At 66.4% G+C, this 112,798-nt stretch carries 99 protein-coding genes and 11 pseudogenes (2 of these 110 cut by a window edge); 50 read left to right on the top strand and 60 right to left on the bottom strand.

Features of this window, described 5'->3' with window-relative positions:
• The 11 genes and pseudogenes from N0A20_RS12160 to N0A20_RS12115 all read left to right on the top strand — a co-directional run.
• Positions 1-456 carry the 3' portion of a DUF4230 domain-containing protein gene (locus N0A20_RS12160; protein WP_260580641.1) on the top strand. The gene continues 153 nt to the left of window position 1, outside the view, so the window shows 456 of its 609 coding nt (coding positions 154-609); the start codon falls outside the window, past its left edge; the stop codon is at positions 454-456.
• A 380-nt stretch (positions 457-836) separates the two neighbouring features.
• Positions 837-1,544 carry a hypothetical protein gene (locus N0A20_RS12155; RefSeq protein WP_260580640.1) on the top strand — a complete coding sequence of 236 codons (708 nt, stop codon included), beginning with the start codon at positions 837-839 and terminating at the stop codon, positions 1,542-1,544.
• 74 nt (positions 1,545-1,618) lie between these two features.
• Positions 1,619-2,608, top strand: a complete 990-nt coding sequence (gene nadA / locus N0A20_RS12150) for a quinolinate synthase NadA (protein WP_260580639.1) — start codon at positions 1,619-1,621, stop codon at positions 2,606-2,608.
• A gap of 135 nt (positions 2,609-2,743) precedes the next feature.
• Positions 2,744-3,664 (top strand): DUF2853 family protein, encoded by a 921-nt coding sequence (locus tag N0A20_RS12145; protein WP_260580638.1) that lies wholly within the window; start codon positions 2,744-2,746, stop codon positions 3,662-3,664.
• Positions 3,576-3,851 (top strand): OmpA family protein, encoded by a 276-nt coding sequence (locus N0A20_RS12140; protein WP_260580637.1) that lies wholly within the window; start codon positions 3,576-3,578, stop codon positions 3,849-3,851. The genes N0A20_RS12145 and N0A20_RS12140 overlap by 89 nt, the downstream gene beginning before the upstream one ends.
• A gap of 1,240 nt (positions 3,852-5,091) precedes the next feature.
• Complete coding sequence (locus N0A20_RS12135; RefSeq protein WP_260580636.1) at positions 5,092-5,355, top strand: GlsB/YeaQ/YmgE family stress response membrane protein; 264 nt, start codon at positions 5,092-5,094, stop codon at positions 5,353-5,355.
• A 110-nt stretch (positions 5,356-5,465) separates the two neighbouring features.
• Positions 5,466-5,742: pseudogene (locus N0A20_RS12130) on the top strand (GlsB/YeaQ/YmgE family stress response membrane protein).
• 277 nt (positions 5,743-6,019) lie between these two features.
• Positions 6,020-6,265 (top strand): hypothetical protein, encoded by a 246-nt coding sequence (locus tag N0A20_RS20180; RefSeq protein WP_312846535.1) that lies wholly within the window; start codon positions 6,020-6,022, stop codon positions 6,263-6,265.
• Entirely contained in the window at positions 6,262-7,236 is a 975-nt protein-coding gene (locus N0A20_RS12125) for an efflux RND transporter periplasmic adaptor subunit (RefSeq protein ID WP_312846534.1), read from the top strand. Before N0A20_RS20180 ends, N0A20_RS12125 begins: the two co-directional genes overlap by 4 nt.
• 44 nt (positions 7,237-7,280) lie before the next feature.
• Complete coding sequence (locus tag N0A20_RS12120) at positions 7,281-10,892, top strand: efflux RND transporter permease subunit (protein ID WP_260580634.1); 3,612 nt, start codon at positions 7,281-7,283, stop codon at positions 10,890-10,892.
• A gap of 62 nt (positions 10,893-10,954) precedes the next feature.
• Positions 10,955-12,248, top strand: a pseudogene (locus tag N0A20_RS12115) (DUF445 domain-containing protein).
• 94 nt (positions 12,249-12,342) lie between these two features.
• Here N0A20_RS12115 and N0A20_RS12110 read toward each other — a convergent pair.
• Positions 12,343-13,137: pseudogene (locus N0A20_RS12110) on the bottom strand (SDR family NAD(P)-dependent oxidoreductase).
• A gap of 47 nt (positions 13,138-13,184) precedes the next feature.
• Between N0A20_RS12110 and pepN the strand changes: the two are divergent.
• Positions 13,185-15,779 carry an aminopeptidase N gene (gene pepN, locus N0A20_RS12105; RefSeq protein ID WP_260580633.1) on the top strand — a complete coding sequence of 865 codons (2,595 nt, stop codon included), beginning with the start codon at positions 13,185-13,187 and terminating at the stop codon, positions 15,777-15,779.
• A 301-nt stretch (positions 15,780-16,080) separates the two neighbouring features.
• Here the strand turns inward: pepN and N0A20_RS12100 are convergent, their stop codons facing one another.
• The 4 genes from N0A20_RS12100 to N0A20_RS12085 are packed head-to-tail and all read right to left on the bottom strand — an operon-like array spanning position 16,081 to position 19,606.
• A complete protein-coding gene (locus N0A20_RS12100; RefSeq protein ID WP_260580632.1) occupies positions 16,081-16,680 on the bottom strand; it encodes an ABC-type transport auxiliary lipoprotein family protein in 600 nt (199 codons plus the stop codon).
• Between the two features lie 11 nt (positions 16,681-16,691).
• A complete protein-coding gene (locus N0A20_RS12095) occupies positions 16,692-17,633 on the bottom strand; it encodes an MlaD family protein (RefSeq protein ID WP_260580631.1) in 942 nt (313 codons plus the stop codon).
• Between the two features lie 9 nt (positions 17,634-17,642).
• Positions 17,643-18,500, bottom strand: coding sequence for an ABC transporter ATP-binding protein (locus N0A20_RS12090; protein ID WP_260580630.1), 858 nt, complete (start codon positions 18,498-18,500; stop codon positions 17,643-17,645).
• Positions 18,500-19,606 carry an MlaE family ABC transporter permease gene (locus N0A20_RS12085; protein WP_260580629.1) on the bottom strand — a complete coding sequence of 369 codons (1,107 nt, stop codon included), beginning with the start codon at positions 19,604-19,606 and terminating at the stop codon, positions 18,500-18,502. Before N0A20_RS12085 ends, N0A20_RS12090 begins: the two co-directional genes overlap by 1 nt.
• Before the next feature lie 111 nt (positions 19,607-19,717).
• Here N0A20_RS12085 and N0A20_RS12080 point away from each other — a divergent pair, with 111 nt between their 5' ends.
• The gene (locus N0A20_RS12080; RefSeq protein ID WP_260580628.1) at positions 19,718-20,437 is read left to right on the top strand and encodes an HAD family hydrolase; all 720 of its coding nucleotides are present in this window, start codon (positions 19,718-19,720) and stop codon (positions 20,435-20,437) included.
• Between the two features lie 136 nt (positions 20,438-20,573).
• Here the strand turns inward: N0A20_RS12080 and N0A20_RS12075 are convergent, their stop codons facing one another.
• The 6 genes and pseudogenes from N0A20_RS12075 to lgt form a co-directional block, all read right to left on the bottom strand.
• Complete coding sequence (locus N0A20_RS12075) at positions 20,574-21,899, bottom strand: cystathionine gamma-synthase family protein (RefSeq protein WP_260580627.1); 1,326 nt, start codon at positions 21,897-21,899, stop codon at positions 20,574-20,576.
• Positions 21,900-21,925: 26 nt separating this feature from the next.
• Positions 21,926-23,365 (bottom strand): SLC13 family permease, encoded by a 1,440-nt coding sequence (locus tag N0A20_RS12070; RefSeq protein ID WP_260580626.1) that lies wholly within the window; start codon positions 23,363-23,365, stop codon positions 21,926-21,928.
• Between the two features lie 27 nt (positions 23,366-23,392).
• Positions 23,393-24,154, bottom strand: coding sequence for a peptidoglycan editing factor PgeF (pgeF, locus tag N0A20_RS12065; protein ID WP_260580625.1), 762 nt, complete (start codon positions 24,152-24,154; stop codon positions 23,393-23,395).
• The gene (locus tag N0A20_RS12060) at positions 24,151-24,669 is read right to left on the bottom strand and encodes a GNAT family N-acetyltransferase (protein WP_260580624.1); all 519 of its coding nucleotides are present in this window, start codon (positions 24,667-24,669) and stop codon (positions 24,151-24,153) included. The genes pgeF and N0A20_RS12060 overlap by 4 nt, the downstream gene beginning before the upstream one ends.
• Complete coding sequence (locus N0A20_RS12055) at positions 24,666-25,643, bottom strand: class I SAM-dependent methyltransferase (RefSeq protein ID WP_260583909.1); 978 nt, start codon at positions 25,641-25,643, stop codon at positions 24,666-24,668. Before N0A20_RS12055 ends, N0A20_RS12060 begins: the two co-directional genes overlap by 4 nt.
• 55 nt (positions 25,644-25,698) lie before the next feature.
• A pseudogene (gene lgt, locus N0A20_RS12050) lies at positions 25,699-26,581 on the bottom strand (prolipoprotein diacylglyceryl transferase).
• Positions 26,582-26,658: 77 nt separating this feature from the next.
• Here lgt and N0A20_RS12045 point away from each other — a divergent pair.
• The 3 genes from N0A20_RS12045 (at position 26,659) to N0A20_RS12035 (ending at position 30,040) form a co-directional block, all read left to right on the top strand.
• Positions 26,659-28,365, top strand: a complete 1,707-nt coding sequence (locus N0A20_RS12045; protein ID WP_260580623.1) for a class I adenylate-forming enzyme family protein — start codon at positions 26,659-26,661, stop codon at positions 28,363-28,365.
• Positions 28,366-28,487: 122 nt separating this feature from the next.
• The gene (locus tag N0A20_RS12040) at positions 28,488-29,264 is read left to right on the top strand and encodes a cytochrome b/b6 domain-containing protein (protein ID WP_260583908.1); all 777 of its coding nucleotides are present in this window, start codon (positions 28,488-28,490) and stop codon (positions 29,262-29,264) included.
• Complete coding sequence (locus tag N0A20_RS12035; protein ID WP_260580622.1) at positions 29,261-30,040, top strand: molybdopterin-dependent oxidoreductase; 780 nt, start codon at positions 29,261-29,263, stop codon at positions 30,038-30,040. Before N0A20_RS12040 ends, N0A20_RS12035 begins: the two co-directional genes overlap by 4 nt.
• On the opposite strand, the gene N0A20_RS12030 is transcribed toward N0A20_RS12035, so the two are convergent.
• Positions 30,037-30,474, bottom strand: coding sequence for a DUF1801 domain-containing protein (locus N0A20_RS12030; protein WP_260580621.1), 438 nt, complete (start codon positions 30,472-30,474; stop codon positions 30,037-30,039). The genes N0A20_RS12035 and N0A20_RS12030 overlap by 4 nt on opposite strands.
• A 60-nt stretch (positions 30,475-30,534) precedes the next feature.
• A complete protein-coding gene (locus tag N0A20_RS12025) occupies positions 30,535-31,608 on the bottom strand; it encodes a tetratricopeptide repeat protein (protein WP_260580620.1) in 1,074 nt (357 codons plus the stop codon).
• A 143-nt stretch (positions 31,609-31,751) separates the two neighbouring features.
• On the opposite strand from N0A20_RS12025, the gene N0A20_RS12020 reads away from it, so the two are divergent.
• The 5 genes from N0A20_RS12020 to N0A20_RS12000 all read left to right on the top strand — a co-directional run bounded on the left by N0A20_RS12020 (position 31,752) and on the right by N0A20_RS12000 (position 36,400).
• Positions 31,752-32,969, top strand: coding sequence for an argininosuccinate synthase (locus tag N0A20_RS12020; RefSeq protein ID WP_260580619.1), 1,218 nt, complete (start codon positions 31,752-31,754; stop codon positions 32,967-32,969).
• Positions 32,970-33,113: 144 nt separating this feature from the next.
• Entirely contained in the window at positions 33,114-33,296 is a 183-nt protein-coding gene (locus N0A20_RS12015; RefSeq protein ID WP_260580618.1) for a hypothetical protein, read from the top strand.
• 328 nt (positions 33,297-33,624) lie between these two features.
• On the top strand, positions 33,625-34,383 hold the full coding sequence (locus tag N0A20_RS12010; RefSeq protein WP_260580617.1) for a hypothetical protein: 759 nt from the start codon (positions 33,625-33,627) through the stop codon (positions 34,381-34,383).
• 41 nt (positions 34,384-34,424) lie between these two features.
• Complete coding sequence (locus N0A20_RS12005) at positions 34,425-35,435, top strand: threonine aldolase family protein (protein ID WP_260580616.1); 1,011 nt, start codon at positions 34,425-34,427, stop codon at positions 35,433-35,435.
• A complete protein-coding gene (locus tag N0A20_RS12000) occupies positions 35,432-36,400 on the top strand; it encodes a DMT family transporter (protein ID WP_260580615.1) in 969 nt (322 codons plus the stop codon). The genes N0A20_RS12005 and N0A20_RS12000 overlap by 4 nt, the downstream gene beginning before the upstream one ends.
• Before the next feature lie 214 nt (positions 36,401-36,614).
• Here N0A20_RS12000 and murA read toward each other — a convergent pair whose 3' ends face one another.
• Together murA and N0A20_RS11990 are read right to left on the bottom strand one after the other, a co-directional pair.
• The gene (gene murA, locus N0A20_RS11995; RefSeq protein ID WP_260580614.1) at positions 36,615-37,898 is read right to left on the bottom strand and encodes a UDP-N-acetylglucosamine 1-carboxyvinyltransferase; all 1,284 of its coding nucleotides are present in this window, start codon (positions 37,896-37,898) and stop codon (positions 36,615-36,617) included.
• A gap of 43 nt (positions 37,899-37,941) precedes the next feature.
• Entirely contained in the window at positions 37,942-38,409 is a 468-nt protein-coding gene (locus N0A20_RS11990) for a hypothetical protein (RefSeq protein ID WP_260580613.1), read from the bottom strand.
• Between the two features lie 212 nt (positions 38,410-38,621).
• Between N0A20_RS11990 and N0A20_RS11985 the strand changes: the two genes are divergently transcribed.
• Together N0A20_RS11985 and N0A20_RS11980 are read left to right on the top strand one after the other, a co-directional pair.
• Positions 38,622-39,017, top strand: coding sequence for a DUF3011 domain-containing protein (locus N0A20_RS11985; RefSeq protein WP_260580612.1), 396 nt, complete (start codon positions 38,622-38,624; stop codon positions 39,015-39,017).
• A complete protein-coding gene (locus N0A20_RS11980; RefSeq protein ID WP_260580611.1) occupies positions 38,941-39,609 on the top strand; it encodes a DUF3011 domain-containing protein in 669 nt (222 codons plus the stop codon). The genes N0A20_RS11985 and N0A20_RS11980 overlap by 77 nt, the downstream gene beginning before the upstream one ends.
• A 6-nt stretch (positions 39,610-39,615) precedes the next feature.
• Here N0A20_RS11980 and N0A20_RS11975 read toward each other — a convergent pair whose 3' ends face one another.
• Together N0A20_RS11975 and N0A20_RS11970 are read right to left on the bottom strand one after the other, a co-directional pair.
• Complete coding sequence (locus N0A20_RS11975) at positions 39,616-40,218, bottom strand: 2-hydroxychromene-2-carboxylate isomerase (RefSeq protein ID WP_260580610.1); 603 nt, start codon at positions 40,216-40,218, stop codon at positions 39,616-39,618.
• A gap of 208 nt (positions 40,219-40,426) precedes the next feature.
• Positions 40,427-41,158: an SDR family oxidoreductase gene (locus N0A20_RS11970; protein WP_260580609.1), complete on the bottom strand. Its 732-nt coding sequence runs from the start codon at positions 41,156-41,158 to the stop codon at positions 40,427-40,429.
• 191 nt (positions 41,159-41,349) lie between these two features.
• Between N0A20_RS11970 and N0A20_RS11965 the strand changes: the two genes are divergently transcribed.
• Complete coding sequence (locus tag N0A20_RS11965; RefSeq protein WP_260580608.1) at positions 41,350-41,841, top strand: winged helix-turn-helix transcriptional regulator; 492 nt, start codon at positions 41,350-41,352, stop codon at positions 41,839-41,841.
• A 1-nt stretch (position 41,842) separates the two neighbouring features.
• Here the strand turns inward: N0A20_RS11965 and clpS are convergent, their stop codons facing one another.
• The 3 genes from clpS to N0A20_RS11950 form a co-directional block, all read right to left on the bottom strand.
• Positions 41,843-42,169 (bottom strand): ATP-dependent Clp protease adapter ClpS, encoded by a 327-nt coding sequence (gene clpS, locus N0A20_RS11960; RefSeq protein WP_260580607.1) that lies wholly within the window; start codon positions 42,167-42,169, stop codon positions 41,843-41,845.
• A 233-nt stretch (positions 42,170-42,402) separates the two neighbouring features.
• Positions 42,403-43,158: a phasin family protein gene (locus N0A20_RS11955; RefSeq protein ID WP_260580606.1), complete on the bottom strand. Its 756-nt coding sequence runs from the start codon at positions 43,156-43,158 to the stop codon at positions 42,403-42,405.
• A 121-nt stretch (positions 43,159-43,279) separates the two neighbouring features.
• The gene (locus tag N0A20_RS11950) at positions 43,280-45,052 is read right to left on the bottom strand and encodes a PHA/PHB synthase family protein (protein WP_260580605.1); all 1,773 of its coding nucleotides are present in this window, start codon (positions 45,050-45,052) and stop codon (positions 43,280-43,282) included.
• 114 nt (positions 45,053-45,166) lie between these two features.
• On the opposite strand from N0A20_RS11950, the gene N0A20_RS11945 reads away from it, so the two are divergent.
• Together N0A20_RS11945 and N0A20_RS11940 are read left to right on the top strand one after the other, a co-directional pair.
• Entirely contained in the window at positions 45,167-46,387 is a 1,221-nt protein-coding gene (locus N0A20_RS11945; protein WP_260580604.1) for an LL-diaminopimelate aminotransferase, read from the top strand.
• The gene (locus N0A20_RS11940; RefSeq protein WP_260580603.1) at positions 46,387-46,869 is read left to right on the top strand and encodes a DUF2721 domain-containing protein; all 483 of its coding nucleotides are present in this window, start codon (positions 46,387-46,389) and stop codon (positions 46,867-46,869) included. The genes N0A20_RS11945 and N0A20_RS11940 overlap by 1 nt, the downstream gene beginning before the upstream one ends.
• 331 nt (positions 46,870-47,200) lie before the next feature.
• On the opposite strand, the gene N0A20_RS11935 is transcribed toward N0A20_RS11940, so the two are convergent.
• Positions 47,201-48,772: an amidase gene (locus N0A20_RS11935; RefSeq protein ID WP_260580602.1), complete on the bottom strand. Its 1,572-nt coding sequence runs from the start codon at positions 48,770-48,772 to the stop codon at positions 47,201-47,203.
• Between the two features lie 111 nt (positions 48,773-48,883).
• Here N0A20_RS11935 and N0A20_RS11930 point away from each other — a divergent pair, with 111 nt between their 5' ends.
• A complete protein-coding gene (locus tag N0A20_RS11930) occupies positions 48,884-50,200 on the top strand; it encodes a spinster family MFS transporter (protein ID WP_260580601.1) in 1,317 nt (438 codons plus the stop codon).
• Positions 50,201-50,297: 97 nt separating this feature from the next.
• On the opposite strand, the gene N0A20_RS11925 is transcribed toward N0A20_RS11930, so the two are convergent.
• Positions 50,298-50,888, bottom strand: coding sequence for an NADPH-dependent FMN reductase (locus N0A20_RS11925; RefSeq protein WP_260580600.1), 591 nt, complete (start codon positions 50,886-50,888; stop codon positions 50,298-50,300).
• A gap of 282 nt (positions 50,889-51,170) precedes the next feature.
• Positions 51,171-52,462, bottom strand: a pseudogene (locus N0A20_RS11920) (adenylosuccinate synthase).
• A gap of 260 nt (positions 52,463-52,722) precedes the next feature.
• Between N0A20_RS11920 and N0A20_RS11915 the strand changes: the two are divergent.
• Positions 52,723-53,536 (top strand): annotated as a pseudogene (locus N0A20_RS11915) (alpha/beta hydrolase).
• Positions 53,537-53,580: 44 nt separating this feature from the next.
• Here N0A20_RS11915 and N0A20_RS11910 read toward each other — a convergent pair.
• Entirely contained in the window at positions 53,581-53,940 is a 360-nt protein-coding gene (locus tag N0A20_RS11910; RefSeq protein ID WP_260580599.1) for a hypothetical protein, read from the bottom strand.
• Positions 53,941-54,090: 150 nt separating this feature from the next.
• On the opposite strand from N0A20_RS11910, the gene N0A20_RS11905 reads away from it, so the two are divergent.
• On the top strand, positions 54,091-54,468 hold the full coding sequence (locus N0A20_RS11905; protein ID WP_260580598.1) for a DOPA 4,5-dioxygenase family protein: 378 nt from the start codon (positions 54,091-54,093) through the stop codon (positions 54,466-54,468).
• A gap of 122 nt (positions 54,469-54,590) precedes the next feature.
• Here the strand turns inward: N0A20_RS11905 and N0A20_RS11900 are convergent.
• From N0A20_RS11900 to N0A20_RS11890, 3 genes and pseudogenes are all read right to left on the bottom strand, one after another.
• Positions 54,591-55,704: pseudogene (locus tag N0A20_RS11900) on the bottom strand (ATP phosphoribosyltransferase regulatory subunit).
• 152 nt (positions 55,705-55,856) lie between these two features.
• Positions 55,857-57,443, bottom strand: coding sequence for a phosphoglycerate dehydrogenase (gene serA / locus N0A20_RS11895; RefSeq protein WP_260580597.1), 1,587 nt, complete (start codon positions 57,441-57,443; stop codon positions 55,857-55,859).
• 125 nt (positions 57,444-57,568) lie between these two features.
• Positions 57,569-58,696 carry a phosphoserine transaminase gene (locus N0A20_RS11890; protein ID WP_260580596.1) on the bottom strand — a complete coding sequence of 376 codons (1,128 nt, stop codon included), beginning with the start codon at positions 58,694-58,696 and terminating at the stop codon, positions 57,569-57,571.
• Between the two features lie 171 nt (positions 58,697-58,867).
• Here N0A20_RS11890 and N0A20_RS11885 point away from each other — a divergent pair, with 171 nt between their 5' ends.
• Entirely contained in the window at positions 58,868-59,569 is a 702-nt protein-coding gene (locus N0A20_RS11885) for an extensin family protein (protein WP_260580595.1), read from the top strand.
• A gap of 193 nt (positions 59,570-59,762) precedes the next feature.
• Positions 59,763-60,635, top strand: coding sequence for an LOG family protein (locus N0A20_RS11880; RefSeq protein WP_260580594.1), 873 nt, complete (start codon positions 59,763-59,765; stop codon positions 60,633-60,635).
• 36 nt (positions 60,636-60,671) lie between these two features.
• Here the strand turns inward: N0A20_RS11880 and N0A20_RS11875 are convergent, their stop codons facing one another.
• Both N0A20_RS11875 and N0A20_RS11870 read right to left on the bottom strand, forming a co-directional pair.
• Positions 60,672-61,103 carry a cytochrome c family protein gene (locus N0A20_RS11875; protein WP_260580593.1) on the bottom strand — a complete coding sequence of 144 codons (432 nt, stop codon included), beginning with the start codon at positions 61,101-61,103 and terminating at the stop codon, positions 60,672-60,674.
• Positions 61,103-61,729, bottom strand: coding sequence for a c-type cytochrome (locus tag N0A20_RS11870; protein ID WP_260580592.1), 627 nt, complete (start codon positions 61,727-61,729; stop codon positions 61,103-61,105). Before N0A20_RS11870 ends, N0A20_RS11875 begins: the two co-directional genes overlap by 1 nt.
• Positions 61,730-61,897: 168 nt before the next feature.
• Between N0A20_RS11870 and N0A20_RS11865 the strand changes: the two genes are divergently transcribed.
• Positions 61,898-62,854, top strand: coding sequence for a prephenate dehydratase (locus N0A20_RS11865; protein WP_260580591.1), 957 nt, complete (start codon positions 61,898-61,900; stop codon positions 62,852-62,854).
• On the opposite strand, the gene N0A20_RS11860 is transcribed toward N0A20_RS11865, so the two are convergent.
• The 10 genes from N0A20_RS11860 to N0A20_RS11815 form a co-directional block, all read right to left on the bottom strand.
• Positions 62,793-63,470: a CDP-alcohol phosphatidyltransferase family protein gene (locus N0A20_RS11860; protein WP_260580590.1), complete on the bottom strand. Its 678-nt coding sequence runs from the start codon at positions 63,468-63,470 to the stop codon at positions 62,793-62,795. The genes N0A20_RS11865 and N0A20_RS11860 overlap by 62 nt on opposite strands.
• A gap of 151 nt (positions 63,471-63,621) precedes the next feature.
• Entirely contained in the window at positions 63,622-64,128 is a 507-nt protein-coding gene (locus N0A20_RS11855; RefSeq protein ID WP_260580589.1) for a hypothetical protein, read from the bottom strand.
• Positions 64,125-65,531 carry a hypothetical protein gene (locus tag N0A20_RS11850; protein WP_260580588.1) on the bottom strand — a complete coding sequence of 469 codons (1,407 nt, stop codon included), beginning with the start codon at positions 65,529-65,531 and terminating at the stop codon, positions 64,125-64,127. The genes N0A20_RS11855 and N0A20_RS11850 overlap by 4 nt, the downstream gene beginning before the upstream one ends.
• On the bottom strand, positions 65,413-65,733 hold the full coding sequence (locus N0A20_RS11845; RefSeq protein ID WP_260580587.1) for a hypothetical protein: 321 nt from the start codon (positions 65,731-65,733) through the stop codon (positions 65,413-65,415). The genes N0A20_RS11850 and N0A20_RS11845 overlap by 119 nt, the downstream gene beginning before the upstream one ends.
• Complete coding sequence (locus N0A20_RS11840) at positions 65,730-67,427, bottom strand: Hsp70 family protein (protein ID WP_260580586.1); 1,698 nt, start codon at positions 67,425-67,427, stop codon at positions 65,730-65,732. The genes N0A20_RS11845 and N0A20_RS11840 overlap by 4 nt, the downstream gene beginning before the upstream one ends.
• 116 nt (positions 67,428-67,543) lie before the next feature.
• Positions 67,544-70,354: a DNA polymerase I gene (gene polA / locus N0A20_RS11835; protein ID WP_260580585.1), complete on the bottom strand. Its 2,811-nt coding sequence runs from the start codon at positions 70,352-70,354 to the stop codon at positions 67,544-67,546.
• Between the two features lie 29 nt (positions 70,355-70,383).
• Complete coding sequence (gene purT, locus N0A20_RS11830; RefSeq protein ID WP_260580584.1) at positions 70,384-71,562, bottom strand: formate-dependent phosphoribosylglycinamide formyltransferase; 1,179 nt, start codon at positions 71,560-71,562, stop codon at positions 70,384-70,386.
• Entirely contained in the window at positions 71,559-72,053 is a 495-nt protein-coding gene (locus tag N0A20_RS11825) for a GFA family protein (RefSeq protein ID WP_260580583.1), read from the bottom strand. Before N0A20_RS11825 ends, purT begins: the two co-directional genes overlap by 4 nt.
• 6 nt (positions 72,054-72,059) lie before the next feature.
• Positions 72,060-73,634, bottom strand: a complete 1,575-nt coding sequence (gene guaA / locus N0A20_RS11820) for a glutamine-hydrolyzing GMP synthase (RefSeq protein WP_260580582.1) — start codon at positions 73,632-73,634, stop codon at positions 72,060-72,062.
• Positions 73,635-73,831: 197 nt separating this feature from the next.
• A complete protein-coding gene (locus N0A20_RS11815) occupies positions 73,832-74,827 on the bottom strand; it encodes an alpha/beta hydrolase (RefSeq protein ID WP_260580581.1) in 996 nt (331 codons plus the stop codon).
• A 59-nt stretch (positions 74,828-74,886) separates the two neighbouring features.
• Here N0A20_RS11815 and N0A20_RS11810 point away from each other — a divergent pair, with 59 nt between their 5' ends.
• Complete coding sequence (locus tag N0A20_RS11810; protein ID WP_260580580.1) at positions 74,887-75,282, top strand: helix-turn-helix transcriptional regulator; 396 nt, start codon at positions 74,887-74,889, stop codon at positions 75,280-75,282.
• Positions 75,283-75,440: 158 nt separating this feature from the next.
• On the opposite strand, the gene N0A20_RS11805 is transcribed toward N0A20_RS11810, so the two are convergent.
• The 3 genes from N0A20_RS11805 to N0A20_RS11795 all read right to left on the bottom strand — a co-directional run bounded on the left by N0A20_RS11805 (position 75,441) and on the right by N0A20_RS11795 (position 78,645).
• Positions 75,441-75,680, bottom strand: a complete 240-nt coding sequence (locus tag N0A20_RS11805; protein WP_260580579.1) for a hypothetical protein — start codon at positions 75,678-75,680, stop codon at positions 75,441-75,443.
• Positions 75,681-75,780: 100 nt separating this feature from the next.
• The gene (locus N0A20_RS11800) at positions 75,781-76,863 is read right to left on the bottom strand and encodes a hypothetical protein (protein WP_260580578.1); all 1,083 of its coding nucleotides are present in this window, start codon (positions 76,861-76,863) and stop codon (positions 75,781-75,783) included.
• Between the two features lie 222 nt (positions 76,864-77,085).
• Positions 77,086-78,645 (bottom strand): flavin-containing monooxygenase, encoded by a 1,560-nt coding sequence (locus N0A20_RS11795; RefSeq protein ID WP_260580577.1) that lies wholly within the window; start codon positions 78,643-78,645, stop codon positions 77,086-77,088.
• A 179-nt stretch (positions 78,646-78,824) separates the two neighbouring features.
• On the opposite strand from N0A20_RS11795, the gene N0A20_RS11790 reads away from it, so the two are divergent.
• Positions 78,825-79,949 (top strand): DUF47 family protein, encoded by a 1,125-nt coding sequence (locus N0A20_RS11790; RefSeq protein WP_260580576.1) that lies wholly within the window; start codon positions 78,825-78,827, stop codon positions 79,947-79,949.
• Between the two features lie 14 nt (positions 79,950-79,963).
• Positions 79,964-80,978, top strand: a pseudogene (locus N0A20_RS11785) (inorganic phosphate transporter).
• A 145-nt stretch (positions 80,979-81,123) separates the two neighbouring features.
• On the opposite strand, the gene N0A20_RS11780 reads toward N0A20_RS11785, so the two are convergent.
• On the bottom strand, positions 81,124-81,723 hold the full coding sequence (locus N0A20_RS11780; RefSeq protein ID WP_260580575.1) for a DUF4403 family protein: 600 nt from the start codon (positions 81,721-81,723) through the stop codon (positions 81,124-81,126).
• Complete coding sequence (locus N0A20_RS11775) at positions 81,687-82,601, bottom strand: DUF4403 family protein (protein ID WP_260580574.1); 915 nt, start codon at positions 82,599-82,601, stop codon at positions 81,687-81,689. The genes N0A20_RS11780 and N0A20_RS11775 overlap by 37 nt, the downstream gene beginning before the upstream one ends.
• Before the next feature lie 564 nt (positions 82,602-83,165).
• Between N0A20_RS11775 and N0A20_RS11770 the strand changes: the two genes are divergently transcribed.
• Entirely contained in the window at positions 83,166-83,528 is a 363-nt protein-coding gene (locus N0A20_RS11770) for a hypothetical protein (RefSeq protein ID WP_260580573.1), read from the top strand.
• Between the two features lie 12 nt (positions 83,529-83,540).
• Here the strand turns inward: N0A20_RS11770 and N0A20_RS11765 are convergent, their stop codons facing one another.
• Both N0A20_RS11765 and rimO read right to left on the bottom strand, forming a co-directional pair.
• A complete protein-coding gene (locus N0A20_RS11765) occupies positions 83,541-84,218 on the bottom strand; it encodes a SecDF P1 head subdomain-containing protein (RefSeq protein WP_260580572.1) in 678 nt (225 codons plus the stop codon).
• 4 nt (positions 84,219-84,222) lie between these two features.
• On the bottom strand, positions 84,223-85,596 hold the full coding sequence (gene rimO, locus N0A20_RS11760) for a 30S ribosomal protein S12 methylthiotransferase RimO (protein WP_260580571.1): 1,374 nt from the start codon (positions 85,594-85,596) through the stop codon (positions 84,223-84,225).
• Positions 85,597-85,701: 105 nt separating this feature from the next.
• Between rimO and N0A20_RS11755 the strand changes: the two are divergent.
• The 3 genes and pseudogenes from N0A20_RS11755 (at position 85,702) to N0A20_RS11745 (ending at position 90,592) form a co-directional block, all read left to right on the top strand.
• Positions 85,702-86,032: pseudogene (locus tag N0A20_RS11755) on the top strand (DUF423 domain-containing protein).
• Between the two features lie 200 nt (positions 86,033-86,232).
• Complete coding sequence (locus N0A20_RS11750; RefSeq protein WP_260580570.1) at positions 86,233-87,882, top strand: hypothetical protein; 1,650 nt, start codon at positions 86,233-86,235, stop codon at positions 87,880-87,882.
• 313 nt (positions 87,883-88,195) lie between these two features.
• Entirely contained in the window at positions 88,196-90,592 is a 2,397-nt protein-coding gene (locus N0A20_RS11745) for an ABC transporter ATP-binding protein (protein ID WP_260580569.1), read from the top strand.
• Between the two features lie 139 nt (positions 90,593-90,731).
• Here N0A20_RS11745 and N0A20_RS11740 read toward each other — a convergent pair.
• The 6 genes and pseudogenes from N0A20_RS11740 to N0A20_RS11715 form a co-directional block, all read right to left on the bottom strand.
• Positions 90,732-91,779: pseudogene (locus N0A20_RS11740) on the bottom strand (glycosyltransferase family 4 protein).
• Complete coding sequence (locus tag N0A20_RS11735) at positions 91,779-92,660, bottom strand: UDP-2,3-diacylglucosamine diphosphatase (RefSeq protein ID WP_260580568.1); 882 nt, start codon at positions 92,658-92,660, stop codon at positions 91,779-91,781. The pseudogene N0A20_RS11740 and the gene N0A20_RS11735 overlap by 1 nt, the downstream one beginning before the upstream one ends.
• 150 nt (positions 92,661-92,810) lie before the next feature.
• A pseudogene (locus N0A20_RS11730) lies at positions 92,811-94,245 on the bottom strand (aldehyde dehydrogenase family protein).
• 136 nt (positions 94,246-94,381) lie between these two features.
• Positions 94,382-96,028 (bottom strand): acetolactate synthase large subunit, encoded by a 1,647-nt coding sequence (locus N0A20_RS11725; RefSeq protein ID WP_260580567.1) that lies wholly within the window; start codon positions 96,026-96,028, stop codon positions 94,382-94,384.
• A gap of 179 nt (positions 96,029-96,207) precedes the next feature.
• Entirely contained in the window at positions 96,208-97,971 is a 1,764-nt protein-coding gene (gene cobT / locus N0A20_RS11720; RefSeq protein WP_409574679.1) for a cobaltochelatase subunit CobT, read from the bottom strand.
• 55 nt (positions 97,972-98,026) lie between these two features.
• Positions 98,027-99,214, bottom strand: a complete 1,188-nt coding sequence (locus tag N0A20_RS11715; protein WP_260580566.1) for an alpha/beta hydrolase — start codon at positions 99,212-99,214, stop codon at positions 98,027-98,029.
• A 150-nt stretch (positions 99,215-99,364) separates the two neighbouring features.
• Here N0A20_RS11715 and N0A20_RS11710 point away from each other — a divergent pair, with 150 nt between their 5' ends.
• Both N0A20_RS11710 and N0A20_RS11705 read left to right on the top strand, forming a co-directional pair.
• A complete protein-coding gene (locus N0A20_RS11710; protein ID WP_260580565.1) occupies positions 99,365-99,958 on the top strand; it encodes a hypothetical protein in 594 nt (197 codons plus the stop codon).
• Positions 99,891-100,415: a DUF5694 domain-containing protein gene (locus N0A20_RS11705; RefSeq protein ID WP_260580564.1), complete on the top strand. Its 525-nt coding sequence runs from the start codon at positions 99,891-99,893 to the stop codon at positions 100,413-100,415. Before N0A20_RS11710 ends, N0A20_RS11705 begins: the two co-directional genes overlap by 68 nt.
• Positions 100,416-100,445: 30 nt before the next feature.
• On the opposite strand, the gene N0A20_RS11700 is transcribed toward N0A20_RS11705, so the two are convergent.
• The 4 genes from N0A20_RS11700 to N0A20_RS11685 form a co-directional block, all read right to left on the bottom strand.
• Positions 100,446-101,186, bottom strand: a complete 741-nt coding sequence (locus N0A20_RS11700; protein WP_260580563.1) for an energy transducer TonB — start codon at positions 101,184-101,186, stop codon at positions 100,446-100,448.
• Complete coding sequence (gene cobS, locus N0A20_RS11695) at positions 101,183-102,175, bottom strand: cobaltochelatase subunit CobS (RefSeq protein ID WP_260580562.1); 993 nt, start codon at positions 102,173-102,175, stop codon at positions 101,183-101,185. Before cobS ends, N0A20_RS11700 begins: the two co-directional genes overlap by 4 nt.
• Before the next feature lie 249 nt (positions 102,176-102,424).
• Positions 102,425-102,862 (bottom strand): ester cyclase, encoded by a 438-nt coding sequence (locus tag N0A20_RS11690; RefSeq protein WP_260580561.1) that lies wholly within the window; start codon positions 102,860-102,862, stop codon positions 102,425-102,427.
• Positions 102,863-102,874: 12 nt separating this feature from the next.
• Positions 102,875-103,501 carry a J domain-containing protein gene (locus N0A20_RS11685; RefSeq protein WP_260580560.1) on the bottom strand — a complete coding sequence of 209 codons (627 nt, stop codon included), beginning with the start codon at positions 103,499-103,501 and terminating at the stop codon, positions 102,875-102,877.
• A gap of 29 nt (positions 103,502-103,530) precedes the next feature.
• On the opposite strand from N0A20_RS11685, the gene N0A20_RS11680 reads away from it, so the two are divergent.
• The 4 genes from N0A20_RS11680 to N0A20_RS11665 all read left to right on the top strand — a co-directional run bounded on the left by N0A20_RS11680 (position 103,531) and on the right by N0A20_RS11665 (position 106,370).
• Entirely contained in the window at positions 103,531-103,815 is a 285-nt protein-coding gene (locus tag N0A20_RS11680) for a BolA family protein (protein ID WP_409574678.1), read from the top strand.
• Positions 103,816-103,917: 102 nt separating this feature from the next.
• Positions 103,918-104,181 carry a cupin domain-containing protein gene (locus N0A20_RS11675; RefSeq protein WP_260580559.1) on the top strand — a complete coding sequence of 88 codons (264 nt, stop codon included), beginning with the start codon at positions 103,918-103,920 and terminating at the stop codon, positions 104,179-104,181.
• Positions 104,181-105,065 carry a pirin family protein gene (locus tag N0A20_RS11670; RefSeq protein WP_260580558.1) on the top strand — a complete coding sequence of 295 codons (885 nt, stop codon included), beginning with the start codon at positions 104,181-104,183 and terminating at the stop codon, positions 105,063-105,065. The genes N0A20_RS11675 and N0A20_RS11670 overlap by 1 nt, the downstream gene beginning before the upstream one ends.
• 390 nt (positions 105,066-105,455) lie before the next feature.
• A complete protein-coding gene (locus N0A20_RS11665; RefSeq protein ID WP_260580557.1) occupies positions 105,456-106,370 on the top strand; it encodes an alpha/beta fold hydrolase in 915 nt (304 codons plus the stop codon).
• Between the two features lie 52 nt (positions 106,371-106,422).
• On the opposite strand, the gene N0A20_RS11660 is transcribed toward N0A20_RS11665, so the two are convergent.
• Positions 106,423-107,196, bottom strand: coding sequence for an SDR family oxidoreductase (locus N0A20_RS11660; RefSeq protein WP_260580556.1), 774 nt, complete (start codon positions 107,194-107,196; stop codon positions 106,423-106,425).
• Between the two features lie 499 nt (positions 107,197-107,695).
• On the opposite strand from N0A20_RS11660, the gene N0A20_RS11655 reads away from it, so the two are divergent.
• Both N0A20_RS11655 and N0A20_RS11650 read left to right on the top strand, forming a co-directional pair.
• The gene (locus tag N0A20_RS11655; RefSeq protein ID WP_260580555.1) at positions 107,696-108,070 is read left to right on the top strand and encodes a helix-turn-helix domain-containing protein; all 375 of its coding nucleotides are present in this window, start codon (positions 107,696-107,698) and stop codon (positions 108,068-108,070) included.
• 2 nt (positions 108,071-108,072) lie between these two features.
• Positions 108,073-108,330, top strand: a complete 258-nt coding sequence (locus tag N0A20_RS11650; RefSeq protein ID WP_260580554.1) for a hypothetical protein — start codon at positions 108,073-108,075, stop codon at positions 108,328-108,330.
• On the opposite strand, the gene N0A20_RS11645 is transcribed toward N0A20_RS11650, so the two are convergent.
• Entirely contained in the window at positions 108,314-108,751 is a 438-nt protein-coding gene (locus N0A20_RS11645) for a hypothetical protein (RefSeq protein ID WP_260580553.1), read from the bottom strand. The genes N0A20_RS11650 and N0A20_RS11645 overlap by 17 nt on opposite strands.
• 87 nt (positions 108,752-108,838) lie before the next feature.
• Here N0A20_RS11645 and N0A20_RS11640 point away from each other — a divergent pair, with 87 nt between their 5' ends.
• Positions 108,839-109,903: a serine hydrolase domain-containing protein gene (locus N0A20_RS11640; RefSeq protein ID WP_260580552.1), complete on the top strand. Its 1,065-nt coding sequence runs from the start codon at positions 108,839-108,841 to the stop codon at positions 109,901-109,903.
• Here the strand turns inward: N0A20_RS11640 and N0A20_RS11635 are convergent.
• Complete coding sequence (locus tag N0A20_RS11635) at positions 109,898-110,713, bottom strand: PhzF family phenazine biosynthesis protein (RefSeq protein ID WP_260580551.1); 816 nt, start codon at positions 110,711-110,713, stop codon at positions 109,898-109,900. The two genes, N0A20_RS11640 and N0A20_RS11635, sit on opposite strands and share 6 nt — an antisense overlap.
• The gene (gene pdxH / locus N0A20_RS11630; protein WP_260580550.1) at positions 110,710-111,288 is read right to left on the bottom strand and encodes a pyridoxamine 5'-phosphate oxidase; all 579 of its coding nucleotides are present in this window, start codon (positions 111,286-111,288) and stop codon (positions 110,710-110,712) included. Before pdxH ends, N0A20_RS11635 begins: the two co-directional genes overlap by 4 nt.
• Positions 111,289-111,463: 175 nt before the next feature.
• Between pdxH and N0A20_RS11625 the strand changes: the two genes are divergently transcribed.
• Both N0A20_RS11625 and N0A20_RS11620 read left to right on the top strand, forming a co-directional pair.
• Positions 111,464-112,387 carry a DnaJ C-terminal domain-containing protein gene (locus N0A20_RS11625; protein ID WP_260580549.1) on the top strand — a complete coding sequence of 308 codons (924 nt, stop codon included), beginning with the start codon at positions 111,464-111,466 and terminating at the stop codon, positions 112,385-112,387.
• 3 nt (positions 112,388-112,390) lie between these two features.
• A protein-coding gene (locus tag N0A20_RS11620; RefSeq protein ID WP_260580548.1) for a YihY/virulence factor BrkB family protein crosses the window boundary here: on the top strand, positions 112,391-112,798 show its 5' portion. 513 nt of this gene lie beyond the right edge of the window; the window shows 408 of its 921 coding nt (coding positions 1-408); the start codon lies at positions 112,391-112,393; its stop codon lies off the right edge, out of view.

The raw sequence follows: 112,798 nt of genomic DNA, 5'->3' as shown, positions 1-112,798 counted from the left end.
GTGCCTTTCACCGCGCGCTATGTCGCGGTCGTCACATCGACGCAGAGCCGGCTGGGGCTGGAGGCGAAGAAGACGCTGATCATGCCGGGGACGGTGCGCTACGAGCTCGACCTTGCGAAGCTGAAGCCGTCGGACCTCGACTGGGATGCGGCGAGCAATTCGCTGACCGTGACTCTTCCCCCGCTGCGGCTCGCGGGGCCGGAGATCGACATAGATGCGATCAGCGAGTTTCGCGACGGAGTGATCCTGCTGACGCTGACCGACGCCGAAAGGATCCTCGACGCGGCGAACCGCAAGGCGGCGCAGGAGGAGCTGATCAGGCAGGCGAAGGGCGCGACCCCGATGCGCCTCGCGCGGACCGCCGCGCGCAATGCCGTCGAACAGAGCTTCGCCATGCCACTGAAGGCCGCGGGAATCGACGCAAAGGTGACCGCGCGCTTTGCGGATGCGCAATAGGTTTCGGGCGGGTGCATCGGTTGCGGATGCGGCCGGGGATGATGTTTTGGGGGTCGTTAGCGGACCTTCGATCCTCCCCACTTGTGGGGAGGCGGACCACCCGAAGGGCGGTAGAGGGGAGTGGCGTCCTGAAGCCACGGCGCGTAGGGACGCCATCCCCCTCCGTCAGCGCTTCGCGCTGCCACCTCCCCACGAGTGGGGAGGAGCTTTTTTCGTCACCTCCCGGCCGCAAGCCGTCCTGCCGCGATCCGGTTTAATCGCCAGATTCCAGGCCGCCCCCCTTCACGGAAGGCACCCGCCCCTTACAGGCCGGTTCCGGGCTTTTCCCCCATAGGCGGCTGCGCTATTCTGCAGTCCGGGCAAGGGCAGGGGAATCGCACATGGCGACAAGTGCAGATGGCGCGGTGCGCGTCGAATTGTTCTGGCACCGGATGGCGATTGGCCTTGCGGTCTTCATCGTCTTCGGATTTCTGCAATTCGCGCTCAGGGGGTTCGTCGACCCCGTGACCGCGCCCTTCTGGGTGCATCTGCACGGGGTGGCGATGCTCTCCTGGCTCGCGCTGCTGATCGCGCAGCCGACTTTGGTGTCCCGCGACAATCTGGCGCTGCACCGCCGACTCGGCTGGGTCGGCGCGGGGCTGGCTACGATCATCGTCGCGCTGGGTATCTTCACCGGCATCGCGTCGCTGGCGCTGCACCGGTTTCCGCCCTTCTTCACGCCGCCCTATTTCCTGGCGCTGACGGTCATCGAATCGCTGATGTTCGGCCTGGTCGTCGCCTGGGCGATCCGGCGCCGCCGCCATACCGACTGGCACCGGCGGCTGATGATCGGGGCGACGATCGTCATCCTGGAGCTCGGCGCTCGGCCGCCTGCTGCCGATGCCGTTGATGATCGGCTGGTCGGACATTCCGGTGGGCCTCATCCAGTTGCTCGTGGTGGGCATCGTCGCGCTCCACGACCGGCGCACGCTCGGCCGCATCCATCCGGCGACCAAGGCGATCGCGGCGCTTGTCGTTGCGACGCGCCTCACCATCTATCTGCTGTCGATGACGCCCCCCGTCATCGCGCTCGCACAGCGGCTTGCTGACTGACGCCGCGAATTGCCCTGCCGCGGAGCAGAGTGTAGGGGGGCGTCAAGGCAAAGCCATATAAGGAAAAGCCATGACTGCTCCCATCCGCGAGAATCTCTCGGGCCTCGACTTGCGCGCCGAAATCGACCGCCTCCGCAAGGAACGCAATGCGGTTATCCTCGCGCATTATTACCAGAAGCCCGAGATTCAGGATCTCGCCGATTTCGTCGGTGACAGCCTCGAACTGTCGCGCAAGGCGGCGGAGACCGACGCCGACGTGATCGCCTTTTGCGGCGTCAAGTTTATGGCCGAGACCGCGAAGATATTGAGCCCCGAAAAGATCGTCGTCCTGCCCGACATGGATGCGGGATGCAGCCTCGAGGACAGCTGCCCGCCCGAGCAGTTCGCGCGTTTCCGCGCGGCGCATCCCGATCATATCGCGCTGACCTATATCAACTGCTCGGCGGCGGTGAAGGCGCTTTCCGATATCATCGTCACCTCGTCGAGCGCCGAGACGATCATCAGCCAGATTCCCGAGGACCAGCCGATCATCTTCGGCCCCGACCGCCACCTCGGCGGCTATCTCAACCGCAAGTTCGGGCGCGAGATGCTGCTGTGGCCCGGCGTGTGCATCGTCCACGAGGCGTTCAGCGAAACCGAACTGCTCAAGCTCAAGGCGCAGCACCCCGGCGCGCCGGTCGCCGCGCACCCCGAATGCCCGCCGCACATCGTCGATCATGCCGATTATGTCGGCTCGACCAGCGGCATATTGCAGTTCGCCAAGAGCTTTCCGGGCGATACGCTGATCGTCGCGACGGAGCCGCACATCATCCACCAGATGGAGCTGGCGCTGCCCGAGAAGAATTTCATCGGGGCGCCGGGGGCCGACGGCAACTGCAATTGCAACATCTGCCCCTATATGGCGCTCAACACGATGGAAAAGCTGTACGTCGCGCTCCGCGACCTCCAGCCGCGGATCGAGATGGACGAGGAGCTTCGCCTCGCCGCGCGCAAGAGTCTCGACCGGATGCTCGAAATGGCGTCGGGGACGGTAGGCAAGGGCGATCTCGGACGCGCCTGACCGCCGGCGTCGCGGACGCGCGCTTCAGGTTTTACACCGGCCAAAAAAATCATAGGTTCAACGGGCTGGGCGCGAGTCCCGCCGTCGGCGGGTGCCTTTCCGGGACTCTTCTCGCGCCGCAGGAGGAGTTGGGTCATGGCAGAAGACTGGCTGGCGGACGTCCGCAAATATGTCGCCGACGCCGATGAGGCAGTGGTCGGCGCGATCGTCAAATATCTGGGTATCGCGTTGCGGAACCGCGATTCGTCGCTCGTGTCCTTTTCGGACAAAAAGGAGACCGACCGGGTTCGCGAGAATTTCCTGAAGAAGAAGCTGGGGCTGACCCACGACGACGCGACGCTCGACGCGGCGATCGCCGGGGTCGGCGAGCGCATGAAGGAAGATCGCACCAAGAACCGGGTCACCGTCTATTATCTGCTCGCCGAGCATTTCGGCCTGCTCAACATCTTCGGCGGCATCGCCGGGGCGGTGGGCGCGGCGGGCGCAGCCGCCGCGGCGGCGCTGGGCGGCGATGGCGGCGATGGCGAGGACACTCCGCTCGCGGCGGCGGCTCTCGGCGGCGCGGCGGCCACAGGGGCCGCGGCCGCGGCAGCTCCGACGCCGGCGCCCGACCCCGCGCCCGTCCCTCCCGCGCCGCCGCCCGAACCGACGATCGCGCCGCAGGCGGCCTATACGGCGCCCGACGAGGGCGGCGGCGGTGGCCGGAGCTGGCTGCCGTGGCTGCTGCTGGCGCTGCTGCTGCTCGCGCTGCTCTTTTTCGGCCTGCGCTATTGTTCGAAGCAGGATGCACCGGTCGCGGCGGCGGGCGACGGGACGGTGGTCAGCGGAACCGCCACCACCCCGGCCGGCGACGCAGCCCCGCCGCCCGCCGCCGCGGCGCCGATCCCCGAAGGGTCGGGTGTCGTCGCGGCCGAGCGCGAAGGCCGAGCCGATGCTGACGGTCTATTTCGACACCGGAAAGTCGGAGGTGTCGAACGACCTGACGACCGCCGCCGCGGCGGTGAAGGCCTATCTCGACGCCAATCCGGGCGCGACGCTGGCGGTGTCGGGATATAATGACCCGACGGGCAATGCGGCGCTGAACGCCGAGCTGTCGAAGCAGCGCGCGCAGGGCGTGAAGGCGGCGCTCGAACGCATCGGCATCGCGCCAGACCGGGTCGCGCTGGAAAAGCCGGCCGAGACGACGATCGCCAACGTCGATGCCGCCGCGGCGCGGCGGGTCGAGGTGACCGTCCGCAACTGACCGGCGCAAATCGCGCATCGAGGAAGCGGGACCCTCGGGTCCCGCTTCTTTTTTATCGCAAGTCGTCGTGTCGGTGGGGCGTGCCGTTGCCGAGTCGCGACTCGATTGGCGCATGTCTGCCGCCGGAGGATTTGATTTTCCGAATCCGAAAATGCTGCACTCTTGTTACAAAAATGCTGCACCGAATCCGCGAATTGCTAATACCGGACTTATCCACAGTCGGCGGCGCAATCGGGGGCGTTTTGCTGCAATTTTTGTTGGCGCCGCCGCCGACTCATGTCAGCTTCCAATCATCGGACGACGGAGACGACGGACCGCCGGGACATGAAGGGTAGTTGCAAGACTAGCCGGAAGAGAACGGGCCGGAACGGCGAGGAAGTGGACCGGTAACTTGATCACGGAACGCCGCGATTCCCACGAGTTGAGGCGGACCCGATCAGGACAGGAAATGCAGTCCATCGCTTGGGCAGCGACTGTTTCGGCAGACGCATGAAGAGATGATGAAGGGCTTTCCAGGTGCGGCCAGCCCCCGAAAGGGGGCCGACCAAACCATCGCCGGATAGCTCCGGACCGCGCCGCAAGCGTCGTTTTGCGGGCCGCCGATCGCAAGAGAAGCGGACCGGGATGAGGCGAGCGGGCAGCGACCGGAAGGATACCGGATAGTGGGGGTTGGCAGCGATGCCTACCCCCATTTCGCGTGCGCGCAAAACAGGCGCCATGGAGATAGCCTGCCGAGATTTCGACTGCTGGCGGGATGATGCCTTTCGAGGGCGACTAGGTTCTTTGCAAACACGCCGACTCGAACAGCCGGCATCGGGCGGGAGCGGACGTTGATCTCCCCTCCCTGCAAGGGAGGGGCTGGGGGTGGGTGGCCGCCGAAGGCGGCGCTCTTCCTTCTGGCTCGCTGCGCTCGCTACCCACCCCTAACCCCCTCCCTAAAAGGGAGGGGAATGACTGCAATCCACCCCAAAGCCGACATCGCGCCGCCTCCCAAAATTTCTTCCCCTGTGATCGCTGTCACATCGCCGTCGCACCGCGCTGCTTATGCCCGTTTTGCGACCCGGAGAAGTTCCCCGATCGGAACTGATCCCACTTTCCCGGCCGCGCTCCCACGAGCCGACCGGGAACCTTTTGCTCCCTGATCGCATTGTGATCACGCAAGCCAGAACAAGGTTCGGACGCAATGGCGCGTCGGCGAAGCCGCCCGGTCTGCGCGGCCCGGCAACAAAGGGAGTTGGTCATGGGAATCATCATCACGCTGATCGTCGGCGGAATCATCGGCTGGCTGGCCAGCATCGTCATGCGTACCGACGCGCAGCAGGGCATTATCCTGAACGTCGTCGTCGGCATATTGGGCGCCTTTCTCGGCAATTTCCTCGGCGGCTTTTTCGGCATGGGCGCCAGCCTGAGCACCTTCAGCCCGATCGGGCTGCTCTGGGCCTTCATCGGCGCTGTCGTGCTGCTGGCCCTGATCAATCTGGTGCGCCGCGGCAGCGTTCGCTGACCGGCGCGGTTTTTCCGCGCCCTGTCAATTCGCTAGGCGAAGCGGTAGAAACGGGTTAGCATGTCTCGCCCGCAGCGCCGGGCGCCATAATGATCGTAGGGGGTCAACATATGCTTACGTGGATTATCGCAATCGTCATGGGCGGCATCATCGGCTGGCTCGCCAGCATCGTGATGCGCACCGATGCCCAACAGGGTATTTTCCTGAACATCGTCGTCGGCTGCATCGGCTCGATCCTCGGCCGCTTCCTGTTCGGCCGAGCTGCTGCATGGCGGAAGCCTGCGCGATGGCGACTATTTCGATCCGATGACCTTGCTGACCGCATTCCTCGGTGCGGTCGTCCTGCTCGGCATCGTCAATCTGGTGCGGCGCGGCCGCGTTCGCTGATCCGCAGTCCATAGCCGGTCCGGTCCGGGCCGGGCGCGAAAGGGGCGGTTGGCGTGAGCCAGCCGCCCCTTTTCCATAACCCGCTGGATATCGCGGAGAAGACCTCCTATGGCGCGCCGCTCCGGTGCGGCAGGCGCGGTCGCGTTTCCCCCTTGTCAGGGGTGATTTAATTGGATAACACACCACAGGATAAACAAACGGGTTCCGGCGCGCGAATGGGGGCGGGGGCCAAGCCGTCCAGACCGGTTCCGGCCGGGGCGGTGCAGAGGATCTTGGCGTGAACTACGAGCGGAAAGTGGAATCGATGGACAGCCTGGCGGGGTCGCACAGCTATTTCGACGAAGAGGCGAGCAACCGCCGCAAGCGGACGGTGCTGATCGTCGCGATCGTGCTGATCGTCGTGGCCCTGGCCGTGGCCTATGCGGCCTTTTCGGCGGGCAAGGACGGCGCGGCGGCCACCGCAGCTTCGGCAAGGGCCCCGACGGGCAGCCGGCGCAGAGCATTCCGAACGTCACCGTCGTGATTCCGGGCAAACAGTCGGTCGAGGCCCAGATTTCCGCAAACGGCACGATCGCCGCGCGGCGCGAGATGCCGGTGGGTATCGCCGGCGAAGGCGGGCAGGTGGTGCGCGTGCTGGTCGAGCCCGGCCAGTGGGTCGGCGCGGGGCAGACGCTCGCGGTGATCGACCGCTCGGTCCAGACCCAGCAGGCGGCGGCGCTCGCCGCCTCGATCCGCGTGTCGCAGGCCGATGCCGACCTGGCGCAGGCCGAACTCGAACGCGCGCAGGCGCTGGTCGGCCGCGGCTTCATCTCGAAGGCCGACATGGACCGCAAGCGCGCGACGCGCGACGCCGCCAATGCGCGCGTCCGTGTGGCACAGGCGCAATATGCCGAGGCGCAGGCGCGCAACGGCCGTTTGAACATTGTCGCCCCCGCGGCAGGCCTTGTGCTGACGCGCCAGATCGAGCCCGGCCAGATCGTGAGTTCGGGCAGCGGTGTGCTGTTCCGCATGGCGAAGGGCGGCGAGATGGAAATGATGGCCCAGCTGGCCGAGGCCGATTTGCAGCGCGTCGCCGTGGGCACCCGCGCGACGGTGACGCCGGTCGGCACCAGCCTGAACATCGCCTACCAGGTCTGGCAGGTGTCGCCAGTGATCAATCCCGACACGCGCCAGGGCATGGTGCGGATCGCGGTGCCCTATAGCACGTCGCTGCGTCCCGGCGGTTTCGCCGACGCCCGGCTCGTCGCGGGATCGGCGGAAGCGCCGCTGCTGCCCGAAAGCGCGGTGCAGAGCGGCCCCGAGGGCAGTTTCGTCCTGATCGTCGGCAAGAACAACGAGGTCGAACGCCGCGTGGTCAAGGTCGGTTCGGTGTCCGATGCGGGCGTCGCGATCGCATCGGGGCTGACCGGCAACGAGCGCGTCGTCGTGCTGGTCAGCGCCTTCCTGAATCCCGGCGACAAGGTAAAGCCGGTGCTTCAGAAGACCTCGAACTGATCCCGTCGATGATTGCCGGACGTGCGCACAAAGGCGTTTGAACCATGAGTTTTCGCAATATCTCCGCCTGGTGCATCCGGAATCCGGTGCCGCCGATCGTGCTGTTCGTGCTGTTGCTGCTGGCGGGCATCGTCAGCTTCAACCGGATGGACGTCAACGACAATCCCGACGTCGAATTCCCGGCGGTGCAGGTTCTGGTGATGCAGCCGGGTGCCGCGCCGACCGAGCTCGAAACGCAGGTCACCCAGCGCGTCGAGGCCGCGATCCGCGCGGTCAGCGGCGTCGAGGACATGTCCTCCTATGTCGGCGAGGGCAGCAGCAGCACGATGGTCCAGTTCGCGATCGGCACGCCGATCGACCGCGCCTACAACGACGTCAATCAGGCGGTGCAGCAGATCCGCAGCGACCTGCCCGACGGTATCCTCGAACCGCAGGTCGTGCGCGTCGATTTCTCGGGCGGACCGATCACCTATTTCGCGGTCGAGGCGACCGACATGACGCTGGAACAGCTGTCGTGGTTCGTCGACAACACCGTCGCCAAGGATCTGCTGTCGATCCCCGGCATGGCGCGCGTGCGCCGGTCGGGCGGGGTCGACCGCGAAATTCGCGTCATCCTCGATCCCGCGCGCATGCAAAGCTATGGCGTCACCGCGAGCCAGATCAATCAGCAGTTGCGCCAGGTCAACGTCAACGCCGCGGGCGGCCGCACCGAAATCGCCGGGTCCGAGCAGGCGGTGCGCGTGCTTGGCAATGCGGGGTCCGCAAACCAGCTCGGTGACTATCAGATTTCGCTCGGCAACGGCCGTACCATCCGCCTTTCCGACGTCGCGACCGTGACCGACGGCTATGCCGAACAGCGCAACCTCGCCAAGATCAGGGGGCGGCAGGTGCTGTCCTTCTCGATCGAAAAGGCGAAGGGCTCCTCCGACGTCACCGTCCATGACGAGGCGATGAAGAAGCTCGCCGAGATCAAGAAGAACAACCCCAAGGTCGATTTCAAGATCCTCTTCACGCGCACCGAATATACGAAGGAACAGTATCGCAGCTCGATGGCGGCGATGATCGAGGGCGCGATCCTGGCGGTCGTCGTCGTCTTCCTGTTCCTGCGCGACTGGCGCGCGACGCTGATTTCGGCGCTCGCGATCCCGCTGTCGGCGATCCCGACCTTCTGGTTCATGGACATGATGGGCTTTTCGCTGAACGGCCTGTCGCTGCTCGCGCTCAGCCTCGTCGCGGGCGTGCTCGTCGACGATGCGATCGTGGAGATCGAGAATATCGTCCGGCATATGCGCATGGGCAAGACCGCCTATCGGGCGTCGATCGACGCCGCCGACGAGATCGGGCTGGCGGTCGTGGCGACGACGATGTCGATCGTCGCGGTGTTCCTGCCCGTCGCGCTGATGCCCGGCGTGTCGGGGCAGTTCTTCATTCAGTTCGGCATGACCGTCGTCTTCGCGGTGCTCGTCAGCCTCGCCGTCGCGCGCATGATCACGCCGATGATCGCCGCCTATTTCCTGTCGGCGCAGGGCGAACAGGCGCATGCCGAGGGGCCGTGGGTCGACCGCTATGAAGGCGTGCTGCGCTGGACGCTCGACGACAGCAAGCACAAGGCCAAGCGTGCTGGGTTCGAGCCGAGGGCGACGCGGCTTGCCTATCTGGTCGTGCCACTGATCCTGACGGGGCTGTTGGTGGCGTTCGGCATCTATGCCTATTTCAACCTGATCCCGCTTGATTATCGGCCGAACCCGGCGCTTTATTTCCTGCTCCTGACCCCATTGGCGGCGATCATCATCTTCGCACTGTCGAGCCTGGTGATGATATTCTTCGGGGCGTTTGTGGTGTGGATCAACCGCACTCCATTCAGAGCGGTCATGAAGGCCTATATGTGGGCCGCCATCATAGTGGGCGTGCTGGCTGCAATCCGTTGGCTGAGCGGCGGAATGCTGATGCCGATCCAGACGGTGGTCGTGGCATGGGCTGTCCAAATCGTGGCCCTGATGGCGCTCGGAGCGCTTGCCTGGCTTCTTGGGCGTTTCTGCGGGATGCACAACTGGGGCTTCACGCTGTGGACGCAATATATGGCCCAGCGCGCCTATGCGCGCCTGTTCGACCATCGCGTGTGGATCGTCGGCATCGGCGTCGGGGCGTTCGTCTGGAGCATCATCCTGTTCATGACGCTGCCCAGCCAGTTCCAGCCGACGATCAACAGCGATTACAGCCAGATCACCTATGAACTGCCGCCGGGGTCGACGCTGGCGCAGAGCGAGGTCATCTCCAGCCAGATCAATGCGATCCTTGTCGCCGACAAGAATGTCGAAAACGCTTTCTATGACGTCAATGTCGGCGGCGGCGGCGTGTACATCACGCTCAAGAAGGACCGCGAGACGAGCAGCGTCGATTGGGAACGGACCCTGCAGCCCAAGATGGCCGCCATTCCCGATGCGCGCGTGACGTTCCAGAGCCAGTCGGGCGGCTTTTCCGGCCGCGACATCAGCTTCATCATCGGCGGCGACGACCCGGTCGCGCTCGAGAAGCACGCGATGAAGATCGTCAAGGAGATGAGCGCGCTGAAGGAGGTTCGCGGCGTGCGGATCGAGGGCGATATTCCGCGGCCCGAGATCATCATCAATCCGCGCATGGACCTGGCCGCCGACCTCGGCGTCACGACCGCAGCGCTCAGCCAGACGATCCGCATCGCGACCCTGGGCGACATCGACCAGAATGCGGCGAAATTCTCGCTGTCCGACCGCCAGATTCCGATCCGCGTCCTGCTGTCCGAAGATTCGCGCCGCAGCCTCGCGACACTGGAGAATCTGCCGGTTCCGACGACGCGCGGCACGACCGTGCCGCTGAAATCGGTCGCGGAGATCAGCTTCGGCGCCGGGCCGACCGAACTTCGCCGCTACAACCAGACCCGCCGCATCGTGATCGGCGCCGATCTGGTGAAGGGGCTGGTGACCAGCGACGCACAGACCAAGATCGACGCGCTGCCCGCGGTCAAGAATATGCCGCAGGGCATTCGCAAGATCGTGCAGGGCCAGCAGAAATTCATGGAGGAACTGGCAACCAACTTCGTGATCGCGGTCGTCGCGGGTCTTGCGCTCGTCTTCTCGACGCTCGTCCTGCTCTACCGCCGTTTCCTGTCGCCGCTGGTCAACATGTCGTCGCTGCTGCTCGCGCCGCTCGGCGGTTTGCTCGGCCTGTGGATCACCGGCATGGAAATCTCGATGCCCGTCTATATCGGCATCCTGATGCTGCTCGGCATCGTCGCGAAGAATTCGATCCTGCTGGTCGATTTCGCGATCGAGGAGATGGACCATGGCGTCGCCAAGGGCGCCGCGCTGATCGACGCCGGACGCAAGCGCGCGCAGCCGATCGTCATGACGACGATCGCGATGGTCGCGGGCATGGTGCCGACGGCGATCTCGCTGTCGGGCGACGGCGCGTGGCGCGCGCCGATGGGCGTGGTGGTGATCGGCGGGCTGATCCTGTCGACGCTGCTCACATTGCTCATCGTGCCGGCAGGTTTCAGCCTGGCCGACAGCATCGAAAAACGCCTCGGCCGCTTCTTCTCGCGCAACCTGCTGACCTACAAGCCGGGCGATAATGCGAAGCCGCGCCCCGGCGCCGATCCGGAACTGCAGCCCGCGGAGTAGGAACGCACGGCCAAGGCGCGGCGGCGGTTGCAACCTTTGCCACGCTTCGCCATTGAAAGGCCATGACGGACAGCGTTTCGCCGCAATCGGAAGCCCGGCGCGCCCACCCCTCGCGGGTGGGCGTTGCCGTTCCGACGGGCGGGCTCAATATCCGCATCGTCGCGACGGGGATGCTCGTCGTGATGGCGATCGTCTTCGTCGGCGCGAAATACTATCAGGAGGTCCACCCGGCGATCGGTTTCGTGCGCGCCTTTGCCGAGGCGGCGATGGTCGGCGGGCTGGCCGACTGGTTCGCGGTCACCGCGCTGTTCCGCCATCCGATGGGGTTGCCGATCCCGCATACGGCCATCGTGCCGCGCAACAAGAACCGCATCGGTGACACGCTGGCGCGCTTCCTGCTCACCAATTTCCTGCTGCCGCGGCTGATCGCGCGCAAGATGCAGACGGTCGATATCGCGGGCGCGGTCGGAAAATTCCTGTCGCAGCCGGGCGAGGGCGGCGGACGGCTCAAGCTCGGCGCGTCGCGGATCATCGCCGACGGGCTTGGCGCGCTCGACCAGCAACGGCTGGGCGGCATGGTCAAGTCGGCGATCGCCGATCGCCTGCGCGAACTCGACGTCGCGCCGCTGCTGGGACAGGCGCTGCAGGCGGCGCTGGCCGAGGGGCGGCATCAGCCGCTGCTCGACGCGATGGTCAAATGGGGATCGAAGACGCTCGACCTCAACGAGCATCTGATCCACCAGATGGTTCACGACAACAGCAACGCCATCGTCCGCTTCACCGGGCTCGACGAGAGCATCTCGAAACGCATCGTCGCTCGGCCTGTCGAAGCTGCTCGCCGATATGGCCGTGGAGCCCGATCATCCCTTCCGCATTCGCGTCGAGGAGGGGCTCGCCAAGATGGCGCTCGACCTGCAGCATGACCCCGAGGTGCAGGCAAAGGTCGCGCGGGTGCGCGACGAAATGCTCGATAATGCGGCGGTCAAGCGCTGGCTCGACGGTCTGTGGGAACAGGGGCGCGGCGCGCTGCTCAAGGCGGCGCGCGACCCCGATACGATGCTCGCGGGGCGGCTGGGCGAGCTGGTGACCCAGTTCGGCGCGATGCTCGGCGAGGATGCGCATATCAAGCGCACGCTCAACCGCTATGCGCGGCGCGCGGTGGTTGGCGCCGTCGACAGCTATGGTGAGACCGCGCTGCGGCTGGTGTCGGACACGATCCGCGGCTGGGACGCCAAGACGATCACCGACCGGCTGGAAAATGCGGTCGGTGACGACCTGCAATATATCCGCATCAACGGGACGCTGGTCGGCGGGCTGGTCGGGGTGCTGATCCACACGGTGGATGTGCTGTTGTGACATAGATCTCGTCATTGCGAGCGACGCGACCATCCAGAGGTGCGTAAACCGCCCTGGATTGTGTCGCTGCGCTCACAATGACGAGGTTAGAGGTTCAGCGGCAGTCCTTCAAACCCTCGCGAAACGTTGGATAGCGCGGCACCCATCCCAGAAGCCGCTTCGCCTTGCCGTTGGCGATGCGGCGGTTTTCCGCATAGAAGGCGCGCGCTGCGGGCGACAGGCCGGCCTCGTGCAGCGTCTGCAACGGCGGCAATGGCGCGCCCAGCATCGCGCAGCCCCATTCGACCAGACGGTTCTGATGGCAGGGCTCGTCGTCGGCGAGATTATAGACGCCGGGCGGGCCGCCGAACGAGGCGATCACGCCGCCCGCGATGTCGTCGACATGGACGCGGCTGAAAACCTGCCCCGGCAGGTCGACGCGATGCGCGCGGCCTTCGGCGATGCGGTCGAGAATGCTGCGGCCGGGGCCGTAGATGCCGGGGAGGCGGAATATGCGCATGTCGCCGCGCAGGTCCCGCCACGCCGCATCGGCGGCGTTGCGGCCGGGACGCCGGCCCCTGATCGGGGCGCTTTCGTCGATCCATGCGCCGCCCGTGTCGCCATAGACGCCGGTCGACGACAGATAGCCCGTCCAGCCCGCGCCGCGCGAGCGCGATCGCCTCGCCATAGCGCGCCAGCACCGGATCACCTCCTTCCGACGGCGGCACCGACGACAGGATATGCGTCGCCGAGCGCAGCGCGGCGAGCACGGCATCGCGGTCGCCGAAGGCGAGCGATCCGCCGCCACCGCCGCGCGTCGTCCCCCGGACGGTCCAGCCGCGCGCTTCGAGCTATGGCCGGCGATATGGTCGGCGGCGTAACCGAGCCCGAAAATCAGCATCTCGCTCATGCCGCGCCTTATTGCGCAGGCCGCGGCCCAAGCCTAGACCCGCATCCATGACCGACGCATCCTCGACGCCCGCCATTCCCGTCACCATCCACCGCGGCGATTATCGCCCGCCCGAGTGGCAGGTTCCCGACGTCGCGCTCGACTTCGCGCTGGGGATCGACGAGACGAAGGTGTCGGCCAGCTTGTCGGTCGAGCGCCACACCGACGCGCCGGTGCCGCTGGTGCTGCGCGGAGACGGGATCACGCCGCTGGAGGTGCGCGTCGACGGCGCGGTGTGGAACGACTGGCGCCTGGACGGCCCCGACCTGGTCGTCGATCTCGGCGATCGCAGCGCGGCCACGGTCGAGGTCGACACGGCCGTCGCCCCCGCCGCCAACAGCAAGCTGATGGGGCTGTTCGCGTCGAACGGCATGCTGTGCACGCAGTGCGAGGCCGAAGGCTTTCGCCGCATCACCTTCCACCCCGACCGCCCCGATGTGATGAGCCGTTACAAGGTGCGCATGGCGGGCGACAAAATGAAATTCCCGATCCTGCTGTCGAACGGCAATTGCATCGAACAGGGCGACGGCCCGGACGGCATGCATTGGGCTTTGTGGGAAGATCCCTGGCCGAAGCCCAGCTATCTCTTCGCGCTCGTCGCGGGCGACCTGGTGGTCAATCGCGACCGCTTCACGACCATGTCGGGCCGCGAGGTCGAGCTCGGCATCTGGGTGCGGAGCGGCGACGAGGGCCGCACCGGCCATGCGATGCAGGCGCTGAAGGACAGCATGGCGTGGGACGAACGCGTTTATGGCCGCGAATATGACCTCGACCTGTTCAACATCGTCGCGGTCGGCGATTTCAACATGGGGGCGATGGAGAACAAGGGCCTCAACATCTTCAACACCCGCTACATCCTCGCCGACCCCGACACCGCGACCGACGTCGATTACGATGGGGTGCAGGGGGTCGTCGCGCACGAATATTTCCACAACTGGTCGGGCAATCGCGTCACCTGCCGCGACTGGTTCCAGCTCAGCCTGAAAGAGGGCTTCACCGTCTTTCGCGACCAGAGCTTTTCGGCCGACATGGGCTCGCCCTCCGTCAAGCGGATCGAGGATGTCCGCCTGCTCCGCGCGGCGCAATTTCCCGAGGATGCGGGGCCGCTCGCGCATCCGATCCGGCCGGACAGCTATCAGGAAATCTCGAACTTCTATACCGCGACCGTCTATAACAAGGGCGCCGAGATCATCCGGATGATCGCGACGCTCCTCGGACCCGATCGCTTCCGTGCGGGCACAGACCTTTATTTCGACCGCCATGACGGCGAGGCCGCGACCTGCGAGGATTTCGTGCGCGCGATGGAGGAGGGCGGGGGTATCGACCTGTCGCTGTTCCGCCGCTGGTACGAACAGGCGGGAACGCCGCGGCTGACGCTCTCGCTCGCCGAAGAGGCGGGCGAATGGGTCCTCGACATCGCGCAGGCGGTGCCGCCGACGCCGGGCCAGCCCGACAAGCGCCCGATGATGATGCCGCTCCGCCTCGCGGCCTTCGCGATGGACGGCAGCGGAGCGGCGATGCCCGACACGCTGGTGACGCTGACCGGGGCGAGCCAGCGCGTCCCGCTCGGGCGCTTCGCCGCGCGGCCGGCCTTGTCGGTGAACCGCGGCTTTTCGGCGCCGGTGATCGTCGATTATGTCCGCGCGCCGGGCGAACTCGCCTGGCTCGCCGCGCACGACGACGACCCCTTCGCGCGCTACGAGGCGCTGCAGCAGCTGATGCTCGACACGCTCGTCGCGGCGGTGTCGGGCGAGCAGGCCGACCATCGGGCGGTGATCGACGCGGTCGCGGGTACGCTTTCGGGGCGGGCCGAAGACCCGGCCTTCGTCGCCGAGGCGGTGCTGCTGCCGAGCGAGGCGTTCATCGGCGACCAGATGGTGACGGTCGATCCCGACGCGATCCGCCGCGAGCGGCTGGCGCTGCAGGCGGCGATCGGCCGCGCGCTCGAAGGCGAATGGCGCGCGATCCTCGCCGGTACCGCACCGCCCGCGACCGACCTCGGCCCCAAGGCCAAGGGCGGCCGCCGCCTGCGCGGCGTCGCCATCGCCTATCTCGCCGCGACGGGCATCGCCGATGTGCCGGCGCTGGTGTTCGACATCTTCTCGAACGCCGACGGCATGACCGAACGGCAGGCCGCGCTCGCGACGCTGGCGCATGGCGACAGCGACGAACGCGTCGCCGCGCTCGACATCTTCTACCAGCGCTATCGCGACAATCCGCTGGTGCTCGATAAATGGTTCCAGGTGCAGGCCTGGTCGCTGCGCTCCGACACCGTTGCGGCGGTGAAGGAGCTGGCGGGGCATCCCGACTTTACGCTGGCGAACCCCAACCGCGTGCGCTCGCTCTATGGCGCGCTGACCGGCAACCAGGCGGCGTTCCACCAGGCCGATGGCGCGGGCTACAAGCTGATCGCCGACCTGGTGATCGCGCTCGACCCCAAGAACCCGCAGACCGCGGCACGGATGATCCCGCCGCTGGGGCGCTGGAAACGCTTCGATGACAGACGCGCGGCGATGATGAGGGGCGAGCTGGAGCGGATCTTGGCGCAGCCGGGGCTGTCGAGGGATACGACCGAGCAGGCGAGCAAGAGTTTGATGGGGTGATGTGTGCCTTGGGGTGGGGAGCGGACATTTGAGGAATGAACCGGTTTCCCCTCCCGCAAGCGGGCAGCGAGACTTACGAACTTGTTCGTTAGTCGCAGCGGGGTGGGCCATTGTGAGGGTGCTGCCCACACCCGACCCCTCCCGCCTGCGGAAGGGGAGAAAACCATCCGTTCCCGACCCGTTTTCGCCCTTCCCGTTCCCCGGCGCAGGCCGGGGCCCAGATAGCGAACGCAGCCTTCTCCTAATTGGACCCCGGCTTGCGCCGGGGAACAGCAATTACCGAATGCCAACGCGGCGAAGGCTAACTCCCCAACCACTCCGCCACATCCACCGCGACCTTGTTCGCTGCCCTCGTCAGCGCCGCGCCGACGGGCTTCGCCTCGACCACGCCGCCGAGGTTTTCGCGCGCCTCGAAGCGACGCTGGGTGATGCTCTTGCCGCCGGCGGAAACGAGCATCGCCTGGTAGACGACCACCGCCTCGCCGGTGCGGGCATCGACGCCGAATTCCATCAGCTGGCCCGCGAGCTGTTCGCCCGGTGCCGTCAGATACTGCCCCTCGTCGAGAACGACGCGGCCCGAGCGCGCGGCGACGGTTTCGCTGATCAGGCGCTGGAACAGGCGCTGCGGCGCCTCGACCCATTGCGCGTCCTTGACGTAAGCGACGCTCGCGCCGTCCTGCTGCACGGGGATACGTGTCGTGCGGAGTTTCTGCGGCGCGGTGGGGATCAGGATGGTGAGCGTCGCGGCCTCGCTTGCGGTGCGCGCGGCGCCCGCGACCGGAGCGGCGTCGGCGTCGAGCGTAAGCAGAAAGGGCGGCGGCTTGCCGCCGAAGCTGACGCAGGCCGAAAGGGTGAGCAGGCCGAGCGTGGCGAGCAGCGGTGCGCGAAAGCGGCGGGGCATATTGGTGGTCCTCATTGCTTGTAGTCGGGCAGCTTGCTGCCGCTGATGACGGCGCCCGCGCCCTGCTGGTCGAGCTTGTCGGTGAGGCTGGAGAGCGAGGCCGAGGTGCGGCGCAGGTCGCGGATCAGGGCGTTGGCCTCGGGGATCGTCGTCTCGCTGAACGTCTTGAGTCCCGGCCGCGCGTCGGTGATCGCGCTTTCGAGTGTCTTCATCGACTGGTTGGCGGAGGCGAGCGTGTCGCGCAGATTTTTCATCGCCGGGTCGATGTTGCGATCGACGGTCCCCTGCGTCGCGGCGGCGAGGTTGCCGATCTGCTCGGCGGCCACGCCGGTCTGCTGGATCGCGATGCGCGTGTCGGCGAGCGCGGCCTCGATCGCGGGGCCGTTACGCGCGAGGATCGCGGTCGATGCCTCGACATTGTTGAGGATGCCGCGAATGCTCGCCTGATTTTCGTCGTCGGCGAGCTCGGCGAGGCGTTCGGTGAGGGTCGAGAGACGCTGGAGCAGTTGCGGGGCGGTGTTGAGCAGTTCGCCGAGGCCACCGACGCGGTTGGGGATGACGGGCTTGCCGTCGGGCCCCTTGTCGGTGATCAGCGGCGCCCCCTTGACCCCGCCGGCGAGCGAGATCTGCGACACGCCGGTGAAGCCAACGCCTTCCAGCGCCGCGGTCGTGCCCTGGCGAATCTGCACGCCCTCGTCGACCTGGATGCGCACGCGGACGAATTCGGGGTCGTCGGGGAGCAGCGCGATCTGCTTCACCTGCCCCACGGGGACGCCCGAATATTGCACCTGCGCGCCCTTGTTCAGACCGTCGACCGCCTGTTTAAAATAAATATCATATTCCTGCTTGTCGCCGCCGCTGTCGTTGGCGAGCCAGACGACGAAAAAGGCGAGCGCCGCAGTAAAGAGGAGGACGAAGGCGCCGACGAGGACGTTGTTCGAGCGTGTTTCCATCAGTCGTTCCTATGGCCGCTTTGCGGTTTGGTTCCCGCTCGCCGCTGCGCGGCCGCGGGGTCCGTTGAAATAATCCTGTATCCAGGGGTGCTCGGTGGCAAGCAGTTCCGGGATGGTGCCGATCGCGATCACCCGTTTCTCGGCCAGCACCGCGACGCGGTCGCAGGTCGCATAAAGCGAATCGAGATCGTGGGTGATCAGGAAGACGGTGAGCCCCATGGTGTCGGCTAGCTCGCGGATCAGCTCGTCGAACTTGGCGGCGCCGATCGGGTCGAGGCCGGCGGTCGGCTCGTCGAGGAAAAGCAGCGCGGGGTCCAGCGCGAGCGCGCGGGCGAGGCCGGCACGCTTGACCATGCCGCCCGACAGCTCGGCGGGATATTTGGGGCCCGCGTCGGGGGGCAGGCCGACCATCGCGACCTTGTAGGCGGCGATTTCGTCGAGCAGCCTCTGGTCGAGGCGCGGATAATATTCGCGCAGGGGAACCTGGATATTCTCCGCGACGCTGAGCGTCGAGAACAGCGCCCCGCCCTGAAACATCACGCCCCAGCGGCGGCGCAGGTCGCGCGATTCCTCCTCGTCGGCGATGGTGTCGAGCGACTTGCCATAGACCTCGATCTCGCCCGCGTCGGGGATTTGCAACCCGATGATCGAGCGCATCAGCACCGACTTGCCGGTCCCCGAACCGCCGACGACGCCCAATATCTCGCCCGAGCGGACGTCGAGGTCGAGGCCGTCGTGGACCACCGCGTCGCCGAACTTGTTGACGAGTCCGCGCACGCGGATCGCGACCTCGTGCTGCTCCGGGCGCACCGCGTCGGCGGCGGCCAGCTCGGCCTGCACCTGCTGCTGCTCGGTCTCGCCGGCCATCAGTTCCATCCGATCGACGAGAAGAAGACCGCGAAAAAGGCGTCGAGCACGATGACGAGAAAGATCGCCGCGACCACCGCGGAGGTCGTGCGCTGGCCGACCTCCTCGGCATTCTGGCGCACCTGCATGCCCTCGTAGCAGCCGGTGACGCCGATGAGGACGCCGAACACCGGCGCCTTGATCAGCATCGCCCAGAAATCGGTCATCGGGATGATGTCGCGGAGCAGCTGGACATAGGTCAGCGGCGGGATGTCGAGCCCGATCCAGCAAAAGACGCCGCCGCCGACGATCGAACAGAGGCTGGCGTAGAAGCCGAGCAGCGGCATCAGGATCGTCGCGGCGGCGACGCGCGGGAGCACGATCGCCTCCATCGGGGAGACGCCGATCGTGCGCATCGCGTCGATTTCCTCGGTCAGCTTCATCGTGCCGATCTGCGCCGCAAAGGCGCTGCCCGAGCGGCCCGCGACCATGATCGCGGTCATCAGCAGCCCCAGTTCGCGGATCGAGGCGCGGCCGACGAGGTTGATCGTGAACACTTCCAGCCCGAACTGGCGCAGCTGCACCGCCCCCTGCTGCGCGATGACGATGCCGATCAGGAAGGTCATCAGGCCGATGATGGGAAGCGCATCGACGCCGACGGTCTGGAAGCGGGTGACGATCGCGTGCCAGCGCAGGCGGCGGCGCGCGCGCAGCTGGGTGCCGAGCGCCATGATCATCGCCCCGAGAAAGCCGATCATGCCCAGTAGCTCGTGCCAGACCGCCATGCTGGCGGTGCCGACCTGTTCGAGCATCCGGTTCAACGCGGACCGGCGGTCGCGGTGGACGCGATAGTCGCTCTTGTCGCTGGCGAGCGCGTCGAGCAGCCGCTCGGCGTCGGCGCTGGCGCCGGTGACCTTCGCGCCATGGTCGCGCATCGTGCGGGTGACGATCCACGCGCCGACGGTGTCGATGCGTTCGATAGCGGACAGGTCAAGCGAGGCGATCGGGCCGAGCGCGTCGAGCCGCGCGGGCAGGTCGCCGAGCCGCGCGAGCGTCAGCCGCCCGGTGAAACGGACCTCGGCGCCGCTGGCGCCATCGCTTGTTTCGAAGTCCGCCCTGGCCACCATCGTGCGACGACCTTGTATTATTTGGGGAATGACGGCAAGCCATTCCACGTCAGGCTGCGGCGCGCTTGCGCGGTATTGGCCCGCCCGTCCGCTCGGGCTAAGGCGCTGGCCATGGATGATAATATCGTCGTTCCCGAACCGTCGCCGTCGCATCGCATCGCGATGTACGACATGGACCGCACGATCACCCGCGCGGGCACCTACAGCGGTTTCCTGATGCATGTGGTGCGACGGCGGCAGCAATGGCGGATGCTGCTGACCCCGCTCGTCGGGCTGGCGGGGCTCGCCTATTGGCTGCGGCTGATTGACCGGGCGCGGCTGAAGGCGATCAATCTGCGGCTGCTGGTGGGGCCGCGCTTTCGCCGCGACGAGATCGCGCCGCTCGCCGAAAGCTATGCCGACAAGGTGGTGGCACGCGGCCTGCACGGGGCAGCGCTCGCGCAGCTCGAGGCCGACCGCGCGGCGGGGTATCGCGTGCTGCTCGCGACCGCTTCCTTCCACCTCTATGTCGATGCGATCGCCCGGCGGCTGGGGATCGAGGATGTGCTCGCGACGCGGCTCGACGAGCCCGACGGGGCGGACCATGTCCATGCCCGGCTGATGGGCGACAATTGTTATGGCGAGGCGAAATTCGCGCGGATTTCGGACTGGATGGCGGCGAACGACATCACGCGCGACGACGCGCATATCCGCGCCTATTCGGACCATGTATCCGACCATCCGATGCTGCATTTCGCCGACGAGGCGGTGGCTACGACGCCGTCGCGGAAGCTGAAGAAGCTGGCGCCGGCGATGGGATGGACGGTGGTGGACTGGCGGGCGCGGAAGTGAAGAGCCCCTCCCCTTCAGGGGAGGGGGTTGGGGTGGGGGGAGCGGAGTTGCGCGAGGCCGCTGGCCCCCACCCGCTGCGACTAGGGAACAAGTTCCCAAGTCTCGCTGCCCTCCCCTGAAGGGGAGGGCGTAGCTATCAGACCGCGTCCAGCGCCTGCGCGAAATCGGCGATCAGGTCGTCGGCGTCCTCGATGCCGATCGACACGCGCACCAGATTGTCGGTGATGCCCAACGCTTTCTTGCGTTCGTCGGGGACCGACAGATGCGTCATCGCGGCGGGGTGGCTCGCGAGCGTCTCGGTGCCGCCGAGACTGACCGCGAGCTTGGCGATCTTGAGCGCGTCGAGGAAGCGGAAGCTTTCCTCTTCGCCGCCCCTGATGAACAGCGAGAAGGTCGATCCGGCGCCGGTGCAGTGGCGCGCGAAAATATCCTTCTGCGATCCTTCGGGCAGGAAACCGAGATAGCCGAGGCCTTCGACCTTGGGATGATCGCGGAGAAAGGCACAGACCTTTTCGGCATTTTCGCCCGCGCGGCTCATGCGCAGTTCGATCGTTTCGAGGCTGCGCAGCAGCATCCACGCGGTGTTGGGGTCGCAGATCGTGCCGATGGTGTTGCGCATCATGCGAATGGGGGCGAGCCAATGCTTCGAGCCGACCACGCCGCCCGCGACGAGATCGCTGTGGCCGCCGGCATATTTGGTGAGGCTGTAGAGGGTGATGTCGGCGCCGTGCGCGAGCGGTTTCGACCAGAGCGGGCCGAGGAAGGTGTTGTCGATCGCGATCGGCGGCCGCGCGCCTTCGGCAAAGGCGGCGCCGGTCGCGGCGCGCATCGCTTCCACATCGACGAGCGCGTTGGTCGGGTTCGCCGGGCTTTCGAGATAGACCATCGCGACCTTGCCGCCCTGCGCCGCCGCCATCTCCTTGGCGCGCGCCAAGATCGCGTCCATTTCCGCGCGCGAGGCTTCGGCGGGGAAATCGACATAAGTGGCGCCGAAGCGCGACAATATGCGCGCGATCAGCGTCTCGGTCGCGGCGTAGAGCGGGCCCGAATGGACGATGACGTCGTTCATGCTGACATGCGCGAGCAGCAGCGTGGCGATCGCCGACATGCCCGACGAGAAGACGAGCGCATCCTCGGCCTTTTCCCAGACGCCGAGCCGGGCTTCGAGAATTTCCTGGTTCGGGCCGTTGAAGCGCGAATAGACGAGGCCGTCGGCGCCGCCGGGGCGCTTGCCGGTGATGCCCTCGAAATGGCGCTTGCCCGCGGCGGCGCTTTCGAAGGCGAAGGTCGAGGTCAGGAAGACCGGCGGCTTCAGCGAGCCTTCGGACAGCATCGGATCATAGCCATAACCCATCATCAGGGTCGAGGGCGACAGGGTGCGCCCGCCGATTTCGGTGACGTCCTTCTTGGGCGCGCGGCGCGGCGTGGTGCCGGTGAGGTCGCTGTTGTCGATGGGGGGCATGCGAAAGACTCCTGCGCAATATAGTTTCAAACGACACTATCGCGATTTCCCCGCAGCGTCACCCCCAGCATCGCGATCACCCAGATGACCCCGACGAGTAGCGGCGCGCCGATGATGTCGAGAATCAGGCCCGCCTTGAGCATGCGGGGGAGCGCAATATGCCCCGTCGACCAGGCCAGCGCGTTGGGCCCGGTGCCTGATGGCAACATGAAGCCCCAGCTTGCCGCCATGGCGACGGGCAGGGCGAGCAGGATCGGATCGGCGCCCGTCGCCGCGATCAGGGCGGTCAGCACCGGCATGATGCCGCTGGCGGTTGCGACATTGCTGGCAAATTCGGTGACCAGGATGGTCAAACCGACGATGATGAGCGCGAGCAGGATCGCAGGCATGCTGCCGAGCGGGGCGAGTACGGTGCCGAGCCAGGCGGCAAGACCGCTTTCGGTCATCGCGGCGGCGAGTGCCAAGCCGCCGCCGAACAGCATGATGACGCCCCATGGCGCCTTGTCGGCTTCTTTCCAGACCAGCAGCGGGCGGCCGGTGCCGTCGGGGACGACGAACAGCAACAGGCTGCCCGCGATGGCGATGGTGCCGTCGGTCAGGGCGCCCTTGGGGAATAGAGGAGCGAGAAGCGGCTGCGCAATCCATGCCGCGACCACCAATATCGCGATCGGGACCACGCGCCGCTCGGCGATGCTCCATGCCGCGACCTCGCCCAGCGCCGATGCCGCCGCCACGGCGTCGAAGGGATGATCCTTCAGCCGCTGGACGCGCGCCAGCACAAGGGTCGCGATCGGCACGCTCAGGATCACCACCGGTAGGCCGAAGACCAGCCAGTCGAGGAACGAGATATGCACGCCCAGCGATTTTTCGATCAGCCCGGCGGCGATCGCATTGGTCGGCGTCGCAACCAGCGTACCGAACCCGCTGATCGTCGCGCCAAAGGCCGTGCCCATGATGACCGCTCCGGCAAATCCTTCGGTTTCGTCTTCGCGGATTCCGGCAGCCTCGATCACCGCGAGCGCGATCGGGATCATGATCAGCGCGGTCGAGGTGTTGGACACGAGCAAGCCGATGGCGGCCGTCGCCGCCATGAAGGCGAAGAGCAGGCCGGTCGCCGTGGGCGGCGCGAGCTTCAGCAGCGCGAGCGCGACGCGCCGATGCAGTCCGACGCGCTCGATGGTCAGGGCCAGAAAGGCGCCGCCGAGGATCAGGAACAGGATCGGCGAATAATATTCGCTGGCGATGGCATTGGCGTCCATCACGCCGAAGGTCGGGACGAGCAGGAAGGGGAGGAGCGCCGTCACGGTCAGCGGCATCGCCTCCGTCATCCACCACACCGCCATCAACAGGGTCAGGGCGGCCACCCGCCATGCCGTGACTTCCATGCCAGTGGGCGCAGGCAGGACCAGCATGACGATGAAGACAAGCAGACCGCCGATCAGCCCCAGCAGGCGCGTGCGACTCATTCCCCGATTCTCCCCCGGTCGGCCTGGTCAGGTCAGTCCGATCACCGACAGTTGGCGGCCATAGCTGTTCTCGGCTCTATGGCAGGCGCGGCGATAGCTGAAATAATCCTCCGCCTCGGCATAGGTGTCCTGTCCCCCGATGGCAATTCGCGCGACGCCGGCGGCGGCGAGGCGCGCGGCGACATAGGCGGCGATGTCGAACATCGCATGGCCGGGCTTGCCCGCGGCGAAGAAGCGTTCGTTGGCGGGATCGTCGGCGAGGAAGCGCGAAACGAAGCCGTCGTCGACCTCATAGGAGGCGCGGCCGATGCACGGGCCGATCGCGGCCACGATATCGGCACGCCGCGCGCCGATAGTTTCCATCGCGGCGAGCGTCGCGTCGGTGACCCCGGCGATCGCGCCTTTCCAGCCGGCATGGGCCGCGCCGACGACGCCGGCCTCGCGGTCGGCGAACAGGACGGGGACGCAGTCGGCGGTGAGGATGCCGAGCAGGATGCCGGGGGTGCGGGTGGCGAGCGCGTCGGCCTCGGGGCGGGCGGTCGGGTCGCTGCCGTGGTCGATGATCACGCAGCGGTTGCCGTGGACCTGGTAGAGACCGGCCAGCGTCGCACCCGGCAGCACCGCGTCGGCGACGCGGCGGCGATTCTCGGCGATCAGCGCGGGATCGTCGCCCGAACCGAGACCGCAATTGAGCGAGACGAGCGCGCCGCTCGACACCCCGCCGCGACGGCCGAAGAAGCCGTGGGGAACGCCCGCGAGCGCGCCGGACGAGACGAACGGCGCGGTCACAGGTCGAGCCGGAAGAAACGGTCTTCGTCGATATGGTTGCCGACGCGAAAGGCGTTGCGGCCGACGTCGTAGAAGCCATAGCGGCGGTACAACGCCTGGGCGCGGGCGTTTTCGGTGAACACGCTGAGGTAGAGGATCGAGGCGCGCTCGCGCGCCCAGCCGATGCCCCAGTCCATCAGCGCGGTTGCGACACCGGTGCCCTTGGCGGCGTCGGCGAGATAGATCTGGTGAAGTTCGACCGCATCGTCGGTCGGCTGTCCGGGCGGCAGCTCGAAATCGAGCGGGCCCATCTTGGCATAGCCGATGATGTTGCCGGCCGCGTCGCGCGCCAGCCGGATCGCCCAGTCGGGATTTTCGATCTGCGCGCGCAGCTTGTCCGGCGGATTCCAGGTCGAGAGGAAGAGCGCGAGGTCGGCGGGGTCGTAGATATGGCCGAACGTCGCGGTGAAGGCGGCATTGGCGAAGCCCGACAGCACGTCGGCATCGGCAAGCGTTGCGGCGGTAAGGGCGGTCATGCGGCAAATCCCGCGGGTTGCGGCCAGTTCGGGGCATGGGCGGCGAGAATCTGGAACAGTTCGCCCATCTCGCCCGCTTCGACGAGGCGGTGCCGCTGCCCTTCGAGTTCCCCGGCGCGGCCCGGCGATGCTGCGATCAGCGATTGCAGCCGCGCGTCGATGCCGAGCCGCTGGAGCCACAGCCCCTGTCCGACCGGGCCGAGCGTGGAGAGGCCGCCGCGGCGCGCCGCCTCGCCGAGCGCGGCGAAGTCGACATGCGCGGTCAGGTCGACCTCGCCCGCCCGCTCGAAGGGATCGGCGTAGCGATGGTTCGAGACCGCCTGCAGCGTGTCGCCCGCGGCGGGTCCGCGATAGCCATAGTCAATCGCCAGCATCGCGCCGCCGCAGCGCGCGATGCGCAGCGCGCAGCCGTGCATGACGGCGATCGAGGCAGGGCTGGTCTCGACGGTTGCACCCGGCGGCTGCGCGCGGAGCGGAGGCGGGATATCGTCGTCGACTGGCGTATCGGCATGGAGCGTGACCAGCCGCGCGCCGTCCCGCGCCACCATGCGTTCGCGCCATCCCTCGGGCGTTGCGACGAGCTGGCGGATCGGCAAGGCGTCGAAAAATTCATTGGCGACGATAAGCAGCGCGGCGCCGCCGGGCAGGCTTTCGATGTCGTCGTGGTGCGCGGCTTCGGGCACGCGCGCCGATTGCGCCGCGCGCAACGCGGGGCTGGTCTCGACCAATTCCACGCTAACGGGGTTGCAACCGAAGCGCCGCATCGCGCGCAGCGCATCGGCGGCGAGCGTCCCGCGGCCGGGGCCGAGCTCCACATAGCGGAAGGCGGGACGCCCGGCGCGGTCCCACAGGTCGGCGCACCAGATACCGATCAGTTCGCCGAACATCTGGCTGATCTCGGGCGCGGTGGTGAAATCGCCGGCAGCGCCGAGCGGATCGCGCGTCGCATAATAATGCGCGTTGGCGGCCGCCATATAGGCGGCGATGCTGACCGGGCCGTTCGTCCAGAGGTCGGCCAGCGGCCCGGTCTCAGGCAACGCTGTCGGGCCCCGCGATCGGCTCGACGCGCTGGCGGCGCGCCTTGGCGGTGGCGACGAGCCAGATGCCGATGACGATCATCGGCACGGTCAGCCACTGGCCCATCGACAGGCCGGTCTTGACGACGACCTCCATGCGCTGGCTGTCGGGTTCGCGGACGAATTCGACCGCGAAGCGGCTGAGGCCGTAGATGATCGACGCCATGCCGACGAGGAAGCCGGGCTTGTAGCGCGCGTCGGTGCGCCAGAAGAGGAAGGCCAGGATCGCCATCATCAGCAGCCCTTCGAGCCCGGCTTCGTAGAGCTGGCTCGGGTGGCGCGGCAGCGGGCTGGCCTCGCCGGGGAAGACGATCGCCCACGGCACGGTGGTCACGCGGCCCCACAATTCGCCGTTCACGAAATTGGCGATGCGGCCGAGGAACAGGCCGAAGGGGATGGTGCAGGCGATATAGTCGCAGAAACGCAGGAAACTGAGCTTTTCCTTGCGCGTCACATACCAGATCGCGATCAGCACCCCGATGACGCCGCCGTGCAGCGACATGCCGCCATCCCACAGTTTCAGGATCGTCACCGGCTTCGCGATATAGGATTCGAGGTTGTAGAAGAGCACATAGCCGAGCTTAGCCGCCGAGGATGATGCCGAGCATCGCATAGAAGATCATGTCGTCGGCATGGCGGCGCGCCATCGGGGCGCCGGGCTGGGCGATGAGTTTCAGCAGATACCAATAGCCGAGGAAGATGCCCGCGAGATAAGCCAGCGCATACCAGCGGATCGGCCAGCCGAAGACGCTGAACGCGACTTCGCTATTCTCGCCCATCATATCCTGAAAGTTAAGATATTGCGTTGCTTCGGCTAAGGTTGCAAAAAGAAACATATAGTCGCGCTGTCCTTCCCCAGGAGAGGCCTCCCCATAAGGGGTATGGCGAGCGAGACCAAGAGGAGAGATGCCCGATGCCATCCGCGCTCGATTTGCGCCTGGAAGCCGCCTATAATCTGATCACGGGTCCGGGCGGCCCGATCCAGGTCGGAACGGTCGAACGTTTTGGCCGCGACCTGCCCGCCATCACCAACGCGCCGACCAATCTTGGCGACTATGTCGCCTTTTTTGCCGCGCAGCATGGCGACGCCACCTTCCTCGTCGAGGGCGGTGAGCGGCTGAGCTTCAAACAGGTCCATGCCGCGGCGCGCCGGGTCGCGGCGGGGCTGATCGAGGGTTATGGCGTCCAGCGCGGCGACCGCGTCGGCATCGCGATGCGCAACGCCAATGCCTGGTGCGTGACCTATATCGGCGTGCTGCTCGCGGGCGGCTGCGCGACGTTGCTCAACGGCTGGTGGCAGGGTGGCGAACTCGCCGCCGGCATCGAGGACAGCGAGACGAAACTGGTGATCGCCGACGTGCAGCGCACGGCGCGGCTCGAGGAAGTCGAACATGGCGCGAAGGTGATCACGCTCGATCTGCTCAAGCCCATCGACGAGGCGATCGTGCCGATCACGGCGGCGGGCGGCAGCGCGGACACGGTGCTGCCGCAGCTGACCGGCGAGGACCTGGCGACGATCCTCTTCACCTCGGGATCGACCGGCCAGTCGAAGGGTGCCTATTCGCGGCACCATGCGATCTGTCAGGCGATCTTCAACTATGTGACGCAGACCGCGAGCATTGTGCATCTGCTGACCGAGGACGGGCTGATGTCGGACATCCAGCCCGCGACTCTGGTCTGCACGCCGCTGTTCCACGTCACCGCCGAAATTCCGGTGTTCCTGCAAAGCTTCGCGCTGGGTCGCAAACTCGTATTGATGCCCAAATGGAACGCCGAGGAGGCGATGCGGCTGATCCAGGACGAGCAGGTCAATTATTTCGTCGGCGTGCCGCTGATGAGCTACGAGATCCTGACCCATCCGAACCGCAAGAATTACGACCTGTCGACGTGCAAGAGCTACGCCGGCGGCGGCGCCCCGCGTCCGCCCGAGCATGTGAAGCGCCTCTCGGAGGAAATGGGCGATGCCAAGCCGCTGCTCGGCTATGGCCTCACCGAAACCAATGCGGTCGGCTGCGGCATCATCAACGAAAATTACGTCGCCAAGCCGCTATCGACCGGTCCGGCGTCGAAGCCGCTCGTCGATCTCGCGATCCTCGACGACAATGGCGAGCCGCTGCCGCAGGGCGGGGTCGGCGAGGTGTGCATCCGCTCGGTCTGCAATTTCGAGGGCTATTGGAACAATCCCGCCGCGACCAAGGCGGCCTTCTTCGACAATGGCTATTTCCGTTCGGGCGATCTCGGCTATCTTGACGAGGACGGCTATCTGTTCATCGTCGACCGCAAGAAGGACATCATCATCCGCGGCGGCGAGAATATCAGCTGCCAGGAGGTCGAGGCGGCGATCTACGAACATGCCGACGTCAACGAATGCGCGGTGTTCGGCCTGCCCGACGAGCGGCTGGGCGAGGTCGTCGGCGCGGTGATCTGGGTCAAGCCCGGCAGCACGGTGACCGGCGAGGATATGTGCAGCTTCCTCAGCCAGCGGCTGGCGCCGTACAAGGTGCCGTGCAAGATATGGATGTCGAACGAGGCGCTGCCCAAGCTCGGCAGCGAAAAGATCGACAAAGTGTCCTTGCGCAACCAGTATCGCGCGCAGTTCGCGACGGAGGTCGCGGCGTAACCAGGAGAAGCGGCGGAGCGAATGGGAGATATGGCCGAGCCTGACCCTCCCGCCGCTCCGTCCGGCCCGCCGCCGCCCGCCATCGCGCCGGAGCCGCTGCGGCGCGCGTCTATCGCCACCGGCTGCCCACGCGCATCTGGCACTGGCTCAATGCGGTCACCCTGCTTGTCATGCTGATGAGCGGGCTGATGATCTTCAACGCCCACCCGCGCCTCTATTGGGGACAATATGGCGCCAACCCCGACCATGCCTGGTTCGCGATCGGCGCGACGCCGACGATGGGTTTCGTGCGGATCGGCGAGACGCGGATCGAGACCACCGGGCTGCTTGGCCGCTGGACCGATGCGCAAGGGGTCGAGCAGACCTGGGCCTTTCCCGGCTGGGCGACGATCCCGACCAGCTACAGCCTCGCCGACGGGCGGCGCTGGCACCTGCTTTTCGCCTGGGTGCTGGCGATCGGGCTGACGCTCTACATGTTGTGGACCGCGTTTGGCGGGCATTTGCGCAAGGATCTGCATGTCCGGCGGGCCGAATGGTCGCCGCGCCATATCTGGCATGACATCTGCGATCACGCGCGGTTGCGTTTCCCCCGGGGCGAGGCGGCGGCGCGCTACAGTATATTGCAAAAGCTGTCCTATATCGCGGTGATCTTCGTGATGCTGCCACTGATGATCTTCACCGGCCTCGCGATGTCGCCGGGCATGAACGCGGCCTGGCCGTGGCTGCTCGACCTGTTCGGGGGGCGCCAGTCGGCGCGGTCGATCCATTTCATCACCACCTGGCTGCTCGTCGCTTTCTTCTTCGTCCATGTCGCGATGGTGCTGCTCGCCGGGCCGGTGAACGAGATCCGCTCGATGGTTACCGGCTGGTTCAAACTGCCGCCGGAGAAGGCGCAATGAGCGGCATCATTCTCCCCCGGCGCCAGCTGATCGCGCGGGCGGGCGGGCTGGTCGCGGCGGCGGGCACCCTGCCGCTGCTGGCCGGCTGCGATGCGATCAACGAGGCGCCGCTGACGCGCAAGATATTGTCGATGGGCGAGGAGATGCACCGGGCGAGCCAGCGCGCGCTGACCGACCGCGACGCGCTGGCGCGCGAATTCGGCCGCACCGACCTGTCGCCGGTGTTTCGTTCGAACGGCACGAAGCTGCCCGAGGGTGCCGATTATGCTGCGCACGCCGCGGCCGGCTTCGCCGACTGGCGCGTCGCGGTGACGGGCCTCGTGACCAGGCCGCTATCGCTGTCGATGGCCGACATCCGCGCGATGCCGCAGCGCACCCAGATCACGCGCCACGACTGCGTCGAGGGGTGGAGCGCGATCGGCGAATGGACCGGGGTGCAATTGCGCCGCATCCTCGCGGCGGCGGGCCTCAAGGATCGCGCGCGCTATATCGTCTTTCGCTGCGCCGACCGCATCGGCGACGTGCTCTATTATGAAAGCTGCGACCTGATCGACGCGCTGCACCCGCAGACGATCCTCGCCTGGGCGCTCAATCGCGAACTGCTCCCGATCGCCAATGGCGCCCCGCTGCGCCTGCGGATCGAGCGGCAATTGGGCTACAAGCACGCCAAATATTTGACCGGGATCGAAGCTGTCGCCAGCCTCGACGGTGTCGGCGCGGGCAAGGGCGGCTATTGGGAGGACCGCATCGATTATGAATGGTATGCGGGGATTTAGACCGGATATTTTTCGTTCATCGCATCCCAGGTGAGCGCGACGAGCTTTTCGAGCACGTCCAGGTCCACGTCGGCCAGCTTGTTGATGTAGAGGCAGACCTTGCTCGTCCTGTGCTTGCCGAGGGCGGCGAAGAGCGCGTCGGCCTCAGTCTGACGCGCGCCATAATTCTCCATCAGATAGAGGGTGATCGCCGCCTTGCGCGGGCTGAATCCGGCGCGGCACATGGTTCCGGAATGGCCGCTGTCATATTGATAGTCGTAGCTGCCGTAACCGATGATCGACGGTCCCCACATCCTGGGTTCGAGGCCCGTGACGCGGCGATGGATCGCGTCGATGACCGGCGCCTCCTCGCGGCGGCGCGCTTCGGGGAGCGAGGCGATATAGTCCGCGACCGTCACCTCGGTCGCCTTGGTCTTGATCTCGGCCTTGCCCATGGCGGTCTCCCCGCGCCCGGAATAGCCCGAACCGCGGGGAAAGCCAATCGGGCTCGGCGATCAGCCGTCGCAGTCGTTCCAATAATCCTTGTTCGTGGTGCAGCTTTGCAGCCCCGAATAATGATTGACCGTGCACACCGTCTTCATCGGACAGGCCTTGAACACGCGCGGCTTGTATTCGGGCGGCGCCTTGGCCTTGGTGAAGGCGCCGACGACCTGCGCGCGCAGCGGGATCAGCTGGCCGCGGATCGTGTCGTCGCCGGTCGCGATGCCTTGGTCCATCCAATAGAGGATTTCATCCTCATGCTTCAGCACATCCTTCATCTGCAGCAGCGAAGAGGCCGCCATCACCGCGCCATAGGCCTCGCCCTGATCGGCGACGACGCGCGACAAATGATAGGCGAGCTGGAAATCCTTTTTCGTGCCGTTGCCGTTGTTGATCATGTCGAACGCCATGATCGTCGCATAGAAATGTCCGCGTTCGGCCGCCGTCTTGAAGGCCGCAAAGGCCTTTTTCGGATCCTTCTTGGTGCCCACGCCCTCCAGATAATAGAGGCCGCTGCGATAGATGGCATCGACATGGTCGGCCTGCGCCGCCTGGTCGATCATGCGAAAGGCGGTCGCGTGGTCCTTCTTGCCGCCGATCAGCCCCGCCGAATAGAGGGTGCCGACATTGAACAGCGCCACCGGGTCGCCGAGATTTGCCGCCTCCTGCATCAGGGCGAGGCCGTCCTGGGCGGTGCCGCCCTCGACCGTTCCGTTCAGCCACGCCGTGCCAATCTCGCTGATTGCGGCGGGGTCTTTCTGTTTTTGGGCATAGAGCAGCGCGAAATCGCGGCCCTCCGGCGTGCTGATCTGCCAGTTTCCGCCGCGTGCCACAAACTCGGGAAGCGGCGCGGGGCAGGGCGTTCCGGCATTGGCGTTCGCTTCATATTCGCGGGTCCACGCCAGCCCGGCAGGGGACGGCGGTGTGCCGCGTTTGAGCTCGGCGACCAGCCGGTCATAAGCATTGTGACAATCGACCTGCTGGTGATATTCGCGGGTCGGGTCGGGCATCGCCCCGCCGCCGTTGATGGTGGAAGAGGCTGTCGCCAGCGCGAGCAGGGGCGCGGCGAACGTCAGTAGCATTCGCATGACAAGACTTTCTACGGACGCGTCCCCGCGCGTGACAATGAAGCAAGTCCCATCCGGAGTCTTGTAGAAACGCGTCAGGGCGTTGCGTGCGCCGGATCGGCCTGATAGGCGCGCGACCGTCTTTTCCGGTCAAGGGAATCATCATGTCCGAGTCCATCAAGCGCGTCGTCCTCGCCTATTCGGGGGGGCTCGACACCAGCGTCATCCTGAAATGGCTGCAGGTGACCTATGGCTGCGAGGTGGTGACCTTTACCGCCGACCTGGGGCAGGGCGACGAACTGGAGCCAGCACGCGCCAAGGCCGAGCTGATGGGGGTGAAGTCCGAGCATATCTATATCGACGATCTGCGCGAGGAATTCGTGCGCGACTTCGTCTTCCCGATGATGCGCGCCAATGCGCGTTACGAGGGCGATTATCTGCTCGGTACCAGCATCGCGCGCCCGCTCATTTCGAAGCGGCTGGTCGAGATCGCGAAGGAAACCGGCGCCGACGCGGTTGCGCATGGCGCGACGGGCAAGGGTAATGACCAGGTGCGCTTCGAGCTGTCGGCCTATGCGCTCAACCCCGACATCAAGGTGATCGCGCCGTGGCGAGAATGGGACCTGACCAGCCGCACCGCGCTGATCGAGTTCGCCGAAAAGCATCAGATCCCGGTGCCCAAGGACAAGCGCGGCGAAAGCCCGTTCAGCACCGACGCGAACCTGCTCCACACCTCGTCGGAAGGCAAGGTGCTCGAAAATCCCTGGGACGAGACCCCCGACTATGTCTATTCGCGCACCGTCAATCCCGAGGATGCGCCCGACACGCCCGAATATATCACGATCGATTTCGAGCGCGGCGACGGCGTCGCGCTGAACGGCGAAGCCATGTCGCCCGCGACCCTGCTCGCGGCGCTCAACGATTTGGGCCGCAAGCATGGCATCGGCCGCCTCGACCTCGTCGAGAACCGCTTCGTCGGCATGAAGTCGCGCGGCATGTACGAGACGCCGGGCGGCGAAATCTATGCCCGCGCGCATCGCGGCATCGAAAGCATCACGCTCGACCGCGGCGCGGCGCACCTCAAGGACGAGCTGATGCCGAAATATGCCGAGCTCATCTACAACGGCTTCTGGTTCGCGCCAGAGCGCGAGATGCTGCAGGCGGCGATCGACCACAGCCAGGAAAAGGTCAGCGGTACGGTGCGGCTGAAGCTCTACAAGGGCAATGCGAGCGTCGTCGGCCGCAAGTCGCCGAACAGCCTGTATAGCGAGCGCCATGTGACCTTCGAGGACGATGCCGGCGCCTATGACCAGAAGGATGCCGCTGGCTTCATCAAATTGAACGCGCTGCGGCTGAAGCTGCTCGCGAAGCGCGACCGCTGACGGCCCGCCCCATTCGGGGCAGGGGTCAACGCAGGCGGGTGGCCACCAGGTCGCCCGCCCGCCGCGCCTATGATATATCGCGTTCCGACAAACGGACAATAATCGTCGGGTAGGGGCTGCCACCACCGGAAGGGGGTAGCGAGCATGGAATGGAACGCCGACGACGCCGTGTCCGAGCGCGACGAATGGGAATGGCGCTTTATCCTGTTCCCGCGCTTTGCGCTGAACGTCAATCGCTACGGAATGCGCACGCGCTGGATCTGGCCCGGCCGCTATCTGGTGCGCTGGTCGCGGACCTATAAACGCTATGTCTATCGCCGCCACTAGGGTCAGGACCTGTTAATTGCGCGTTCGAGGTTTGAGGCGATTTTGCTCAGGGCGAGGAGGCAAGGCGAAGGAATATGTCGATATTTCAAGGCTTGCCGACGAAGTCCTAGGCAAAATCGGTCAAATCCCGCAGGGACGCCGAAATGGCTTCGATCTCGGGTCCGCGCGGCCTTGCGGGTAGCGATGCTACCCGCTGCGCCCACCCGAACCCGATATCTTCGCCATTTCGACGCCTCGAACGCGCAATTAACAGGCCCTGACCCTAGGCGACCGGTACCGCCCGCGCTACGACGGGGCGGCGCCGGGCGGGCCGACGGGAGGTCATCCGATGCGTTTCTTCGATTTCTCGTCGTGGCAGAGCATCGGCACGACCCTGCTCGGGCTCGCGCTCGTCACGCTGATCGGCGTCGGTATCCGGCTGATGGTCATGATGACCATCCAGCAGCGTCGCGAGCGGATGAATCGCCAGATCAACGAGCGGCTGAAGACGCTGATCGCGGCGTACAAGGTGCTGGGCGGCTCGTTCACCGGCGATCTGACGGTCGATCCGCGGCATTTGCGCGACATGAAGCGTCAGGGGGGCGAGCCGCCGGCGCTCGACCTAGCGAAGGCCGACGAGGCGGTCGCGGACGAGGGCGGCGATTCGGACCGGCCGCGGCGCATCCGCGACGCAGTCGAGGCGGCGCTGTCGGACATCATCCTGCTCGGCACCGCCGAACAGGTGCGGCTCGCGGCGCGCGCGGCGCAGGAACTCGCCGACGGCCGGCCGGTGCACACGCATGAGCTGGTCGTCGCGCTGCGCGATTTCATCCGCAAGGCGCTCGACCTCGATGCCGTGCCCGCCGATGCCGGCATTCCGCTGCAAGGCCCGGCACGCCCTTCCTCGTCGGGCGGGCGCGGCGGCAGCAGCGGCGATCGTGGCCGCGGCGGCGGTGGTGGCGGACGCGGCGGCGGCGGCGGGGGAAGCGGTGGCATGGGCATGGCCGGGGGAATGGCGGGCGGCATGGGCCTCGTCGGCGGGGCCAGTCTCGCGCATGGCGCCGCCAGCGACGATGCGGCGGCGTCCGATGTCGCTGATCCGAAATGAAAGATTAGCATGGCGCGGCTTGCTGCGCTAAGGCGCGCGGCATGACCGCAACCCGCTTTTTCTCCGACAATGCCGCCACCGTCCATCCGCTGGTGATGGAGGCGCTGGCGGCCGCCAATCATGTCGACACCGCCTATGACGGCGACGCACTGAGCCGGTCGCTCGACGCTGCCTTTTCGGGCCTGTTCGAAACGAGCTGCGAGGTCGTTTGGATTCCGACCGGGACCGCGGCGAACAGCATCATCCTCGCCCATTTCGTGCGGCCGTGGCAGGGCATCCTCTGTTACGAGGAAGCGCATATCGAGGTCGACGAATGCGGCGCCCCGACCTTCTATTCGGGCGGCGCCAAGCTGATGACCTTGCCCGGCACCGGCGCGAAGATCGACGCCGAGGCGCTGAAGGCGCGCATCGCGGCGATCCGCAATGACGTCCATCAGGTGCAGCCCGCGGCGATCAGCATCACCAATGCCACCGAATATGGTCTCGCCTGGCGTCCCGACGAGGTCGGCGAGATCAGCGAGATCGCCAAGGGCAAGGGGCTGAAGCTCCACATGGACGGCGCACGTTTCGCCAATGCGGTGGCGTTCGTGGGCTGTTCGCCCGCCGACGTGACCTGGCGTGCGGGGGTCGATGCGCTGTCGTTCGGTTTCACCAAGAATGGCGCGATGATGGCCGAGGCCCTGGTGTTCTTCGGCGGCAGCGGCGGCGCGGGGGTGCGCGAGCTCAAGAAGCGCGGCGGCCACCTGCTGAGCAAGGGGCGCTTCGTCGCGGCGCAGATCCGCGCGATGCTGAAGGACGATCTGTGGCTGGCCAATGCGCGCGCCGCCAATGCCGGCGCGGCGGCGCTGGCGGCGGCGTGCGGATCGCGGCTGATGTATCCGGTCGAGGCGAACGAGCTGTTCGTGCGGATCAGCGCCGAGGATGCCGCCGAGCTTCGCGCCAAGGGTTTCGACTTCTACGACTGGGGCGAGGGCGCGGCGCGGCTGGTGGTGAGCTGGGATCAGGATGCCGACGCCGTCGCACCGCTTGCGGCGGCGATCGCGGCCTTGTGAGTTCCGCCCCGAGCCTTTTGACGCCGCGCGTCCTGCTGCCCTTCGCGCTCGTCACGCTGATCTGGGGATCGACGTGGATCGTCATCACCGGGCAGCTGGGGGTGGTGCCGCCGAGCTGGTCGGTCGCATACCGCTTCTTCGTCGGAGCGGCGGCGATGTTCGCCTATGCGGCATGGCGGCGCGAGCGGCTGGCGCTGTCGGGTCCGGCCTGGGGTTTCGCCGCGCTGCTGGGCCTCGCGCAGTTCGCGTTCAATTTCAATTTCGTCTACCGCGCCGAACAGCATATCACCTCGGGGCTGGTCGCGGTGCTGTTCGCGCTGCTGATCGTCCCTAACACCTTGCTGGGCCGGCTGTTCCTGAAAACTAGGGTCGAGGCGCGCTTCCTGCTCGGCGCGGGGATTGCGATCGCCGGGGTCGGGCTGATGATCCTCCACGAATATCGCGCCGCCGATCTCGGCGCGGGCGAGGTGCTGCTCGGCACCGCGCTGACGCTCTGCGGCGTGATGAGCGCGTCGGTGTCGAACGTGATGCAGGGCGCGAGGATCGCGCGCGCGCAGTCGATGGTGGTGATGATCGCGTGGGCGATGCTGTTCGGCGCGCTCGGTGATGCTGGCTATGCCTGGATCACGACGGGGCCGCCGATGATTGAGGCGACGCCCGCCTATGTCGGCGGCGTGCTGTACCTCGGCGTGATCGCAAGCGCGGTGACCTTTCCGCTCTATTTCAACATCATTCGCGACGTCGGGCCGGGGCAGGCGGCGTGGTCGAGCGTGCTGATTCCGATCATCGCGATGGGTTTTTCGACGGTTCTGGAGGGCTATCGCTGGGCGCCGCTGTCGATTGCTGGCGGTGCAGTGGCGCTGATCGGGCTGGTGATCGCGGTGGTCAAGCGGCCGGAGAAGCCATCGGTGAGCGGTGGGACGGTGTCGGTGCCGGTCAGCGACCGTCCATCCGGCGACGCTTAATCAATGACCGTTCGGCGAATGCCCACCATTTCTGATCGAGTTCCTGGTCGGAGATCATGTTGCCGACATCGTCCGTGACCCGGACATTCTGAACGCCCTGGTCTCTCATCTTGTTTGCGGTCCGCGCGGCGGATTCGAGTGAAGCCTTAACGGACGGGCCGATTTCCTCTCCGCCGACCGTCCCCCGGACATAATATTTCCGCCGCCTGCTCATCTACCCCGCGCTGATCCGCTCGATGTCGGCACCCACCGCCTGCAATTTTTCCTCCAGCCGCTCGTAGCCGCGGTCGAGGTGATAGACGCGGTTGACCTGCGTTTCGCCCTTTGCCGCAAGCCCCGCGATGATCAGGCTCATCGAGGCGCGGAGGTCGGTCGCCATCACCGGCGCGCCGACCAGATGGTCGACGCCGCGCACCACGGCGCTGCGGCCGCGCACGTCGATGTCGCAGCCCATGCGCGCGAGCTCGGGGACGTGCATGTAGCGGTTCTCGAAGATGGTTTCGGTGAACAGCGACGCGCCGGTGCCGAGCGTCGCCATCGCCATGAACTGCGCCTGCATGTCGGTCGCGAAGCCGGGGTAAGGGGCGGTGCTGAGCGTCACCGGCTCGGCGCGGCCGGACATGGCGACGCGGATGCCGGTCCTGGTGTCCTCTACCGTCGCGCCGGCCTGGCGCAGCGCCGAGAGCGTCGCTTCCATCTCGCTCGCCTTGGCGCCGACCAGCTCGACATCGCCCTCGGTGATCACCGCGGCGCAGGCATAGCTGCCCGCCTCGATGCGGTCGGCCATGACGCGATAGGTCGCGCCATGGAGGCGGTCGACGCCTTCGATGGTCAGCGTTTCGGTGCCGATGCCGTCGATCTGCGCGCCCATCGCGACGAGGCAGTTGCACAGATCGACGATCTCGGGCTCGCGCGCGGCGTTTTCGAGTACGCACATGCCCTTGGCGAGCACCGCGGCCATGACGGCATTTTCGGTCGCGCCGACCGAGACGACGGGAAAGGTGAATTTGCCGCCCGCAAGGCGCCCGCCCGGCGCACTCGCCTTCACATAGCCTGAGGCGAGCTCGATTTCGGCGCCGAAGGCTTCGAGCGCCTTCAGGTGCAGGTCGATCGGCCGGTTGCCGATCGCGCAGCCGCCGGGCAGCGATACGGTTGCCTCGCCCGCGCGCGCGAGCAGCGGGCCGAGCACGAGGATCGAGGCGCGCATCTTGCGCACGATGTCATAGGGCGCGACGGTCGAGGTCAGCGTCGTCGCGCGCGCGGTCATCACGCGGCCGAAATCCTCGGGCCGCGAGCCTTCGATGGTGGTCGAGCAGCCGAGCTGGTTGAGCAGATGGCCAAAGCCGTCAACGTCGGCGAGGCGCGGCAGATTGCGGAGCGTCAGCGGCTCATCGGTGAGCAGCGCGCAAGGGAGCAGCGTCAGCGCCGCATTCTTGGCGCCGGAGATGGGGATACGGCCCTTGAGTCGCTGGCCGCCGCGAATGACGATTTGATCCATGCGTCGTCATTAGCCGATGCGCTGCGGCGCGCAAGCGGGCCAGCTATGCGGGTGGACTATAAGCCGCGTCGCCATCGAATTGCGCTTTTGCCTCGCGCTCGCCCTTGCCCATGAAAATATAGCCGGTGACCGAAAGGATGAGCAGCAGCACCGCGAGGAGCGGCACGCCGTCGCCGATCGCGAACAGGCGCAGCAATATCCAGGCGATGTTAACGATGCCGAGGATCAGGAAGATCTTTTTATTGTTCCCCGCAAAGCCATAGACGGCGCGGCCATCGGCGGAGCGCACGCCGTGGACGCCCTTCAGGTCGAAGGCGTTATAGAGGTAGAAGCGGCCCTTGGCGCCCGGCACCAGCTCGGCCGCGACATTGTCCTTCACGACCGCATTCTTGATCGTGCGCGCCGCGCCGCTGTCGGGCTGGAAGGTGACGCTGCGAAAGATGGTCATTCCGCCGCGCGCCCGCCTGAGGTCGGCGGTTTCGACGCGTCCGTCGATAATCGATGTCGTCATATGTCGGCTCCCTTGTTGCGGTAGCGCGACCCGGAACAAGGCTAGTGGATTTGATCCGCAAAGGGAAGGCGCCGGGATGGTTAAATCGGTGTGGGGCGCTTGCGGGCTTTGGTCGTGGCGTCGGCGACCGAAATGTGAAACTATCCGCACCGATACTCAAAGAAAAATGAGGATGGTAAGCCGGGTAGAATTCAAAACGGGGAGAAAAGGGCATGCGTAATCCTGTCGTCACGGTCGTCACCGCGGCTTCGCTGATCGGCTCGCAACTTGCGGTTCCGGCCTTCGCCCAGACCACCTATCCCTATCCACCGCCGAGCGGGACGCAGCCCGGCTATGGCGATTCGTCGCAGCGCTATGCGGGCAGCGTCCGCTGCGAGTCGCGGAACAACAAGCGTCAGACGTGCCGCGTCCGCACGGACAATCGCGTCGCGATCAAGCGCACCCTGGGCGGCGATTGCGCGCGCGGACGCGGCTGGGGCTATGACGCCAACCAGATATGGGTGACGGGCGGCTGCCGCGCCGAATTCTATTATGGCTATCGCCGGCGGCGCCTATCCGACCCCGCTGCCGCAGCCGGTCGAAAATTATGCGGGCACGCTGCGCTGTGAATCGCGCGGCAACAATTATGAGCAATGCAATGTCCAGACGAACGGGCGTGTCGAACTGCTGCGCAAGCTGGGCGGCAAGTGCAACGCCGGGCGGCAATGGGGCTATGCCGCCAACTATATCTGGGTGACGAACGGGTGTCGCGGCGAGTTCGGCTATGGCTATGCCAATCAGCGGCCCGAGCCCGAAAAGGACAAGGGGCCGAGCGCCGCGCTGATTATCGGCGGCATCGTTGTCGCGGGCGGGCTGATCGCGTTGCTCGCGAGCCAGAAAAAGAAGAAGGACGACGGCACGGTCGAGGAAAGCGCGCCGCCGCCCGCGTCGAGCGGCCCGGCAGCGCTCAGCGCCAATCTGAGCGGCCTGCCGAGCGCATCAAGGCCCTCGGTGCAGAATTGCATGAACGATGCGGCGCGGCAAATCGGGGCGACGGGAGGAACGAGGCTGTCCTATGACAAGCTCGTCTCGCTTGAGCAGGGCAATGGCGGCTGGCGCATCCGTGCCGCGATGACCGCGACCTATCCCGACGGCGCCAAACCGCTGGAGATGTACTGCCGCGCGACACCGAACGATATCATCCAGCTCGATTTCAACTGAGCGGAGTCAGATGCGCAAGGCTTCCTCGACCTGGTCGAGGCGGTCCTTGCCGAAGAACATCTCGTCGCCCACGAAGAAGGTCGGAATGCCGAAGGCGCCGCGTGCGACCGCGGCTTCGGTGTTCGCGACGAGCTTTGCCTTGATCGCGGGCTCTTGGGTGCGGGCGACGAGGGCGGAGCCGTCGAAGCCGTTGGCGGACAGGAACGTCGCGACGACCTCCGGGTCGTCCATCTTGAGCTCTTCCTCCCACATCGCCCGGTTCACCGCGTCGATATAATCGTCGAGCACGCCTTCGTCCTCGGCGACGATCGCGCCGCGCATGATGAGCAATGTGTTGACCGGGAAATGCGGGTTGAAGCGATATCGCGTGAGGCCATGGCGTTCGATGAAGCGGCGCATCTCCAGATTCTCATAGGCGAGCTTCGCGGGGGCGTCGGCATATTGGATCATCGGCGCCTTGTTGCCCGTCGCCTTGAAGATGCCGCCGAGCAGGCAGGGCGTGATGACGAGGTCGGCGCCGGTGCGGTCGAGCAGTTCGGGCAGCACCTTCAGCGTCAGATAGGCATTGGGGCTGCCGAAATCGAAGATGAGTTCGAGGGTCTTGGTCATGACTTTATTCCTTTCGCTTCTCCCCTTGCGGGAGAAGGATAGGGAGCCTTGCCAGCTTGCTGGCTAGGCGGACTTGGATGAGGGGTTGCGAGCCTTTGGCTCGCGGTCCTGCTGACCGCAACCCCTCACCCAGCTTCGACTAGGCGGCAGAGCGGCCAAGTCTACGCAACCCTCTCCCGCAAGGGGAGAGGGAAGGCTGGTCAGTTGGTCACCATTTTTCTCCCCATGGGCGGAGGTCGAGTTCGTGGGTCCAGGCGCTTTTCGGCTGCTTGTGGAGCATCACATAATTGGCGGCGATTGCGTCGGGATTGAGGATCAGCTCCGCCGCCTTCGCATTGTCGAAATCGGGGTGACGGCCCTTGATGAATTCGGTGTCGATCGCGCCGTCGATGATCGTGTGCGCGACATGGATGCCCTGCGGCCCCAGTTCGCGCGCCATCGATTGCGCGAGCATGCGTAGCGCGCCCTTGGCGCCCGAAAAGGCGGCGAAGCCCGATCCGCCGCGCAGGCTTGCGGTCGCGCCGGTGAAGAGGATCGTACCGCGGCCGCGGGGCTGCATCCGCTTCGCGGCCTCGCGGCCCATCAGGAAACCGCCGAGGCAGGCCATTTCCCAGACCTTGGTGTAGACGCGCACCGTCGTCTCGGCGATCGGGAAGTTCACATTGGCGCCGATGTTGAACACCGCGACCTCGACCGGGCCGACCTCGGCCTCGACCTCGTCGAACAGCGCGATCATGTCGTCCTCGCTACGCGCGTCGCCGGGGAAGGCGCGGGCCTGGAGGCCCTCGTCACGGATCGACCGGGCGAGGGCTTCGAGCTGGTCTGCATTGCGCGGGCGGCGGTTGACGCAGGCGGTCAGGCCCTCGGCGGCGAAGGCGCGCGCGATGGCACCGCCGGTGGCGTCGCCGGCTCCGATGATGACGGCTGCGGGATGGGGCATGCGACTCTCCTCTTGCGCCTGATAGTAGCTATGATAATCATAGTGACAAGCATTTTGTCGAACATGTAGAGTTGCAATGATGTTGCGACAAAGAACCTCGTCATTGCGAGCGAAGCGAAGCAATCCAGAGTGGCATAAACCGCTCTGGATTGCTTCGCTTCGCTCGCAATGACGAGAATGGAGGGCGGTCGATGCCCAAACGCGCGGATTTGTCGGATACATATTGCCCCGTCGGACGCTCGGCCGAGCTGCTCGGCGATCGCGCCGTGCTGCTGATCCTGCGCGACCTGTTCTTCGGGCGGCGGCGGTTCGAGGCGATCGCGGCGAACACCGGGCTGGGGCCGCAGCTGGTGTCGGCCCGGCTCAAGCTGCTGGAGCGCGAAGGGGTGGTCGGGCGCCATCCCTATCAGGACAAGCCGCCGCGCCACGAATATCGGCTGACCGCCAAGGGCAAGGATCTGTTCGGCGTGCTCTATGCGATGCGTGGCTGGGCCGAACGGTGGGCGTATCAGGATGGCGAGACGGGGGACGGCCCTGCGATCCGCTATATTCACCGCGCGTGCGGAACCGACGTCGGGACGGCGACCATGTGCCCGGGGTGCGGCGCGCCGCTTGGCTATGGCGATCTGAAGGGCGAGCCGTCGCCGGCGCTCAAGGCCGAACAGGCGCGGCGGGCGGGTTAGATCAGGCCTTTTCCAGCGTGCATTGCAGCGGGTGCTGGTTCTGGCGCGCGGCGTCCATCACCTGGTTCACCTTGGTCTCCGCGACCTCATAGCTGAACACGCCGCACACGCCGACGCCCTGCTGGTGAACGTGCAGCATCACCTGCGTCGCCTGTTCGATGTCCATGTTGAAGAAGCGCTGGAGCACCATCACGACGAATTCCATCGGAGTGTAATCGTCGTTGAGCAGCAGCACCTTGTACATCGAGGGCTTTTTGGGCTTCGCGCGCGTGCGCGTCGCGATGCCGACACCGGGGGTGCCGGGGGCGCCATCATCCTTGTCCGCCATGGCGCGGATGGGGAAAAGAGTCTGAACCGGAAGCATTGTCACCCGAATATCGCACGCCGCCGCGGATTCGCAAGAGGGAGGGGTGGTTAATTATGTCCCTTACCCCTTGATGGGGAGGGAGGCCCAAAACAAGAACCGCCCGCTTCCCGGGGAAGCGAGCGGTCTTGGGTGCGTCGGCGCGGACGGAGAGGAGGGGGAGAGGTGCCCGCGCCGACAGCGGAAGAGGAAGGCGCTTAGGCGGCCTTCATCTTCGAGGTGATGACCGACACGCGGTTCGAGATCGGCGCGAAGCTGTCGTTCGCCAGCTTGACGACGAGTTCGCTGGTCTTCGAGGTCTGCGCGACAGCGGCGTCGAACGCCTTCTTGCTGTTTTCGGCATAGAGCTTGAAGAATTCGGTCGGCGACTTGACGGCGGTGTAGCCCTTCAGCGCGGCGGTCGTGTCTTCGAAGCTCTTGCGCGCGAAGGTCACGCCTTCCTGGCCGAGCGTTTCGATGCCCTTGGCAGCGATCTTGCCCGATTCGACGAGGGCTTCGACGTTCGCCTTGTTGAACTCGACGGCTTCTTCGGCGAGCTTGCTGGTCTTGGCCATGGCTTCCTTCGCCTTTTCGTTCAGGTCGGCGGTCAGGGCTTCGGCGCGGGTCTTGGCGTCTTCGGCGAACTTCTTGACGGTGTCGTTCATGGTCTTGAATCCTTTGGTGGCGGCGGCGACCGGCTTCGGCGCGGCCTTCAGGGGCTTCGGGGTGATGGTCTTCACGACCGCCTTCTTGGGGGCGGCTTTCTTGGCGACCGCCTTGGGGGCGACAGCCTTTTTCGCGACCGGCGTGGCTTTTGCCTTCACCGTCGGGGTCTTCACGGGCGCCGGAGCGGCCTTTGCCACTGCCGGGGCAGCGGTTTCGACCGGAGCGGCGGGAGTCGCCACCGGCTTGGCGGCGGTTTCCAGCGTCGCGGCTTCGAAAGCCTTTTCGGCACTATCCATCTTGGTAGCCATCGGGGAACTCCTTTATGTTGCAGTGCACAATATAGGAGCGGCATGGCGATTTCAAGGATATTTTTGTGCAGTGCACAAAAAATTCTGCTCGCGGCCTTGTTGGCCCTTCATTCCCGTGATTTCACCGCTGTTTGACGTAGCGGCCGGGGGCATCCTCGATCGCCTTCTTAGCACCTTTTCCGGGAATGCGCGAACCCTTTGCCGGAGTTTTTGCGGCATCCTGTGCGGCAATCCAGCCGATCCAGTGCGGCCACCAGCTGCCCTTGGTCTCTTTCGCCGACGCCTCGTAATCGGCGAGCGTCGCGGCGTTGTTGTCGCCGGTCCAATATTGATATTTCCCCGCCGTCGGCGGGTTGACCACGCCGGCGATATGACCCGAGCCGGCGAGCAGGAAGGTCTTTGGCCCCGACAGATGGTCCATCAGCCGCCAGACGCTGGCGAGCGGCGCGATATGATCTTCGCGCCCCGCCTGGATATAGGCGGGGGTTCCGATCTTTCTGAGGTCGATCGGCGTGCCGCACACCGACAGGCTGTTCGGGATCACCAGGCGATTGTCGCGATACAGGTCCACCAGATATTGGCGGTGCCATTTCGCGGGCAGGTTGGTCGTGTCGCCGTTCCAGTAGAGCAGGTCGAAGGGCGGATAATCGTTGCCGAGCAGGTAATTGCTGACGACATAGTTCCAGATCAGGTCGCGCCCGCGCAAGCTGTTGAAGGTCGCGGCCATATAGCGGCCGTCGAGATAGCCGTGCGCCGATAGCTGCTCGAGCAGCGCGAGATAGGATTCGTCGACGAACAATTTGAGGTCGCCGGCAAACTCGAAATCCACCTGCGCGGTGAAGAAGGTGACCGACTTGACCTTGTCCGCCTCGCCCCTGGCCGACAGCATCGCGAGCGTCGCGGCGAGGGTGGTCCCGGCAACGCAATAGCCGATCGTGTGGATCGCGGGGACGTCGAGCAACGCGCGCACCGTGTCGATCGCATCGATCTGTGCCGCGACATAATCGTCCCAGACGATGTCCTTCATCGACGCATCGGCCGACTTCCACGACACCATGAACACCGACAATCCCTGTTCGACCGCCCAGGCAACGAAGCTTTTCGCCGGATTGAGGTCGAGGATGTAGAAGCGGTTGATCCACGGCGGGAAGATGACGATCGGGACGGCGAACACCTCCCTGGTCGTCGGCGTGTAGTGGATGAGCTGATAGAGGTCGGTTTCGTGGATCACCTTGCCGGGCGTGGTCGCGATGTTGACCCCGACCTCGAAGGCGTCGGGGTCGACATGGCTGAGTTGCCCGCGCGCAAGGTCGGTGAGCATATGCTTCAAACCCTTCAGCAGGCTCTCGCCGCGCGTCTCGATCGCACGCTTGATGACCTCGGGGTTGGTGAGCAGCAGGTTGGACGGCGAAAAGGCCTCGGCCATGTTCTTTGCCGCGAACTCCAACTTCTTGCGCGCGCCCTCGTCGAGCCCCTGCATCTGCCGCGTCGTTTCGAGCAACTGGTCGGAGAGCAGGCCATAGGTCTGGCGGATCAGCGCGAAGGCCGGGTTGTTCGTCCATTCGGGATCGGCGAATCTTTTGTCCTTCGGCGCGTCGGTGACGGGGGTGAAGGAGGGGCCGAGCGTCGCGAGCGAGGTCCAGAAGGCGACGCCCTGTTCCCACATCTTCGCCGACTGCTGCGCCCATTGCTGCGTCGCCGGGCTGTTCAGCCAGCCGGCGGGGTCGAATAGCGCCGCGGCGCCGGTCTTGCCGTCGTTCGCCTGGCCGAGGGCATATTCGAGCATCATCTGCTGCGCGCGGCCCATGACGCTGGCCCAGTGCTGCAGGTCGTCGGGCGACGGCATGAAGGGATTTGGCGTCTCGCTGGTGCCGTCTTTACCCGTTTCGCTCATGCTCGTTCCTGCTGGTCTGTGGCGATATTATGCCTATAACAAGCCGCGATGCGGCTGGCGAGATTGCCGCTCGCGTCAACCGATCATAACGAAAAGGAGTTGTTCTAGTTTCCCATGTCCGAAGATGAATTCTATCGCATCAAGCGCCTGCCGCCCTATGTCATCGCCGAAGTCAATGCGATGCGTGCGGCCGCCCGCGCCGCGGGAGAAGATATCATCGACCTGGGCATGGGCAACCCCGACCTGCCGCCGCCGCAGCATGTGATCGACAAATTGTGCGAAGTGGCCCGGAAGCCGAACGCGCACGGCTATTCGCAGTCGAAGGGCATTCCGGGGCTGCGCCGCGCGCAGGCCAATTATTACGCGCGCCGCTTCAACGTCGAGCTCGATCCCGAGAGCGAGGTCGTGGTGACGATGGGATCGAAGGAAGGGCTCGCCAGCCTCGCCACCGCGATTACCGGGCCGGGCGACGTCGTGCTGGCTCCGAACCCCAGCTATCCGATCCACACCTTCGGCTTCATCATCGCGGGCGCGACGATCCGCAGCGTGCCGACGACGCCCGACGAGGATTACTGGCGCGCGCTCGACCGCGCGATGGCCTTCACAGTGCCGCGCCCGTCGATCCTGGTCGTCAACTATCCGTCGAACCCGACCGCCGAGGCGGTCGATTTGGCCTTCTACGAACGGCTCGTCGCCTGGGCGAAGGAGAACAAGGTCTGGGTCCTGTCCGACCTCGCCTATTCGGAGCTCTATTACGACGGCAATCCGACGCCCTCGATCCTGCAGGTGCCGGGCGCGAAGGAGGTGGCGGTTGAGTTTACCTCCATGTCGAAGACATACTCGATGGCGGGGTGGCGCATGGGCTTCGCGGTGGGCAACAAGAGGCTGATCGCGGCGATGACGCGGGTGAAGTCGTACCTCGACTATGGCGCCTTCACGCCGATCCAGGCGGCGGCGTGCGCGGCGCTCAACGGGCCGCAGGATATCGTCGCGAAGAACCGCGAACTGTACCAGAAGCGCCGCGACGTGATGGTTGAGAGTTTCGGCCGCGCCGGCTGGGACATCCCCAGCCCGCCCGCGTCGATGTTCGCCTGGGCGCCGCTGCCGCCCGCGCTGAAGGAGATGGGCAGCCTCGAATTCTCGAAGCAGTTGCTGACACACGCCAAGGTCGCGGTGGCGCCCGGCGTCGGCTATGGCGAGGACGGCGAAGGCTTCGTCCGTATCGCGATGGTCGAGAATGAGCAGCGCATCCGCCAGGCGGCGCGCAATGTGCGCAAATTCCTGGCAATGCACGGCATCAACACGCCGTCGGTCGCGGCGGGCGGCGAGGGGTAATGAGCGCCGACCTCGGTGCCATTGCCGGGACCATCCAGCTGTCGGTCACGCCGGTATTCCTGCTGGTGGCGACCGGCGGCCTGCTCAATGTGTTCACGGGCCGTCTCGCGCGCGTCATCGACCGCTCGCGCGTGCTGATCGAATTGTGGAGCGAAACGCAGGGGCATGAGCATGATCGCGTCGTCGCCGAACTGCGCGTCGTCGACCGGCGGATGGACGTGATCAACAATTCGATCGCGGCGGCGGTGGGCTGCGGGATCGTCGTCTGCCTGCTCGTCGCGCTGCTGTTCGCGCAGGCCTTTGTCGGCTTCAATCTCGGCGCCGCGGCGGCGTGGGTGTTCGCGCTGGCGATGCTGCTGCTGCTCGCGTCGCTTGTGCTGTTTCTCGTCGAGGTGCGGCTCGCGACCCGGACGATTCATGTGCCGCTCGAACTGCTCGAGCTCGAGGAGATGGGCTGGCGCAAGCGGCAGGGGTGGCGATAGCGATTGCGGCACCGCGGGGATAGCCGGCGGCGGTTTGGGGGTGGGAGGCGGACGTTTGGCGACGCGCTCAGCAAGCGTTGTTCGAGGCTGATGGGGCGGATATTTTGTTTCGCACAAAGGCACAAAGGCACGAAGATGTCGTGCTTGCCGCGAAGCGGCTTTACCTCTTGGGCCTCGTCAAAGCATCGACGTCGATGAAAAGGCGGCCTTTCGGCCGCGAACGGCCCTCTTCGTGCCTTTGTGCCTTTGTGCGAAATGAATCTCACCCACGTCGGCGCACTACGCCTTCGGTGCCGCCGATAAGCCTGCGTCCGCTAACGCCCGAAACCGGCTATTCCACCCTTGCCCTGAAGGTCGGCGTCACCCGCTTCCCGCCCGCCTGTTCATAGGCATAGCCCGCGGCGAGCACGTCGGCGTCGCTCCACTTCGCGCCGATGAAGGAAAGGCCGACCGGCAGCCCCTCGACCGCGCCCATCGGCACGGTGAGGTGCGGATAGCCGGCGACGGCGGGCAGCTGGCTCACGCTCGGGCCGCTATAATGGTCGCCGTTGATCAGGTCGCTGGTCCAGGCGGGGCCGTTGGTGACGCCGACGAGCAGGTCGACCTTGTTTTCGGCCAGCAACCGGTCGATCCCCTCGACGCCCGCGAGCCGCGCAGCCTTGGCCTTCGCCTCCAGATAGGCGGGGCTGTCGAGCCCGCCCTTGCTCTCGGCGAGTTCGAACAGCGACTGGTCGAACCATTTGAGTTCTTCGGGGTTCGCCTTGTTGAAGGCGATCAGATCGGCGAGCGTCTTCGGGCCGTCCTTGCCGGGCAGGCCCGCCAGATAGACCGCCATATCGGCCTTGAGTTCGGTCATCAGTATTTCGAACTCGGCCGCGCCCAGCTCCTCCAGTCCTTTGCGGCTGTCGCCGATCTCGACGATCGTCGCGCCCAGGCTCTCCATCTGCTTCAGCGCGGCGTCGAACAGCCCCGCGATATCGGCGCGGTCGCCGATGCGGTCGCGCAGCACGCCGATGCGCTTGCCCTTCAGCGCGTCGGGCGACAGCGCGGCGGCATAGTCGGTCTTGCGTGCGTCGGCCTCCGCGGTCGCGGGGTCGGCGGGGTCGCTGCCGGCGATCACCGTCATCATCAGCGCCGCGTCGCGGACGGTGAGGGTGATCGGGCCGGCGGTGTCCTGGCTGTGGCTGATCGGCACGATATGGGTGCGGCTGACGAGGCCGACGGTCGGCTTGAAACCGACGACGCCATTGACCCCGGCGGGACAGGTGATCGAGCCGTCGGTTTCGGTGCCGATCGCGACCGGGGCCAGGCTGGCAGCAACCGCGGCGGTGCTGCCCGACGAGGAGCCACATGTGTTGCGGTCGAGCGCGTGCGGGTTTCGGGTGAGGCCGCCGACGGCGCTCCAACCGCTGGTTGATGCGGTCGAGCGGATATTCGCCCATTCGCTGAGGTTGGTCTTGCCGAGGATGACGGCGCCCGCCTCGCGCAGCCGCGCGACCAGCGGGGCGTCGCGGTTCGTGACATTGTCCTTCAGCGCGAGCGATCCGGCGGTGGTCGCGACCGGGCCGGCGGCCTCTATATTGTCCTTGAGCAGGACCGGAATGCCGTGAAGCGGCCCGCGCGGCCTGCCGGCCCTGCGCTCCCGATCGAGGCGATGGGCCTGGCTCATCGCGTCGGGGAAGAGCGCGATGACCGCGTTCAGTTTCGCGCCATTGTCGTCCAGTTCGCGGATTCGTTCGAGATAGGATGCCGTCATCACCTCGCTGCCCGTCCCGCCCGCCGCCGCTTCGGCCTGCAGCGTCGTCGAGTCCTTGCCCTCGACCGGCGGGAGCGGCGGCGGCATCGCGGCGGCGGGAGCGAGGGCGAGGAGGGCGGTCGCGACGAGCAGCGAAATTTTTTGCATGGGCAACAGGCTGGCATCCGTAGCGGCAATTGCAAGCGGCGATTTTCGGTGCGCCGGGGCGGCATTGACTCGCGGGGGGCGGGTCTGCTCCGATGGCGGCGGGAGAAGAAAATGAACGAGAAAACAGCCCTTGCCGGGAGCATCGGTGCGTCGCCCGACACCGGCCTGTCCGGCCAGACGCGGACGATGCTGTGGATATTGCTGATCGTCTATATCTTCAATTTCCTCGACCGGCAGATCGTCAATATCCTGGCCGAACCGATCAAGACCGACCTTGGCCTGAGCGACACCGAACTGGGGTTGCTCGCCGGTCCGGCGTTCGCGGTCTTCTATGCGCTGCTTGGCATTCCGATCGCGCGCTATGCCGACCGGGACGGCAGCAACCGGGTGCGGCTGATCTCGCTGTCGCTCGCCATCTGGTCGGCGATGACCGCGGTTTGCGGGCTGGCCCAGAATTTCGTGCAATTGCTGTTCGCGCGCATCGGCGTTGGCGTCGGCGAGGCGGGGTGCACGCCCGCGGCGCATTCGCTGATCAGCGACAGCGTGCCGGCGGCGAAGCGATCGTCGGCGATCGCCTTTTACGGGCTGGGCGTGCCGGTCGGGTCGCTGCTCGGGCTGATCATCGGCGGCGTCGTCAACGATATATACGGCTGGCGCGTCGCGCTGATGCTGGTCGGCGCGCCGGGGATGCTGCTGGCGCTGGTCGTGCTGTTCGTGATGCGCGAGCCACGGCACGGCCGTACCGTCGAGGCGGCGGGCATTGCGGCGGCGGCAAAGCCGCTGTCGACCGACGCGGCGCTGCGCGAAATCTTCGCATCGCGCGCCTTCGTCTACATCCTGATCGCGGCCTCGGTCACCGCCTTTCTCGGCTATGGCAAGGGGTTGTGGACGATCAGCTTCTTCATCCGCAGCCATGGCCTGTCGACGACCGAGGCGGGGCTGTCGATGGCGGTGGTGCTCGGGCTGGAGGGCGCGTTCGGTACCTGGCTCGGCGGCAAGCTCGCCGATAAATTCGGCGCGCGTGACAAAAGGCACATTTTGACTTTCCCCGCCTATGGCATGGCACTCGCCGCGCCGATCCTGTTCCTTGGCTATTATATGCAGGATTGGCGGATTGCGGTGGCGATGCTGGTGCTGCCGACGATCTTCAACGCCGCCTATTACGGCCCCGCCTATGGCTGCGTGCAGGGGCTGGTGCAGCCGCGCGCCCGGGCGGTGGCGGCGTCGATCATGCTCTTCGGGCAGAATCTGATCGGGCTGGGACTCGGGCCCTTCCTGTTCGGGGTGCTGTCCGACGCGTTGCAGCCGGTTGCGGGGCAGGAAAGCGTGCGCTGGGTGCTGTACGGCGCGGCGTGGCTCGGACTCATCCCGGCGTTTTTCTTCTGGCGCGCGAGCCTGCGTTTGAAGGCGGAATTGAAGTCGGGATAGCAACCCTCACCGTCCTTGCGAGCGAAGCGAAGCAATCCAGGGCGGTTACCGCGGGCTGTGGATTGCCGCGCGGCTTCGCCGCTCGCAATAACGATGATCAATAAGGTGGGTCCTGTTTCGCGCGCTGCGCTTTCGCGGCGTCGATCCACCAGTTGAGGTCGTCGGCAAAACGCGGGAAGCTCTTTTCCAGCCGCGCACCGTCTTCCCCTGTGGGTTTGCCGTCGGCGTCGAAAGCGCCGCCGATCCGCCCGACCGGCAGGATCGAACTGGTCACGGCCATCCCCATCTCGCCCAGAATGTCGCGCCAGCCCATCATCGCGCGCACTCCCGACCAGGGACCGGCGGAGTAGCAGGCGATGGCGGCGGGGCGCCAGAACCATTCCTCGAGATAATGGTCGGTGAGGTTCTTGAGCCCCGGCTGCGGCCCCCAATTATATTCGCCGGTGACGAACAGGAAGCCGTCGGCGGCGCGGATCTTGCCCGCGAGCGCTTCCATCGCGGGCGGTGCCTCTCCCTTCGGATATTCCTTGTACATGCGGTCGAGCATCGGAAGGCCCACCGCCCTGGCGTCGATCAGTTCCGCCGTGTCGCCGCGTGCCGCGATCGCATCGACGAGCCAGTGCGCAAGCTTGATGCCTTGCCGGTCGCTGCGATAGCTGCCGTAGAGGACGAGGATGTGGCGGGTCATGCGTCGCTGTGTGCCATCATGCTGGCGAAAGCGAAAGGGTGGCTGCTTGCAAACGGGATGACGGTTGCGGTGGATAGGGTGGGATTATTTGTTTCGCGCAAAGACGCAAAGAGCGCAAAGAGGTGGCGTGATCCCGCGAAGCGGGCTTGCTGTCCGGCGTCTCGATAGCCTCAACGAAGCTGGGAAATGGGGCCTGACGGCCCAGAGCAACATCTTTGCGCTCTTTGCGTCTTTGCGCGAAATATTCTCTTCTCGCGACGTCGGTGGCCCTGGCGGGGTATCTCAATCGCTGAACGGATCGCGGATCAGGATCGTGTCCTCGCGCTCGGGGCTGGTCGAGACGAGCGCGATCGGGGTTTCGATCAGTTCCTGGACGCGCTGGATATATTTGATCGCCTGCGCGGGGAGATCGGCGTAGCTGCGCGCGCTGCGGCGGTCGATTCGTGCCAGCCGTCCATCTCCTCGTAGATCGGCTCGACCTCGGCCTGGTCGGCCGAATGGGCGGGGAAATAGTCGAGGATCTTGCCCCGCAGGCGATAGCCGGTGCAGATGCGCACCTTGTCGAAGCCGTCGAGCACGTCGAGCTTGGTCAGCGCGATGCCGGTGACGCCCGACACCGCGCAGCTTTGCCGCACCAGCACCGCGTCGAACCAGCCGCAGCGGCGCTTGCGGCCGGTGACGGTCCCGAATTCATGCCCGCGCTCGCCGAGCTTCTGGCCGGTCTCGTCCTCGAGCTCGGTCGGAAAAGGCCCACTGCCGACGCGTGTCGTATAAGCTTTGGCAATGCCAAGCACGAAGCCGACGGCCGAGGGGCCGAGACCCGAGCCGCTGGCGGCGGTGCCGCTCACCGTGTTCGAGCTGGTGACGAAGGGATAGGTGCCATGGTCGATGTCGAGCAGCACACCCTGCGCGCCCTCGAACAGGATGCGGGCGCCCGCCTTGCGGACCTTCTTGAGGCGCTTCCAGACGGGCTGGGCATATTCGAGCACGAAGTCGGCGATTTCGGAAAGCTCGGTGACCAGTTTCTCGCGGTCGATCGGCGGCTGGCCGAAGCCCGCGCGCAGCGCGTCGTGATGCGCGGTCAGGCGGTCGAGCTGTGGTTCGAGCTTGTCGAGATGCGCGAGGTCGCAGACGCGGATCGCGCGGCGTCCGACCTTGTCCTCATAGGCGGGGCCGATGCCGCGCCCGGTGGTGCCGATCTTGCCCGCGCCCGCCGCGGTCTCGCGCAGCGCGTCGAGGTCGCGGTGAAAGGGCAGGATCAGCGCGCAATTGTCGGCGATGGCGAAATTCTCGGCGTTGATCTCGACGCCCTGGCCGCGCAGCTTGGCGATCTCGTCGCGCAGCGCCCAGGGATCGAGCACGACGCCGTTGCCGATGATCGACAGCGTGCCGGTGACGATGCCCGAGGGAAGCAGCGACAGCTTGTAGGTCTGGTTGCCGACGACGAGCGTATGGCCGGCATTATGGCCGCCCTGGAAACGCACCACGGCGTCGGCGCGGCTGGCGAGCCAGTCGACGATCTTGCCCTTGCCCTCGTCGCCCCATTGCGACCCGATGACGGTGACATTTGCCATGATGCTGTCCTGCTGAGCGGGCTCTTTCCGGCCCGGCGCGGCCTTAGCGGATTTGGGCGGAGAGGCAAGCTTGGTGGGACGTTCTTGCGACATTTGCGGGCTAGTTCTGCTGCCGCCGGGGAAAGCGGAGATTGTGGACGATGCGAAAACAGCGGTTGATGACAGGAGCCGCGCTGGCGGCGTTCGTGGCGGCGGGTCTGATCGTGCCCGGACCCGTTGCCGAGGCGCGCGAGCGGCTGCGCGACCGGATCGCGCAGCGGATGGGGGCCGACGAGGGGCCGAAGGTGCCGGGGAGCGAGACGATCGTTTATGGCCGCGACCCGTTGCAGACGCTCGACGTGTGGCGGGCGAAACATGCGACGGGGCGGGCGCCGCTGGTCGTCTTCGTCCATGGCGGCGGGTGGAAGCGCGGGAGCAAGGACAATGCGACGGGGCGGTTCAAGGCGGAGCATTATCCGGCCGAGGGCTATGCGTTCGCGTCGATCAACTATCGGTTGGTGCTTAGCCGCGACCGTTGAGCAGCAGGCCGCCGATGTGGCGAGTGCGGTCAAGACACTCATCGACCGCGCCGGTGCGCTGGGCATCGACCGGCGGCGCATCGTGCTGATGGGGCACAGCGCGGGCGCGCATCTGGTCGCCTTGGTGGGGACCGACGAGACGTATCTCAAGGGCGCCGGGTTGTCCTTCGCCGATATCGCGGGGGTGATCCCGATCGACGGCGCGGCCTATGACGTGCCCGCGCAGATGACGGACGGGCCGCCGATCATGCAAAAGACCTATGCCCAGGCGTTCGGGACCGATCCGGCGCGGCAGGAGGCGCTGTCGCCGACCTTGCAGGCGCGCGCGCCGAATGCCCCGCAATTCCTGCTGCTTCATGTCCAGCGTCCCGACGGAGTGCGACAGGCTCGGGCTCTGGGTGCAGCGTTGAAGACGGGCGGGAGCGCAGTCGAATTCGGCAGCTTTCCAGGAGAGGGATTGCAGGGCCATGCCAAGATCAACCGGCGGCTGGGCGACCCGGGCTATGCGCCGACAGCGGCGGTGGACGTCTGGTTGAAGCGCGTGTTCGGCAAATAGCCATCGCCCGTTCCGGTACCGGGACGGTCCAGCGCGCCAAGTGCTCAGCTCAGGATCACACCCAATATGAAGCTGAATATCCCGATGAGGAACGCGGCGACCGCGGCGCGAAACTGGATATGCGGAAACAGATTGGGGTTCTGTGTTCCGACCAGCGCTTCCTCGATCTTTCGCGATGCGGTGATCTGATAGCTGATGCCGAGCAGGATCGTGCAGCCAAGCGCCGCCCACGAAAGGAAATAAGGCCAGCGAAGATGGGGCAGGATGGGAGAGGCATCCGGGACGCCCAGGACCGTACGAAGGAAGAAGGTCGGCAACAGCAACGCGGCGGTTGCCATTTGCGTTATTTCCTTGGCGGTCTGGCTCCACCGCTCCATCATGCGAATGTAATTCTGCGGATCCATGGGCTGACTCCCCGCAAACATCGGTGCGCGAGAGCATGCCATGGACGGAGGCGATATGAAATGGGAAGCTGCGTCTCGGCACGGTGATCGAGCGGGCTTGACCCACCGCGCCCCTAATCGGGTAAGGGCAGTGCAAGAATCGAGGCTTGGATGACCGACCCCGCTGCCCCCTATCACGCGCACATCTATTATGACGCCGCCGAGCGCCCCGCCGCGGCGGTGCTACGCGACGATTTCGCGCGTGATCCGGCGATCCTGTTCGTCGGGTCGATGACCGATGGCGGGGTCGGGCCGCATCCGGTCGCGCAATATGAAGTGCATTTCCGGGGCAGTGCGGTGCCGGCGGTCATCGCGGCGATCGAGGCGACGGGGCTGCGCGCGCTGGTGCATCCGCTGACCGACGACGATCTCGCCGATCACACGACGCTCGCGCGCTGGATCGGGGAGCCGGTGGAACTCGACGTAACGGTACTCGATCCGCCGGGGGTCAATCAGGGGGTGCCGCGGTTCGGGAAAGCCGATTTCTGAAACCGGAATTTGAAAGAATATTGTGTCCCCGCGAAGGCGGGGACCCATCTCCCGCCGGCGCCAGTTTGAACCGGCCAGAGATGGACCCCCGCCTTCGCGGGGGAACATGACGGGATTGGACGTCAGGCTTCGACCGGCCCGGCCGGACCCAGCACGAAACCGCAGCCCAGCGCGCGCGCCTCGTCGGCTTCGGACAGCGCCGCCACCGTCTGCCATCCGTCGGCGCGTAGGCTGGCGGCGAGCGCGGCATCGTGGCCAAGCGGCAGGAAGAGGCGGCGTTCGGCCTCGTCCTCGGCGCCGAGGCCGTCGTCGATCAGCGGGTCGGGATAGAGCGAGAAGCCGACCGCCGATTCCTCCCGATCCTCCCCGACGGGGATCGCATAGCCGCCGCCGCGGCCGATGGCGTCGCCCTGGCCGGGGACGAAGATCTGGAAGCCGAACCAGCTTTGATAGGCGAAGCCGTGGCGTTCGGTCGGGTCGAGGGTCAGCGACACGCGGTTGCGGATCGGCGCCGCAATGGCTTCTAGCGCGTCGATGCGGCTGGTGAGCACGCCGGTGGTGTCGAAGGCGCGCAGGTCGGCGATCGCCCGGTCGAAGGGGCCGGTGGCGCGAAGCAGCGGGAGATAGGCGGCGGCACCGATGCGGACGAGCGCGCCGGCATCCTTGGCGTCGAGTTCGTCGCGCAGCGTGTCGAGGCTGGCCGCGACGGGCAGCGAGGCGGCGAGCAGGTCGACGGCGTCGGGCAGGGTGAAGTCGATGGTCGCGGGGCCGATGCCCGCGGCATCGAGCGCGTCGATCGCGACGGTGACGATCTCGCGCGCCGCGGCGACGCTGTCGCTGCCGATCAGCTCGGCGCCGACCTGGAGCATCTCGCGCGCGGGGCGGAGCTGGCTCGCGCGCAATTTGACGACCTGGCTAGGCGTAGCAGAGCCGCAGCGGGCGCGGCGCGTGGGCGAGCAGCGAGGTCGCGATGCGGCCGACCTGCCGCGTGATGTCGGGGCGGAGCGCGAGGGTGCGTTGCGACACCGGGTCGGTGAAGCGGAGCAGGTCGCGGGCCGAGCGGTCGTCGTCGCCGCCGAGCGTTTCGCGGAACTCGGCGAGCGGCGGCGACACGCGGCCATAGCCGTGCGCGCGCATCGCATCGACGAGCGCGCGGGTGACGCGCGACGCCGCCTCGGCCTGCGCGGGCAGGCGGTCGCGGAGGCCTTCGGGCAGCAGGGCGGGGGTGCGAGGCATGGGTGGGGCCTTAGGCGGGTGGTGAAGGGGATTCAACAAATCTCCCCTCCCGCTTGCGGGAGGGGTCGGGGGAGGGCTTGTTTCAGCATGGCCCGATCCTTGACATGCCCTCCCCTAACCCCTCCCGCAAGCGGGAGGGGGACTGAGTGGGGTCAGAACTTCAGCCCCTTCACGGTCTTCACCCCCGGCAGCTGGCAGATCTGCCACAGCAGCGGCTCGGGCAGCGGCGAGTCGAGGCTGAGCAGCAGCACCGCTTCGCCGCCCGCGGCGCGGCGGCCGAGGTGGAAGGTGCCGATGTTGAGCCCCGCATCGCCGAGCGTCGTGCCGATGCGGCCGATGAAGCCGGGGGCGTCCTCGTTCACGATGTAGAGCATATGACCGTCGAGGTCGGCCTCGACCTTGATGCCGAACATCTCGACGAGGCGCGGGTCGCCGTTGCTGAATAGCGTGCCCGCCACCGAACGGTCGCCCTGCTCGGTCGCCACCGTGACGCGGACGAGCGTGTGATAGTCGCCGTCGCGGTCGTGGCGCACCTCGCGCACGTCGAGCCCGCGCTCGCGCGCGAGGTGCGGGGCGTTGACCATGTTCACGCTGTCCGAATAGCGCCGCATCAGTCCCGTCAGCACCGCGGCGGTGATCGGTTTCAGATTGAGTTCGGCCGCGGCGCCCTCGACCTCGATCGAGATCTTGGTGATATTGTCGTGCGCGAGCTGGCCGACGAGGCTGCCGAGCTGTTCGGCGAGGCTCATATAGGGGCGCAGCTTGGGCGCATCCTCGGCCGACAGGCTGGGGACGTTGAGCGCGTTGGTGATGCCGCCGGTGAGCAGATAGTCGCTGATCTGCTCGGCCACTTGAATGGCGACATTGACCTGCGCCTCGTCGGTCGAGGCGCCGAGGTGCGGGGTGCAGATGAAGTTCGGGGTGCCGAACAGCGGGTGGTCGGCGGCGGGCGGCTCGGTCTGGAACACGTCGAGCGCCGCACCCGCGACATGGCCGCTGTCGAGCGCTTCCTTCAGCGCGGCCTCGTCGATCAGGCCGCCGCGTGCGCAGTTGATGATGCGGACACCCTTCTTGGCCTTGGCGATATTGTCCTTCGACAGGATATTGCGCGTCTGGTCGGTCAGCGGCGTGTGCAGCGTGATGAAATCGGCCTTGGCGAGCAAGGTGTCGAGATCGGCCTTTTCGACGCCGAGCTCGATCGCGCGCTCGGGGGTCAGGAAGGGGTCGAAGGCGACGACCTTCATCTTGAGGCCGAGCGCGCGCTCGGCGACGATGCTGCCGATATTGCCGCAGCCGATCAGGCCGAGCGTCTTCGACGTCAGCTCGACGCCCATGAAGTCGTTCTTCGGCCATTTGCCCGCCTGGGTCAGCGCATTGGCTTCGGGGATCTGGCGCGCGAGCGCGAACATCATCGCGACCGCATGTTCGGCGGTGGTGATGCTGTTGCCGAAGGGGGTGTTCATCACGATGACGCCCTGTTTCGACGCAGATGGGATATCGACATTGTCGACGCCGATGTCGGCGCGGCCGACGACTTTCAGCTTCGCCGCGGCGGCGAGAACATCGGCGGTGACTTTCGTAGCCGAACGGATGGCGAGGCCGTCATAGTCGCCGATGATCGCGATCAGCTCTTCCCTGGTTTTGCCGGTGATCACGTCGACGTCGATGCCGCGTTCCTTGAAGATCGCGGCGGCCTTGGGATCCATCTTGTCGCTGATGAGGACTTTGGGTTGGGTCATTGCACTATCTTTCGAAAAAATCCGTTCGTGCTGAGCTTGTCGAAGCACTGTACTTCTTTTGCGTCGGCACGAAGAAAGAACGGCCCTTCGACAAGCTCAGGGCGAACGGAAAAAGAGGGGTGGCGTCAGGCCGAAAGGCTCGCGTAGGCCCAGTCGAGCCATGGCCCGAGCGCTTCGATATCGGCGGTGTCGACGGTCGCGCCGCACCAGATGCGCAGGCCCGGAGGTGCGTCGCGATAGCCGGCGATGTCATAGGCCGCGCCTTCGGCTTCGAGCAGGCCGGCGAATTTCTTGACGAAATCCGCGTCCGCACCCGCGACCGACAGGCAGACCGAGGTCTTCGAGCGGCTGGCGGGATCGGCGGCGAGGTGGCTCAGCCACTCGCGCTCCGCGACGATCGTGTCGAGCGCCGCGGCATTGGCGTCGCTGCGGGCCTTCAGCCCGTCGAGGCCGCCAAGCGACTTCGCCCATTCGAGCGCGAAGATCGCATCCTCGACCGCGAGCATCGACGGGGTGTTGATCGTCTCGCCCTTGAACACGCCCTCGGCGAGCGCGCCCTTCGAAACGAGGCGGAAGACCTTCGGCAGCGGCCAGGCGGGGGTGTAGGTTTCGAGCCGTTCGACCGCGCGCGGGCCGAGGATCAGGACGCCATGGCCGCCTTCGCCGCCGAGCACTTTCTGCCAGCTGAAGGTCGCGACGTCGATCTTGTCCCACGGCAGGTCGTAAGCGAACACCGCGCTGGTGGCGTCGGCGAAGCTCAGGCCCTCGCGGTCGTCGGCGATCCAGTCGCCGTTCGGAACGCGCACGCCGCTCGTGGTGCCGTTCCAGGTGAAGAGGACGTCGTTCGACCAGTCGACCTGCGCGAGATCGGGAAGCTGGCCGTAATCGGCGCGGATGATCGTCGGGTCGAGCTTGAGCTGCTTGGCGGCATCGGTGACCCAGCCCTCGCCGAAGCTCTCCCATGCGAGCGTCGTGACGGGACGCGCTCCCAGCATCGTCCACATCGCCATTTCGAAGGCGCCGGTGTCCGAGCCGGGGACGATGCCGATGCGGTGCGTGTCGGGAAGCTGGAGCAGCTCGCGCATCAGGTCGATGCAGTAAGCGAGGCGCGTCTTGCCGATCTTCGCGCGATGCGAGCGGCCGAGCGATTCGGTGTTCAGTTTTTCGGGGGACCAGACCGGCGGCTTGGCGCACGGACCGGAGGAAAAGAAAGGACGCGCAGGCTTTGCCTGCGGTTTACGCACGTCAGTCATGTCATACTCTCCTTACAGAGAGCTCGCGCGGCGTTGGGACCGCGTGGCCCGGCGCCGCGTTTAGGGCGCGGGCGCGGGCTGTCAAACAAAATGCGCCGCACGCGCGAAATTATCGACGAGCCGAAACCATGCTTTAGGACTTGTTAACCATGGTGTTGGTAAATTGACGCCATGTCCTTCGCGTCGTTCCTTCAGCCCCGGATCGCCATCGCAGCGCTCGCCGCGCTGTCGCTTTCGGGATGTTTCGGGTCGCCCGACGTGATGAAGGGCGGCGGCGGGAAAGGGGCGTCTGCGAACACGCCGAAACGCCCGCAACTGACCGGCGCGCCCTCTTTCAACAGCCCCGAGGCGCAGCAATGCGCGGTCGACCTGAAACAGGCGGGGGTGAAATTCACGCCGCTGCCCAACGAGGATCATGGCGGCGGGTGCAGCTCGATCGATTCGGTGAAATTGCTCGACATCGGCACGCCGGTGTCGGGGCTGGGCGCGATGACCTGTCCGCTGGCGAGGAATTTCGCGGCCTGGGCGCAATATGCGGTGAAGCCCGCGGCGCAGAAATATTTCGGGCAGAAGGTCGTGAAGATCGAGACCTTCGGAACCTACAGCTGCCGCAACATCTATGGCGGGCGCTCGGGGCGGCTGTCGCAGCACGCCTATTCGAACGCGATCGACGTGTCGGGTTTCGTGCTCGCCGACGGGCGGCGGATCATGCTCGACGGCGGATGGAAAGGCGACAAGGCGTCGCAGGACTTCCTGCGCGCGCTGCATAAATCGGCGTGCCGCCGTTTCGGCACGGTGTTGAGCCCCGATTACAACGCGGCGCACTATAACCATTTCCACATGGATATGAGCGGCAACGGGTATTGCCGCTGACTAAGATCCTCCCCACGCGAAGCGATGGGGAGGTGGCAGCGGCGCAGCCGCTGACGGAGGGGTATGCCGCGACGTTGCCGACCCCTCCACTACTCGCTTCGCGAGCGGTCCCCCTCCCCAACGCTGCGCGATGGGGAGGATCTAATGGGCCCCAGTCTTGGCAAAGTCATGCGGAGGGAGTAGCCGTCCGCCAATGACAGAGGACAAACAACCCCATCGTTCGCGTTTCCACAAGGCCAAGGACGACGCGCAGTTCGCCCAGCAGGCGGTATCGACCCCCCAGACGCAGGATCCCGCCTATCGGCTGGCCTTCCAGGACACCGAATTTCTGCTTCGCGAGGATTTGCGGCCGGTGCGCTTCCAGCTGGAGCTGCTCAAGCCCGAATTGCTCCTCGACGAGGCGAAGATCGAATCGACGCTCGTCGTCTATGGCTCGGCGCGCATTCCGGCGCCCGATGCGGCGCAGGCGGTGCTCGACGCCGCGCGCACGCCCGAGGAAAAGCGGGTGGCCGAGCGGCTTGCCGCCAAGTCGAAATATTATGAGGAAGCGCGCCGGCTGGCGCGGATCGCCAGCCAGGTGCCGTGCGACGACAATGGCTGCCGCGACTTCGTCGTCTGCTCTGGCGGCGGGCCGTCGATCATGGAGGCGGCGAACCGCGGCGCGCACGACGAAGGCCGCGATTCGATCGGGCTCAACATCGTCCTGCCGCACGAACAGGCGCCAAACCGCTTCGTGACCCCCGGCCTCAGCTTTCAGTTCCACTATTTTGCGCTGCGCAAGATGCACTTCCTGATTCGCGCGCGCGCAGTCGCGGTGTTTCCGGGCGGCTTCGGCACGTTCGACGAGACGTTCGAGCTGCTGACCCTGATCCAGACCGGCAAGATCAAGCCGATTCCGATCGTCCTCTTCTGCAAGGAATTCTGGACCCGCGTCGTCAATTTCGAGGCTCTGGTCGACGAAGGCGTGATCAGCGCGCGCGACCTGTCGCTGTTCCACTTCGTCGAGACCGCCGAGGAGGCGTGGGCGATCATCCAGGATTTTTACGCGCAGGTGCCGGTGGAATAAACTGGCGTCGTTCCGCAAAGTCGGGGGCGCCGCCCTCTATTTCGACTGTTCGTCCAGATACAGGATCACCGCCTTGCGGTCGAGGTCATCGGGGATGCCCGCGAAGGCCATGCGCGTGCCGGGAACCGCCATCATCGGCTGCTTGAGATAGAGGTCGAGCGCGGCGTTGTCCCAGACGCCGCCCTTGGCCTTCATCGCCGACGAATAGCTGAAGCCTTCGTGCGAGGCGACCGCGCGACCGACGATGCCGTGGAGGTTGGGGCCGATGCCGTTGTTGCCGCCCCTGTCGATGGTGTGGCACGCAACGCAGCGCTTGAATATCTGCTCGCCCATCGCCGCGGTCGGTTCGACCGTCGCGCCGGGCGCGCTTGCCGCGGGCGACCCGGCGGCGCCGTCCGCCGGCTTGTCGCCCTTGCCGCAACCCGCGAGCGCGAGGGCGCCCGCCAGCACGACGGGCGCGAGGCGCATTATTTCTTGGCTTCGGCCGGGGCGGCGGGAGCGGCCGCAGCACCCTCGGGCGCGGCGGCACCCTCCGCCGGGGCGGCGGCGGTATCGGTGGCGGGGGCCGCTTCGGCCGCGGGGAGCGGAAGGTTCGAACCCTGCGCGTTCAGATAAACGATCAGGTTGGCGCGATCTTCGGCGTTGCCAAGCCCCGCGAACGACATTTTGGTGCCGTTGGCGAATTTGCGCGGGCTGGTCAGCCAATGGTCCATCTTTTCGAAGTCCCAGGTGCCGCCGACATTCTTGAGCGCGTCGGAAAAGGGAAAGCCGCCTTTGCCCTGGCCGATCGGCTCACCCATCGTGCCGTAGAGGTTGGGACCGATGCCGTTGGCGCCGCCCGAATTGATCGTGTGGCACGCCGCGCATTTCGCGAACACGGCTTCGCCCTTGGCGACATCCGCCGCGGCGAGCAGGTTGGGAAGCGGCACCGCCGATTCGCCGCCACCGCCCCCGGCTTCGGCATCCTCGATCGGATAGCCTTCCTTTTCGGGGTGGTGATCGGCGAACACCATGCCCGACCCGATGGTCAGGCCGAGCGCGCAGATGCCGGCGAAGAGCACCCAGCCGGCAATGGTATTGTTGCGATTGTCCATGCTTTGCAGCCCCGTTCGCTGGCGCCCGTCCGCGGACGCGCATATCTGATTTGGACGCTCCCTTACTGGCGCGAGCCCAGCGGCGCAAGGGGATGAAGCGGGGATCGCGCCGGTTGCGCGAAATGCCCCGCGACGCTATGCGCGCGGCCTCCACGCGGGAAGGCATCCATGGGCAGTTATTCGGCATCGGCGCAGGCATTGGTCGACGAAATGAAGGCGGCGGCGCTGGCCGAACCCGCGCGCGGGCTGGCGTTTCAGGGCGCGCCGGGCGCGAACAGCGACCTCGCCGCGCGCGAATATGACCCCAACTCGCTGCCCTTGCCCTGTTACAGCTTCGAGGATGCGATCGAGGCGGTGCGCGACGGGCGCGTCGACCGCGCGATCATCCCGATCGAGAACAGCCTGCACGGCCGCGTCGCCGACATTCACTTCCTGCTGCCCGAATCCGGCCTGTCGATCGTCGGCGAACATTTCCTGCGTATCCGGTACGGGCTGATGAGCCGCGACCTGGGGCCGGTGACGCGCGCGATGAGCCACGAGCAGGCGCTGGGCCAGTGCCGCCGATGGCTGCGGTCGAACAGGATCGACCCGGTCGCGCACAGCGACACCGCGGGCGCCGCCGCCTGGGTGGCCGACAGCGACGAGGTCGGGCTGGCCGCGCTGGCGCCGCCGCATGCCGCCGACCTCTATGGCCTCAAGCTGCACGAGACGGGGATCGAGGACGCCGATCACAATATGACGCGATTCGTCGTACTGGCGCGCGAGCCGCTGCCCGAATTGCCGCAGGGCGTGCCGTTGATGACGACCTTCATCTTCGAGGTGCGCAACGTGCCCGCGGCGCTCTACAAGGCGCTGGGCGGTTTCGCGACCAACGGGGTCAACATGACCAAGCTCGAAAGCTATCAGGTCGGCGGCAGTTTCACCGCGACGACCTTTTACGCCGATATCGTCGGGGCGCCGGGCGAGGAACGCATCGACCGCGCGCTGGAGGAACTGGATTTCCAGACCAAGACGCTGCGGCTGCTCGGCACCTATCGGCAGGCGCGCGCGCTCCTGAACGGCCTCAATCGCCGCGGTGCGCGAGCGTCCGGGCCGTGGCGAAGCTTTGCGTCACGAACAGGGTGACCAATATGCTGGAAATGACGAGGCCGAACAGGTCGAAGGGCGAAAAATTGGTGCCGTTGACGTCTGCACCGCCGATGACGGGCATCAGTGCCGTCATGGTCATCAGCATCAGCCGCAGCTCGGTCGGCCCGCCCGCCATGTAGGACAGGCGGAATTCGCCGACGACCTTGGCGGCGAGGAAGCTGTGGATCGACAGCAGCAGGTAGCCGATGACGCCGAGCAGCGCGACGTCGAAGCGCATATAGGGGCTGAGCCCGATGCTGCCGACCATCAGCAGCGTCGCCATGCCGTCGACGCTATGATCGACGAAATAACCATAGGATGGCCGCTCGATGCGGCGCCAGCGCGCGAGGCTGCCGTCGAGCGAGTCGCCGAACCAGTTGACGACATAACCGGTGATCGAGAGCGCCAGCCACGCCGGATTGAGCCATGACAGCATATAGCCCATCGCGACCATCACGGCGCCGAGGAAGCCTAGGGTGGTGAGCTGGTCGGGGCTGACCCATTGCGGCAGGCGGGCGCAGATCCAGTTGAGGACGCGGCGCTCGCCGCGCGCGAGGATGTTCTGCTGGATGCGGACCGCGGGGGTGGCCGCTTGCGGCGGTTTATTGTTCATACAGGCCTTTCGTCGGGGCTGTCACATCTGCGTCAGCCAGACGTCACGCAGGCGTCATAGTCGCAATAGGGGACGAGGGAAAGGGCGGCGCCGAGCGGTCCTGTCGCGGCGGCAGGGCGGGCGGGCGCGGTTTCCGGACCCGGGTCGCCGGTCAGTCCTGCCAGGGGCCGATTTCGCCGACGTCGCCGATGCTGCGATAGCGCACCGCGTCGCCCTGCCACGCGACCTCCCACATCGGGGCCGGACGCGCCCATTCGCCGATGACGAACAGCGGGATTTTGTTGGCGGCTACGAAGGCGAGGTCGTCGGCGGTCGGGCCGGGGACGACGGTTTCGGACCGCTGGTGCAGCCGCACAACGGCGAGCGTGCCGGCGGGCGGCGGCGGCAGCGATTGGCGCACCGGCATCGCGAGGCTGCCGCCGATGTCCGGGTTGCCGCGATTGTCGCGGACCAGCAGCAGGATCTTGTCGGCGGTGGGATAGGGACCGCCGACCGGGCGTCCCGCCATCTTGCGCCCGTTGAGCGCGGCAAAGAGGCGGATGTCCTCGTCGGCGATGGCGGCGGGAGCCGAAATCTGCGTCGTTTCCGTGCCGGTGCCGGCCGATGGCGGAGCCGCGCCCTGCACCAGCGTTGCCAAAAGGACGAGCGATCCGATCATGTCCGGTCCCGCAGCATTTGGGTGACCAGAACGCGCCGCTCGGCTTCGGGCAGTTTGGGCAAATGGCTGTAGAGGGCCAGCGCCGCCGTGCAGAGCTCGACGTCGGATGCGGCCGGGCCGGCAAGGGCGCGTTGCAGCACGGAGGGGGGCAAGGCAGAGTCGGCGGCGATCGCGGCCAGCGTTGCCACCGATACCGGCGCGCCCGATCGGGCGGGCCCAGCGCCGGGAGCCGGGATCTTGCCTTGCACCACCTGGAGCATATGGTTGAGATAGTCCTGCGGAATGTCCGCCGACCTGCTTTCCTGCACGACGAAGCTACGCGGACGGCGAAGGAAGGCGGCACAGCGCAGTGGATCGGTTTTCAGCTTATCCAGCACCGTCCTGCGATACGCCGCATCTTCGACAAGCAACGCGTCGGGCAGGCGCCGCAGCGACTGGAAATAGGTTTCGACGGTCAACTCGACCAATTCGCTCTCGAATGGTCCGGGCTCCATCTTGTAGATGTCCCAGACGTTCGTCATTTCCTGCAGGAAATCGGGATTGCCCCTGCGTAGCGAGGCCACATCGACGTCGCTGCCGGGGAAGCGATTTTCCAGAAAGGCGCCGATCGCGATTTCGGGGCTGTCGATATTGGCATAGCGCTGAAGCACTTCGTCGGTCGTTGGGGGCGTATCGCCATCGCTTTCGATGAGGCTCGGCAGAATCGCGAAGAAGATGGCGACCAGGACGATCCACACCCACGGATTCGGCCCGCTTACGCCGCCGCCCTCGACCTTCTTTTCCCAGCGCGCGACCAGTTCGGGCTGCCAGTGTTCCTGTTCGAGCCAGGGATAGTCGCGGCGGATCGTGGCGATCAGATTGGCCATGCGCGGCTTGTCGATGGCGCGCGTCCAGAGCGTGCCCTGCGGCTTGCCGCGCGACAGTTCTACCCATTCGCGGTGATAGGCGTGGCCGGGCGTGTTCAGTTCCTGGACGAGGCTGAGACCCTCGTGCGCGTTGAACAGCCAGGGGATGGCGGGATGGACGCCCAGTTCGTGCGCGCGCGCGTTCCATTGAAAATGCTCGGCGACGCGCGGGAACAGCGCCGCGCCGCGCGGGTGGCGCTCGGCGAGCAATTGGGCCAGCCAGGCCTCGATGCGGGCATAATGGCCGAGGTCGGCCATGCGATCGTCGCCGAGCAGATGGTCGAGCAGTTCGTGCAGTTCCTCGGTCTCGCCCGGCGTCAAGGCGCCTTCGCCGAGGAAGAGTTCGACCGTGCGGTTGAAGCGCCTGTCGTCCTCTTCGTCATATTCGACGGTGAAGACCGGCTTTTCCGCGGGTTCGGGATTGGCCGGCTGGCTCCGTGCCCGGCGCGGCGTCCGCGCCGATATCGTCGGGGAGCGGGGTACCGAGCCCGTAATCATCCTCTTCCGGTTCGTCGCCCGGCGGATGGAGGAACTCGCCCGACAGTGCCGCATCGCGTGCGTCGCGCAGCGCCATATAGGCCTCGGTCTCGGCCTCGTGATCGAGCGCCTTGAGCAGCCGCGCATAGGCTTCGCGGATCGTCTTGCGGTCGTCGGTCGGCGCGATTTCCAGGACGGTCCACGGCCAGTGGCTGCCGCTCACAGGCGGAAATCCTTTTCGAGTTCGGCGAGCGCCGCCGAAAAGGCGGTGCGCGCCTGTTCGATCGCGCGCGGGTCCTGCGTTTCGATCACCCCTTCGAAATCGAGCAGCATGCGTCCGATATGCTCGCGCCGTTCGTCGATATATTCCTCGTAGAGGCGCGCCGCCCAGCCGAGCACATATTGGTTCTCCGCCGCGTCGCGCGGGTGCGTCTTGAGCGCGGCGAGTTCGTGCCGCCGCGCTTCGAGCTGTTCGGGGGTCAGCGCCTCGCTGTCGTCGGTGATGACCATCGAGCGCGTCTCGCCGGTTTCGGGGATGGTGACGTCGACGTCGAGCAGGCCCGAGGTGTCATAGGTGAAGCGGCAGTCGATCGACACCTGTCCCGCGGGTTTCTTGGGAATCGGAAATTCCATCGTGCCGAGCAGGATGTTGTTCGCGACCTCGCGCGATTCGCCCTGATAGATGTTGAGCTTGATGTGCGTCTGATTGTCCGACATCGACGAATAGACGTTGGTGCGGCTGATCGGCGTCGGGCTGTTGCGGCTGATGATCGGCGAAAAGAGCCCGCCGCGCAGGCGGCCGTGGCTGTCATATTCGGTGACCTCGACCCCGAGCGTGAAGGGGCAGATGTCGGTGAGCCGCACCTCGTCGAGTGCTTCGTTGCGCTCGACCAGCCCGGCCTGGATCGCGGCGCCGATGGCGACGGCATGGTCGGGATGGACGACATGGTTCGGGAACCGCCCGAACATCTTGGTGATCGCCTTGCGGACGATCGGCATGCGTGTCGCGCCTCCGACGAGGACGATATCGCTCAGCGCCTCGATGCGCAGATTGCTGTCGCGCAGCGAGCGCAGGATCGGGTCGCGCAGCCGGACGATCAGCGGTTCGGCCAGTTTCTCAAAGGTCGCGGTGTCGATGCCGAGGTCGAACTGCCGGTCGCCGAGCGTCAGCGTGACATTCGCCTCCTCTTTGTCGGTCAGCATCCGCCGCGCGGCGTCGGCGGCCTGGAACAGCCGCGCCTGCAGCAGGTTCGACCGTATGTCGGCGGGGAATTGATATTGGTCGGTCCAGTGCGCGACGATCGCGTTGGTGAAATCGTCGCCGCCGAGCCGGTTGTCGCCCGACGAGGCGCGGACCTCGACGATCGCGTCGAACATCTCGACAATCGACACGTCGAAGGTGCCGCCGCCGAGATCGAAGACGAGGAAAGGTTCGCGGTCCTCCTTGTCGGCGATCCCGAAAGCGAGCGCGGCGGCGGTGGGCTCGTTGAGCAGCCGCGCGACCTTCAGCCCCGCCAGCTCGCCGGCGCGGCGCGTTGCCTTGCGCTGCTTGTCGTTGAAATAGGCGGGGACGGTGATCACCGCCTCGGTCACCTCCTGCCCCGTCGCGGCCTCGATATCCTCCTTCAGGCTGCGCAGCACCACCGCCGACAGATCCTCGGCGCCGAAGGAGAAGCGGCCGATCCTGATCGTTCTGTTGGTGCCGATGAAGCGTTTAAAGCTGGTGATCGCTTCCGCGGGCTTGACCGCCCAGTGGTTGAGTGCGGGCTTGCCGACCAGCGTCGTGCCGTCGGGCAGGATCGCGACCGCCGACGGGGTCAGCAGGTCGCCCAGCGCGTTGGGGATCAGCCGGGTTTCGCCATTTTCGAAAATTGCAGCCGCGCTGTTGGTCGTTCCCAAATCGATGCCGACGATCATTCTGTTCCCAAATTCCCTCGATCGTTCGCGCGACATGCGATTCGCGCGGGCGCCCCTATGGCCCTCAGTGGCGCGGCGTGCCGCAAATCCCCGGTTCCCGCAATTTCAAACTTGATTCAGTGCGCTTCGCCCCAGCTCTTGCCGGTGCCGATTTCGACCTCCAGCGGGACCGACAGGGTGAGCGCGGGCTCGGCGGCGGCCATCATCACGCGGCGGATGACCTCGCCCGCCGCCGCAGCCTTGTCCTCGGGCGCCTCGAACACCAGTTCGTCATGGACCTGGAGCAGCATCTTGACGTCGGACAGGCCAGCCTCGGCGAGCGCGGCGGGCATGCGCGCCATCGCGCGCTTGATCAGGTCGGCGCTGGTGCCCTGGATCGGCGCGTTGATCGCGGCGCGTTCGCTGCCCGCGCGCTCGTTCTGGTTCGGCGCCTTGATGCGCGGGAACCAGGTCTTCCGGCCGAAGAGGGTTTCGGTATAGCCGCGCGCGCGCGCGGTTTCGAGCGTGTCGGTGATATAGTCCGAGATACCCGGGAAGCGCTCGAAATAGCGCGCAATCAGCGCCTGCGCCTCGTCGGGCGTAACCTCGATCCGGCCGGCGAGGCCCCAGCGCGAAATGCCGTAGAGGATCGAGAAATTGACCGTCTTCGCCTTGGCGCGCGTGTCGCGGTTGACCTCGCCGAACAATTCGATCGCGGTCGCGGCGTGGATGTCCTGCCCCCGCGCGAACGCCTCCTTGAGTTCGGGCACATCGGCCATGTGCGCGGCCAGCCGCAGCTCGATCTGGCTATAGTCGGCCGCCATCAGCACATGGCCGGGCGCGGCGATGAACGCGTCGCGGAGCTGGCGGCCGATCTCGGTGCGGATCGGGATATTCTGCAGGTTCGGATCGGTGGAGGACAGGCGTCCCGTCTGCGCGCCGACCAGGCTGTAGCTGGTGTGGACGCGGCCGGTCTTTGCGTTGATCTGTTGCTGCAGCGCGTCGGTGTAGGTCGATTTGAGCTTGGCGAGCTGGCGCCATTCGAGGATCTTGCGCGCGATCGGCACGCCGTCGCGTTCGAGCCGTTCGAGCTCGGTCTGGTCGGTGGACCAGTCGCCCGACTTGCCCTTGCGTCCGCCCTTCAGCCCGAGCTTGTCGAACAATATCTCGCCGAGCTGCTTGGGGCTGCCGATGGTGAAGGGCTGGCCCGCGAGCGCGTGGATCTCGCCCTCCATGCGCAGCATCTCGGCGGCGAATTCGCCCGACAGGCGCGCGAGATAGTCGCGGTTGACGGTGATCCCGGCGCGCTCCATCGTCTCGACGATCGCGGCGAGGGGGCGGTCGACCATTTCATAGATGCGCGTTCCGCCTTCGAGCGGCAGGCGGAGCTTGAGCAGCTTCCACAACCGCCAGGCGACCTCGGCATCCTCCGCCGCATATTGGGTCGCGCGGTCGAGCTGCACTTCGGCGAAGCTGATCTGCGATTTCCCGACGCCGCAGATTTCCTTGAACGACAGGCAGGCATGGTCGAGGTGCAGCTTCGACAATTCGTCGAGACCGTGGCCGTGCTTGCCGGCATCGAGCGCGAAGCTCATCACCATCGTGTCGTCATAAGGGGTGATGCGGACGCCGTGCTGCGCGAGCACGCCGATGTCATATTTCAGATTGTGGCCGACTTTCAGCACCGCATCGTCGGCGAACAGTGCGCGCAGCCGATCCAGGGCGTCCCGCATCGGAATCTGCTCGGGCTTTTCGGCGAACATGTCGGTGCCGCCATGGCCGAGCGGGATATAGCAGGCCTTGCCCGGACCGGTGGACAGGCTGACCCCGACGAGGGCGCCGGTGACGCTGTCGAGGCTCGCGGTTTCGGTGTCGACCGCGACGACATGGGCGGCACGGGCATCGGCGATCCAGCGGTCGAGCGCTTCGACGGTGATCACCGTTTCATAGAGCGACCGGTCGATCGCGGGCATCGGCGGCAGGGTCGGGGTCGAGGGCGCCGCGGTCTCCGCTGCCGGGCTGGACGGCTTGCGCGCCGGGATCGGTGGACCACCCGGTGTCGCGCCATTGTCCAGCTTCGCCGAGAGCGAACGGAAGCCATGTTCGTCGAGAAAGCTTTTCAGCGGCGCGGGCGGAATGTCGCCCAGCACCATCTCGTCGAGCGGCTGCGGCAGCGGCACGTCGCGTTTCAGCTCGACCAGCACGCGCGACAGCCGCGCCATGTCGGCATGTTCGATCAGATTGTCGCGCAGCTTCGACGGCTTCATCGTTTCGGCCCCTGCGAGCGCCGCTTCGAGGTCGCCATATTCCTGGATCAGCTTGGTTGCGGTCTTCGGCCCGATGCCGCGCACGCCGGGGACATTGTCGACGCTGTCGCCCATCAGCGCGAGCACGTCGCCGACGCGGTCGGGCGCGACCCCGAATTTCTCGGCGACGCCGTCCAGCCCGATATGGATGTTCTTCATCGTGTCGAGCATGTCGACCTGCGGGCCTTCGGCAGGCTGGCGGACCAGCTGCATCAGATCCTTGTCGGACGACACGATGGTGACGTCCCAGCCCGCGGCGACCGCCGCCTCGGTATAGCTGGCGATCAGGTCGTCGGCTTCATACCCCGCCAGCTCGACGCAGGGCAGCGAAAAGGCACGCGTCGCGTCGCGGATCAGAGGGAATTGCGGGACCAGATCCTCGGGCGGGTCGGGCCGGTTCGCCTTGTACTGATCGTAGATCTCGTTGCGGAACGACTGGCTGCTATGGTCGAGGATGACCGCGAGGTGCGTCGGTTCCTCGGCGTCGTTGAGGTCCTTCGCGAGCTTCCACAACATGGTGGTATAGCCATAGACCGCGCCGACCGGCGTCCCTTGCGGGTTGGTCAGCGGCGGCAGGCGGTGATAGGCGCGGAAGATGTAGCCGGAGCCGTCGACCAGATAGAGATGATTCTTCTCGGACATGGCGGGCGGTGTAGCAGCGCCCGCCGGTGCTAGCGATAGGCGATGCGCAACTTGCCTGCCGCCGCGACCGCCGCCGCGCGGGCGTCGTCGGTCGTACCGCCCGAGACCTTCGCGAGCGCGACGCCCATGCGGCGATAGGGGCGCGTGACCGGCTTTCCGAAGATGCGCGCGTCGACGGCGGTGCGGGCGTTCGGCGGCGTCAGCGCCTCGGCCAGGCCGGTGATCGCGAAATCCCGGGCGTCGCGGTCGGCGAGCAGCACCGCGCTCGCGCTGGCGTCGGAAACCTCGATCGCGGGGATCGGCAGCCCCAGGATCGCGCGGGCGTGGAGATCGAATTCGGAGAGGCCCTGTGAAATGAGCGTCACCATGCCAGTGTCGTGCGGGCGTGGCGAGAGCTCGGAGAAGATGACCTGGTCGCCCTTCACGAAGAATTCGACCCCGAAGATGCCGTGGCCGCCGAGCGCATCGACGACCTTGGCCGCCATGTCCTGCGCCGATTCCAGCGCCGCCGCCGACATCGCGGCGGGCTGCCAGCTTTCGCGATAGTCGCCGCGTTCCTGGCGGTGGCCGATCGGCGGGCAGAAGGCGACGCCGTCCTTGTGGCGTACCGTCAGCAGGGTGATTTCATAGTCGAAGTCGATGAAGGCCTCGGCGATCACGCGCAGCCGGTCGCCGCGCATGCCTGCGGCGGCATAATCCCAGGCGGCGTCGATGCCGGTGGCGTCCCTGACCGTGCTTTGCCCCTTGCCCGACGAGGACATGACGGGCTTGACGACGAGCGGGAAGCCGATGCGGCTCGCGGCGGCGATCAGCGCCTCGCGCGTCTCCGCATATTCGAAGGCCGAGGTGGTGAGGCCAAGCTCGTTCGCCGCCAGGTCGCGGATCGCATCGCGGTTCATCGTCAGCTGCGCGGCGCGCGCGGAAGGCACGACGTGAAAACCCTCGGCCTCGACCTCGGCGAGAATCTCGGTGCGGATCGCCTCGATCTCGGGGACGATATGGTCGGGCCGGTGCTTTTCGATCGCCCGGCGCAGCGCGTCGCCGTTGAGCATCGGGAAAACCTCATATCCGTCGGCGACCTGCATCGCGGGGGCGCCTTCGTAGCTGTCGCAGGCGATGACGCGGCACCCCAGGCGCTTCGCCGAAATGACGAACTCGCGCCCGAGTTCGCCCGAACCGAGCAGCAGGATGGTGGCGGTGGGAGTCATGCGGGCCAGCTTTCGGTGTCGTGGTCGGGATGTTGGTGGTTGCTCGCGGCGATCGCGGCGACGACGCCGGCCATGGTTTTTTCGGTCGCGCCCTCGTCCTGCACGGGGAGGTTGGCGAACACCGCGAGGCGTCCCTCGGCGCCGAACTGGAAGCGGGGCGGGAATTGCGACGGATCGTCGAACGAGCCGGTCGTCAGGTTGATGTTCTTGCTGTCGAAATAATCATAGGTCAGCGGCGTGCCGCAATCCCGGCAGAAACCGCGCGCGGCCTTGTCCGAGCTGTTGAAGGTTGCGGGAGTGCCGCGCGTCCAGGTGATCGCGTCGCGGGGGACACCGATCAGCGCGGCAAAGAAATTGCCCGCCGCCTTCTGGCACATGCGGCAATGGCAGATGTGCGACGTGTCGAGCACCGCGGTGACATGCCAGCGCACCGCACCGCACTGGCAGCCGCCCGAGGCTTCGACGTCAAGACGTTCGGGGCGATTGCTCATGTCGGATCACTCCCACTCGATCGTGCCGGGCGGCTTCGACGTATAGTCATAGACCACGCGGTTGATGCCCTGCACCTCGTTGATGATACGCGTCGCGCAGCGCGACAGGAAGGCGGCGTCGAACGGATAGATGTCGGCGGTCATGCCGTCGGTCGAGGTGACGGCGCGCAGCGCGCAGACATGGTCGTAGGTGCGCCCGTCGCCCATCACGCCGACGGTCTTGACGGGGAGCAGAACGGCAAAGGCCTGCCAGATCGCGTCATAGAGGCCGGCATTGCGGATTTCCTCGAGATAGACGGCATCGGCCTTGCGGAGGATGTCGCAACGCTCTTTCGACACCTCGCCCGGAATGCGGATCGCGAGGCCGGGGCCGGGAAAGGGGTGGCGGCCGACGAAGATGTCGGGGAGACCGAGTTCCTTGCCGAGCAGGCGGACCTCGTCCTTGAACAGTTCGCGCAGCGGCTCGACCAGCTTCATGTTCATGCGTTCGGGCAGGCCGCCGACATTGTGGTGGCTCTTGATCGTGACGCTCGGCCCGCCGGTGAAGCTGACGCTCTCGATCACGTCGGGGTAGAGCGTGCCCTGCGCGAGGAAATCGGCGCCGCCGATCTTCTTTGCTTCCTCTTCGAACACATTGATGAATTCGGCGCCAATGAACTTGCGCTTTTTTTCGGGGTCGGTGACGCCCGCGAGGCCGGCCATGAAGCGTTCCTCAGCATCGACCACGACGAGCGGGATATTGTAATGATCGCGGAACAGGCGTTCGACCTGTTCGCGTTCGTTCATGCGCAGCAGGCCGTGATCGACGAAGACGCAGGTGAGCTGCTCGCCGATCGCCTCGTGGATCAGCACCGCGGCGACCGCGCTGTCGACGCCGCCCGACAGGCCGCACAGCACGCGCTGGCCGCCGACCTGTTCGCGGATCTCGGCGATCTTGGTGGCGCGGAACTCGGCCATCGTCCAGTCGCCCGCGCAGCCGCAGACGTGGCGGACGAAATTCGCGATCAGCTTGGCGCCATCGGGGGTGTGGACGACCTCGGGGTGGAACTGCGTGCCATAATAGCGGCGATCGTCGTCGGCGATCAGCGCGAAAGGCGCGCCGTCGCTGACCGCGACGATACGGAAGCCGGGGGCGAATTGGGTGACGCGGTCGCCGTGGCTCATCCACACTTGGTGGCGTTCGCCGACCTCCCACAATCCGTCGAAAAGGACGCAGGGCTCGGTGACGGTCAGGAAGGCGCGGCCGAATTCGCCGTCGCGCTCGCCGTCGGTGCCGCCGGGCTCGACCCGGCCGCCGAGCTGCTGGCTCATCACCTGCTGGCCGTAGCAGATGCCGAGGATCGGGAGGCCGCTGTCGAAGACCGATTGCGGCGCGCGCGGGCTGCCGTCCGCGGGGACCGAAGCCGGTGAGCCCGACAGGATCACGCCCTTCGGCTGCATCCGCTCGAGCGCGGCCGCCGCGGCGCTGAAGGGGACGATTTCGCTATACACCCCGGCTTCGCGGACGCGGCGGGCGATGAGCTGGGTCACCTGGCTGCCGAAGTCGACGATCAGGATGGATTCGGAAGGTTGGATGGACATGGCGCCACCTAAGGAGGGACCCCGCGCCTGTCCAGTATTTCCAGGCCTTTTCCCAAGCCTGTCGTGGCGAAATTTCACCGCAGCCCTGAGCCTGTCGAACGGCGCCTATCCGAGAAGCGCCCCCTTCGACTGCCTTGCAGGTGCTCAGGACAGGCTTCGACAGGCTCAGGGCTGCGGTGACGAGAGAATCCGATACGCTAAGCCACGGTGCGGTAGGGCTGGCAGCGGGCGATGAAGGCGGCGAGTTCGGCGACCGAGCGGCGCGCATCGGGGTCGTCGTGGCGTTCGAGCACATGCATGCGCCCCGGCCAGGCGCGCAGTTCGACGGGCACGCCCGCGGCGGCGGCGCGGCGCACGAGCATGTCGGCGTCGGCGAACATCGGGTCGCGGCGGTTGGCGTGGATCGCGATCGGCGGCAGGCCGCGCATCGTGCCATAGGCGGGATTGATCGAAGGGGCGCGCGGATCGGCGGAGCCGAGGTAGAGGCGGGCGCACTGGCGCGCGACCGGGTGGACATCGCGGCGCGCGGGATCGGGGTCGATCCACGGCGACAGGAAGGCGAGCCCCGCCAGCCGGTGCCCACGCGCGACGAGGCGCTGCGTGGCCGCGAGCGCGATGCCGCAGCCGGCCGATTCGGCGACGAGGACGATATTCTCCGCGGCGTGGCCGCGCGCGATCAGAAGCTCGGCGGCGGTCTCGACATCGCCGATCGCGGCGGGGGCTGGAAATTCGGGGGCGAGGCGATAGTCGCCGATCATCACCTTCGCGCCCGCTTCCCTCGCGATGCGCGCGATCATCGCGGTGAAATGCGGGCTGCGCGGCACGACGAACGATCCGCCGGGGACATAGAGCAGCACCATGTCGCGCCGGAAACCGGGGCCGTCGATCCACGACATGGCGGGGCCGTTCGCGAGCGGGCGCTCGACCGAAAGACCACCGGTCGCGACGTTGAGCGTGGCGATGTGCTTGGCTTCGAGCGCGACGTAGCGCTCGCGCAGCGTGCGGTATCGTTCGCGCTGTTCCGCAGGGTCGGCGATCGCGGCGGCGCGCGCGAGTTCGGTGGCGACGAGCCAGCCGCCGAGCCGCCAAGGTAGCGCGACGCCAAGGTCGAGGAGGGCGCGGCGGGCGCGCGGGGTGGCGCGCGGCATCGCCGTCACCTCCACCCCCGGCAGGTCGAGCGCCAGTGCCGCCATCGCCTGTTCCTCCAGACGCCGAAATCGGCTATCTTCCAAGGGTTTTAGGGGGTGCTGCGATGCGCATCAAGGGGACCGGCCGCAAGGCTGTGGAGGCGATGGTCGCTACATCGGAAACGCTCGCCGACTATGTGCGGCTCTATCCAGACGCCAAGCGGCGCGCGGTCGAGATCGTGACCGGGGTCGCGGGCGACTATGCCGAAATGGGCATGGAACTGGTCATCGAAATCGCCGAGGATGCGGCGGCGCGGGTCGAACGGCTGGGACGGATGTTCGGTTTGACCGCGTCGGAGGCGCTGCTCGCGCTGCACATCGCCGATGGCGGCAGCACCGCGGATTATGCCGCGGCACGCAGGATCACGCGCAACACGGTGCGCAACCAGTTGCAGGCGGTATTCGACAAGACCGGCGCGCGCCGCCAGACCGAACTGGTGCGGTTGCTGGCGGATTATTGAACCTTTTCGCGGCGGGGACGCCTTGCGGACGGTCCGTAATCCGCTCCCGAACCGGCCATTTGCCAAAACCCTGTTGCCTGCGGCTTTTCAACCCGCAATAGACATGACCCCGGATCCTTGCGGGACCCGGGGTCATGCGACTGCGACCCAGTGCAGCTCTATTTCCTCGGCATGGCCTTTGCCGTCGGCGCTGTTCCGCTCGACTTGACCGGCAGGGTATTCGGAACCTCATAGGCCGAACCCACCGCGATCAGATGGCTGATCGCGACGCGGCGCGGGGTCAGCGCCTTTGGCTGGATGCCCTGATAGGAAAAGCTCGTCGCGCTGTGGCATTCGAAGCAATTATTACCTTGCTGCCCCTTGGCGCTCTGCAGAAAGGTCTCCGCGGTGCTGTTCATCAGGCTGATCGCACCGACCGCATTGGTCTGGTTCAGATTCTGCCAGCCCGCGGTGGACGTGACATAGGTGTTCGGCTTGAACCAGGCGGTGCCGATCAGATTATAATATTGCAGCGGCGAATTGTTCGGGAAATTGCCGCACGGCCTTCTGCGACGCGACGTTGATGGCGGTGATGTTCGACGGGCCGTTCGGCTGCGTGTCGCCGCCCGTCCGGTTCATCTGGACGATCTGCGTCGCGGGCGAGAATTTGCCCGTCGCCACGTCGAAAGCGACGGTGGCGGGATTGGTGTTGGTTTCGACGAGCAAGGCCGATTGCGAATAGGGTGTCCCGGCCTTGTAGAAGGTGAAATTGCCGGGATTGCTGGCATTGGCGTCGAAGCTGAAGCTGTTGTCGGCGAACATCGGCGCGTTCAGCTTGTGCTCGAAGGTCGCCCACAGGAATTCGGGGTGATTGTCGACATAACCGACGACATGCATGCCGACGAGCGCGACCGTGACGACCTCATATTTGCCCGACGGCACGACGGCGCAGCCCGTGGCGTTGCAGTTGTTCTGCAGCACCGGCACCTCGGCCTGCGTCGTATAGGCGCCCGCGGGCGCCGTTTCGCCGGCTGCGAGCCGGTACCAGGTCGCCTTCACGATCGCGTCGCCGACGCTGAAATAATCGTCCTGGTCCGGGTTGCTCTCATAGGCGCCGGTCGCGATCAGGTTGCGCTTGGCCACCGCGAAATAATTGGGCGTCATGTGGATCGAGGCATAGACCGGATAGCCGTTCTGCCCGATCAGCATGCTGCCGTCGGCTTCGACGATGGCACTATCCTGGTTGCTGGTGCCGATGCCGGGGTGGATCGGCTTCATATGCGCGTCGAGCCGCAGCAGCGAGGTGCGCGGCACGTCGCGGGGATCCGCGACCAGATCGTCGGGCACTTGCCAGCTGAGGAAGCGCGGCTTGCCGTCGACCGGGGCATTCGCCCAGACGAAGGCTTCCCATGACCATTGGTTGAACAGGCAGTCGTCGGCATCGGCGCTCATCGCCGTCGGCATCGTCGCGTCCGGGTCCAGATAGGCTTGCAGTCCCTCGGCCCAGCCAAAGCCTTCGGGGCAGCTCGCCGCGGCCGCGACCTCCTGCTTGCCGCCGTAGCCGCCATCCTTGCACGATGCGAGCAGCGCGGGCACGGCCATCGCCAGTACCCCCAGTCTTACGCTTCGCCAGACCCTGGTTTTCGACCCCGCGCCCATGACTTCGGTTCCCTCGGGAAAGCAGGGCGAAAATAATACAGGATCAGTATGAAGTAAATATAGGAGCCGGTATTTACCCGCTATATTGCCGCCAGATTGGCGGTAATACTGCAATATGTGCCATAGTTGAGCAATTGGCGCGTCGTTGCTGCCGGCGCGCCGCGACTATTCCGCTGCCTCGAGCGCTGGCTCCGCCCTGGCCGGGCTCGCCGCGTGGGCGTTGCCGAAGCTGAGCACCCCGTCGTCGATGGCGCCGGTGCGCATGTCGACACGGTCCTGGATATAATTCTGGTTGAGCCGCCACGGCAGCGCGTCGGCATTCTTGGGCATGATGTGCAGCGACCGCTGGATATAGCCCGACGAGAAGTCGAAGATATTCTCCTCGGTCAGGCTGGACGGGTCGGCGAGCGCGGGGGTTGCAACCGTGGTTCCGGTCGCGTCCATATGATTGAGCACGCGGCAGACATATTCGGCGACGATGTCGGCGCGCAGGGTCCACGATGCGTTGAGGTAACCGAACACCGCCGAGAAATTCGGGACGTTCGAGAACATGCACGCCTTGTAATAGAAATGCTGGCTCCAGTCGACGAGGTCGCCGTCGACGCGGACCGGTATCTTGCCGGCGACCGCAAGGCTGAGCCCCGTCGCGGTGACGATGATGTCGGCGTCGAGATGCTTGCCCGACTTGAGCTGGATGCCGGTCGCATCGAACCGCTCGATATGGTCGGTGACGACCGACGCCTTGTCGCGCTTGATCGCCTCGAAGAAATCGGCGTCGGGAACCAGGCACAGTCGTTGTTCCCAAGGATTGTAGGGCGGCGTGAAGGCTTCGGCGTCATAGCGGTCGCCAAGGCTCTTCTTGACCTGCTTGGTCAGGTAGTCGCGGACCTTCTCCGGCTTGTCGCGCGCCTTCTGGAAGACGATGTCCTGCATCTTCACATTCTTGAAGCGCGTGATCTTGTACGCCAGCTGTTCGGGCAGGACCTTGCGCAGGAAATTGGCGAGACGATCCTTGGCCGGGCGGATCGCGAACCAGGTCGGCGTGCGCTGCAGCATCGTGACATGCGCCGCGCCCGGTCCGTTCCTGGGATCGGTCATCGCGGGCACGATCGTCACCGCGGTGGCACCCGACCCGATCACGACGACCTTCTTGCCGGTATAGTCGAGATCCTTCGGCCAGAATTGCGGATGGATGATCTGCCCCTGGAAATCCTCGCGTCCGGCGAAATGGGCGTCGAACGGCGAATCATAGTCATAATAGCCGGCACCGAGATAGAGCCAGCGCGCGGTGGTGGTCGATGTCGCGCCCTTCTCGTCCTCCAGCGTCACGGTCCAGCGCGCGGTCGCGCTGTCCCAATCGGCGCCGATCACCTTGCGGTTGAACCGGATGTGCTGGCGGATGCCGCGTTCGTCGACGATGCGATTCAGATAGTCGAGAATCGCCGGGCCGTCGGCGATCGACTTTTCGTGCTTCCAGGGTTCGAACACGAAGCCTAGCGTGTGCATGTCGCTGTCCGACCGGATGCCGGGATAGCGGAACAAGTCCCAGGTGCCGCCCAGGTTGGCGCGGCGCTCGACGAGCCCGAAGCTGCGGGCGGGGCTGTATTTCTGGAGGTGCGCGGCCATGCCGATGCCCGAAATGCCCGCGCCGACGATCAGCACGTCCTGATCGACGGGGGCATCCGTTGCGCCGCCTGCGCGTTCCATGGTCGCCGTGCCTGCCATGATGTCGTCTCCCACATGTCCTTAAAGACCAGCTTACGCACCCCGTTGCGTTTTGCAATCGAATTGACGGGGTGGGCATCGGGGGGTGCCTTGCCGCTGTCATAATATTGTCATAGAGGCGACGCCGATTTGTAACATGCGGTCGGCGCGCCGCGCGATGAGGAAAGGACCGGATCGAAATGCGTCAGATCGCCGTTCTTCCCTATCGTTTCAGCGGACCCGCGCAGGACGGGCCGACCGAAATCCTGCTGATCACCTCGCGCGAGACGAAACGCTGGGTGGTGCCCAAGGGCAATCCGCTCACCGGCATCGAGCGCCATGCCGCCGCGGCGATCGAGGCCGAGGAAGAGGCGGGCGTGATCGGCGCCGTCTGCCCGACATCGATCGGCAGCTATGAATATCGCAAGCGCCGCGCGAACGGCGCGTCGATCATGTATCAGGTCGAGGTCTTTCCGCTCGCCGTGACCAACGAGCTCGACGAGTGGAAGGAAATGGACGAACGCGACCGCCAATGGTTCTCGTTTCGCGACGCGGCATCGGCGGTCGACGAGCCGGACCTGCAGGCGCTGATCCGCTCGTTCGGCGACGGCGGCTTTCGCGCCGTCGCCCAGCCGCGTGGCGTCGTCCGGAACGTGGCCGAGAAAACAGGGGTAAGCTCGATGTTCGCATGGTTTCAGCGTTTGCTGCCGCGACAGGGAAATTTTTTCGAATTGTTCGAGAGCCACGCGGGGACGCTGGTTGCCGGAGCGAATGCGCTGTCGCGGATGATGCAGGGCGGCGAGGGCATGGCCGACCATGTCCAGGAGATCATCGAGCGCGAACATGACGCCGACGCGATCACCCGCGAAGTGCTGCAGACCGTCCGCCGTACCTTTCTGACTCCCTTCGACCGCAGCGCGATTACCGACCTCATCGCCTCGATGGACGATGCGATCGACGAGATGCAGAAGACCGCGGGCGCCGTCGACCTCTACGACGTCACCGAATTCGAGCCCGAGATGCGCGACATCGGCGGGATCATCGTCGATGCGGCGCGCCTGACCGCCGAGGCGCTGCCCCTGCTCCGCAACATCGGCGCCAATGGCACGCGGCTCCACGAACTCACCGAACGGCTGGTGCGGATGGAGGGGCATGCCGACGAAATCCACGCCGCGGGGCTCAAGCGCCTGTTCCGCGAACATGGCGAGGCGAACCCGACGCGCTTCCTGATCGCCCGCGAACTGTTCCGCCATCTCGAACGCGTCACCGACAGTTTCGAGGATGTGGCGAACGAGATCGACGGTCTGGTCATCGACCACGCGTAAGCGGGGCGCTCGCGATGTACGAACTCGCCTTTCCCCTGCTCGTCGGTCTCGTCATCCTGGCGCTGGCGTTCGACTTTCTGAACGGGCTGCACGACGCCGCGAACAGCATCGCGACGGTCGTCGCGACGCGGCTGCTGCGGCCGGTGCAGGCGGTGCTGTTCGCCGCCTTTTTCAACTTTGCGGCCTATTTCCTGTCGCTTGCCTTCCCCGCGCTGCACAAGGTCGCGGAGACGATCGGGGCGGGGCTGATCGACAAGAATCTGGTGACGCCGCGCGGTCGTGTTCGGCGCGCTGGTCGGGGCGATGTTCTGGAATGTCGTGACCTGGATGAAGGGCATCCCTTCCTCGTCGAGCCATGCGCTCGTCGGGGGTATCGTCGGGGTCGGCGTGGCGCACGCGGGGTTCGAGGGGATTCAGTGGACCGGGCTCAACAAGACGGTCATCGCCATCTTCCTGTCCCCGCTGCTCGGCATGGTCCTCGCCATGCTCGTGATGCTGGTCAGTAGCTGGGCCTTGCACCGTGTGACCGCGAAATTCGCCGAAAGCAGCTTTCGATACCTGCATCTTTTCTCGTCGGCCGCCTATTCGCTGAGCCACGGGCTCAACGATGCGCAGAAGACGATGGGGGTCATCACGGTCCTGCTCTATTCGACCGGGTATCTGACCGGCGAATTCCACGTTCCGCACTGGGTCGCGATCGCCTGTTATATCGCGATCGGGCTCGGCACGCTGTCGGGCGGGTGGAAGATCATCGAGACGATGGGCGGGCGGATCACCAAGCTGTCGCATCATCAGGGTTTCGCGGCTTCGACCGGCGGGTCGATCATGGTGTTCGCCGCCAGCCTGCTCGGCATCCCGGTGTCGACGACGCACACGATCACCGGCAGCATCATCGGCGCCGGGGTCGCGCGGCGGGCGAGCGCGGTGCGCTGGGGCGTGGCGAGCAATGTCGTCGTCGCCTGGTTCATCACCATCCCGGCGAGCGCGGTGGTGGCGGCACTTTTCTACGCGATCACGCGGCTGTTCTAGGGCGTATCGACATTCCGTTCTGACGGGCTGCAAATGGCACTTTTCCGTGCTTCCGGTGCTCACGTACTGGAAGTACGCTCCGCTCCGGGTCACGGAAAACTACCATTTTCGCTCCGCCATCTCCTGAATGTCGATGCGCCCTAGCTCATGTCCCCGGGCGATAATCGACCCTCGCCCCGCCGGTCATCTGCACCGGCAGATAGAGGCCGTTGCCATAGGCCCTGATCTCGCCGATCGCGAAGCCCGCGATGTCGGTGCGGATGACGAAGGCGCCCTCGCGCCGCTGGCCGACCGCGCGGCGGATCTTGCCCTGAAGTTCGTCGAGGTCGCGGGTGAAATTCTGGGTCAGGGCGTCGGCGATCAGCGGCGCGAAGCCCGGACTCTGCCCAAGCAGGATCAACAGGTCGCCCGCGGCATTGTCGGTATCGCCGGTGATGACGATGTCGGAGAAGCGCACCTCGGCCGAGCCGGCCCGGTTGCGCGGGATCGCGGTCATCCACAGCCGGCCGCGCGTCGGTTTGCCCGTGCGGCTTTGCAGCCGCGCTTCGACATCGACCCCCAGCGCGATGCGTCCGCCGGGCGCGCCGTAAATGGTCGACGGACCGAATGTGACGTCCATCGGGCCGAGTTCGGGCAGCACGAAGGGCCGCTTCGCGCGCTTGGCGAGCGCGCGGTCGACGACCGGCTGGAGCTGCGCATAGTCGGCGATCACGGGGACGCGCACGTCGAGATGCGGCCTGGGCATCTCGCGCACCAGTTTCGGCAGGGGGTGGGTGCGGGGTCCGCCGGGCGGTCCGACACGAAGGTTTCGGTGATCCCCTCGATGCCGAGGTTCAGGTTGATCCGCTGGCCGTCGAGACGATAGCCGCCGTACAGGATGCGCTGCGGCGTGACGCGCATCCACACCGGCGGGTTCTCACGGTTGAGTTCGAGCGTCGTGAAGCTCTGCCGCCAGACGCCCGCCGCCTGTTTGCGGATGTCGAGCTTGGCGATCTCGCGGTTGACGCTGGTTTCGACATCGCGGACGACGGGTTTCAGCTTGGCGTCGGCCTCGTCGGTGAAGGTGATGCGCTTGCCCAGAAAGTCGATCCCCGGCGCCCTGGTCCAGCCATAGGTGATCCGCGCCTTGCCGCGCGTCTGCCAGTCGGGGGTGAGCTCGACGCGGATGCGGGCGTGCGCCAGCGCGGCGCCGGTCGCGGTCTCGCCCTTCAGCACCCCGCCGACGTCGCGCGCGCTGATCGCCGCGTTGATCGGCACATCGACGACGATCTCGTCGCCTTCGCCGCGCAGCCGCAGCGGCCCGCGCGTCACCTGCCCCACGATGGTGCAGGGAATGGCGGGGGTGACCTTGACCTTCTTGCCGAAGACCTTGACCCGCTGCGGCGCGACGCAGGCCTTTTCGCGGCGGTCGATCGTCCACAGCGTCTTCGGCACCGCGCGTTCGAGTTCCCGCTTCAGCGCAGTGATATCGGCGTTGATGGGCACGGCGATCAGCGAGGTCTGCGAAGGGGACGGCGCCTTGTCGGTCGCGCGCGGCGGGGCTTCGACCTTGGTCTGGCGGTCGCAGGCGGCAAGGGTGGCGGTGAGCAGCAAGGCCGCTGTGGCCGTTCGGACTATGCGCATATGGTGGCCCTGATGCGGTTCATGCTGTCTAAACGGCGGCGGGGCCGAGCCGTTCCCTGCGGAAAGCGGCGGAAATCCGCCCAACTTCACGCGGGAATCGCATTTTGCGCCGGTGTCGCGCCGCCATGTCTCCGCCGTGCGGGACTCGATCCCGAGTGGCGAGGAGAGGAATCGGGCCGCATTTCCGAAAGCCCGGAAAACTGCGCAACTTTACTCTGGAATCGCATTGAGCGCGCAAGACATTCGGGGCGGGAGGCGGCCTTAAAGCGACAAAGGATACCGTCGTGCGCGGCGAAACTGTCTCCTTTGTCGCCCTAGCGAGGATGTGGCTCGACATATGTAGCGAAGCCATCATCCATGCCTCGGGCGACTGAAACGAGTCATTGGACCTCCAACCTGCCAAGGCTAATGCGCCGATCTTTTTTAGGAAAGCGGTTCTTGCGGAGGGGGGATTGAGTGTCGGATCGCTACGGTCTTCCATGGCTTGGAGCTGCCGTTTCTTTCAGCTAATTCGAAGCAGGGTGGTTGCGGGGGAGGGACGGGTTGCGGTCGAGCGAATATCGCGTGATCGATGCCGACGCTGACCTTCGCGCGCTCGTCCTGTCCGATCAGGCAGTCGCGGTGCAGCGCGAACAACGCGAAGACGCTTTTCATTATGTGGGTGGCGCTCGGTCTTTCGACAGTCCGACGCGATGGTTCACCCCGTCCGAACCGCGGATGATCCTGGGCGACAATCGCCAAGCTGAGGTGCGCTTTACCGTGGCGGCCAACGGGAAAATCAACCTTTGCCATGCCGCGGATGACGATACGGATCGCCTAATGGCGACCAGGATTTGTGCGCTGCTTCGGCAGCGTGCAAGAATGGTTCCGCCCGTGTTTGACGAAGAGAAGAGCGGTCATTTCGAGATACGGCGGGCGCGCCGTTAGGTTCTTGAACAGCTAGGCAAGCAGGGATGCGATCCGTTCCAGTTCCGGTTTGTCGGGGCCGACGATCTGGAATTGTCCGCCGAGCAGGGGCTCGTTGATCGACGGGGCCACGACAATTTTCCCGTCGACACGCAAAGCCAACGGATAGCCGACGCTGGCTTCAGTCAGTTCGGCGAGCTCGGTAACGGCAGGGCCGTCGAGCGTTATCAACAAAGCTTCCTGTCCGGCGATGTTATGCTGTGCGAACTCCGTTTTTACAGGACTCCCACCGCAGAGCGCGACCGAACCCATCCAGACGCCTTTGTCAAATGCGGCCAGATGGTCATTGAGGCTGTTTTCCAGCCTATCCAGCGACGCGCGACTTTCCTCGACCATCGCGGTAATGTCGTTGGCCGCGCAGTCGACGTCTTCATCGCTATCGTTGGTCTTATTGATGGCCGCCTGCATCGAGATGTCATTGCCGCCCCAAGTCACGGTAGCTTGATACAAGAGGCGGTCGAGCCGCCGATCGAGCGCGTCCAGCTCTTCCGATTCATACGCCGCTTGAGGACCCAGGCACATACCGACACGGTGAATCGAGCTATCCGCTTCTTTGAAGGCGACCACGAGCGGAGCCGCTAACAGGGATTCGCGCTCTATGGCGGGCGAGGCTGTCGCCAAAGCCAGCATGGAAAGCAGTGTGAGCTTCACGTCTTCAACTTCCCTTGACCACCCCGAACAGGTCATGCTCGTCGGCGTCCTCGATCTCGACATCGACGATATCGCCGGCCTTCAGCGTCGCCGCGACGTCGCGGAGGTAGACGTGGCCGTCGATCTCGGGCGCGTCGGCCTGCGAGCGGCCGGTGGCGCCGATGCTGCCGTCTTCGTCGGCTTCGCCGACCTCGTCGATGATCACCGGCAGGGTGCGGCCGATTTTGGCCTCCAGCTTGGCGGCGCTGATCGCGGCGGTTTTCGCCATGATCCGCTGATAGCGTTCCTCCTTGACCTCTTCGGGGACCGGATCGTCGAGCGCGTTGGCCTGCGCGCCGGCGACGGGTTCGAAGCGGAAGGCGCCAACGCGGTCGAGCTGGGCTTCGTCGAGCCAGTCGAGCAGATATTGGAAATCCGCCTCGGTCTCGCCGGGGAAACCGACGACGAAGCTCGAACGGATCGAGATATCGGGGGCGATTTCGCGCCAGGCTTTCAGCCGTTCGAGCACCTTCGCCTCGTTCGCGGGGCGCTTCATGCGCTTGAGGACGCTGGGGCTCGCGTGCTGGAAGGGAATGTCGAGATAGGGGGTGAGCAGCCCTTCGGCCATCAGCGGGATGACCGCGTCGACGTGCGGATAGGGGTAGACATAGTGGAGGCGCACCCAGGGCGCGCGGCCTTCGCCGGTGCGGAGCTGGCCGAGTTCGCGCGCGAGATCGGTCATGTGCGCGCGGACCTCGCGGCCATGCCATTGCCGCGGGTCATGCTTGATGTCGACGCCATAGGCCGAGGTGTCCTGGCTGATGACGAGCAGTTCCTTCGTGCCCGCGGCGACGAGTTTCTCGGCTTCGCGCAGCACCGCGTCGATGCGGCGGCTGACGAGCTTGCCGCGCAGGTCGGGGATGATGCAGAAGGAGCAGCTGTGGTTGCAGCCTTCGCTGATCTTCAGATAGCTGTAGTGGCGCGGCGTGAGCTTCAGTCCGCCTTCGGGCACCAGATCGACGAAGGGGCCCTGCGTCGGCGGCGCGGCGTCGTGGACGGCGTCGACGACCTGCTCATATTGATGCGCGCCGGTGACCGCGAGCACGTTGGGGAAGCGCGCGCGGATGACCTCGGCCTCATTGCCCATGCAGCCGGTGACGATGACGCGGCCGTTCTCGGCCATCGCCTCGCCGATCGCCTCGAGGCTTTCCTCCTTGGCGCTGTCGAGAAAGCCGCAGGTGTTGACGAGCACGACGTCGGCGCCGGCATAGTCGGGCGACAGGCCGTAGCCGTCGGCGCGCAGCTTGGTCAGGATGCGTTCGCTGTCGACGAGCGCCTTCGGGCAGCCGAGCGACACCATGCCGACCTTCGGCTGGGTGGGGAGGGTCTTGATTGTCATGATCGGCGGCGCCCATAGTCGATTCCGTCGCTCTTGTCACGCGCGGTGCTTGGCGCCATGCGGGGCGGCGGCAATGACGATGCGCGATGCAGGGCGAGGTGCAGGATGGCGATAGGCGTGTTGGCCGCAATTTCGGCGGCGATGGCTGTGGCGGCGGGCGCGTTCGGCGCGCATGGCGCGGCGGGGCCGCAACAGGCCGAATGGCTGCGCACCGGCGGGCTGTATCAGTTGATCCATGCGGTGGCGGCGCTGGCCATCATGGGCTTCGCGCGCGGGCTCGGCGATCATGCTGCTGGCGGGCGGGGCGATCTTTGCGGTGACGCTCTATGCGATGGCGCTCGGCGCGCCGAAATGGCTGGGGGCGGTGACGCCGATCGGCGGGACGTTGCTGATCGTCGGCTGGCTATGGGCGGCGTGGCTGTACTGGCGGGGGTGATTCCCGCGCGCGGCCGCTTGGGCGGGAGCCACGTAGCCGATCCGCAAATCCGGTTCAACGCGAACGGGAGGGGCGGCCAGGAAATCCCGCCAAAGCCGACGTCCCTCGACCCCGATTTTTCGCCCGCATAGTATGTTCGTATCATGCGGTGTCCGCGCGGTGCGGCCAGACCATCCCTGTTCAGGCAACAGGGGGCGGTCATGGCATCACCATATCTTCGCGCGGCATTGCTCGGCTGTACGGTCTTCGCCGGGATCGGATCGGCGCAGGCGCAGGGCCGCTATGGCGATCTGACGTCGCCGCGATCCGCGAGCCTGCTCGACGATTTCGACCGGCGGCTGGGAGACATGCACAACGACCGGCTGCGCGCCTATCGCGAAACGCGGCAGCAACTCGTCGACGGGTGGTGCGAGCGCCGCCTGAGCAATCTCGACAGCCTCTACGAACTGGTCGAGCGCGAGGCCAAGCGGCTTTCGAAGGACGATCTTGCCGCCTATCGCCAGGCGCTGGCGCAGGAGCGCGCCTATCCCTGCCCGCCCGGCGGGCCGCCGACGCCGCCCCCGCCTCCGCTGCCGCCGTCTCCGCCACCCGCGCCGCCGGTCGCGCCAGCCGTGATGCCGGGCGCCGCCGTCAGCCAGACGTCGCCCGAGGACATGGCGCGGAACCGGGAGAACCAGACGATGACTTATGATCCGGGGCCGTTCCTGCCCGGGCCGGTCGGGGGTACGCCGGCGCCTGCTCCGGCGGCGCCATCCGCACCGGCATCCGCGAAGCCCGCGCAGGGCCTGACCGAGGCCGATGTGAAGGAAGTCGCGCGGCAGCAGTCGCTTTTCGACGTCGTGGAACGCGAGCGGCGCGAGGAGGCGGAAAGGAAGAAGGCCAGCGTCGAGGTCGCGGCGGGCGCCGGGCAGGCCGGGATTCCGGGCACCAACTATGGCTTCGTCCGCGACGGACCGGTACCGGCGCCCGAGACGGCGGCACTGACCGGCCAGCAGCACCTGCCGATGATCGTCATCGACGGCGCCGCCATCTTCCAGGGCATCGGGCGGTTCAGCCTGCGCTATGCCGAGGGCGACGCGGAAAACAGCGTCGACCGGCCCGCCGGGCCGGCGGGAACGGCGCGCGGCTTTCCCTACACGGCCGAATCGCCGAGCGGCAGCACCGGCATCGCTGGGAACGTGCCCTTGCGGGTCGCCTCCGAAGTCGCCGCTCAGGAATTTCGGGCGGGCTTTCGTCATAGCGTCCTGCCGCCGGCGAGGCCGTTCGACCGGGCCGGGAGCGCGTTCGATCTTTATGTCGGGGTCGAAGGGGTGGTACGCGACCGCGACCATCGCGGCGAGGTTTCGATCACCACGCCGGTCATCGCCAGCCAGCTGATCGAGCAGGATGTCGACGAGCGCGAGCTGCATCTGCTGCTCGGCGGGCAAGCCGTGCTTCCGATCGGTCCCGCCGCGCGCTTCGTAATCGGCGCCGAGGCGACCGGCTATCTCTATGATTTCGACTTCGACTCGCTGGAGACGGTCGACCAGAATTTCGGCGCCGCCGCCGACCGCCATTTCACCCGGCGGATCGAGGACGGCAAGAGCGGCGCCGGTTATGGCGGGACGATCCGCGGCGAGCTGACCCTCGACCTCGGTGCGCGGCCGGTCGATGCCGGCCATCGCCGGGCCGAGCTGTTCGTTGCGGCGCAGGGCAGCTATTTCAGCGACCGGGCGCAGCTCCGCAACCCGACGAGCGGCGATTTCGTGCTGGTCGGCGGCACCAGCGGCCTCGGCACCGACGACGTTTATGACTGGTCGGTGTCGCTCGGCTTTCGCCTGGTCTTCGGGGGCGCGCGCTTTCGATTCTAGCGGGCGGACCGGCTTCAGAACCTGCCACAGAAAAAGGGGCGTCCCGGGCGGGGCGCCCCTTTTTCGTTCGAGCATGGGACTGCTGTCGGGCGGCTCCTATCCGCTGTTGGTGGAACTTTTGTTGCACTGCCATATTGTTGCGACAAACGCCGCCTAGCTGAACGGCCGATGCAAGCGGGCGTCATGGCGGGTTCAGCCTGCCTCGCTAAAGAAATGCAAAGACAAAAGAAAAAAGGCTTCCCTCTCCCATGCAGACCTTGTCTTCCTCTCTGTCGGTCAAGGCCGCCCTCCTCGCGGCGGGCGCGTCGCTCGCTTGTCCCGCGATGGCCGAAAGCGCTGCCAGCCCGGTCGCGGTCACGGCGATCGCTGCCGCCGATCAGCTGCGGCCGATACCGCGATCACCGACGCCGACCCCGACTATGAGGAAATCCGCGAAGACGACATCGTGGTGACCGCACCGCGCCTCGCGGGCCAGCTCGACACCGATTTCGCCGCCGAGGCCGAACTCGATGAGGCCGCAATCGCGAGCTACGGCGTGTCCAATGTCGAGGAACTGCTCACCGCACTCCAGCCGCAGACGCGGTCGGGCCGCGGACGCGGCAGCGGGCGGCCCGTCATCCTCGTCAATGGACGCCGCATCGGCGGTTTTGGGGAAGTGCGCAACCTGCCCCCCGAAGCCATTGCGAAAGTGGAGATTTTTCCCGAGGAAGTCGCGCTGCAATATGGTTATTCGGCCGACGAGCGCGTCGTCAACCTGGTACTCAAGCCCAATTTCCGCCAGCTCGCAGTCGAAGCCGAGGGCGGCATTCCGACGCAGGGCGGCCGTTTCCAGAGCGAGATCGAACCCAGCTTTCTGATGATCGGTGCCAATGGCCGCTTCAACGTCAACGCGGGGTGGGAGCATCAGACGATGCTGCGCGAAAGCGAGCGCAATCTCGTCTACGACGACCCGCGACAGGCCGCCGAAGCCCCGGCGCGCAGCCTGCTCGGCGCGAGCGATCAGTACAAGATCGACGCGACGATCCAGCGCAGCCTGAACAAGGTCACCGACGCGTCGATCAATCTGCGCTTCGACCAGACCGACAGCCTGTCGCTGCTCGGCCCCGGACTGGGCGGCGCGTCCGATCCGCTCGAACGCAATGGGCGCAGCCGCAACCTTGCCGCGACCGCGAGCGTCAACGGCATGATCGGCGACTGGCGCTGGTCGACCTCGGCCAATTATTCCGATGCCGACCAACGCACCTTCACCGACCGCGTCGTCGTCGGCACGCCGCGAACCGATCGTTTCGACAGCAGCCAGCAGAGTTTCGGCGGCAACGCCAACCTGTCGGGAACGGTGACCGAAGGCTGGGCCGGCCCGATCCGCCTGTCGGCGACGGCGAGCTATTCGGGGCTGCGCTTCGACAGCCGGTCGGACAATGCGAACGGCGTGACGACGACCGACCTCGCGCGCGACCTGCCCGGCGTGTTCGGGTCGCTGACCATCCCGCTGCTCGACCCCGAATATGAGGTCGGCAAGCTCGGCCGCGTGTCGCTGACGCTGAGCGGGCAGTATCAGGACCCGAGCGATTTTGCGGCGCTCAAGAGCTGGGGCGCCAACCTCAACTGGGGGGTGACCGACAACCTGTCGCTGATCGCGAGCTTCAACAACGACGAGGCGGCCCCCGGCATCCAGCAACTGGGCGCTGCGCCGCTGGTGACACCCGCGGTCACCTATTATGATTTCGCGACCGGACAGACGGTGCAAATCACGACGACGACGGGCGGCAATCCTCTGCTGCTCGCCGAGCAGCGCCGCGATCTCAAGCTGGGCCTGAACTGGTCGCCGCCGATGATCGAGGGGCTCAACCTGTCGGTCAATTACAACCGCAACAAAAGCTATGACACGGCGAGCGGCTTTCCGCTGCTGACGCCGGAGATCGAGGCGGCCTTTCCCGACCGCGTGACGCGCGACACCAATGGCGTGCTGACCGCGCTCGACCTGCGTCCGGTCAATTTCGACCGCAGCGAGAATTCGCAGATCCGCTGGGGTTTCAACTTCGGCAAGAGCTTCGGCCAGCCCCAGCAGGGCGCTCCCGGTGCGGGCGGCGGTCGCGGCGGCGCCCGGCCCGAGGGGGCCGGCGGCGAAGGCGGTCCGGGTGCCGGGCGGGCGCGCGGGCCCGGCGGCGGTCCGCGCGCGGGCGGCGGCGGTCGCGGCCCCGGAGGTCCGGGCGGCATGTTGGGCGGGCCGCAGGGCGGCCGCTGGCAGGTATCGCTCTATCACACGATCAAGCTGACCGACACGGTGCTGATCCGCCCCGGCGTGCCCGAGCTCGACCTGCTCGACGGTTCGGCGACGGCCGGGGGTGGCGGCAGCAATCGTCACCTCGTCGAACTCGACGGCGGCGTCTTCAACAAGGGCATCGGCGTGCGGCTGAGCGCGAAATATGACAGCGGCAGCACGGTCACCGGCGGCACCGCGGGCGACCTGAAGTTCGGCGATCTCGCGACCTTCAACCTGCGCGTCTTCATGGATTTCAACCAGAAGCCGAAGCTGATCGAGAAATTGCCCTTCCTGAAGGGATCGCGCCTGCGCCTGTCGATCGACAATATCTTTGACGCGCAGCGCAAGATCACCGACGGCAATGGCATCGTGCCGCTCAATTACCAGCCTGGCTATATCGACCCCCTGGGCCGCTATATCGAGCTGGAGTGGCGCAAGGCCTTTTAGGCTTATCGACATTCAGCCCTGGCGGCCTGCAAATGGCGGCTTTCCGCGCTTCCGGTGCTCACGCACATCGAGTGCGCTGCGCTCCGGGTCACGGAAAACCACCATTTTCGGCTCGCCATCTTCTGAATGTCGATACAGCCTACGCGGGGATCGTCGTGCCCAGCGCCGCGCCCTTGGCGGCGGCGGGCACGAAGGTCAGCGCCTTGGCGAATTGCGCGGTGCAGGCCGACCATTGATAGCGCGCGCCGAGCGCCGCGGCATCGCTGCGCTTGCACCCCAGCGCCGCGGCGATCGCGTGGTCGAGATTCTCGTCGAGCGCCCCGGCACCGTCGCGAACGATGTCGCCGGGGCCCGGCACGGGATAGCCGGCGACCGGGGTGCCGCAGCACAGCGCCTCGATGATGACCAGGCCGAAGGTGTCGGTCCTGCTGGGAAAGACGAAGACGTCGGCGCCGGCATAGGCCGAAGCCAGCGCCTCGCCGGTCTGCTTGCCCAGAAAGACCGCGTCCGGATAGCGCGCCTGCAATTCGGCGAGCGCGGGGCCGTCGCCGACCACGACCCTGGTGCCGGGCTGCGCGGTATCGAGGAAGGCCTCGATATTCTTCTCGACCGCGACGCGGCCGACATAGAGCTGGATCGGACGGGCGAGACCTTCATAGGCCGGGTGCGGCGCGCGGCCGGGGCGGAACAGGCCGTGGTCGACCCCGCGTTCCCACAGCATCGTCTGCGTCAGCCCCTGTTCGGCGAGTTCGCGCGCGAGGCTGCGCGTCGCGACCATGATGTGCCGCGCGGGGCGGTGGAACCAGCGGATGAAACGCCACACGAGGCCGGGCGAGACGGGCAGGCGCGCCGCGACATATTCGGGAAAGCGCGTGTGGTAGGCGGTGGTGAAGGGGAAGCGGTTGGCGATGCACCAGCGCCGTGCCGCCAGACCGAGCGGCCCTTCGGTCGAGATATGGATCGCCTGCGGCGCGAAGGCGCGGATGCGCCGCCCGACGGCGCAGCCGGCCCGCGAAGGCGAGCCGGATTTCCGGGTAGGAGGGGCAGGGGATCGAGCGGAAGAGGTCGGGCGAGATGACCTCGACCGCATGTCCGGCCTTGCGCAGCTCGCCGATCGTCGCCTGCAGCGTGCGCACGACACCGTTGACCTGCGGCTCCCATGCGTCGGTAACGATCAGGATCCGCATCAGGCGGCGCGGGCCGGGGCGGGCAGTTCGAGCTGCGCCGGAACGCTGCGCTTCGCGACTTCCCTGGCCCAGTGGAGGATTTCCATCGTGCCGTCATGATGCTCGACCAGCGCGGTGCAGCCCTCGACCCAATCGCCGTCGTTATAATAGTCGACGCCGTCGATCTCGCGCATTTCGGCGCTGTGGATATGGCCGCACACCACCCCGTCGACCCCGCGCGTGCGCGCGGCGTGGGCGACGACTTCCTCGTAGCGGCCGATGAACTGGACCGCGTTCTTGACCTTGTGCTTGGCGACCATCGACAGCGACCAATAGGGCAGGCCGAGCTTGTGGCGCACCCAGTTGACCACGACGTTGCACTTCATCAGCGCGGTGTAGGCGGCGTCGCCGACGAAGGCGAGCCAGCGGTGCGCGAGCATCACCGCGTCGAAATCGTCGCCATGGACGACGAGCAATTTCTTGCCGGTGGCGGTTTCGTGGATCGCCTCGCGGCGGATCTCGACGCCGCCGAAGTCGAAGCCGTCGAAGGGCTTGATCATCTCGTCATGGTTGCCGGGGACATAGACGACGCGGGTGCCGCGCTTGGCGCGCTTGAGCACGCGCCACACGACGTCGTTATGCTCGGGCGGCCAGAAGTGGCGCTTCTTCAATCGCCAGCCGTCGATGATGTCGCCGACGAGATAGAGTGTCTCGCAATCGACATGGTCGAAGAAGTCGATCAGCAGCGGCGCGTTGCAGCCGCGCGTGCCGAGGTGGATGTCGCTGACCCACACGGCGCGGTAATTGCGGCGCTCGCCGATGACCCTTTCGGGAATATGCGGCTCGCCGCCGAAGCCATCCTGGAAGCGGGCGGGGATGGGGAGGGTGGAAATCGTCGCCATGTCGCACTCCGAAAGCAGCCTTAGCTGCCACCGGCCTAGACAGGAGTTTTGTTACAGCGCGCGAATCAAAGTCGCGACAGTTCGGAGAAAGTTTCGAGGCAGTTCGGTGACGTTGCCAATTTGACACATATCGGTTCAGCCACGATCCAATCAGGTTCGCCGGATCACCAGATTGCGAATTTCGCTCATATCTTCAATGGCAAAGCGCACACCCTCGCGGCCCAGCCCGCTGTCCTTGACCCCGCCATAGGGCATGTTGTCGACCCGGTAGGAGGAGACGTCGTTGACGACGATGCCGCCGACGTCGAGATGGTCCCACGCCTCGAGCACCTTGTGCAGGTCGCGGGTGAACAGGCTCGGCCTGAAGGCCGAACTTGCTGTCGTTGACCTCGGCGAGCGCGTCCTCCCAGTTCGAGAATTTGCTGAGCACGACGACGGGGCCGAAGGCTTCCTCGGTCACGACATCGCTGCCCGCCGGGACATTTTCGAGCAAGGCCGCTTCGAGCATATTGCCCTCGCAGCCGCCGCCGGCGAGCAGGGTGGCGCCCGCGGCGACCGCGGCGTCGATCCAGCCTTTCAGGCGCGTCGCCTCCTTCACCGAGATCATCGGGCCGATGAAGGTGTCGTGGAGCTTGGGATCGCCCGATTTGAGCGTCTTGACCTTCGCGGCGAGCATATCGCGGAAAGTGTCGTAGATATCCTCATGGATGATCACGCGCTGGACGTGGATGCAGCTCTGCCCCGACTGGTAATAGCCGCCGAAGATGATGCGGGCGAGCGCATGGTCGAGGTCGGCGTCCTTGTCGACCACGACCGCGGCATTGCCGCCGAGTTCGAGCACGACCTTCTTCTTGCCCGCCTTGGCCTTCAAATCCCAGCCGACGCCGGGCGAGCCGGTGAAGCTCAGCAGTTTGAGCCGCTCGTCGGTGGTGAACAGGTCGCTGCCGGCGCGGCTCGCGGGCAGGATGCTGAAGGCGCCCTCGGGCAATATGTCGCATTCGGCGAGCACCTCGCCCATGATGATCGCGCCGAGCGGGGTCATCGAGGCGGGCTTCATCACGAAGGGACAACCGATTGCGATCGCCGGCGCGATCTTGTGCGCCGCGAGGTTGAGCGGGAAGTTGAAGGGCGAGATGAAGCTGCACGGGCCGATCGGCACGCGCTTCCACATGCCCATATAGCCCTTGGCGCGCGCGGAGATGTCGAGCGGCTGGATCTCGCCGTAATTGCGCACCGCTTCCTCGGCGGCGATGCGGAAGGTGTCGATCAGCCGCCCGACCTCGCCCTCGGCATCGGCGATCGGCTTGCCCGCCTCGACGCACAGCGCATAGGCGAGTTCGTCATAGCGTTCCTTGAAGCGCGCGACGCAATGGTTGAGCACGTCCTGCTTCTCATAGCTCGCCAGCCGCGCCATCGGTTCGGCGGCGCGCACGGCCCCGGCGATCGCCTCGTCGATGACGTCGGGCGTCGCGAGTGCGGTGCGGAAGGCGACCTCGCCGGTATATTTGTCGATCACCTCGAGGTCGCTGTTCGGCTGCGCCGCCTTGTTGTTGAGGTAGAGCGGGTAGACGTCCTTGAGTTTCATGCAGCTTCTCCCCCCTCCCGCAGGCGGGAGGGGTTGGGGGTGGGCCAGCAGCGGTGCGGATGCCCACCCCGCTGCGACTAACGAGCAAGCTCGTAAGTCTCGCTGCCCCTCCCGCTTGCGGGAGGGGAATGAAGAATTACAACTCCTTCGACAGCTTCTTGATGTCGATGTTCAAAATCTGGTCATTCTCCGAATAATCGACCGGGCAGTCGATCAGATGCACCCCCGGCGTGTCGCGCGTATGCGCGAGCAGTTCCTTCAGATGCGCCGCGCTTTCGACGCGATGCCCCTTGGCGCCATAGCTTTCGGCATATTTGACGAAATCGGGGTTGCCATAGGTCAGTCCCCAGTCCTTGAACCCCATGTTCGCCTGTTTCCAGCGGATCATGCCGTAGCTCGAGTCATTGAGGATCAGCACGGTGAGGTTGAGGCCGAGGCGGACCGCGGTCTCCATTTCCTGGCTGTTCATCATGAAGCCGCCGTCGCCGCAGATCGCCATCACCTTGCGGTCGGGATAGAGCATCGCCGACATCATCGCCGACGGCAGCCCCGCGCCCATCGTCGCGAGCGCATTGTCGAGCAGCACGGTGTTCGGGCGGCACGCGGTGTAACCGCGCGCGAACCAGATCTTGTAGACGCCGTTGTCGAGGCAGATGATGCCGTCGTCGGGCATCGCGTCGCGGATCGACTGGACGAGGTGCGGCGGGAAGATCGGGAAGCGCGCGTCCTCGGCGAGCGGCCTGGTATGGTCGACCTCGGCCTGGCGGAACTTCAGCATATGGTCGAATTTCCAGCCGCCGTTGGGGACGATGTCCTCCTTCATCTGCCAGATCGCGTTGGCGATGTCGCCGATCACCTCGATATGCGGGAAATAGACCGGATCGACCTCGGCGGTCTTGGTCGACACGTGAATGACGGTCGGCCCGCCGCGCTGCATGAAGAAGGGGGGCTTTTCGATGACATCGTGGCCGAGGTTGACGATGCAGTCCGACGCCTCGACCGCGCGGTGGACGAAATCGCCCGCGCTGAGCGCGGCGCAGCCGAGGAACTTCGGGTGCCGCTCGTCGATCACGCCCTTGCCGAGCTGGGTGGTCAGGAAGGGGATGCCGGTCTTTTCGATGAACTGCAGCAGCATGCGGCTGGTCATCGTGCGGTTGGCGCCCGCGCCGATGACGAGGACGGGGGACCGCGCTTCCTCCAGCGCCTTCACCGCCTCGCGGATCGACTTCACATCGGCGGTCGGGCGGCGCGAATGGCTGCGCGCCAGTGGCGTGCTGTCGGTATGCTCGTCGGCGATATCCTCGGGCAGCTCGATATGCACCGCGCCGGGCTTTTCCTCCTCGGCAAGGCGGAAGGCTTCGCGCACGCGGCTCGGAATATTGTCGGACGAGGCCATCTGGTGGGTATATTTGGTGATCGGCCCCATCATCGCGACGACGTCGAGGATCTGGAAGCGGCCCTGCTTCGATTTCTTGATCGGTTTCTGACCGGTGATCATCATCATCGGCATGCCGCCAAGCTGCGCATAGGCGGCGGCGGTGACGAAGTTCGTCGCGCCGGGGCCGAGTGTCGCGAGGCAGACGCCGGTCTTGCCGGTGTGGCGGCCATAGGTCGCGGCCATGAAGCCCGCGCCCTGTTCGTGCCGCGTCAGGATCAGCTTGATCTTGGCCGAGCGCGACAGGCTGTCGAGGAAGTCGAGATTCTCCTCGCCCGGAACGCCGAAGATATATTCGACGCCTTCTTCCTCGAGGCATTCGATGAACAGGTCGGATGCTTTTTTCATATGACAGTCGCCCCCCTCGGCCATGCACCCCATGGTGCGGCTCGTTCGTCGTGCCGGCGACCCATCAGCACATATGTCTGCGCAGCGGCTCTCGTCGTAAGGCCGCGAGTCCCTGCTGCGTTGGGAAGCGGTTGTAACGAGGGGAAAAGGGGTTGTCACCCACCCCGTCGCGTCGCGGATCAGTCGATATCGAACAGCCCCGCCAGCTGCTCGACCATCGTCCCGCCGAGCTGTTCGGCGTCCATGATCGTCACCGCGCGGCTGTAATAGCGCGTGACGTCGTGGCCGATGCCGATCGCGCAGAGCTCGACCGGCGAGCGGGTCTCGATCCAGTCGATCACCTGGCGCAGATGCTGGTCGAGATAGGCGCCGTGGTTGACCGACAGCGTGCTGTCGTCGACCGGCGCGCCGTCGGAGATCACCATCAGGATGCGGCGTTCCTCGGGGCGGTTGACGATGCGGCTGTGCGCCCAGATCAGCGCCTCGCCGTCGATATTCTCCTTGAGCAGCCCCTCGCGCATCATCAGGCCGAGCGACTTGCGCGCGCGGCGATAGGGTTCGTCTGCGGGCTTGTAGATGATGTGGCGCAGGTCGTTGAGGCGGCCGGGGTGCGTCGGGCGGCCGGCTGCGAGCCAGTCCTCGCGGCTTTGCCCGCCCTTCCAGGTGCGCGTCGTGAAGCCGAGGATTTCGGTCTTCACCCCGCAGCGTTCGAGCGTGCGCGCGAGGATGTCGGCGCTGATCGCCGCGATGCTGATCGGGCGGCCGCGCATCGACCCGCTGTTGTCGATCAGCAGCGTGACGACGGTGTCGCGGAAGTCGGTGTCGCGCTCGATCTTGTAGCTCAGCGACTGGCCCGGCGAGACGATGACGCGGGCGAGGCGCGCGGCGTCGAGCTGGCCTTCCTCCTGGTCGAAATCCCAGGCGCGGTTCTGCTGCGCCATCAACCGGCGCTGGAGCCGGTTCGCGAGCTTGGTCACCGCGCCCTGCAGATGCTGCATCTGCTGGTCGAGGTAGGAGCGCAGCCGGGTCAGTTCGTCGGCGTCGCACAGCTCGGTCGCCGCGATCACCTCGTCATGCTTTTCGGTGAAGCGGACATAGTTGAAGTCGGGAACGTCGGTCGGCAGGCGGTTGGGGCGCACCGGCAGCATGCCCTCGTCGCCTTCGCCGCCCATCTCGGGCTCGCCGTCGGCTTCCATCTCCTGCGCGTCGGGATCGCTGTCGCCGTCGTCGGCCTGGTCGCCCGCGGTCTCGGCGCGCGCATCGACCTGGCTTTCGCCGGTGCCGCCATCCTCGCTTTCCTGCTCCTCGGGCGACTCCTCGGCCTCGCTCTGATCCTCCTCGCCGCTGTCCTCGGCGCCCTCGTCCATCGGTTCGTCGCCATGGATGAGGTCGAGGTGACGGAGCGCGAGCTTGGCGGTTTCGGCAAAGGCGGCCTGGTCGTCGATCTGCATCGCGAGCGCGGTGAGGTCGCCGCCGGCGGCCCGCGCGATCCAGTCGCTGATCAGCCCCAGGCCATGTTCGGCGCCCGGCGGCGGCGCCTCGCCGGTCAGCGCCTCGCGCAGCATCAGTTCGAGCGCCGAGGAGACGGGGACATCGTCGCGGCTCTGCGCGCGCGCGATCGGGTCCGACCGCATCCGCATCGCCAGGCTCGCCGACAGGTTGGCGCGCATGCCCTCCATGTGGCGCGCGCCGAGCGCCTCGACCCGCGCGCGTTCCATCGCGTCGAAGGCAGCGGCGGCGAGCGGCTCGGCGGGGCGCGCGGCGGCGTGGAGCTTCTCGCTGTGATGCTTCATCTGCAGCGCATAGCCGTCGGCGAAGCCGCGCGCCTCGGCGACCTGTTCGGCGGGCAGCGTGCGCGACGGCGTCGGCACCTTGATCGTCTTGCCGATCTGCGCGGGGGCGTCGGCGGTGAAGCCGACCTCGACCTCGGCATCGCGCGTCACCGCGCGCGCGACGCTCGACAGCGCCGCCTTGAAATCGTCGAGGGGGAGGAGGAGGTCATGGCGCTGGCGTCGGTCGGGGCGGGATTCGGTTGCAGATGCTTTCGTCCAGATCCTTGGGGGCAGCGGGATCGGGAAGCAAGCGAAAGACATGCGCGAACGGCGTCGCGACGCGTGCGGACCCTGTCCGCCTGTCCGCGATGACATCGACGAAATCGCGGCACGCGACCGCGCTGCGCAGGAAATTGCTGTGCCCGGTCGAACCGCGCGAGACGTCGGTGGTATCGACGACGGTCAGCCCGGGGACCGCCGCCGGATAGCAGCGCGCGGGCGGCCGGTCGAAGGTCTGCGCCTTCGGATCGAAGGGATCGAAACAATAGGGCGAGCCGAGCCGCGGATAGCCGTGCAGCGCGCGCGATGCGGCGAGCGCCCGGTCGTTCAGCGAGACATAGAGGGTGATGCGCCGCCCCAGCGCGACCCGGTCGGGCGCGAGCACATCGTCGACGATGTCGCGCTCGAAGGTTTCGCGGTCGATATCGGGCGAAGCGAGGATGATGTTCGAGATATTGCCGGTGCGTTCGGCGCGGCGCGACAGGCGATCGGCGCCGGCGATCGCGGGAAGGACGAGCCGCGCGCCGAGCGAGTGCGAGACGATCACGATCTCCTTCACCCACGGCTTGTCGGCCAGGGCGCGGAGAAAATCGCGGAAATTGCGCATGTCGTGATACATGTTGGTCTCGTCGACCGCATATTTCAGCACCTCGCCCTGCGAGGGCCAGCTATATTCGATCATCGGCCCGTCGAAGCCGGTCATGCGCGCGATCTGCGCCGCGTCCTTCGATGTCGTCTCGAAGGTTTCGCGATAGCCGTGGACATAAAGCAGCACGCGCCCCTGCCGCCGGTCGGTTTCGGCCTGGAGCGCGCGCCACCAGTCGCCTTCGTCCTGAAACGCCATCGCCGTGCGGAGCTTTTTCTTGCCCTCGACTTCGGTTTCGCGCGGCGCGGCGAAGCGGCCATAGCGCGTCCTGTCGCCGCGATGGCCAAGCAGGCGGATGTCGTCGGTGCGGCAGTCGGGGAGGCGCGTCGTGACGAAGAAGAGCGGCAACCCTGCCTCGTCGACGGGCGCGCCGGGCTGCGCGGTGCAGCGGGATGGCGCGACATAGTCGGCGTGCGGAATCGGCCCATATTTGACCGGCGATATGCAGGCCGCAAGGGGAAGAACCGCAAATGCCGCAAGCCAGCGCATGGCGCGACGCTGGCAGAGCGGGCCCGGCTTGGGAAGCCGAAAATGGCATGCCGAAGAGTGTTGATCGAATAACACACTTCGCCTATCGACCATCGACCATCGACCATCGACCATAGGAGAGGAAGAGATATATGCCTAGCCATCGCCGCCTTGCTGCTCGCCGCCGCCAGCCCGGCGCAGCCCTATGTGCCGCCATTCGATCCCGGCAAGCTCAAGGATCATGTGGCGGGCGAGCCGGGCGAGGCGTTGGTGCTGGGCACGCCGCATCTCTCGGGCCTGCCCGACAGCTTCGATCCGGCCAACCTCGAACCGCTGCTCGCGCGGCTGGCGGCGTGGAAGCCGCAAATCGTCACCATCGAAGGCGTCTCGGGCCCCGATTGCGAGCGGCTGCTGCGCTACAAGCCGCTCTATCCCGACGCTTTCGACGATTATTGCTGGGACCCGGCGCCCGCGCAAAAGGCGCTCGGGCTCGACATGCCCGCCGCGACGGTCGAGGCCGAGCGGCTGCTCGCCGCATGGCCCGCGGAGCCCGCGCCCGCCGGGCGCCGCCATCTCGCCGCCGTCTTCCTCGCGGGCGGCGAGCCGGCTGTCGGCGCTGGTCCAGTGGCTGCGATTACCGGAGGGCGAGCGGCGCGCGGGCGACGGCCTCGACGAGGCGCTCGCGGCGCGGCTCGACATGCTGTCGAAGCGGCGCAACGAGAATTTCCTGATCGCTTCGGTCCTCGCGGCGCGGCTGGGTCTTGAACGCGTCTATTCGGCCGACGATCACAGCGCCGACGCGACGACCGCCTCGATCGGCGACGATCCGGGATATGCGGCGGCGATGAAGCGGATCTGGGACAATCCGTTCGTCAAGCAGCGCATTGCCGAAGATGCGAGACTGGAGGCGAAGCTCGACGGCGACGGCGTGATGGCGATCTATCGGAGCTATAACAGCCCGGCCGCGATGCGCATGGCGTTCGACAGCGATTTCGGCGCCGCGCTCGCCGACGCGACGCCGCAAAATTACGGGCGCCGCTACACCGGCTGGTGGGAAACGCGCAATCTGCGCATGGTCGCCAATATCCGCGCCGCGATGGCCGAGCGGCCGGGCGCGCGGACGCTCGTCATCGTCGGCGCCTCGCACAAGGGCTATTTCGAGACCTATCTGGGCATGATGCACGACATCCGGCTGGTCGATGCCGAAGCCGTGCTGGAATGAGGGGACGAGAAACGTCCAGCAGGACGGTGCCTAGAATGACCCGGCCATATCTTGAAAGCTCTGCGGATCCTTGATCTTGTCGAGCAGCAGTGCGCCCGGCGTTTTTCGGCAGCCCTCGACGACGCCCAGCCATTCCCCGGTATATTTTTCGCGCTGTTTTTCGACGGCCTTGCGGTCGCGCCGGTCGACCCCTTCGACATTGGCCAGCATGTCGCGTGAGACATAATAGTTTTCCAGCGCGAAATATGGCGGACCGGCGTTGCCATGCGCCTCGCGGAACCAGTCATATTCCCGGATCAGGTCGCCGCAGCGATAATCGCGGATTCCGCCGCGGCTTTCATCCTCCCAGCGGGTGTATTTGGAATAGACGCTGGTCATCCCGGCGACCGGGTTGCCGTCCTTGTCGGTCGCGGGGACGAAGGAAGCCGACCGGATGGCACCCAGCGCCGCCTGGTCGATCGCCGTCGAACCGCTGCTGCCGATCAACTGGACCTTGTCGGCCGCGCCGTCCGCCGTGACCACCACCCTGTAGGTCACGCTGCCGTTATGCCCCGCATCCTTGGCCCATTGCGGAATGTCGATCACCTTGGTTCGCCGGAAGATTTCGGCGCGCCGGGGGTGCAGCGGCATCTGCACGCGCGGAACCGAACGCATTCCAACCGCCGGTTTTGCCGCCTCACCATCCGGCGGCGGCGCCTCCCCGCTGTTCTGCGCCGCCGCAGCCGCGCAGGCGAAGGCGAGCAGCCCGGTCAGGACGAGCCGGACGCTCATGCCTTGCCGACAATCCCCTCGGGCAGATCCTCGCCAAACACGCGCTGATAATATTCGGCGACGATCATGCGCTCGGCCTCGTCGCACTTGTTGAGGAAGGACAGACGGAAGGCGAAGCCGATATTGTGGAAGATCGCGGCGTTCTGCGCCCAACTGATCACCGTGCGCGGCGACATGACGGTCGAGATGTCGCCGTTGATGAAGCCCTGGCGCGTCAGGTCGGCGACCTTGACCATGTTGGCGATCGTCGTGTCGTCAGTGCCCGGCACCTTCGCGAGGATGATCGCGCTTTCGGTCGCGGCGGGCAGGTAGTTCAGCGTGACGACGATGTTCCAGCGGTCCATCTGGCCCTGGTTGATCTGCTGCGTGCCATGGTACAGCCCGCTCGTGTCGCCGAGCCCGACGGTGTTCGCGGTCGAGAAGAGGCGGAACCAGGGGTTCGGGCGGATGACGCGGTTCTGGTCGAGCAGCGTCAGCTTGCCCTCGGTTTCCAGCACGCGCTGGATCACGAACATCACATCGGGACGCCCCGCGTCATATTCGTCGAAGACCAGCGCGGTCGGCGTCTGCAGCGCCCAGGGGAGCAGCCCTTCGCGGAATTCGGTGACCTGCTGCCCGTCCTTGAGCACGATCGCGTCGCGGCCGACGAGGTCGATGCGGCTGATATGCGCGTCGAGGTTGACGCGGATGCACGGCCATTTCAGCCGCGCCGCGACCTGTTCGATATGCGTCGACTTGCCGGTGCCGTGATAGCCCTGCACCATCACGCGGCGGTTGTATTTGAACCCGGCGAGGATCGCGAGCGTCGTGTCGCCGTCGAAGACATAGGCGGGATCGAGGTCGGGGACGCGCGCGTCGGCCTCGCTGAACGCCGGGACCATCATGTCGACATCGACCCCGAACATCTCGCGCGCGCTCACCTCGGTATCGGGCGCCGCGAGCAGCGTCGAGCCGTGGTGGTCGGGGAGGCTGTTGGGGATATCGGTCATGTCACGGCCTTCAAATTTCTGGTTCCCTTCTCCCTTGACGGGAGAAGGATACGGAGCCTTGCCGCGAAGCGGCTAGGCGCAGTTGGATGAGGGTGAGCGGCGCTTGCGCCGCGCGAGCCAAAAGCCCGCAACCCCTCACCCAGCTTCGACCAGGCAGCAAGCTGCCAAGTCTTCGCAACCCTCTCCCGCAAGGGGAGAGGGAGTTGCGTTAGCGCGGTATCGCCATGGGTTTCGCCATGCAACGCCTTTTCAGAGGATGTCGAGCGCCTTCATCACCGCCGACTGGTCGTAATAGGGGCGTTCGCAGACGATCCTGTCGCTGCCGGGCGCGAATTCGAAGCTCGCCGCCATGCGGATGCGGAAGGCCTTGCCGGTCGGCTCGATCGTGCGCAGGCCCAGCTTCAGCGGGCCGAGGTGGGTGCCGGTCAGCCAGAATTCGACCAGCACCGTGTCGGTCCCGGCGTCGGCGGCGATGGCGATCACCTCGTTCGCCTGGTCGGGGAAGGGGATGCGCGACTGGATGAAATAGCTGCGCACCGCGGCCTCGCCGTCGAAGATGGTGCCGGGGCCGAGCAATTCGTAGCGCGGATGCTCGAAGGTCGCGATCACCGCGTCCCAGTCGTGGGTGATCTCCAGCGCCATATGGCTGCGGACCACCTCGATGCGCCGTGCGTCCAATTCGTTCATCGCAGTCCTCCCTCAGGCGAAGGCTTTGGCCTTTCTGAGCAGCTGATATGCCGCAACAACCTCGCCGAGTCTCGTTTCATGGCTGCGGTCGCCGCCGTTGCGGTCGGGATGATATTTGCGCACCAGTTCGCTGTAGCGGCGCCGTAGCGCCATCCGGTCGGTGCCGCCTTCCAGCCCCAGCACCTGCAGCGCGCGATGCTCCTCGCGGTTGAAGCGCGGGTCGGCGGCCTCGCGCCGCGCTTCGGCCATGCGCTGGCGGAAGCGCGCGCCGAGCGCGTCGATCGGGTCGCGGAAATCGGCCCAGCGCGGCGGCAGGTCGGGGCTGCCCGCGGCGCGGAAGGTGCGGCTTTCGGTTTCCCAACCCGCGGTCGGCGACTGCGCTTCCATGATCTGGTCGGCGGTCATGCCGTCGAAGTAATTATAGCGCGCGTTGAATTCGCGGACATGGTCGAGGCACAGCCAGCGATATTGCGGCGGCCCGTCGGGCGAGCGGGTGCCCGAAATCGGCGCGCGAAACTCGCCCGCCTCGCGGCATCCGGGCGCGGCACAGCGTTCCTCGCGCGGCACGCGGCCATGGAATCGGGTCGGGCGGGTCGGGGACGGCAAGCGAGACTCTCGGGGGTTGGGAGGTCTTATCATTTGGCGACGATGCTCCTATGGTCAACCCCATGAGTAGCCCCGGTCCCGTACAGAAAGAGATGGAAAGCCTGCTCGCCGCGGCCTTTCCCGGCGCTGATTTCATCCTCAGCAACGACAGCGCCAAGCATCACGGCCACGCCGGCGACGACGGCAGCGGCGAGTCGCATTTCAGCCTGAGCATCGAATGGGCGGGCTTCGCGGGCCTGAACCGCGTCGCGCGCCAGCGCGCGGTGAACAAGGCGCTGGGCGATCTTCCCGGCCAGCGCGTCCACGCGCTCGCGATCCGGGCGACGGCGCCGGGAGAAGGGGGATGATCGACAAGGTCAATCTGGCCGAGGCCTTTGCGAGCTTCCACGACCATTGGAACCCGCGCGTCGCGGGCGACATCAACAATTTTCAGGTCAAGCTGGTCAAGTTTGCCTAGCAGGTTCGACTGGCATCACCATGATGTCGAGGATGAGCTTTTCCTCGTCGTCGCGGGGCGGATGAAGATGGCATTGCGCGACCGCGACGTCATCGTGGGGCCGGGCGAATTCATCATCGTCCCGCATGGGACCGAGCATTGCCCCGAGGCGCTGGACGGCGAATGCCAGGTGCTGCTGCTGGAGCCCAATTCGACGCTCAACACGGGCAATGTCGAAACCGAAAAGACAAGGCTGACGCTGGAAAGGCTCGACTGATGCTCACCGTCATCACCCCCTCGACCCACGATATCGGCGCCTTCGACGTGCGGCGGACGCTGCCGAACAAGGCGCGGACGATGGTCGGGCCGTTCATCTTCGTCGATCAGTTCGGTCCCGCGCATTTCGACATCGGCAAGGGGATGGACGTGCGGCCGCATCCGCACATCAACCTCGCGACCGTCACCTATCTCTTCGAGGGCGCGATCGGCCATCGCGACAGCCTCGGCACCTATGCGACGATCCGCCCCGGCGCGTGCAATCTGATGACCGCGGGGCGCGGCATCGTCCATTCGGAGCGGACTCCGGCGGCCGAACGCGCCACCGGCTCGCCGATCTCGGGCATGCAGACCTGGCTCGCGCTGCCCGACGGCAAGGAGGAAGTCGACCCGGCGTTCGAGCATGTCGCGAAGGACGACCTGCCGCTGATCGAGGACGGCGGCGTGTCGGCGCGGGTGATCATGGGCAGCCTGTGGGGCGCGACCTCGCCGATCACCCAGCACAGCGCGACCATCTATGCCGATATATTGATGAACGCGGGTGCGGCGATCCCGATCGAGGCCGAGGCCGACGAGCGCGCGGTGCTGGTGGCATTGGGCGATGCGAGCCTCGATGGCGAGGCGCTCGACCGGCACAGCCTGTACATCCTGAAACCGGGGGAGGCGATGACACTGCGCGCGGACAGCGACGCGCGCGTGATGCTGCTCGGCGGCGAGGCGTTCACGACGCCGCGCCATGTCTGGTGGAATTTCGTCAGCTCGTCGCGCGAGCGCATCAACGAGGCGAAGCGCGACTGGAAGGAGCGCCGATTCCCGCTCGTCCCCGGCGACAGCGAGGAATTCATCCCGATCCCCGAGGTACCGAAGACGGTGAGCTATCCATAGCCGATCGGTGCCCGCCTGGCCTTTTCGGCCTCGCCACCGGCGGCTTTGGGGTAGGGAGCGGACGACGCCGATCCTCCCCGGCACGGGGAGGGGGACCAGCGAAGCTGGTGGAGGGGCACGGGCGGTTTGCCTTGCCGGTGAAGGCGTGCGTTGCGGCCGGGTTGCCGGAAAACGGCGTTCTTTCGGTCTGGCGTCGCGTAAGCCTCCCGTGCCCCTCCACCACCCTTCGGGTGGTCCCCCTCCCCCGTTGGGGGAGGATCGCTTATGACCGCAACCGCCCGCAACCCGCCGTTCCCCCACGCGTGCAGCCAGCGGACCGCCGCAACGCCGCTTGCCACCGACCGCGATCCCCGCCATCAGGTTGCGAAACGCAACCCAGGGGAGGGAATGATGACCGGCGATTTCGAGCAGCAGCGCGTGAAGCTTTCGACCGGGGTCGAACTCGACGTGGTCGACATCGGGCCGCGCGATGCGCCGGTGCTGATCTTTCTCCACGGCTTTCCCGAATCGCACCGCACCTGGCGTAACCAGTTGCCGCATTTTTCGGACCGCTTCCGCTGCATCGCGCCCGACCAGCGCGGCTATCGCGGTTCGTCGAAGCCGCAGGACGCCGCCGAATATGCGCCGGACAAATTGATCGCCGACATTTTCGCGCTCGCCGATGCTCTCGGGATCGACACCTTCACCATCGTCGGCCACGACTGGGGCGGCGCGATCGCCTGGGGCGTTGCGCTCGGCGGCCAGCCGGGCGGGCTGCATCCGGCGTGGGCGGGCCGCGTCACGCGCGCGGTGATCGCCAATGCGCCGCACCCGGGCCTCTTTGGGCGGCTGCTCCAGACCGACCGCGTGCAGCGCGCGGCGAGCCAGTATATCCGCCTGTTCCGCGATCCCGCGAGCGATGCGATCGTCCGCGAACAGGGCCTTGCCGGCCTCCTTGCCAAGGCGTTCGAGGGGCGGCTGGCCGGTGCGGTCGCGCCGCCCGGGGAGATTGCGCGCTCGCTCGCCGACTGGGAGGATCGCGACGCCTGTTTCGGGATGCTCAACTGGTATCGCGCCTCGCCGATCGAGGTGCCGCCGATGGACGCGCCTTTCGCCGAGCCGCCCGCGATGCCATTCCCGAAGCTGACCATTCCGACGCTCGTGATCTGGGCGACCGACGATGTCGCGCTGCCGCCGAGCAATCTCGACGGAATCGAGGAATTGGTTCCGAACGCGACGATCGTGCAGGTGCCGGGTTGCGGCCATTTCGTGACGTGGGAAGCACCCGACGCCGTCAACGCCGCGATGGACGCGTTTCTGGCCTGAAAAGGCCGGCGGGCCGCCCCGGGAGGGGTGGTGGGGCGCCCGCCGGAAGGGGTCACTTGGTCGTGTAGCCGCCGTTCACCAGAATCGTCTGGCCGGTCATCCACCAGCCGTCGGTGACGAGGAAGCGGATCCACGGCACGATATCCTCGATATGCGTGAGGCCGGTCGGGCTGAAGGGCGACAGTGCCGCCGCCGTCTTGTGATAGGCGACCGCTTCGGGTCCTTCGGCGGGATAGAAGAAGGGCGTATCCATCGGGCCCGGCCCGATCGCGGTCACCGAAATGCCGCGCTCGCCGAATTCCTTCGACGCGGCGCGGGTATAATGTTCGACAGGCGCCTTGGTCCCGGCATAGCTTGCATAAAAGGGCGTGTAGGCGCCGAGCAGCGAGGTCACCAGCGTGCAAACCTTGCCGTTGTCGCTGACGTTGCGGCCCGCTTCCTTGAGGAAGAAAAAGGCCGACTTGCTGTTCACCGCGCTCATCGCGTCGAACTCGGCCTCGCCGATTTCGATCATCGGCTTTTTCAGCACCTTGCCGACCGTGTTGATCGCGATGTCGATGCCGCCCATCGCGGCCTTGGCATCGGCGAACAGCTTTTCGACCGCGCCGGCGGTGGTCAGATCGGCCTGAAAGGCGAAGCCCTTCGCGCCCGCCGCCTCGATCGCGGCGACCGTATCGGCGGCTTCGGCGCTTGCCGCGTCGCTGTTGTAATGGACGGCGACCGCGGCGGCTCCATGTGCGGCGAAGTCGCGCGCGATGAGGCCGCCGAGATTCTTGGCGCCGCCGGCAATGAGGACGGTTTTCCCGTTGAGGCTGTGGTCGGTCATGGTCTCTTTCCGAAAGAGGTGGGGCTGGCGATTCGATCCTACGCCGACCGCGAAATCGAGGCTTTCAGATTCTCCCAACATTGGCATGATGCGGCCATGGACAGGGTGGGAATCAGCGCGGCCCGCATCGTCGATCGGCTCAGCGGCCCCGGCAGCTGGACGATCGAAGCGGACGTCCATGCGCTGATGCTGCACGAGGTGGGCAGCTATCACCGGCTGGAGACCTGGCTCGACGGGCGGCGCACGTCGCTCGGCGATCCCTTGCCCGGCGAATTGTGGCTCGCGCCCGCCGGCCGTCATTATCGCGGCCGGGCCGAGGGCGGTGCGGTTCGCTATGTCCGCGTCGCCATCGACCCCGGTCTTTTGCCGGTCGATGCGTCGGCACGGCCGCTCGCCGGGCATGACGACCCCGCGATGGCGGCGCTGGTCCGCGCGCTGGCCGACGACGACCGAACGGCGGCCGGGCCCTTGCTCGCGCTGCTCGCCGAAGCGATCGGGGGTGCGCCGCCTGGGCGGACAGCCGGCGCGCGCCGCGCACCGGATCGACGCGCTGCTTGCGCTGATCGAGGCGCGGATCGAAACGCCGATGACGGTCGAGGAGATGGCGGCGGAAACGGGCATGTCGGTCAACAGCCTGATCGTCCATGTCGCGCGGGCGACGGGGCGCACGCCGCGGCAATATGCGCTGCGCCAGCGGTTGCGGCGCGCCTGCTGGTATCTGATGAACCGCCCGCTGTCGGTCGCCGAAATCGCCTTTGCCACGGGCTTTTCCAGCCACGCACACCTGTGTGCCGCCTTTCGCGGCAAGCTCGGCCAGTCGCCGGGCGAATGGCGCCGGGCGCATATCGGCACCGATATGATGGGAGAGGAGTGATCATGTCGCACACGGTCATCATGCTGATCGCGGGGGTGCTGTTGCTGATCGGACTGCGGCTGACGATCCGCGACGTGCGCCGGGCGACGCGGCTGTTCCTGTCGCTGTGGCTGCTGGTGTCGATCGGCAATCTGCTCGTCGGCGTGCTGTACGCGGGCTATGGCTGGGGCGAGGAGGCGGCGATCTGGATCCTCGTCTTCGGCACGCCCGCGGCGGTCGCGGTCGGGGCGGCGCTGTTCGTTCCTAATCCTCGGGCCTGAGCAGGCAGCCGCTCGCCCCGGCGTAGCGCGCGCTGCGCGATGCGAGCAGCGGCACACTGCCGGTAATCGTCTTCGTCGCAGGGTCTTCGGCGACCGACACCAGCTCCATTCCCGGCTCGAAATCGCGCTGGCAGCTTTCGAGACTGCGCCCCTGAACATAGCGGCACGAACAGCCGACGCGCGCCGCATAGGCCGACCCCAGCTCGGCCTGCGCCTTGAGCGAGGGGAATTTCCAGATCAGCAGCACCGCGGCGATCGCGCCGAGGATCAGCGCCCAGGGCAGGCACCCGCCCCAGCGGTTCGGGCGGCGCGGTTTGCGCAAGCGATCGGGCACGACCGGCGGCGGCGTCGCGGGTGGCGGGGGCGGCACCGGCTCGGGCGTTGCGGCTGCGGGCGGATCAGTGTTAGTCACTTGTGCCATGATCACGAAAAAAGCCATGCTGGCAAGTGCCGCGCTCGCGCTCGTCGGGGCATGGTCGCTGACCCACGCGGCGGGGCTTAGGCGACGATGGCTCCCGCTGCGCCGGGGCTGGCCATCGGAGTGCCTGCACCGCGCGCCGCCGACACGCTGCCGCCGCTTCCCGCGCTGCCCGCGGCGGTCAGGGCAAAGGCCGACGCCTTGTTCGCCGACGCCGATGCGGTGGGCGAGACGCGCGCCCTCTATGTGCTGCGCGACGGCGAGCCGGTCTATGAACGCTATGGCGAGGGATTCGGGCCAGATTCCAAGCTCATCAGCTGGTCGATGGCGAAGAGCATCACCGCAGTGCTCACCGGCTTCCTCGTCGCCGACGGGCAATTGTCGCTCGACGGCCCGGCGCCGGTCGCGGCGTGGCAGCGCAGCGGCGACCCGCGCGGCGCGATCAGCCTGAAGCATCTGCTCCATATGTCGTCGGGGCTCGAGCATGTCGAAACCGGCGACCCCGTGTGGGACGGCGACACGGTGACGATGCTGTTCGGCTCGGGCGCGCCCGACATGGCGGCCTTTGCCGAGGCCAAGCCCGCGGCGGCGCAGCCGGGCGAGATATTCAACTATAGTTCCGCGACCAGCGTGATATTGGCCGACATATTGGCCGACACGCTGACGCCGTCGAAAAGCCCCGATGCGCGCCGCGACGCGATGCGCGACTTCATCGCGGGGCGCCTCGCCGAACCGCTCGGCATGACCAGCCTGACCCCGGAGTTCGACGCCGCGGGGACGATGATCGGCGGCTCGGTGATGCACGCGACCGCGCGCGACTATGCGAAGTTCGGCGAGTTTCTGCGCAATCATGGCGTGGTGAACGGCCAGCGGCTGTTGCCCGAAAGCTGGATGAGCTTCATGCTCAAGCCGTCGCCGCGCGATGGCGGCTATGGCGGCCATATCTGGCTCAACCGCCCGCGTCCGGCGGGCGCCGATCCGGCGCTCTGGCCCGACCGCGGCCCGAACGACCTGTTCGCCTGCATCGGCCATCAGGGCCAATATATCATCGTCTCGCCGTCGCAGCGGCTGACGATCGTGCGGCTGGGCATCACGAGCGACGACCAGTTCCCGGAACTGCGGCGGCATCTCGCCGACCTGACCGAGGCCTTATAGCAGCAACTCGCCCACCAGCGTGGTGACGCAGGTGCCGCTGAGCTCGACCATCGCGCCATCGAGCCGGCAGCCGACATGGCCGCCGCGCGGGCTCGCCTGATAGGCGGCAAAACGGTCGCGGCCGAGTGCGCCGACCCAATAGGGGGTCAGCACGCTGTGCGCCGATCCGGTCACCGGATCCTCGTCGATCCCGGCGCCGGGGGCGAAGCAGCGGCTGACGACATCGGCGCCCGACACATCGCCGTCGCCGCGCGCGGTCGCGATATAGAGGATGTCGCCGCCTTCCTTCAGCGCGCGCAGGTCCGGGGCGAGCGAGCGGACGCTCGCGGCATCGGGGTAGACGATCAGCGCATAGCCGCCGTCGTGCCACAGCGTCTCGACCGGATCGCCGCCCATCGCGCGGACAGCGTCGGGCAGCGCTTTGGGTGATGCGGGATAGGCGGGAAGGGCCATTTTATACCCCTCATCACCGTCGCGCGCGACGCGGAGGATGCCCGCCTTGCGCGTGCGAAAGCGCATGTCGTCGCGCCAGGGCGCGGCGCTGAGCAGCACATGCCCGCTCGCCAGCGTCGCATGGCCGCAGAGCGCGACCTCGACGCCGGGGGTGAACCAGCGCAGTTCATAATCGGCCTCGCCGCTCTCGTCGGGGATCAGGAAGGCGGTTTCGGCAAGGTTGTTCTCGGCGGCGATCGCCTGCAGCACATCGTCGGCGAGCCATTCGTCGAGCGGCATCACTGCGGCGGGATTGCCGGTAAAGGGACGGTCGGCGAAGGCGTCGACCTGGGTGATCGGGAAGCGGCGCCAGCTCATGGATAGAGAAATCCTTTCGTCCAGCCGTCGCCATCGCGCACGAACAGCGTGCGTTCGTGCAGCCGGTGTTCGCGGTCCTGCCAATATTCGATGCGCTCGGGGGTGACGCGCCAGCCCGACCAGCGCGGCGGGCGGGGCACGTCCTGTCCCTCGAACCGCGCCTGCATCGCGGCGAAGCGCGCCTCGAAGGTCGCGCGGGCGTCGAGCGGGCGCGACTGGTCGCTGGCCCAGGCGCCGAGCTGGCTGTCGCGGCTGCGCGTCGCGAAATAGGCGTCGGCGGTGGCATCGTCGACGGGCGCCACCGGGCCTTCGATGCGGATCTGGCGGCGCAGCGATTTCCAGTGAAAGAGCAAAGCGACATGCGGGTTCGCCGCGAGTTCGCCGCCCTTGCGGCTGTCGAGGTTGGTGTAGAAGACGAAGCCGTCGGGGCCGTGATCCTTGAGCAGCACCATGCGCACCGACGGGCGGCCGTCGGCGGTCGTGGTGGCGAGCGCCATCGCATTGGCGTCATTGGGCTCGCTGGAACGGGCTTCGGAGAACCAGGCGTCGAACTGGGGGAAGGGATCGTTGCTCATGCGCGCGCTTCTAATGCGGCGCAGGCGTGCGGTCGAGGTTCATCGTCACCCCGAACCTGATCCGGGGTGACGATGAGGAGACGGGCGACGAAACTTGACCCCCTTTCGTCCCGTTCCCACATCGGCGCGCAATCGGGCCTTTCCGGCCAACATCTTATCGGGCTATTGGAGACAGATGGCAGACCCCTATTCCACCCTTGGCGTCGCGAAGAGCGCGACCGAAGCGGAAATCAAATCCGCATACCGCAAGCTCGCCAAGGAATTGCATCCCGACCGGAACAAGGACAATCCGAAGGCGGCGGAGAAATTCTCCGACGTGACCAAGGCCTATGACCTGCTCTCCGACAAGGAGAAGCGCGGCCAGTTCGACCGCGGCGAGATCGACGCCGAAGGCAACCCCGCGATGCCCTTCGGCTATGGCGGCGGGGGCTTTCGCGGCGATCCGCGCGGGCAGGGCGGCTTTGGCGGCGGCTTCGGTAACGAGAGCGCCGATTTCGGCGGCATCTTCGACGAATTGTTCGGCGGACGCGGCGGCGGCGGACCCTTTGGCGGTTTCGGCGGACGCGGCGCGGCGCCGCAGAAAGGCGCCAACGTGTCCTATCGCCTCGCCGTGTCGTTCGTCGATGCCGCGACGCAGGCGATGCAGCGGATCACGCTGGCCGACGGCAAGACGATCGACCTGAAACTGCCCGCCGGGGTCGAGACGGGGACGCAGATGCGCCTTGCCGGCAAGGGCCAGCCGGGCCCCGGCGGCCATGGCGACGGCATCGTGACGATCAGCGTCAAGGACCATCCCTTCTATGTCCGCGAGGGCGCGAATATCCGCCTCGACCTGCCCGTGACGCTGAACGAGGCGGTTCAGGGTGCCAAGGTCAAGGTGCCGACCGTCGACGGTCCGGTCATGCTGTCGATCCCGGCGGGGTCGACGTCGGGCAAGGTCATGCGGCTGAAGGGCAAGGGGTTCAGCCAGAAGAGCGGCGGGCGCGGCGACCAGCTGGTGCGGCTCGTCGTCGACCTGCCCGCCGACGATGCGGCGCTGAAACGCTTCGCCGGCGAATGGACCGACAGCCGCGCGGTGCGCGCGGACCTTGGCGTGTGATGCGTGGCTGAGCCGAACGACAAAAAGGTTGCCGCCGCGATCGAGCGCGAGGTTGCCGAGGAAGTCGCGGGCGAATTTCTGGCCGAGGGCCACTCGCCGCATTCGCCCGAAGCGCGGGCCGAGCGCGCCAAGCGGGCCAAGCTGCGCGCGCGGGCGCAGGGCGTCATCGACCGTGGACGCGAGACGCTCGGCCCCGGTACGCGTGCCTTCAAGGTGCTGCGGCGCGTCGTCGTCGGCACCTATACCGACGGTTTCATCCATGCGGGCAATCTTGCCTATCTGGCGCTGATCGCGCTCTTTCCCTTCTTCATCCTGCTCGCCGCCGCCCTCTCGATTTTCGGCGGCAGCGTGGGAGGCGAGCGGGCCATCGAGGCGGTCTTCTCGACCATGCCGCCGACCGTCGCCAGCGCG

The sequence above is a fragment of the Sphingopyxis sp. PET50 genome, assembly GCF_025244705.1.
Lineage (GTDB): Bacteria > Pseudomonadota > Alphaproteobacteria > Sphingomonadales > Sphingomonadaceae > Sphingopyxis.
This window is presented reverse-complemented; position numbering and strand designations above follow the sequence as displayed.

Excerpts from the sequence above, each read along its gene's own strand:
- N0A20_RS11970 (WP_260580609.1), bottom strand. The coding sequence starts at position 41,158 with ATGCCCCATCCCGCAGCCGTCATCATCGGAGCCGGCGACGCCACCGGC.
- N0A20_RS11890 (WP_260580596.1), bottom strand. The coding sequence starts at position 58,696 with ATGACTGACGTGCGTAAACCGCAGGCAAAGCCTGCGCGTCCTTTCTTT.
- cobS (WP_260580562.1), bottom strand. The coding sequence starts at position 102,175 with ATGACCGATATCCCCAACAGCCTCCCCGACCACCACGGCTCGACGCTG.
- N0A20_RS11975 (WP_260580610.1), bottom strand. The coding sequence starts at position 40,218 with ATGACCAAGACCCTCGAACTCATCTTCGATTTCGGCAGCCCCAATGCC.
- N0A20_RS11665 (WP_260580557.1), top strand. The coding sequence starts at position 105,456 with ATGACCGGCGATTTCGAGCAGCAGCGCGTGAAGCTTTCGACCGGGGTC.
- N0A20_RS11660 (WP_260580556.1), bottom strand. The coding sequence starts at position 107,196 with ATGACCGACCACAGCCTCAACGGGAAAACCGTCCTCATTGCCGGCGGC.
- N0A20_RS11685 (WP_260580560.1), bottom strand. The coding sequence starts at position 103,501 with ATGATAAGACCTCCCAACCCCCGAGAGTCTCGCTTGCCGTCCCCGACC.
- N0A20_RS11940 (WP_260580603.1), top strand. The coding sequence starts at position 46,387 with ATGAGCGCCGACCTCGGTGCCATTGCCGGGACCATCCAGCTGTCGGTC.
- N0A20_RS11865 (WP_260580591.1), top strand. The coding sequence starts at position 61,898 with ATGGGCAGTTATTCGGCATCGGCGCAGGCATTGGTCGACGAAATGAAG.
- N0A20_RS11725 (WP_260580567.1), bottom strand. The coding sequence starts at position 96,028 with ATGAAAAAAGCATCCGACCTGTTCATCGAATGCCTCGAGGAAGAAGGC.
- polA (WP_260580585.1), bottom strand. The coding sequence starts at position 70,354 with ATGTCCGAGAAGAATCATCTCTATCTGGTCGACGGCTCCGGCTACATC.
- N0A20_RS11790 (WP_260580576.1), top strand. The coding sequence starts at position 78,825 with ATGCGTCAGATCGCCGTTCTTCCCTATCGTTTCAGCGGACCCGCGCAG.
- N0A20_RS12085 (WP_260580629.1), bottom strand. The coding sequence starts at position 19,606 with ATGGTGGCCAGGGCGGACTTCGAAACAAGCGATGGCGCCAGCGGCGCC.
- N0A20_RS11625 (WP_260580549.1), top strand. The coding sequence starts at position 111,464 with ATGGCAGACCCCTATTCCACCCTTGGCGTCGCGAAGAGCGCGACCGAA.
- N0A20_RS11775 (WP_260580574.1), bottom strand. The coding sequence starts at position 82,601 with ATGCGCATAGTCCGAACGGCCACAGCGGCCTTGCTGCTCACCGCCACC.
- N0A20_RS12100 (WP_260580632.1), bottom strand. The coding sequence starts at position 16,680 with ATGCCCCGCCGCTTTCGCGCACCGCTGCTCGCCACGCTCGGCCTGCTC.
- N0A20_RS11705 (WP_260580564.1), top strand. The coding sequence starts at position 99,891 with ATGCTGTCGAAGCGGCGCAACGAGAATTTCCTGATCGCTTCGGTCCTC.
- guaA (WP_260580582.1), bottom strand. The coding sequence starts at position 73,634 with ATGTCCATCCAACCTTCCGAATCCATCCTGATCGTCGACTTCGGCAGC.
- serA (WP_260580597.1), bottom strand. The coding sequence starts at position 57,443 with ATGACCCAACCCAAAGTCCTCATCAGCGACAAGATGGATCCCAAGGCC.
- N0A20_RS12015 (WP_260580618.1), top strand. The coding sequence starts at position 33,114 with ATGGAATGGAACGCCGACGACGCCGTGTCCGAGCGCGACGAATGGGAA.
- N0A20_RS12145 (WP_260580638.1), top strand. The coding sequence starts at position 2,744 with ATGGCAGAAGACTGGCTGGCGGACGTCCGCAAATATGTCGCCGACGCC.
- N0A20_RS11800 (WP_260580578.1), bottom strand. The coding sequence starts at position 76,863 with ATGGCCGTGCCCGCGCTGCTCGCATCGTGCAAGGATGGCGGCTACGGC.
- N0A20_RS11690 (WP_260580561.1), bottom strand. The coding sequence starts at position 102,862 with ATGAACGAATTGGACGCACGGCGCATCGAGGTGGTCCGCAGCCATATG.
- N0A20_RS11805 (WP_260580579.1), bottom strand. The coding sequence starts at position 75,680 with ATGAACAGCACCGCGGAGACCTTTCTGCAGAGCGCCAAGGGGCAGCAA.
- N0A20_RS11645 (WP_260580553.1), bottom strand. The coding sequence starts at position 108,751 with ATGGCACAAGTGACTAACACTGATCCGCCCGCAGCCGCAACGCCCGAG.
- N0A20_RS12030 (WP_260580621.1), bottom strand. The coding sequence starts at position 30,474 with ATGGGCAAGGCCGAGATCAAGACCAAGGCGACCGAGGTGACGGTCGCG.
- N0A20_RS11930 (WP_260580601.1), top strand. The coding sequence starts at position 48,884 with ATGAACGAGAAAACAGCCCTTGCCGGGAGCATCGGTGCGTCGCCCGAC.
- N0A20_RS11935 (WP_260580602.1), bottom strand. The coding sequence starts at position 48,772 with ATGCAAAAAATTTCGCTGCTCGTCGCGACCGCCCTCCTCGCCCTCGCT.
- N0A20_RS12080 (WP_260580628.1), top strand. The coding sequence starts at position 19,718 with ATGGATGATAATATCGTCGTTCCCGAACCGTCGCCGTCGCATCGCATC.
- pdxH (WP_260580550.1), bottom strand. The coding sequence starts at position 111,288 with ATGAGCAACGATCCCTTCCCCCAGTTCGACGCCTGGTTCTCCGAAGCC.
- N0A20_RS12155 (WP_260580640.1), top strand. The coding sequence starts at position 837 with ATGGCGACAAGTGCAGATGGCGCGGTGCGCGTCGAATTGTTCTGGCAC.
- N0A20_RS12060 (WP_260580624.1), bottom strand. The coding sequence starts at position 24,669 with ATGACCGCCCTTACCGCCGCAACGCTTGCCGATGCCGACGTGCTGTCG.
- rimO (WP_260580571.1), bottom strand. The coding sequence starts at position 85,596 with ATGACAATCAAGACCCTCCCCACCCAGCCGAAGGTCGGCATGGTGTCG.
- clpS (WP_260580607.1), bottom strand. The coding sequence starts at position 42,169 with ATGGCGGACAAGGATGATGGCGCCCCCGGCACCCCCGGTGTCGGCATC.
- N0A20_RS11715 (WP_260580566.1), bottom strand. The coding sequence starts at position 99,214 with ATGCGCTGGCTTGCGGCATTTGCGGTTCTTCCCCTTGCGGCCTGCATA.
- N0A20_RS12120 (WP_260580634.1), top strand. The coding sequence starts at position 7,281 with ATGAGTTTTCGCAATATCTCCGCCTGGTGCATCCGGAATCCGGTGCCG.
- pepN (WP_260580633.1), top strand. The coding sequence starts at position 13,185 with ATGACCGACGCATCCTCGACGCCCGCCATTCCCGTCACCATCCACCGC.
- N0A20_RS12090 (WP_260580630.1), bottom strand. The coding sequence starts at position 18,500 with ATGGCCGGCGAGACCGAGCAGCAGCAGGTGCAGGCCGAGCTGGCCGCC.
- N0A20_RS11825 (WP_260580583.1), bottom strand. The coding sequence starts at position 72,053 with ATGAGCAATCGCCCCGAACGTCTTGACGTCGAAGCCTCGGGCGGCTGC.
- N0A20_RS11985 (WP_260580612.1), top strand. The coding sequence starts at position 38,622 with ATGCGTAATCCTGTCGTCACGGTCGTCACCGCGGCTTCGCTGATCGGC.
- N0A20_RS12075 (WP_260580627.1), bottom strand. The coding sequence starts at position 21,899 with ATGCCCCCCATCGACAACAGCGACCTCACCGGCACCACGCCGCGCCGC.
- N0A20_RS12005 (WP_260580616.1), top strand. The coding sequence starts at position 34,425 with ATGACCGCAACCCGCTTTTTCTCCGACAATGCCGCCACCGTCCATCCG.
- murA (WP_260580614.1), bottom strand. The coding sequence starts at position 37,898 with ATGGATCAAATCGTCATTCGCGGCGGCCAGCGACTCAAGGGCCGTATC.
- N0A20_RS11875 (WP_260580593.1), bottom strand. The coding sequence starts at position 61,103 with ATGCGCCTCGCGCCCGTCGTGCTGGCGGGCGCCCTCGCGCTCGCGGGT.
- N0A20_RS12045 (WP_260580623.1), top strand. The coding sequence starts at position 26,659 with ATGCCATCCGCGCTCGATTTGCGCCTGGAAGCCGCCTATAATCTGATC.
- N0A20_RS11795 (WP_260580577.1), bottom strand. The coding sequence starts at position 78,645 with ATGGCAGGCACGGCGACCATGGAACGCGCAGGCGGCGCAACGGATGCC.
- N0A20_RS11880 (WP_260580594.1), top strand. The coding sequence starts at position 59,763 with ATGACAGAGGACAAACAACCCCATCGTTCGCGTTTCCACAAGGCCAAG.
- N0A20_RS12025 (WP_260580620.1), bottom strand. The coding sequence starts at position 31,608 with ATGCGAATGCTACTGACGTTCGCCGCGCCCCTGCTCGCGCTGGCGACA.
- N0A20_RS12135 (WP_260580636.1), top strand. The coding sequence starts at position 5,092 with ATGGGAATCATCATCACGCTGATCGTCGGCGGAATCATCGGCTGGCTG.
- N0A20_RS11950 (WP_260580605.1), bottom strand. The coding sequence starts at position 45,052 with ATGAGCGAAACGGGTAAAGACGGCACCAGCGAGACGCCAAATCCCTTC.
- N0A20_RS11680 (WP_409574678.1), top strand. The coding sequence starts at position 103,531 with ATGAGTAGCCCCGGTCCCGTACAGAAAGAGATGGAAAGCCTGCTCGCC.
- N0A20_RS12020 (WP_260580619.1), top strand. The coding sequence starts at position 31,752 with ATGTCCGAGTCCATCAAGCGCGTCGTCCTCGCCTATTCGGGGGGGCTC.
- N0A20_RS11780 (WP_260580575.1), bottom strand. The coding sequence starts at position 81,723 with ATGCCCAGGCCGCATCTCGACGTGCGCGTCCCCGTGATCGCCGACTAT.
- N0A20_RS11735 (WP_260580568.1), bottom strand. The coding sequence starts at position 92,660 with ATGGCGACGATTTCCACCCTCCCCATCCCCGCCCGCTTCCAGGATGGC.
- N0A20_RS11650 (WP_260580554.1), top strand. The coding sequence starts at position 108,073 with ATGTCGCACACGGTCATCATGCTGATCGCGGGGGTGCTGTTGCTGATC.
- N0A20_RS11870 (WP_260580592.1), bottom strand. The coding sequence starts at position 61,729 with ATGGACAATCGCAACAATACCATTGCCGGCTGGGTGCTCTTCGCCGGC.
- N0A20_RS11670 (WP_260580558.1), top strand. The coding sequence starts at position 104,181 with ATGCTCACCGTCATCACCCCCTCGACCCACGATATCGGCGCCTTCGAC.
- N0A20_RS11700 (WP_260580563.1), bottom strand. The coding sequence starts at position 101,186 with ATGAGCGTCCGGCTCGTCCTGACCGGGCTGCTCGCCTTCGCCTGCGCG.
- N0A20_RS11855 (WP_260580589.1), bottom strand. The coding sequence starts at position 64,128 with ATGATCGGATCGCTCGTCCTTTTGGCAACGCTGGTGCAGGGCGCGGCT.
- N0A20_RS12055 (WP_260583909.1), bottom strand. The coding sequence starts at position 25,643 with ATGGCGGCCGCCAACGCGCATTATTATGCGACGCGCGATCCGCTCGGC.
- N0A20_RS11925 (WP_260580600.1), bottom strand. The coding sequence starts at position 50,888 with ATGACCCGCCACATCCTCGTCCTCTACGGCAGCTATCGCAGCGACCGG.
- N0A20_RS11955 (WP_260580606.1), bottom strand. The coding sequence starts at position 43,158 with ATGGCTACCAAGATGGATAGTGCCGAAAAGGCTTTCGAAGCCGCGACG.
- N0A20_RS11885 (WP_260580595.1), top strand. The coding sequence starts at position 58,868 with ATGTCCTTCGCGTCGTTCCTTCAGCCCCGGATCGCCATCGCAGCGCTC.
- N0A20_RS11860 (WP_260580590.1), bottom strand. The coding sequence starts at position 63,470 with ATGAACAATAAACCGCCGCAAGCGGCCACCCCCGCGGTCCGCATCCAG.
- nadA (WP_260580639.1), top strand. The coding sequence starts at position 1,619 with ATGACTGCTCCCATCCGCGAGAATCTCTCGGGCCTCGACTTGCGCGCC.
- N0A20_RS11840 (WP_260580586.1), bottom strand. The coding sequence starts at position 67,427 with ATGATCGTCGGCATCGATTTGGGAACGACCAACAGCGCGGCTGCAATT.
- N0A20_RS12010 (WP_260580617.1), top strand. The coding sequence starts at position 33,625 with ATGCGTTTCTTCGATTTCTCGTCGTGGCAGAGCATCGGCACGACCCTG.
- N0A20_RS11905 (WP_260580598.1), top strand. The coding sequence starts at position 54,091 with ATGACCGACCCCGCTGCCCCCTATCACGCGCACATCTATTATGACGCC.
- N0A20_RS12070 (WP_260580626.1), bottom strand. The coding sequence starts at position 23,365 with ATGAGTCGCACGCGCCTGCTGGGGCTGATCGGCGGTCTGCTTGTCTTC.
- N0A20_RS11750 (WP_260580570.1), top strand. The coding sequence starts at position 86,233 with ATGGCATCACCATATCTTCGCGCGGCATTGCTCGGCTGTACGGTCTTC.
- N0A20_RS11810 (WP_260580580.1), top strand. The coding sequence starts at position 74,887 with ATGCGCATCAAGGGGACCGGCCGCAAGGCTGTGGAGGCGATGGTCGCT.
- N0A20_RS11640 (WP_260580552.1), top strand. The coding sequence starts at position 108,839 with ATGGCTCCCGCTGCGCCGGGGCTGGCCATCGGAGTGCCTGCACCGCGC.
- N0A20_RS11815 (WP_260580581.1), bottom strand. The coding sequence starts at position 74,827 with ATGGCGGCACTGGCGCTCGACCTGCCGGGGGTGGAGGTGACGGCGATG.
- N0A20_RS12095 (WP_260580631.1), bottom strand. The coding sequence starts at position 17,633 with ATGGAAACACGCTCGAACAACGTCCTCGTCGGCGCCTTCGTCCTCCTC.
- N0A20_RS11945 (WP_260580604.1), top strand. The coding sequence starts at position 45,167 with ATGTCCGAAGATGAATTCTATCGCATCAAGCGCCTGCCGCCCTATGTC.
- N0A20_RS11965 (WP_260580608.1), top strand. The coding sequence starts at position 41,350 with ATGCCCAAACGCGCGGATTTGTCGGATACATATTGCCCCGTCGGACGC.
- N0A20_RS11910 (WP_260580599.1), bottom strand. The coding sequence starts at position 53,940 with ATGGATCCGCAGAATTACATTCGCATGATGGAGCGGTGGAGCCAGACC.
- N0A20_RS11990 (WP_260580613.1), bottom strand. The coding sequence starts at position 38,409 with ATGACGACATCGATTATCGACGGACGCGTCGAAACCGCCGACCTCAGG.
- N0A20_RS11635 (WP_260580551.1), bottom strand. The coding sequence starts at position 110,713 with ATGAGCTGGCGCCGCTTCCCGATCACCCAGGTCGACGCCTTCGCCGAC.
- N0A20_RS11980 (WP_260580611.1), top strand. The coding sequence starts at position 38,941 with ATGGCTATCGCCGGCGGCGCCTATCCGACCCCGCTGCCGCAGCCGGTC.
- N0A20_RS12035 (WP_260580622.1), top strand. The coding sequence starts at position 29,261 with ATGAGCGGCATCATTCTCCCCCGGCGCCAGCTGATCGCGCGGGCGGGC.
- purT (WP_260580584.1), bottom strand. The coding sequence starts at position 71,562 with ATGACTCCCACCGCCACCATCCTGCTGCTCGGTTCGGGCGAACTCGGG.
- N0A20_RS11850 (WP_260580588.1), bottom strand. The coding sequence starts at position 65,531 with ATGATTACGGGCTCGGTACCCCGCTCCCCGACGATATCGGCGCGGACG.